The organism is Paenibacillus agri, from assembly GCF_013359945.1.
Lineage (GTDB): Bacteria > Bacillota > Bacilli > Paenibacillales > Paenibacillaceae > Paenibacillus_AQ > Paenibacillus_AQ agri.
Window position 1 is genome coordinate 57,672 of sequence record NZ_JABWCS010000211.1, and the last position, 115,343, is coordinate 173,014.

The window sequence follows — 115,343 nt, forward strand, 5'->3', positions numbered from 1 at the left end:
CCGCTCAATCGGGTCTGTCCAACTGTGCAATGCCAGCGTGAAGCCTCCCCAGTGAATAGGAACCATTACTTTGCTCTGTACATCGAGACTCGCTTGTACGGACTCTTCAGGAACCATATGAATGTTGGCCCATTTCACATCATATTGACCTGTTTCTATGAAGGCAAGATCGAACGGGCCGTATTTATCGCCAATCTCCTTGAAGTGAGGAGCATAACCACTATCCCCGCTAAAATATACATTCGATTGTTTACCTTGAATCACCCAGGAACTCCATAAAGTAGACCCAGAACGGGTGCCGCGGCCAGAGAAATGTCTTGCCGGTGTGCTAACGATGGTTAGCCCTTGGTACGACGCCTCTTCCCACCAATCGAGCTCTTGAATCTTGTCCGGATCTACACCCCATTTCGTCAAATGTCCGGCGACCCCTAATGGAACAATAAACTGTTTGACCTTTCCTTTCAGCTTACGGATAGACGCATAGTCCAGGTGATCATAATGATCATGCGAGATCAAGACCACATCGATGTCAGGCAACTCCTCAATCTGTGCTGGAAGATCATAGCTGTATCGCTTTGGTCCTGCGAAAGAAACCGGGGAGGCATATTTACTGAACACCGGGTCCAGCAGCATCTTCACTCCACTCGTCTTCAGCAACAAGGTCGAATGACCAAACCAGATCACTTGATCCTCGGGACTTTCCGAAAATGCTTTGGCATCAAAGCGCACCGTCGGAAGATTTACCTTTGGCCGACCATCCGGGTTTCCTTTTATTGTATCGTATAGGGCTCCAGCGGTATCTTTTAGACTATAATCCATCGATGTCGGGATTTGATTACGAAACTTCCCATCGACAAAGTTAGCGGATTCATGAATCCGCTGCTGACTGTCCGCTGAACTCTTTCCACCAAGAGGAGGATAATAATTCATGATTAAGAAAATGACTAATGCGAGTGCGAACAAGATTATTACATATTTCATCCAGTCTCTCCTGCTTTCTTATTCCGATGAACGTTATTTTTTTACAGTTCCAGTTTACATCTTAAAGTGCACTCCAAGGCAAGGCCCTTGATGACAACCAAGCCACCCTATCCTTAAGCAGAGTGACTTGTCACAATCCCACCCTTATTGGGGTGAATCCAGCTTATCAATGTACGTGAGAAAGCGTTCCTCCGGATTTCCTTTTTCGATATTGTTATACACTTCAAGCTTCTGACTAACGGCTTCAAAGGCCTCATCCAGCACCCGCTGCTTCCGCTTAATCTCTTCCTGATGGGCTTCCAGAATGGCCCTGCGTTGTCCGATCGTTTCATCCCCCTGCAAGGCGAGGTCAACGATCTGCTTCAAATCCGCTACGCTCATGCCTGTCGCACGGAAACAAGTCATCAAGCGAATCCAGTCCAGATCTCTTTTTTCAAACATGCGGTTGCCATGATCGTCCCTGCGTATGTTGGGCAACAGCCCTTCTTTATCGTAAAATCGGATCGTATGAGCAGCGCAATTTAATTTTTCCGATGCTTCCTTAATTGTAAACAAAGTGCTCTCCTCCCAAGTCCAGTGTTCATCATTTCACTCCCTTATATATAAGCATTAAACTGAACTTTAAGTCAAATTCAGCAGGAGGCTGTCCTTTCAACAGAGTAGCTTCTAATAAAACAAGGCTGCCTCTATCGTGGAAATCCACGTATGAGACAGCCCTGCAAAGTTCTTGCTATAGGATTTCTTTTAGGAGATGTAGGAATATGCTCGTTACTGTATTCGTAGTTCGGAATCTAGGCTGTAGCTGTGTCCTGCTTCAAAATTGAACGGTAGTGTCTGTTCACCATAGCGTAACGTGGTATGTCCCGTGGTCAATGCGCGTACAGACGCTGCTACCAATCGTCCTTCCGACCAGGTGACATCTACCTCCAAGGCACCTCTTGCCCGAAGTCCGCGATATTGCCCTGAAGACCATGATGACGGGAGGGCTGGCAGCAAATGTAGTTCCCCTGCATGACTCTGCAGCAACATGTCAGCGATCGCAGCCGTTCCGCCAAAATTGCCGTCCGCCACATAGATCGGGCTTTCCGCTCCGCCAATACCAGGCTTCGAGAAGGTCAGCAGGTTATCAAAGCACAGGTTTCCTACCAGGTGTGAAATCTGCTCATAGGCATTTTCTCCATCATGCAGACGGGAGTAGCAACCGGCAAAGGCAGCTACCGTAAACTCCACATCCTCATGGTTGTTGGTCGATTTACGGGCTTCCAGGGTAACCCGCGCAGCCTCACTAAGTTCAGGAGTATGCTGCGGGGTGATGCGATAAGCTGGAAAAAGACTGTGTAAATGGGACAGATGACGGTGCTCAGGCTGCGCCTCAACGTAATCCTCTAACCATTCCTGTAGCTGCCCTTTCTGGCCGATCTGAAGCGGCGGCAGCAATGCAATGGCTTTTTTCAAATCCGCTTGCAGCTGCTCATCCACCGCAAGCTTCTCCGCTGACTCCAGGACAAATTCGAACAGATCGCTCACCAATACCTGATCCAGTGTTGTTCCCATGGACAGATAATGATGCACCTGCGTTCCATTGGCATGGAAGGTATTTTCCGGGGAGATCGAAGGTCCCGTTACAAGCCAGCCGTACTGCGGATGCAGGGCCATATAATCCAGGAAGAATAGAGCGGCATCTTTTAAAATAGGGTAGGCAGTTTGACTTAGGAATTGCTCGTTCAACGTATATTCGTAATGATCACGCAGTTGCATGGCAATCCACAGGCCTCCTGTGACATTAAGCCCCCAGGAATTCTGCCAAGCTGGAGCTGTAAAACCCCAAGCATTGGATACAGTATGGGCGACCCAGCCCTCAGAACCATAGAAATCCCGGGCCGCTGCTTTTCCACTCTCCGCCAGCTGTTCAATGTAGCGAATTAACGGCTGGTGGGACTCAGACAAATGAGTTGTTTCCGTTGGATAGTAGTTCATTTGCGTGTTGATATCGATGTGATAATCACAGGTCCAGCCCATCCGGCAAGCCTGATCATCGTTCCAGATCCCCTGTAAATGCAGCGGCAGAGGCGAATCCTCTCTTGCGCCACAGAGGGTCAAATACCGTCCATATTGGAAAAACAACGCGAATAACGCAGGGTCCTCGCCTTTGCCCTGTGATACATTGTGGATTCTTTCGTCCGTAGGTAAAAGCGTTTGTTCAGATGTCCCCAGCTCTAAGCTGGCCCGGTCATACAGACTGCTATAGTCCGCTATATGATCCAACTTAAGAGACTCATAGCCCTTGGCTTTCGCCAGTAGATTCCTTTTATCCCCCACACTCATCCAGTCGTCGCCGGTCACACCATAATCTGTATCTATCGCAAAATAAATAATAGCTTCCTTCGCATTCGAAACCTCAACCCATCCGGCGTCCCCGCTAATGATTCCACCCAGGGTCTCAACGTGTATGCTTCCCTGAGAACGGACTCCACATTCACCATCGCTATGCAGTTTCTCCAGAGCTTGCCCCTTAAAGGAGAGCCTGCCTTCACCCTGTGGCTCGTTCCAACTTTCGAACAGATCGGTCTTGCCTTCCAAATGAATATTAAATGAAACGCCATCCGGCGATTCGCTCCACAACTTGCACACGATAAGTCCATCTGCATGGGAAGCAAACAGTTCGCGGTGTATTTTCGCACCCTCAAATTCATAAGTCGTCTTCGTGATTGCGTTTTCAAGATTAAGCTCTCGAGTGACATTTTGTCCGCCAGCTTTAAACTTCAAAATCACATCACATACAGGCAGATTGGTGCCAAAATTCGCTTTGCTTGGCTCTAGTAGTTGGCTCGCCAACCGCTCGCCGCCTTCGTAATCTCCATCGAAAAAGTGCTGTCTCAGTCGTGCCAGATCATCCTTGCCAGAGGACTGGCTCGTAATGTGTTCTTTTTTTCCAGACCAATAGGTCGACTCCGTAATGTTCCAAACTTCTTGTTCTGCTCCGCCATACACGATTGCAGCTAATCTTCCATTTCCAACCGGAAAACCTTCGGACCATGAAGCCGCTGGTTTGTCATACCACAATTTCTGTGTACTCATCACATATTTCCTCCAGAAGTATCTTCATTATATACATTTGTTATATTAGTGGTTTTCTCCTGGAAAAGCTTTGTACGAAACTATTATTTTTTGTCGAAAACGGAGAAATGGGTGGCGGCTGGTGAGTACGGATGTGTATGGATGGCAGTTGGTGAGTATGTATGGAATGATAGCTGGGAACTGCGTTTGGATGATTGCTGGTGACTATCTTTGGATGGCCACTGGTGAGTACGTATGGATGATCGCCGGTGTTTGCGTTTGGGAACGTAGATATAGCCAGAGCAATAGAAATTTTGCCCTGGCTATGGTATATGATACATGGATTTAATCCAGCGGATAGGGTTAACAGATAAAATGAATTTGAGATTAAAGGCGGAGATGCAGCCGTAGAGCTTGGATCGGCTTCGTTCTGATGGATGTAGAGATAGAGTCGGCTTAGTTCCAGTGAAAATGGGCTTTTGGCCGTAGTTATCCAGATGTCTAAAGAGGCCAAGTAGCTCCTCCCCATCACGTACCCAATTAGAAGCATTTTTGTACCTTAATTTCACCATTTCGAGAAAAAATAAGGAAATAAGAGCATTATTGTATCTTAATTTTGTGAAAATACGCTATTGAGCACGATTTGGAAGAATTAACATACAAAATTGCCCTTAATCGAAGCCAGCCCCTTCGTTCCTTATAATTAAGGTACATAAATGCCTCTATTTACACTTGGGAGGTGGTTGGGAGCTGCTCGGAAGATGCTTGAGTCACTCTTATGTTACCCTTGGCAACCTTAATCCACTTTTGAGCACCTTCGAGTTAGTTTCGAGACACTTTCAGGCACTTTTGAGCCAACCTCGAGTTAGTTTTGAGTCACTCTTGAGGCAACTTGGGACACCTTGAGCCACCCTTGGCAACTTAAGCCACTTTTGAGCACCTTCGAGTTAGTTTCGGGACACTTTCAGGCACTTTTGAGCCAACCTCGAGTTAGTTTTGAGTCACTCTTGAGGCAACTTGGGACACCTTGAGCCACCCTTGGCAACCTTAATCCACTTTTGAGCACCTTCGAGTTAGTTTCGGGACACTTTCAGGCACTTTTGAGCACCCTCGAGTTAGTTTTGAGACACTTTTAGGCACCCTAGAGTAACCTTTGGGACAATTCGTACCCTTGAGTCACCTTGGTCGCCCGTGCGTCACCATAGACTCACATATGAGCCATCTTGAGTTACCCTTAGGTCAACGCGAACCACATTCAAGACATCATCGACATCTCGACCCACTATTCCTCCTCACACCTTCTCACCACTGAGCCTCAATCCGGCTCGCCACTTAGCCTCACACCTTCTCGCAACTTAGACTCAATCCCGCTCGCCTCTCCATCTCTCTCTTTTGTTCATTTTATATAGTAGCTTTTTTCCCCTTCAGCAACGACCGGAAAGCCAGCTTCAACACCGGCGGCACCGCAAAGAAGATAAACAAGGTCCGGAAGAGCTGATAGCACGTCACAATCGACAGGTCGCCGTTCACTTCCTTGGCGATGAGGGCCATTTGGTCCATACCGCCTGGCGACAAGCCGAGAAATGCAGTGACGATTGTGATGTCATGCATTCGTGTTAGCAGCAAGCTAAGTCCCATAGAGACCCCAATCAGTAGCACTCCGCTCAATATTGCGAGCAGAACAATTTTTGCTTTGTTCTTCAGGCTCTCCAGATCCAGCAGCAGTCCAATGTAGCCCCCGATCATCAGCTGTGACAGACTGAGCACGATGGGTGGCAGAGCATGACCCTCATACCCGGTCAAATTAAGCAGGATCGTGCCAATCATTGGTCCAAGCAGAAAAGCCGTTGGCATCTTGATCTTCTTAGCGATGAACGCACTCCCTACGCATACTGCGGCAAAGACCAAAATATGCGGAAATAACGCAGCAGATCCAGCAGATCCGCTCGCAGCAGCAGCTACGGCACTGTGGCTGCCACTGACATGAAACAATGGGCTGAAGATCAGCAGCGGCACACAGAAAATAATCATCATCAGCCGGGACACCTGCAAAAAAGTGACGACAGTGATATCAATGCCCTTCACTTCTTCGGCCAACGTAATCATCTGGCTGAGGCCTCCGGGAATGCTGCCCATGAGCACCGTTGGGAAAGGAATACCGGATAATTTCGAAATTAAATACGCGATGGCCCCGGCACATAACAACAGCAGCGCCGTGAACAGAATCATCGTCGGCAGCTGAAGTCCGATCTGCGTTAAGGTCGACAAGGTGAACGAGAGGCCCAAGGTATAGCCGATGATAATCATTCCGGTATCGCGGACTTGCCCAGGCCAGTAAAAGGAAATCCCTCTAAATAATCTGGAGCCGATAACGAGGAACACCATCGAGCCGAGTAGCCATGGAATTGGCATGTGGATCAGTTGAAAAACAAATCCGCCAAGGACGGCAATGGCACATGTCACCAGAAAACGGACCCACTTGTTTTCCTTCCATAACGCATCCCGGGCTGAATGGCCGGTACCGTCCATTACAGGTTCTCCGTTATTTCATCGATGGCCTGGTGAACATCGCCTTTAAAAATGCCTCCATGGTAGCAGATTACTGTCTCGATTGGATAAGCCTTCAACTTGCGGAGTGATTCCAGTGCCAATGGCATATCTGGCGTAACAGTCGGATTAGGACCGATCAACTTACCATCTTCAACGTTTAATGCATCACCAGCAATAAGTGTTTTGCTTGGCTCATGGTATAAGCTGATATGTCCAGGCGTATGCCCTGGTGTATGGATTACGGTCAGTCCGCCGCCGAAAGATAGTTTCTCTCCGTCTGCCAGTAACGTAGTCACATTCTTTTCTTTTCCAGAAAAAGTAGCTTCAAATGCAGTAGCAAGATCTTGCGGAAGAGAGGCAATTAGCCCTTCTTTACGTTCCCCGCTGAACTTAATCATCGGCTGCAGGCCATCGATATAAGGCTGGTCATCCCCGTGGGCATACACTTCTATGCCTTCACCCTTGAACTGCGGCAAGCTACCTACATGATCGATGTCTTGATGGGTTAAAATAATGGAATGAGGGGCCGCAGGGTCAATTCCCGCTTGGGTCAAAAGCTCCGTGATCTGGCCGTAAGAACCAGGCATACCGGTGTCTACCAATACAAAAGATTGCTCGTCACGGATCGCCACCGGGTTAATGATAAAGTCATGCTCACCCATCTTAAGAGTAAGCACTAGCATTTCAATCTGATCATTAATTTTCATGTTGCGCCAAAGCGAATGCTCTGGCTCACCTCCTTAGGAATAAGTTCATAAAACTGACAAGTTCATTATATGACTTTGGGGTTTTTTCGTCAAATTCCTTTATTGACCACATGGAAGGGACATGTCAGAATATGTAGGGGTGGTTAAGTTGGAACAATTCAAAAGACAACAAATTATTAAAACAGCAATGTGCATTTTTAGAGAAAAAGGATATTTCGCTGCCTCCATGCAGGATATCGCAGAAGCTTGTGGCATGGCCAAGGCCAGCATCTATAAAGTGTTTCCATCTAAAGAAGATTTATTTACTGGCGTATTCGTTGAGGTACACAGAATTCTATTCGAAGAGGCCAGACAGCTTGATCGGAAACTTTCGCTGAAGGGGCTTCCACCAAAGGAAGTACTACGTCTTAAGATCGAGTATCAGATGCAATATATGCTTGAGAATTATTTTTTCACCAGTGAGTTTAAAGAGCTCCCCATCACAAGCAATGACAACTTTCTAGTGGAATGGAGAAAAAAACGTGCCTCACTGGTGACCCTGCACCAGGATTGCTTTTACGAAGCCTATGGTGAGCCCATTGTCCCTTATCTCGGGGATGTTGTCACCATCTTCCGCGGCATGATCAAAGAATATTTGTCGCATGCAGTTCAAGCCGTGATCGCTGTTCCTATGGCTGAATTGGCCGGCTTCTTCGTCGATCGGCTGGATGCAGTCATCGGCGATTTAATCGCTAGCAAGCCTGAACCTGTGCTTAAGACCTCGAGTGCTTTTTTCAATCAAATCAATCCAATGGATAACGACACCCGGCAGGCCAACATGGATGAATTTCTGATGTTTTTTGCTGATAAGATTCGTGAGCTACCACAACCAGAGCATATAGAGAATGAACTGCTGGAGGTCATCGAACTGCTGAAGACCGAGTTAGGACTACCTAAGCCTAATGGTACTCTTCTGCGGGTATACATCACCTTCTTGGATTCAGTCAGTGAGTTAGCACCTTATGTACGCCAGCTCGGTCTCATGCTGAACCGTTAGGCAAGTTAACTAGACAAATCAAAAAGAAAAGCAACCGAAATCAATCAGTTGCTTTTCCTTGTTTAAATATAATTACTTCCTCTTAATTCTTGTCCAGCTTAATTCCCTGTAACATCACTTCAAGCCCCCACTGGAACCGGTCCATGACGACCTCGCCTCCCGAGAATAATTCTTCAGTCAGACTGTGAATGAACGGAAAACGAACAGGGTCTGCTTTTTTAAAGGATTCTTTGATGGCAGGCATCTCCACAGTGCCATGCTTCCTCCAGGAATGCTTCTCGAAGGCTGTAGATGTGACGTATAACAGCAGCAGATCCACTCCCCAGGCTGCTGCCGTCGATTTGGCTCCACCCTCATGCAGCGCGGTAAGGAGGTATTCGATCAACTCAAGGTATTTGTCTCCCCGTGGCATCGTGGACAGTGAAATTTCAGAGAGACCTGGTTGCTCGATTAATAGAAGGAAATACGCAGTGAGGGCTCCGAACAATCTTTCCTTCCATGGACCCTTCCCGGAATCAGGCAACACTAATTCACCAAGTCCGTAATCCAGAACATAAGAGCTTAAATCTTCCAGATTATTGACGTACACATACAACGAAGAAGGGCCTGTATCCAATGCTTTTGCTACTTTACGCATGCTCATCCCTGCCATCCCTTGCTCTTTGAGCAGTTCATAGGCAGTTTTAACAATGAGCTCACGGCTTAACGGCTCTTTGGCCGGACGGTCACGACGACTTACGATAATTCGCTCAGAATTCTTCATAGTCTCTTTATAATATAGCGCAGTGAGAAATTCAACATGTTTATTGATCTTCGAATTGCTCTTGGAAGGACTGCATTAATTCAGCCAGCTTGGCAGCGGCATTATCTGAGAACGTAAGCTGTAAGCTGTAGTCCGATTCCTGAGCCTTGACGGATGAGAATGCATACATCTTCTCTTCGTACTCCAGGATTGCCTTGGCATAATCATCACGATTCCGGGCAATGGCAAGTGCAAGCTCCAAAGCATCGTACATCGCCATATTCACACCTTCACCCGCGAATGGCGACATGACATGGGCAGCATCCCCGATCAAGGTTACTCCAGGATTGTAATTCCACTTGAACCCGATAGGAAGCATGTATATCCGTCTAGTCAAAATAGCATCTTCAGCGTAACGGATATAGTCTTTTAGCTGCTCATCCCAATCACTGAATAGATCCAATAGCCGCTCCTTAGCTTCTTTAGGCTGGTCGAACGGAATCCCACTCGTCTCTAACCAGTTTCTCTCTACCTTAAGACTAGCGTATACCTTAATTCGTCCATCTCCGTTCAGCTGACCAAGAATACCTTTATGATCGTCCAGCGCAAACATTTTACCACGCTTATTAAACGCCGCTAATTCCGGGTGATTCTGGGCTGCATTCAGGATGTTTAGTTCTATCATAGTAAGACCGGAGTAATCAACATCGGCATCTGTGAGCAATGGACGTACACGTGAGAAGGCTCCATCCGCACCAATCAAGAGGTCAATCGTATCCACAGTACCATTTTCAAAATGAAGCTCGGTCATGCCGTTCTCTAACGGAACCGCCTTTACGAGTTTATAACCATATTTGATCGTACCTTGATCAAGATCCCGTAACAGCAAATCGCACAGCACGCCACGGTCAATCTCTGGACGTGTCCCAGCTCCGCCTGATTCTGCTTCTGAATCTTCATCGACATAAATTTTCGCGTTCTTATCAAGTACCCGGAAATCTTCTTCCTCAAAGCGGGCAATACGTTGGAACTCCTCCAACAGCCCAGCTTCTTTAAGTGCTCTTTGACCCGATTCCTCGTGAATATCCAAGGTACCGCCTCTTTCATGACTAGTGTCATGGAGCTCACGCTCATAAACAACGGACTGTATGCCTTGGCGCTGCAAGATTAGGGCAAGTGTTAATCCCCCTGGCCCCGCTCCGATAATCCCGATCCGCTTTTGTTCTTTAGATACTGTTGTCATTGTAATGCAACTCCTTCATGTAAGTTATATAAGACGAACTCCAGATTAAAACTTAAGGCTGTTCTTTTCTTCTATTCGTCTTCTTGTGGAATAAAAAGCTTTAAAGCAGCTAACGAACACCATCCCTAAAGAACACTGTTCGTTAGTAACAAAAAAATAATGTGTTCCTCCTACATTCGCCAGCTTGTTAGCGTGTCTTTTTAGGAGGAGCCGACGATTTTTTAAGAAAGAACGTCAACACTAAAGCAATGAGCGCAAAGGAAAGTGTGATCCAGAATGTGTGACCGAATGCTTGTCCTAATTGCTCCAAAGTGTGCTGTGCCGGTAAGCTCCTAATCTGGTTAGACAGGTACGCGGCAGTGATCGTGATCCCAAAGGAAGACATGATCTGCTGCGCGGAAGTCGTAATAGGTGTCACGCGGTTTACAAGCTCGATTGGAGCTGATTTAAGCACATGCGTATTAAGCTGCATCATGGTTAACCCCTGACCAAGTCCCACGAAAGCAAAACTACTCATAATGTAAAATGCACTGGTACTCGTAGTAATATGCGTTAAGGCGAAAAGTGCACCCGCTAAAGATAAAATACCAACGAAGGCAATCGGGCGAACCCCGTACCGGTCAAATAACTTCCCGCCTACATTGATCCCGATCGTTGACATAATCGCTTGAGGAATCACGTACAATCCGGCCTCTAGTGGAGAGAGCCCCTTAGCCTGTTGCAGATATAGCGTAAACAGCAGGATGCTTCCGAATAATGCCATTTGGTTCATCCAGGCCAGAATGATGCCATGCGTGAATGTCTTCGAACGGAACACTCTTAACTCAAGAAGGGGATGCTTTTGCTTAAGCTCATTCCAAATGAATAGTAACAAGGTAACAACGCCCAGTCCCAGCGAGCCCAAGGTCCATTCGTCAATCCAGCCCTTCTCCCCGGCTTGGTGCACACTGAATACTAAAGAAGCAAAGGCAATAGGGGCTAAAATCGCACCCAGGACGTCCAGCTTCATTTCTTTGCCTGGCTTTGAGGCCGGTAAGTACCGCCATGCCATCCAGAAAGCAATGATTCCGACAGGCAGATTAATAAGGAATATCCAGTGCCAGTTAATAAATTCGATTAACCAGCCGGACAATATCGGTCCGAAAATCGGAGCGAGCAGCATAGGAATACCGAGGATCCCCATCACGGAACCGCGCTTATCTGGAGGTGATACCTTGAACACCATGGCAATACCGATTGGAGCTACCATCCCACCGCCTAGTGCTTGAATGATGCGAAAAATAATCAGCTGCTCTGGCGTCTGAGCCAATGCGCACAGCAAAGATGCCAGAATAAATAATACTATGCTTGAGAGAAACATGACCTTGGGTGTGAACCGATCCGAAAACCACCCTGCGAGTGGAATGACCGCTGAGAGCGCCAAAGTATACGCTGTAATCACCCATTGAATCGTACCGAGATTGGAATGAAAGGTGTCCACTAACTTAGGAACAGCTACATTCATGATTGTACTGTCCAAAATAATTAAAAACATTCCCGTTGCCACTGCAAGCAGAATCGGCAGGATCTTCTTCATTGAAAATTCGGATGGAGCACCTTGAGCTTGTGTGTTCAAAAGAAGAACCACCTCTTTTCTTTATCATAGTCATCATCAACTTGAAATTTCGTATGCTTATCCAGAACCAATTGTAGTAGCGCACCAACCTCCTTTTATTTTCGTTCATCTTGTTTACACATTATTTATACCATAACGAACAGTGTTCGTAAAGTACGTTGTTCGTTAAATTTTAAAATAAAAATAACTTTACACTGAAAACCCGTGACAGCTCCAACATAAGCACTTTTCCTGGGTTTAAATTAAAAAGCACAAGAAGCTAATCCTTCTTGTGCTTTTACTCTTCGTTAGTTGTATATCAACTGATCTACGAAATCACTGCATCGTATCCCAAAATCGACTTAGGCTCCAAGTACTCCTCGATACCGTAGGTGCCGTGATCCCTGCCTATACCGGAGTTTTTAAACCCGCCGAAAGGTGCTTTCGGCTCGTCATGCAAGCCATTAACGGAAACCCGTCCAGCCACAATCTGATCAGCCACGTGATTGCCCCGCTCCTTGCTTCCAGAAAAGACGAATGCTTGCAGGCCATACGCTGTATCGTTTGCGATATCTATCGCGTCCTCTTCTGTCTTATAGGTAATAATGGACAACACCGGACCAAATACTTCTTCCTGGGCGATTGTCATATCATTAGTTACATTAGAGAACACCGTTGGTTTCACATAGTAGCCTGCTTCCAGCCCTTCAGGACTGCCTGCGCCTCCAGCAACCACCTCGGCTCCGTCTTCAATCGCCCGATTAATATAATACTGCACCCGATCATACTGCTTCTGGTTCACCATCGGTCCAATAACCGAAGCATCATTCCAGAGATCTCCGACTTTTAAGCCATCAATGGTGGCAGCCATCAAGGACTTTACCTCCTCCAAACGTGACTCTGGAACAAGCACTCTTGTACCCGCCAGGCATGCCTGGCCGCTATTAATGAATCCGGCGCTTACTGCAAGCGGAACTGCTTTGGTGAAGTCAGCATCCTCTAAAATAACAGTTGGGGATTTGCCGCCAAGCTCAAGTGTAACCCGTTTAAGATTGGCAGCGGCAACTTCCGCAATCCGTTTCCCAATTTGAGTAGAACCTGTAAACGTTATGCCTGTGACATCGGGATTACGGGTTAATTCCTCCCCTACTACTTCTCCCTTGCCATTAACGATGTTGATAACACCCTGTGGGATATTCGCAGCGTGGATGGCTTCAATAAATATTTCTGTTTGTGCCGCACTGAACTCGCTTGGCTTAACAACTATAGTACAGCCTGCTGCCAGTACCGGCGCTATTTTGTTCGCCATATGCGTTGCATTTGCATTCCATGGCGTGATGGCTCCAACGACACCGACAGGTTTCATGTGAACTTTTGCCGAGCCAGCCGTCCGTATAAATGAATACGATTCGAGACTTTCCTTTGTATGCAAAAATGCATTTACAGCGATATGAGTTAACATTCGGGCCACCGAAATCGGAGCACCATATTCCTTAACGGTTGCCTCCGTTAACCGGTCGGACCGTTCCAGAAGGGCTTGGTGCAGCCTTAATAGAAATTCGGCCCGTTCCTCAACACTTGTCTTCGAAAATGTTTTGAATGCAGTTTTGGCTGCCGCAATGGCATTTCGAGTATCCTCAACATCCCCTAATACGACTTTGCCGGTGATTTGCCTATTCGCAGGATTGATAAGCTCCATCACTTCTGTACCCGATGGTGTAACATATTGCCCATTAATATAAATCTTATCGTACAAGTTCATTGTCATGCCTCCCATTTCGCAGTTTGTACAAACTTTAGAAAAGCAACCAGGATAACTTAAAGGCTCTCCTTACATGCTGGTCCCGAGCCACAATTCATATTCTACAAGTTAAAGTTCACTTTAAGTCAAATCGAAGAGAGTATATAAGACAAACTCAATCTCCAAACGTAAGGCTGGGTCGTCACTACGGTGGAATGTTTGGACTTCCGGTCGCTGTTGTGTCCAGATTTCCTCTTTTTAACCGCTTCTAGCGGTTGAAATCTGGCGAGCTTATGCTTTCGATGCGAGCTTTCCTACGGAAAGCTTTTAGGCGAGCGCTGCGCTCCTACAGTTCCAAACTTCCCCCTTCGTTCCTCCTCGCTTTTCGTTATTTTCTTTTGTTTATCTTATATAGCAGTAAAATCAAAGAGCAGGGGAAGCTATCCCCCTGCTCTTCAAGACATATCATATTTAGAACCGATTCCACGAGTTCGAAAGTGATTTTGCAATGTCATTACCGCAATGCCTTTACCCTTTCAACAAACCAATAGCAATCAGCCATTCCTTCGCTACTTCAATCGGAGCCCGTTGTTTATTCTCTACTTCGCCATTAAGGCGTTGCATCTCTTTATCCGTGAGTTTTCCTGCCAGTGAATTCAGAACCTGCTCCAGCTCCGGATGCTTCTTCAGCACTTCATCGCGGACAACCGGGATGGCAAAATACGGCACGTACACATGCTTATCATCCTCAAGCACCGTAATCGGCCGCACCAGAACCTGCGCGGAGGTGGTTTGCACCATCGCTACATCAATTACTCCCTGATCTATGGCCTGATACGCTAAGCCCCCTGCTATTGTTTTGATCTCTTTAAATTGAGGTTTGTAGTTCTCTAACACCGGCGGCCAGAGATCCGGACGGTTCATAAACTCTTCACTTGCTCCAAAGACCAGCTCTGAGGATTTCGCAGCAATATCCGATCCTGTCTTGAGGCCCAGCTTCTCTGCGATTTCCTTACGGACTCCGAATGCATAGGAATTAGTGAAGCCTAATGGATCCAGCACCGTAATCTGATTCTTCTCCTTCAATTCCTTCTTCACCTTGTCATAGACCACTTGCGGATCATATTCAGGCTTGTCCTTCAAAATATTAATGAGTGCCGTTCCTGTATACTCCACATAAGTGTCTACTTCATTCCCCTTTAGGGCTGTCCATAGCAGATTGTTATCGAGCTTCTTGACGATCGCCTTCAGATCAGTCTTATCTTCAATAAGCAGCTTTAAGGCATTTGCCAAAATATCGGACTCCGCAAACCCTTTGGTCGCGATCTGAATCGTGTCCGCACCTGCGCCTCCTGCTTTGGAGCAGCCTGAAATCCCAATCGTCAGCACTATTGCTGCTGTTATGGCTAGGAAGGCTCTCCTGCTCTTCCCCCACTGTTTAAAAAGTTGATTTTTTTTCATACTCCTATCCCCTCTCCATTAGTCTTCCGTTTATTATTAAAAGTCTTTCACTGTTACCAAGCAGTGCTATGAATGAGCCAAATGATCTGCGCGGACAGAAACATAACGGTTATCGGGACGCTTCAGTCCAAGATTGTCACGTAACGTCCCCCCTGTATATTCGGTACGGAACACTCCTCTGCGCTGCAGTTCGGGAACAACCAGATTCACAAAATCATCCAATCCGCCAGGAAGGTGGGAGAACTGAATATTGAAGCCATCCGCTGCTCCCTTCAGGAACCATTCCTCCAGGAAATCAGCGATCTGTACCGGTGTTCCAGCCAGTCCGCGTCTGTTGGTCGACCGCTGGTATAGCTGACGAAGCGTCAGTTGTTCCTTGTCCATCATCTCAAGGATACGCTCCAGCGCACTTTTGCTCTGATTGAACTGACTTAGATCCGGCCGGAATGGCAGCGGCTCATCCAGCGGATAGGACGAAATATCCTGGCCAAGATAATGGGAGAGCAGATCCAGACCAAGCTGCTCTGGCAGCAAACTTTCAATCGCAGCAAGCTTCTCCTTCGCTTCCTCTTCCGTCTGACCGATAATCGGCATGATGCCTGGTATGATTTTTAATTCGTCACGGCTTCTGCCGTACTTGGCCATTCGCCCTTTAATATCTTCATAGAGCTGTTGACCAGCCAGTAATCCCTCAGCATCGAAGGAGTGAATCGGAGCAAAAACGACCTCCGCCTTCTCTGCAGCTACCTCCTTGCCCGACTCCGAAGCACCTGCCTGAGCCAGTACCGGATAACCTTGCGGGGGTCGCGTCACATTAAGCGGACCCTGCACTTGGAAATGGGTCCCCTTGTGCTGGATATTATGCAGCTTATCCTTATCCGCGAAATACCCGCTTTCTTTATCCAGGAGCAGGGCATCATCTTCCCAGCTGTCCCATAGCCCTTGCGTCACATCCACGAATTCTACGGCTCGTTCGTAGCGTTTACTATGCTCCAAATGCTTATCACGGCTGAAATTGCGGGCCTCCTCATCCGCTTGCGAGGTGACAATATTCCAGGCTGCCCGCCCATTGCTGAGGTGATCGAGCGTCGCCAGTTTCCGGGCGATATGATACGGCTCATTGTAAGTGGTGGAGACCGTCGCAGCCAGCCCGATATGCTCCGTAACTACAGCCAGCGCCGAGAGCAAGGTGAACGGTTCTGGACGGATACTGTTGGCATGACTGATACCCGTTTCGAAGCGATCCCACACATACAGCTCATCTGCGTAGAAGAACATGTCGAATTTGCCACGTTCTGCGGTCTGAAGGATTTGTTTATAGTAGTTGAAATCAAGTAGCCCTTTCGCATCCACATCAGGATGCCGCCAGCTGGAAATATGTCCTCCTGACGGAAAAAACATCATTGCCCCAAGTACCATTTGCTTTTGTTTTCTCTGTTCACTCACTCCACTTTCCTCCCTCCAAATTTGCAAAAAAAGGAGGCCTCATGTCCCTCTCGGAACATAAGACCTCCATCTGTACGGTGGGTCCACATTATTAAAATACAATAACCGAAAATTACTAATTAATAATTTTAACTAATAATATTACTGTGAATGAGTGTTTGTCAATCATTTTATATAATTCTCATCGGAATTAAATGTTTTAACTTATTTCAGGTTCTGTTCATACGATTTCCAGACTTTATTGGCATAAATACTGTTGAACAAAAGTGCCGCTTGCAGTGCGACTTGAGATAAACATCCGCCCACTGTACCAACATCCGTATGGCCAGTCGCTACTTGATAGGTTAGAACAGCCCAATAGGCCAGGTTAGCAATGTTGACGATAATCCAGAGTGACCAGTTTTCTTTGTATTTACAGATATATAGTACCTGTGCAATAAACGAAATCACAAGATTAATACTATCGAAATACGGCAATTGACCGCCAGTTCTTGCTAATACAAACCAGCCTACTGCCCAGGCAACAAATGCAGCGAGGAAAATGAGCCGTTTCATTTTTGCGCTAATCGTATTTACGGCTTCATCATTCCCCCATAAAAACCAACCGATCGGCTGGGAGATCACATAGAAAATATTCATGACGAATGCGCCATAAGCGTGGCTCTGCCAAGCAATCATGGTCATGGCTATACATTGGACCAAGCCGAAAGCAAAGGTTAATTTTTTACCCTTCATCCCAAATACAAGACAAATGACACCAGCCACACCACTAACCATACCAATAATGGAATCGGGTGCAATCACATACGCAACCACCTGTAACAGGATTAGAACAATCGCATAGGTCACCTCAAATTTCTTCCATCCGGTAAAGAATTGATTATACAACCATGATTGTTGTTGTGTATTTTCCATGACGCTCAATCCTCCTGCTCTGTTAAAATTGTTAATGCCAATTGAATTGATGCTCGTTCTCCTTGGGTCACTATGTTTTCTCCTGAGACCAAATGATTGACTCCGGTAGACAGATCGGCACGATATAACACAACATTATTTAAAATCGACAAGGCTTTCATTTTACGCAATGTGCCTAATACAAAGATAATACTGGTCTCCATATCACCGCCCAATACACCATACTGAGACCATTCTTGTTCAATCGCCTCATTGCTATCCATATAGAAACCATCATGTGCTCTGGTGATACCGAAATAGCCTTCTGGATAATGCTTTTTGGCTAGCTGCAACAAGTCTGCATCTGGAATAGCTGGATAAATGGGCGGAACATATTTGCTGGATAAACCATCATCTCGAACAGTACCTGTAGCAATAATTAATGCCCCTAGGGGAATGCTTTTCTGCATCGCGCCGCAGCTTCCTACCCTGATGACCGTGGTAATCCCTATATTGTGCAGTTCCTCCATGGCGATAGCTGCAGACGGGGCCCCAATCCCAGTAGAAATAACTAATATCTCTTCGCCTTGATAACTGCCTTTGATCGATTTAAATTCTCTATTGTAAGCCAGGGGTTGTACGTTATCCATCAGCGCACCAACTTTATCTACTCTGGCCGGATCGCCAACCAAGATGGCTTTTTGTACGTTAATCGAGCTGTCTAATTGAATATGTGCTTGTTTCTCTATCATCATTCATCTCTTCCTTTCAGGGTCAATCCATAATTTCTCACGATCTACAATCTCTATCTCATCACCGCTTATGATGATGCTCCCCTCCACTTCAAGTTGGTTTAAGACACGATAGACGCTTCTGTTAGTAGAGGAGACCGAATCTAAAATGGTCTTCTTCTGGATCATCATTGATTTCTGCCCGTTACTTTCCTCTATTAGTGATGAAATAATTTGTGATCGCACGCTGTCTAAGCTGTATTTTATCGTTCGATTGGTAAGCTTATACATTTGTTCGCATAAAGAAGCCATCACGATCTGATTGAAGTTAGCATCTTTTGAGAGCCAATATAAAAATGCCTTATCAGGTATTTTTATTAAAGTTACTTCACTAATACTCACTATTGATGCGCTATATGGTTTATGGATCATCGCTTCTTGCTCACCAATAAAATTACCGCATGAATAGATATCTAACGTCACCTGTTTAGCGCTTTCATTCATGACATAGACTTTGACGTTTCCGCTTACGACAATGTAGACGAAGGCATGCATCTCCCCTTGTGGTAAATAAAACTTGTTCTTCTTGAACGTCTGAATCTCCATTTCACGCAAAACTTCAAAGGGACAATCTTTTAAAATCGTATGCATCCTAGGGATATTGCAAGCGATTGCATCGATGTCTGTAAGCATCTTTTTCTAATCTCCTTGGGTTATATTTTCTCAAACACAAAGCATAAAAGCTACGACAAAGGACTTGATTTGCATTCATTTCTGTCTTATTTTTAATATGAATTGCGACATTTTTCAAACCTGAAAAAATCGGTCCCATTATTCCCCAGCAGCCGGCTTACTAACCAAGCTTGCCCTGAACTTTTTGCTCCCATACAACTACACCACTTGCTGTGAATAAATAAAAAAAGCCGATTGAACAGTGTCCAATCAGCGTTGAAAGCTTTATCTCATCGAAATTAGCCCACCGATGCTATGTCTACTCGTGACTCCTCGGCAGTCGTGTCCGTGAATCGGCTGCGGCCCGTCCACCATGCTGCCACAAGACCGAGCGCAGCTGCGGCTGCCAGAAACCAGAAGCCTGCATGCACGGCTGCGGCCAGTGCTTCCTTCGTAGCGGCGGCACTCTGCCCACTCGCACTTGCACCCTCTAGTAACCGCTGAATCTGCTGCTCGGCACTACCTTCACCCGCTGCTCCTGCGGGAAGCTCGCGGACAAGCCGCATGTTGATGACAGCCGCCATGACGGCCGTACCAAACACACCGCCAACGGAGCGGAAGAAGCCTACAGATGAAGTCGCGACCCCTTTGATCCGCTCGTCAGCACTGAAGGTGACAGCCATCTGCCCGACCGTCATCATGATGCCGACGCCAACACCGATCAGAATCATCAGGAACCGGATATGCCACGCGCCGATGTTCAGGCTGGCCGCAGTCATCCCAAGCAGCCCCCCGGCGCTGATCAACATAGCGACGAAGATGCAGACGCGCCAGCTCCACCGTTTGATGAGCGAACTGCTTACTGCCGCTCCCACCATAACGGAAAACATGAACGGCGTCAGAACGCCTCCTGTGTCCGAGGCGTCACCGCCCAGACTACCTTGGACGAAAAGCGGAATGTATATGAGCGACCCGTACATAATCGCACCCTGCAGGAAGGTCGCTGCCAGCGTCCCGCCAATGGCCCGGTTACGGAACATGACTAGGGGTAAGATCGGCTCTGGCGAGACGACCTCAACCCGCAGGAACGCCACCAGACAGATCAGCCCCAAGCCGAGCAAACCGGCCACCTGCCAGGACATCCAGCCTTCGCCTTCGCCTCCGAGCTTGAGACCCAGCAGGATGGAGAAGGTGGATACGGCGAGCAGTAAGGCTCCGCTCTTATCTACGCTCGGCTTGACATCCGACTTGGGCGTTACCGGCAGGAGCCGGCCCATCGCCACGAAAACCAGTATGCCGAGCGGTATGTTCATATAAAAATTGTAACGCCAGTCCAAGTGCTCCGTGATCCAGGCGCCGAGCGCCGGTCCGCTTACGGAAGACACCGCGAATACGCCCATATATAGCGTCTGATAGATACCTGCACGTTCCTTTGGCATGTTCGTGAACACCAGCGTGTAGGTGACGGGGATGAGGAAGCCTGCACCCAAGCCCTGAACCGCCCGATAAAAGATCAGCTGCGGCATACTCTGAGCAATCCCGCACAGCGCTGATCCGAGTATGAAAACAACAAGGCCTAACATATAAAACCGTTTGCGGCCATACAAATCCGACAGCTTGCCTGCGATCGGCATCATCATCGTAGAGGTTAGCATATAAATCGTAAACACCCAGGACATCAGCGGCAGTCCATGCAGCTCCTTCACGATCGTGGGAAGGGCTGTCGAGACGATCGTCTGATCAAGTTGCGTCAAAAAGATGCTGACGAATAAGCCGGCCATCGTCCAGTTGAGTCTTGATTTGCCGGGCAGGGCAGCCTTCATCTGCATCGTCTGCATCGTCGTTCACTCCGTTTCGCTAATAAGTGGTCTCTACCCCCGCAGGCCAGCCCATTTGAGGCATCGCTTGGCATAATTCAGCGGGCTTATATCCGCTGTACGAGCTACAGCATAGGCGCCAATTCTATTGACGGCATCCTCCAACAGGCGCTGCAGTGCCTCGGATCCTGCACTTCCGCGCTCTACCCAGATACCGACAGTTACCTCTTCCACATTGGGGCTATTCTTCAAATCCTCCAACCACGAGACGATATGCGGCGGCATTTCGCCATATTGAGTGGAAGCGAATACAAACATCAGCTTCTCCTCCCGTACTCCGTTCGTGTTACGCTCCTCCTCCCACGCCAGCAATGGCTGGCGAAGTGAATCCTGTAACCAGAGGCACATATCTGCGCACTCACTGCCCTCCTTAACTGAGGCAGAACCAACACTGTAAATGAAATCACTCTCGCGCCACTTGGGGTCTGTATCCTTATTCCCTCCGCCGTATAGGGCAGGCACGACACCGTGCAGCGTCAGCCGGATCATCTGATCGGCCACCTGATCCTGCAGCGATTCCAGATCACCGTCTCCCCCTACGATTTCACGCAAGTTATCTTCCGAACGGAAGTAAAATTGGTTCATCATGCCCCAAAGCAGGAATAGCAGCGCCTTCCTATTCATTCCCGCGTCTAACGCACCGTCCTGCTGCCAATCGTGAATCATCTCTGTGTGCTTCAAGAAATCCTCATACCAGGTAGAGGAGGCATATTTAGTGAACAAGTCACCCTCTTCCATCGCTTCCCAATGGAATATTCTATACAGATTCGGAATTTGGCACTTGAGACGGAATTGCGCGCGAATGTAAGTTGCCAGAAATTCCGGCGCGTTCATCCCACTCCAGGATAGTTTATTAACGTACTCCTCCCACTGCCGGAACAGACTGACGAGCACTGCCTCATATAGCTTTTCCTTCGATTCGAAGTAATAATGGATGAGCGCCTGATTAACTTCAGCCTTAACGGCGATCTCACTTATACGCGTTCCCGCAAAGCCGCAAGCGGAAAAAACCTCCTCCGCAGCTAATAAAATGCGTTCCTGAACGTTTGTTTTGGTTTCTGCCGGACCTGGTCCAATCATTCCCTTTCCTCCTTTCCAATTTATTAAAGTATATCTTCAAACCCAGTTCAGCAGCCACTTATCGTTCTGTGACACCCATTCTTTCGCGATTGTCCCGAAATCATCCAACTGAGAGTCTATCACGTACACACCCTTTGTTGGGCAGGAAGCCCCCAGTTCAACGAGCAGCGGCCTCAGGTGAAGCTCGACAGCCAGACTGTGATGCGGAGCCGCTCCCACGAGCAGAGGAATAGCTAACTTACCAGCCAACGCATCCGGAGGCAGTTGATCCGCAAACAGCTTCAGCAGCCCTGTATAGGTAGCCTTATACGTAGGACTAGCGAATACAACAGCTTGTGCACGGGCAATACGCTCATTCAGTTCAGCTGCCGCTGGGTCTCCCCATGATAGAAGTGAGCCCGCATGTGGCGCCAAATCGATCACATCATAAGTCACATGAAGTGATGCATCCTCGGCATACTCGGCGATCGCTTCCGCAAGGCGGAGCGAGATTGTATAGGTCTTTGAAAACGGTTTCGGATTACCAACGATGACCGCGATATGCATATATGAACCCTCCTTAGATCTCCAGCGCCTGCAGCGCTCTGTACTTGCCCTGGTAAAATAATAAGGGGCTTGATTGCGTTTCCGGCTCGTATAGGAACTCGCCCTGTCCAACCAGAATCAGATGGTCGCCTCCGTCCAGCGTATCTGCCAGACTGCATTCGACTGAAGCGAGGCAGCTACCAAGTACAGGCAGCCCCAGTTCACCCTCACGATAGTCAACCTCATCGAATTTGTCGGTCTCGCTCTTTCGGGCGAAGCGCCGGGATACCTCCTCCTGCGTATCGGCCAGAAAGTTAACTGCGAATTTCCGCGCTGCAAGCAGGCTAACGAGCGTGCTGCTTCCCTTATCTAAGCAGATAAGGAGCAAAGGCGGCTCCAGCGACAGAGATGTGAATGCATTGGCTGTCATCCCTATCGGTCGTCCCGCTTCATCGAGCGTTGTAATCACCGTAACTCCCGTCGCGAACTTCCCCATGATGCCTCTCCATGCAATACCTTCCATTCCTTATCCCTCCCCATAAATCGAAACAAAATTACAATCATTCACTGATATTGTGGCTATCCTTGGCTGTTGCACACCTGCCAGGCGGTTACAGCATAGACGACGGCTGCATCAACCATATCCTGCAGGCTCGGTTGGAACCGGGTCGGGCCATACGTCGCCGACGGAATGTTGTACATGTTAAACACGTTATGATCCCGCCACATACTAGAATATACCGGGTGCGCGATCGGCGCCGCTCCGCGTCCGCCTGCTTCACCCGCTGCGGCCAACGCGCTGCGCAGAGGGTCGATCCGCGCTGCGTCTGCTTCAAAACCTTGGCGATAGACTATCGGCTGAACAGCGCTGTCATAGCCGCCGCGCTTCAGTAACGCCTCCAGTTCGCGCTGCACATCCGCAATGGTCTGAGCAGGAGTTAGGTTTACTTCAATATAGAGCGAGCAGACTTCACTTCCTCCGCCAAAGATGTGAGGATCACCGCCGCGAATGGCTGAGATCTGCACCTTGGGGACGGCTGTGCCGCCTAGCGAGCGGTACGTATGCCGCGTTTCGTAGTCTGCAGCCCAGAGCTGCAAGTCCCCGATAAGCGGCGCAACACGTACAAGTGCGCTGGGATGATCCTTCAATTCACCCGGATGCTCCAGCAGTGGCGTGAACACATCTTCTCCATAGACATCGATGCGGAAGAGCGCATGGCCGCAGCTTACCCAAGAGATGCCAAAGTCAGTGCCTTCAGCCGCAATCGCGTAGTCCGGTGCAACACCACCATGTGTCATCATATAGTGCGCACCGATCTCCTTGCCGAGATACTGTGTACCCTTGAACTCCTCTACATGCTCAGGGCCGATCTCCGCCGGACAAGCGGTCAGATACAGATGCCCCGCCAGAGGAAGACCTGCTAGCTTCAACGCTTTGGCTGCTATAAGAAAGCATGCCATCGGCCCCCGGTCATTCTCCACCGGATGCCCGGAGAAGCGCCCCTCGACTAGTGAGGCCGTCGTCCAACCCGGATCATCGATTGTACCACCCGGGCGGTATTTCCACTGATCGCGCCAATTATACTGCGGCGCTTCTGTATCCAGATGGCTCGTAAACAGCAAATTCCTGCCTGCCTCCGGTGCTTCTCCACCGAATCTGCCGACGACACTGAACCGATCCTCGACCATACCAACACGACTCGGAGCGAAGCCTTCCCGCTCCATCCAGGCGAATACATAGTCACCCGCTTCTTTCTCATAACCCGCCAAACTACGAATGTTACACAATTCCAGGATAAGTGAGGTTAGCTCTTCAGTGTCGATATGACGCCGGACGAGCGCTTCAATTTCGGCGATTCGCCCTGCATCTGCGCCGGCCTCATCCTCCCTGCTCATGAAATTCCGATGTTCCGACATGCTTATACCTCCCCTCTATCTACCCACTCTGCCAGCAGCGTTTCCGTGTCGATCAACGTAGCGAAGTTCAATGCCATCGCACGCAATGAATAAAGATGAAGTTCTTCCTCGTAAGCCGCACACGCGTCACTGACAACAAAAGCCTCGTAATCTCGCATGAATGCGTCGCGTACGGTCGACTCTACACAACACTCGGTCGTTACACCTGTCGCGTACACAATCCCGATCTCCTTCTCCTGTAGCACCTCATCGAGATTCGTCCCGACAAAGCCGCTATACCGTGTCTTCGAGACAACCGTATCGCCCGGTTCAGGGAAGAGGCGATAATAATCCGCCCCCGGCTCCCCTTTACGGCATACAGCCGCTGCCACCAACGGATCGATGCCCTGTCTCTCGTACCATCTCAGCATTGCGGGCGAGTCCAGCTCCGGCGCTGTTTCAAGCCTGACAAAGATAACGTCGACTCCAGCGCGACGGGCTGCACCGATCAGGAGATCAATCCTGTCCACCGTTCCATCTATTGTGGACAAGTCCGCGCCGAATGCCGTTACCGCACCGTCCGGTGCGCAGAAGTCACGCTGCACATCGATAATCAGCAGAGCCGCCTTCATTGTTCCCCCTTGCGCAACAGCGGCAGTACGTTCTCCCCGAAATAGCGCACATCTTCGGTATAGTCCGAGAACGTCAGCATCATGCCGTCGATACCCGTATGCTCAATGATGTTACGAACTTGCGCAGCGAGTGCCTCCGCATTACCAACGAGCATTTCATTCATGAATACGTTTTTGGCACGCGCTTGCATTACATTCTCGCGGCCATCCGGATCCATTCCGTAGCTGCGCAGCAGCCCTTTTATCGCCTCAATATCAGCACCATCTTGAAAATGCTTCAGCTTGGCCTCTGCTTCCTCTTGCGTATTTGCCGGAAGCACTCCGAACATCGAGTACGTCTTGATTGTCTTCCCCCGCTCTGCGGCCATCTCCTTGGCGCGTCTCGATAAGGCCGCCAACTCGTCAAGATCACGGCCGCCGATGAAGCAGGCATCACCTTCCTCGATGGTAAAGCCGATACCTTTCTCTGATTGGCCTGCACAGATGATCGGCGGACGAGGCGACTGCTGCAACGGCTTAGGGTTAGACTCGCAGTCGATCAGTTCGAAGTATTCCCCCTTATGATTGACGCGCTCCTCCGTCCACAGCTTCTTCACGACCTGCATCCATTCACGGGCCAGGTCATAGCGGGCATCATGATCCAGATGCTCCGGCCATGTCCCCATCTGTCTGAATTCTCCCGCATACGAGCCAGATACAACGTTCATACCGACCCGTCCGCCGCTGATTTGATCCAGTGTCGCGAACATTTTGGCAGCGACGGCCGGATGATAGAGGAGCGTATGCACCGTAGCGAACACCTTAACCCGGGAGGTCGCCTCCGCCAGGCCCGCCATCATCGTCATCGACTCAAGTGAAGTGCCCCAGTGATTTGTCGTACCTCCATAACCTCTCCACTTCGCCATCGACATAATGAAGTCAAAGCCGGTCTCCTCTGCGATCACAGCAGCTGCGCGATTGAGTAAATAACTGCCGTCTGGACGCGGTTCGGATTCCGATATAATCCACCCTCCATTAGTAATAGGTAAGAAAATACCAAAGTCCACACTGTTATAATCAATACCTTTTGTCATATTCGTATCCTCCTGCAGCTGGTGTCTATTATTTGTTTGGCCAGATTAGATTAGTTCCGTCGTAAATGGAATTGAGATACTGGTTGTCCATAACATCTGTAACAGCTAGCGTCTTCGTCAGCACGCCTGCGTTCTTCAGCATGTCGATCTCATTCTGCCACTGTGTGTCCGTTTGCCATCCCACTCCGTGTTTCGGGTCTTGTGCATCCTTAACAATTTTGCTTTCAACTGTCCAGCGATTAGTCTCGGAGGCCAGATCGTACCCTGATTGTGAACGCTTCTTCAACATATCGAGTGCTTGTTCACTATTAGCAAGCGCCCATTCATGGGCTTTAGCAACGGCACGGAGAAAATCCGTAACTGTATCCGGATGCTCCTTGGCGAACTCGTCATTAGCTACGATGACGCCAAATGATGTCTTAGCACCGTAGTCTCCAGGATCAATCAGATTTACCTTGAACCCCTTGCTCTCCATAATATGGGGTTCGTTAGACTTGTAGACAGTGAGCGCGGCGACCTTGCCAGAACTCAGTACGCTCGGATCGTAACCGACAGAGACGCCTTTAACCGAGGCCGGATCAATCCCTTCATTTTTGAACATGGCTACATAGTTTGGCGGCAACGCCCCGTGGTACCCGATCGTTTTACCCACCAGATCCTGTGGTTTCGTGATGCCCGAGTCAGCCATAACCATCAGCGCGTTGTTCCCTTTGGCACCGAAGGTAGCAATCCCTTTAATACCAGCACCACTAGCAACAGACTGGATAACAAGGCTAGGGGCGCCTGCGCTGGCGATCTGTATCTTATCCGCAGCAAGGAACTTCATCCCCTCGGAATCAAGGCCACCTTGAATCTCAACATCGATGCCCAAATCCTTAAAGTATCCGAGTTCATCCGCAACAACGACTTCCAGATCAGGCGGCGAGGCCCCGAAATAAAATCCCGTCATATACCTAACTTTCCCTGCCTTCTCGTTGGACGCCTTACGTGCTGCCCAATCCGATTCTGCTGAAGCAGGTGCCGACGCGATTGCGGTAGGCGATGCTGCTGACGAAGAAGAGGAGCTGCTGGAATTGCCAGAATTGCCTCCGCAGCCCGCGAGTACCATCGCGAACAACGTTAGCAGTGCACCTGCCGAACTTACCTTTGAAAAGACCTTATTCTTTGCCATATTCCAGACCTCCATATCTATTGTTATCGATTACTCGGTGATGCTGTACGTCAGGTTACCCTTTGGACTGTTCAGAGCTATGCCATGAAAGCACCCTGCGTTCGACCAAACGGACGAGATTCGTCAGTATAATCCCCATTAGTGCGAGCAGTAGGATCGAAGCGAACACCTGATTCATCTGCATGTTATTACTCGACAGCATTACCAGATTGCCTAACCCTTCCGTCGATCCGCTCCATTCACCAACGACCGCCCCCATTACACTCAGACTAACGCAGGTGCGGGCAGCGGAGAACAGATAGGGCAGACTGTTCGGCAGCCGTAGCTTCAAGAAAATCTCCATCTTGCTGGCGTGAAGCGACTTCATATATTCATAGTTGTTAGCATCAACGGAGCGGAAGCCTGTGATCGAGTTGACCAGCATCGGGAAAAAGGTGACGATTGCCGCGATTAGCACCTTGGGCAACGCCCCGAAACCAAACCAAATCATGAGTAGTGGCGCGATCGCCGAGATCGGTGTCACATTGGCGAGCACGGCTAGCGGGAGCAACGAGCGCTCAATCAAACGCGAGTGTGCCATAATAATCCCGCCCGTTAGCGCCAGAACAGAGCCGAGGAGGAATCCTCCAATCGCCTCGTACAGCGTTGTCCAAGCGTGAGGCAAGTAGAAGGAAAGGTGTCCAAACAGTTCTGAAAGCACCGAGCTTGGTGCGGGTAGCGTTAGCGCATTAAGACCGATCAGACGGACCAGCGCCTCCCAGACAAGGAAGAAGCCGATGAAGGCAACCGTCGGTGGTGCCGACGACGACAAGGCCCGACGCGTTTTCGCAAACTTTTTGGAAGGTACGGACGACGGATCAAACGTAATTCCAGACTCCCTATTGGCATTCAATTTAATATCCATCATCGTTGCACCTGCTCCTTTTGCGTTTAGTCTCGATGTGTTTTGCTTGCCTGCGACCCCCATAGTCAATCCCACCTTTCCTGTAACAAAGCACGGATTTGATGAACATAGTCATGAAAAATAGGATCATTCTCTTCCATCTTCGTTCGAGGATGCGGCAGATTAATGTCGACAATCTCGGTTATTCGCCCGGGACGGCTCGACATGACAACAACTTTGTCTGATAGAAATACAGCTTCACGGATGTTATGCGTAACAAACACAACGGTTTTCTGATGCTTCTCCCAAATACTCATCAACTGGTGACTGATCTTCTCTCTTGTGATTTCATCAAGTGCGGAGAAGGGCTCATCCATAAGCAGGATCGGCGCACCACTCGCGAACGCCCTCGCAATGCCTACACGTTGCTGCATGCCGCCCGATAGCTCCTTCGGATATGCGTTGGTGAAGTCGCCGAGACCAACTGCCCGCAGCAATTCTGTCTCATCTTCGCGGTTGCTCTCATAAGCTGCGCCGCCTTTGCGGTTCACTTCCTGCGGCAGCTGCATATTCTCAATAATCGTGCGCCAAGGAAACAAAGCGGGCGCCTGAGGGACAAATCCGAACACTTTCGATGCCTGTGCCTCTAGCGGGGTCATTCCACCGATGCTCACCTTTCCAGCATCAGCGGTCTCCAGTCCGCCTATGATACGCAGCAGCGTTGATTTCCCGCATCCGCTCGGCCCAATCAGACTGACAAATGTGCCGCTGTCCAGCTCCAAATTGATGTTACGTAAGGCTTCAGTCCACTGACCTTTGCGCGAAAACCTCTTGGACAAGCTCTCCACCAATATGACCGACATCTTTCTCTCCCCCAACTCTTTTTTTAATTTTTTAATTAAATTATTTGATGAGTTGATTAACTTTGAATACAATTTAGCACGAACATAAAATCACGTCAATATACATGACACATATAATTTAATTTTATCGAGTAATAATACATTAATAATCTTTTTATACATATTTTATATTTAAAACCCCTCTTATGTGTTATTTTATCTAACATATACATAACTTATTGATGAAACAAACTTCATTTGGCCATCTACTTGTACAAAAGAGAAAGAAATAACCCGAGGTAATAATTTTGATTAGAAATCGTGCGCTTGATTTTTTAATTAAATAATAAATGATGAAGACGTTTAGTACGGCTCATACCGGGAGCACAAAAAAAGAGCTGACTGGACAATGTCCAATCAGCTCTTGAATCTCAATACTTGTAGTCAGCCTTTAATTTGAAGCCAGTTTGTACAGCACGGATTGTCTTCCACTCAGCGTGAGCGTAAGCTTACCATTTTCAGATTGAACCGGCTTATTAGTCCACAGATCAAGGATGCTGACATTCGCCGGAACCCCTGCACGACCAAGATCGATGATCTTCTCTGCAGATTCCTTGCTGTAATTGAACACAGCCAAATAGTAAGCACCCTGATCTTCCAAGACAAACGTATCTGAAGCAGTGGTTCCCGTATTGCCCTCCACGTTACGGAAAGCCTTGCCTTTAATCGCCAATTCGTTCACCCGCGGATTGGTCAGCAGTTTCTTCATCAGCTTCTGTGCTTCCGCGCTCTGCACATCATCCGAATTCAGATAGACCGTTCCCGAAATGACCGACGCATTGACCCGGGTTTGTGCCCCCTCGAAGGTCTCACCCTTAGTCAGTGTCATGTAGTCGGGATCGGTATAATGATAGATCGTCCCGTTCTGCCACCAGCCATACGTCTGACTGTTCAGTTGATATTCCGTAGAGGAAATCGAGCCGTCAATATCACAGGAGATTCTACGGCTGTGGGCATATTGGCTCGGGAAGATCGGTGCAATAGAAGCACTGACGAACATCGTGTCCCCAAGCTGATTCAGCAAGTAGGACATTCCCTCGTTGTATGCCTGTATCCCTGTCGTGATATTTTTATCATAGAAATCGCCTTCCATCGAAGCATGGGTGAGAAAGTCGAGCTTAATGAACTGATAACCACGTGCTTTAAAACGGGCAATATCATAATCCATCTTCATCTTCGTACCCGGGTGAGTAGGATCAAGGGCGATTCCATTACCATACGGAACGAGCTTCCCTTCACCATCCTTGAGTATGATATCACCATAAGTGTATTTCCCCTCTGTTCCTTCCACTACAGCAATCATATTCTTACCCCAATATACAAATGGTGTATGGTATGTTCCAGGAATCTGTCCGTTCTTGCGGATTTTCACCACAGCATCATCAAGCTGCTCATCCGACAGGTTATCCCAGAAGGAATCCATATTCATAAATACAGCGCCATTATTATTAAAGGAAGCATTCTGAATATGGTCATGGAAAAAGTTAGAGGCTGCCATCAGATTATCATACGACAGATGTTCAGCATACGCTCCCCAGCTATTCCAGCCAACAGGAACCCCCTGCGGAATATTCGGGCCGAAGGAGAGCGGAGGCGCTACTACTGCATTCGCGCGGCCATAAGCTTCCATACCGTCACGGTAATCGGTGTAGAAACCGACGAAAATTTGCGGCGACTTAAGTGTCTTTCCTTTAATCGCACCATGTGGCAAGCTGTCATAGGTGACTTTTTTGGAAGTAAAACCACCGAATACCTTAAGCTGATCCAGACGATTATCTGCACCGCTCCAGTGAATGCCTGTCTTCCATGTATCATGAGTTATCGATCCGACAATCAGACCATTACGGCTGGCATTATCAAAGATCGCCGTCACTTCAGAGCTAATATTACTATTCGTGTTCAAGTGTGTATTCATCGACTTGGAATCATAACGTGCCCAAGCATCATTATCGAACGGCACGATAAGCACCCGGTTATCACTATACTGTCCAAGATCGACCCCGCCAGCAGTCTCCAGCACCACAGGAGCCATCTCATTCGTACTTAACTCGCTATTGCCAGTCACTTCTTCAGCTTTGATAAAGTAGTTAGTCTTCTCGTACACATAATAGATTTGATCAAGACTCGGTTGCCCTTGCTTCTCATTACGGACAATGAGCTTGATTCCTTTGCCGTGTCCATCCTGAATCTGTTCTACCTGATCAGTTAGCAAAGTGTGCGAATCATACTCATTACTGTAGACCAGATCCTCATTCAGCTTGAAACTGCTGTATACCCCCTTGGCGATCACCTTGCTATCCCAGGCGTATGACGATAATCCGGTTGTCGTATTATAAAGCAATTGGTAAGTACCGCTATCCACTGTAAATCCAGAGCTATGCTGCGATACCGTAATATTTCCAACCTTCAAAGTCGTCGCCAGCTCACCAATATTCGCAGAATCGCCCCACTGGAACGCCGGATTCTGTCCAGCATTAACGCTATCAGGCGCCTTCTTAATCACAATTCGATCCAAATTGGGAGAGTACCAATCACCGTCAGAGAATAGCAGAACATTGCTGCCACCGTTCAGTTCGATCTCAAAATCAAAGCTGCCTACTGAATCCCAGTCGTCTTTCACAACTTCCGGAAAGTCAATCTTCTCCGAATCCTTGTCATTCACCTTAATATAAAAAGAGCGTGGATCACCCGATACATAGTAAGCGGTTACAATGTACTTCCCAGCCTCCGCGACTTCTACATCATTGAACTGAATTGAACTACCTTCGAAAAGACCTCCTACCTGTTTACCATCAGAACACTGTGCGCAATCAGCGATTTGTGTATGCGGTCCTTTCAAAATGTTCCGCGAATCATTAGCTTGGAATTCATATAGAGTGGATGCTGGCGGCTCAGCTGCATTCGCGGCCGGCAATTCTTCAGCTTGCTGCCCCTGTACTACCGTATCTTTCGCTGACGACTCTATAGACTTTTCCTCCCCTCGGAGACTGCTAAGCCATACAAAAACAACAACTCCTCCAATGATAAGAAGCAGAGCGGCAAGTATTAGCTTCCTGTTCTTAATCAGCTTACATCACTCTCCCGCCTATTTTGTATAACATGAACAAGGGCGCAAGAAGCAATCAACCTTCTTGCGCCCTATTCAGATTGAGGCTATATATGACGAACTTAAGATCTTCACGTAAAGCTCGATCGTCACTACGGTGGAATGTTTGGACTTCCGGTCGCTGTTGTCCCCAGATTTATTTTGATTCAAACCACTTCTAGCGGTTGAAATCTGGGGACAGCTTAGGCTTCCGATGCTAGCTTTCCTACGGAAAGCTTTCAGGCGAATGCTTCGCTCCTACAGTTCCAAACTTCCCCCTTCGTTCCTTCTCGCTTTTGTTACTTTCTTCTGTTCATCTTAGCTAGCGATTAACCCACCAGACCACTGCGTTCCATACTTTCTACAAAGTGACGCTGTACGAACAAGTACATAATAATGAGCGGCAGAATCGCCATCAATACCGCAGTATTACGAATCATGGATGCATACAGCGGGTCCATACCAAGAGAAGTTTCCGTATATCTCAGGTAGAACATGATCTGTCCCCACGCGCCAGATACCATGGAAGACATCACACCTGTCTCATTCAGGACCATCCCGGTGAAGAAGGAGTCGTTCCATTGCCATACGAAGGAGAACAGCATGACGGTCACCAGGGCCGGAATGGCATTCGGCAAAATAATCCGCATAAAGGTACCGAAGGTGCCTGATCCATCCACCCAAGCTGCTTCCTCCAAATCCTTAGGAATCCCTCTAAAGAACTGACGGAAAATGTAAACAAATAGTCCTGTCTTCAGGCCCATTCCTAGAATAGAGGAAATAAAGAACGGCCAGTAAGTATCGATGAGATTCAAGGGTTTACCCGTTAAGAAGGTAATGATGCCTAGAATATCAAAGTTTTTATAAGTCAAATAGGTTGGAATCATAATCGTCTGTGGCGGCACTAGAATCGTAAAGATCACGCAGCCGAACAACAAACCGCTACCCCGGAACTTCATTCTTGAGAACCCATAACCGGCAAGCACACATGACAAGGTCTGGCACACCATGACCAGAATAGACAATAGCGATGTGTTGAGCAGAACCTTCGGATAATTCAGCGATTCGCTAACTAACAGAAAGTTTCTTAACGTGAAGTGCTTAGGAATCCAGACTACACTGGCATCATACAGATCAACAGGATCTTTGATCGCAATCATGACCTTAATCAGAATCGGATACAAGATGATAAAGGAAATGCCGGCAAGAAGAACACTTCGCACAAAAACCCAGAGCCAATTTTTCACATGATTAACCCAAAAACTTGAATGAGACATGCGCTCCAAGGAAGAAGGTAGCACATGCGCCGCCTTTTCTCTAATACTTTCAGCTTTCATAGCAGGCTCCCTCCTAACTTAGTCGTGGTAGAATACTTTCCTGGAAATGAGCATTGTAATTAGCCATAAGAAGAGCGAGATTACGACAAAATAGATCCAAGCCATTGCTGCACTAAGTCCAAATTGATAGGACTTGAAGGCCGTATCCCGAATTTGCTGGGTCGTCGGGCTTGTAAGCAAGTTATCAATGATAGAATAAACCACATTCGTCAAAATCAACGGGCTGATCATCGGAAACGTAATTTTCCAGAATGACTCGTACCCGGTTGCACCCTCAATTTTGGAGGCTTCATACAGCGAGCCGGAAATGGATTGCAAGCCTGCTACGAAAATAAGAATCTGCACTCCAGAGGCCGTAATGATCTGATAGATCCGGTTGACCGCCCCGACCAGGTATTGAACGATCTGGTAATTGACACCTGAGTTTAATAGCAGCTTGGCGAGCTCCAGATTACGGAACAGCGCAAACTCACCACTTGACGTCTGACTTGCACTTTTGATGATTCCCTGAGTATAATCGCCGTTTTCAACAGCCGCGATGACGCCAGAGGCCAGAATAACCGGCAAGAAGAATATGGCGCGAACGAGGCCTCTTCCTTTAAACTTCTGATTCAACAGCACCGCTGCAAACAAACTGAAAATAACAATTAGCGGTACATTGATGGCCATGTTCGCCATGGATTCAGTCAACGTTCGTACATAATGCTCATCTTGAAACAAAGCATTCTTAAAATTAGCCCAACCTACAGATTGAATAGAAAATCCATTATCGTTCACCTTCAGTGTACTGAAGCTATAGCGCAGCGAATTAATAAGCGGCACAAGGAACAATAACAGGAATCCGGCAAACCAGGGGAGAATAAACCATACTCCTTTATACTTTTGCCGCTGGTGCAGCGTTAGCCCGACTCTAGGTTGCTTCAATTGCGCTCGCCTCCCATAAGGTATCCCATCGCCTCAACAGCAGCGCCACCTACATTGACCGGATAATCATTATAGTTGACTACTATTGATGTTCCATCCTCATAGGTGGTTTGATAGACACCTTTTTCTAGCATTTGATGATCCTTTATAATCTGAGTCCGTACTTTACTCAGCACATTGTTTATTTCGGCATACGTCGACTTGGCCTCATCCATCCAATTTTGATAGCTCGCAGAATACAGATAGTCGAACCCGGTTTCCTTAACCAGTGATGGTTTCTCATAGAACCAAGTAAAGTACAGCCCAGAGCCCGTCTCCAGTGATTTCAGAACATGATAACGAGTATCCTGCTCATCCGAGAGATTGAGCGCTTCTCCTGCATAATCGATGTACCCATGCAGCGCCATCTCATAGAAAGGCACACTCTGATCAGTAAGGTTATAGCCGCTGTTCGCAAGCGGTGCATTAACGACACTGTCTACATAAGGAAGAGTGTATGCGTTACCACCCGATACCATCATATTTGGATAAGTGTGCAGCTTCGCAAGCTGTTCTTCTACTGCCTTCTTACTCTCTTCCCTGGTAAGGACATTCTTCGTATTAAAGTCGGAATTCAGTTCATCTCCCATATCATGCAGAGACAACCCCTTCTGCCCAAGCTTGTTGTACTGATTCATAAATTTATCCACTACTACAGGCAGCCTTGCAGGAGAGAGCGGATAGGTCGGTTCCAAATACGTAAGTTTGTAGTAACTAGCTAAATCGTAAGGATGGACCGTTGCTACTACGCCATTCATCGTACGTGACGCATCTCTTTTCGGTTTGAAATCCCCTTTATCCTGAAGCACTCTCATGAAGGATACATCGGGATACAGCGTAATTCCGTTGCGATCCGCAAAGTCCTGTAGTTCCGCAAGTCCTTTTTTTCCACCCAGCTTGCTATCCACGGATACTGAGGATGGGATTTTATGATTCAGCCCGCCATTGAACCATCCCGTGTAGCGGACTTTAATATTGTGGATACCATCACCCTGAAGCTGATTAAGAATGTCCTGTGCCTGACTGAACGTGGTAAGCGGCTGATAAGAGCTATACGGAATGCCCAGGAAAAATTTCCTCGTTGGAATTCCACCAATTAATTCTACATTGAACGGAATTTGCTCCTGCTCATGCAGCTTCTCAAGCCCGTGCTTCTTAATTAAGTACGAACGGTAGTAGGAAGCCATCCCACTATAGCTCGCTTCTTTTTCTTGCAAAAATCCGTAACGAACCGTGATATCACCGTTATACGGTCTATCCTGGAATTTAGGAACCGACTGCTGCATCCAGAATCCTGTCAGTGCAAGCGGATCAGAATCAGTGATCTCATAACTGCTGAACACATAATTGTACGAATTCGCCCGTCCGCTTACATCGGCTTCAATGCGTCCGATTCCGTCCCCATTCTCTACGATGGCTACGAAGGCTGCATCATTCTTTTTCATACCGAACACCGGCAAACGAGCTGTTTCTCCGCCCAGCACCTGCTTTTTCGGCAAGCTAACTGAATCCGCTCCATATAGAGGCACATTATAGCCATAGGCAGTTAGCTTATTGTTATTAAGATGAATGAGTGAACCCGAGCCGTCAGGTACGAACATGTAGCCCTGATCCTTGGTACCGGCAGCGCCGAAGTAAGGCAGCACAGAAATGGAGTGCAGGAAGAAACCTTTGTTTTGAATATTCTCAGCCGATACATTCACTACAAGCTGATCATCCTCAAGTCGATAAGTAACCGGAATCACGAATGAAGCCTGGCTGACCACATCACTATTCTTACGGTCTATCTCCATCTCTTCTTCGCCATATCCGATTTCCTCTAGCGTACGCAGTGTCTTGGTCAGCGCCATTCCTTTCAAGGCAGTATCCCGCCGCTCGTAGAGCTTACTATTCTCATCCAAGTTGAATCTGCTGAGGACATCTTTTTTCTTCTTCTCATCCTTGATCTTATCCAGGATCAGTGTTTGGAAGCGTTCTTCACTAATAAACTTTGGAATCTGCTCTACACCGCGCAGCTTTTCGCCAATGGTATACAGAATTTTAAGGCCGTCACCTAGCTTCTCAATTTCAAATTGCTCGTACTCCACACTCTGATTGAAATTGTTATATTGCTGCGGCTTGCCTGTTTTATCCGAGAAATTCAGCAGCAATTGGCTGGATAACATGGATTTATTCATCCCAGACGCTTTACTGTCCGTATCCCGGTCCTGCGGGTTCGAGAACCAGACAGTGCCATCCTTCTTATTGCTGACAGCAATCTCTGTCGTCTTGGGACTATAGTAAAGTGCCAATGCTTCGTTCTCGGCAGCCAGCGTCATTGACGCTACAGCCGATGCCGCCGCACCTGAAGAATGAACCGCCTCTTCTGAGTAATCACTTTGTGTTACCGGCGCATCCAGGGAATTGGGCGCAGCAGCAACATTTCCAGCTTGCCCGATTGGCCCGCTTCCAGCAGTTACTAAGCTGATTACAACTGCCGCAGCGACTGCCGCTCTCCATTTGTTTTTCACGTCTGCCAGCCTCCTTCCTAGATGCGGTATGAAATCTCATTATAGATGGATACCACGAAACCGATCATTTCCTGAAGCAGACTGAAGAATAACAGCCCCAGGAACATGATAATGCCCATAACCACCAAGGTTAGTAGCATTGTGACAATGGTCTTCAGAACTGTATATTGATGTACTGTCATTGTGCCGATAAACAGCAGCCAGACAAACCATAGTACAGATAGTGAATCTATCATGTAGTAGAAGGCCGATTCACGCGTAGTAATGATGTTACTGATTAGCACATTCCCGAATCTCATCAAGATCAGCGGAAGCAGCGCATAGCCAGTGGCCATCACAATGTCCTTGAATTTCCCTTCACCGTCCATGAGTGTCGTCAAAGACCAGTTCGCTACGCACCATAGAAAGAATGGCAGAACAATATATTGCAGTTCATTAATGCTATTTAGATCATAGGGATAATTAAAGTTAACAACAAAACCTGCGTACTGCCGCAGCAATATAGTCGCCACCGTCAGCAATAGCAGCATGGACAGAGCAACGCGCAGTCTGCCCTTATTCTCATACTTCAAATCCCAGAACCCTTGAAAAGGATGAAGCAGTACATAAAACGGGGTTTTGGTCATCTCACGTAACATCCGCATTCACCTTCCCTCTCGCCCTTCTTCTTAAGAAGCTGAAGCCCACCAGGGCTACACCCAGGACGATCACGATGGTCATCCCTGTCCCAAAGTATTCACGTACTATCTCTTTGCGATATTTACCGAATGCCTTAGAGTAGTACTCCCTGTCATAACCAAGTTTCAAATATTCCAGTGCCTGCTTGTTCTCTCCTTGGCGAAGCATCACCTTACCAATACCGACATAAGCGATCTCATTGTTGGAGTCCAGCTTAAGCAGATCCTTCCACTTCTGTTCCGCCTCATCGTACTTGCCGGAGAACAGCAGATGATTCGCTTCATTAATTAATGCACCATAACGGGTCGGCTTGAATACGCTGATTCGATTCATCGCCTTATCCAGCACCAGGAAATCATCCCCTCTACGCTCTAAAGCAACAGGGGTACGGAACGTGCCTTCCTGCTCGCCCATACGACCAAAAATGTACAATAGATTTCCGTCCTGGTCATAGGTAAATACACGCCCCTTTCGGGAATCAAGCGCACTATATACCCCATTCTCACCGACTTTGACATCGATCAAGAGTGAACTTTCACTAGATCCCATGGAATAGATGTCTCCTCTTGGGAACCAATAGCCTTGACGCCGCAAGACATCTTCTCCAACCGGGTTCAGCCGCTTAATCGGATCGCTAGAGGTCAGCTCAGATGTCGTCGTATACAAAAAGCCTTCACTGTCCAGATCCACATTATTGAACTCCAGCGGAACAAATTGTTCCAGCTTGCTGCGTTGCTCTTTGGTCGACATTTTCTTCCAAAAGTAGTCCCATGCATCAAACTTCACTCGGTTCGTCCCCATAAAACCAGTGAAGTTTCCTTCTGCATCAAGCTCGATAATTCCATCGAAGACCCCTCTGCCGACAACATAGATCCGGCCCGCATGATCTACAGAAACCTTGATCGGGTAATATTCGAAGCCAGCGCGGATGACATCAGACTTCGGAGCTCCAATGTCGCGTACAAAGTCTCCTTCTCCTGTCAGCTCCACAACTCTGCGGTTTTCAGTGTCGGCAATATAGATATGATTGTGCTTTGTAACATAGATTCCTTGCGGACTATTGAACTTCTCATTCTTCCCATCCCGCACAAAGCCGCGAATCTCCCGAACAACCCGCCAATCTTGATCAAAGACGACAATTCGTCCGTTCCCTGCATCCAGTACATAAAGCAAGCCGTCCTCAGCAACATACATATCGCTCGGTTCTAAAAGCTTGCCAATGCCTTGCTCGGTGCCATCAATCGTGCCTGCCGGAGTGTAAGCATTAGGGGTACTCACACTATCTCCCCAGTAAGAGTAGCTGTACCCCTCATAGGGAGCAGCTCCCGCTTGAAGCGGTGATGCCAATAAGCTTACTGTTGTTAAGACAAGCACTACTTTGCTAATTGACTTAATAAGCTTCATTTTCGTTCCTCCCGTGCTATTCCTTCATTCCGGAAGATGCCATCGTCTGAATGATCTGGCTCTGAGTGATGACGAACAACGCCATCGGAACGCTCATCAATAGCAGAGCTACCGCTGCTGCTATACCTGCCCGGGCAATACCACCTTGAATAATTTGTCCCATCGCATAGTGCATCGTCTTAAGCTCTTCGCTATAGATAAAGCTGCCGCCGTCGGTGGCCCATAGCATCTGGAACAACAAAATAATGAGCGTGAACCATGCTGGCTTAACCAGCGGCATAACAATCGTCCAGAACACGCGGTACTCACTCGCACCGTCAATTTTGGCGGATTCAATCAAGGCCATCGGAATCTGCTCAATGAACTGCTTCATCAGATAGAGTCCGAGCGGGAAGGCAAATGCCGGCACAATGATCGCCCAGTACGTGTCAATCCATCCCAGCCAGGACATCGTCATATAGTTCGGGATCGCCGTCACCTGCGAGGAGAACATAAGCGATAGAACAACGATAGAGAACAATGTCTTGGAGCCGATAAAATTATACTTTGCCAGCGGATAGGCTGCTGCTGAAGCAAGGATAACGTGCCCCACTGTACCGACCAGGGTGATGAACACCGTATTGAAAATGTAGCGTGAAAAAGGAACCCACGATTTGGCCATCAGATGGAACAAATCAGGAAAGTTATTAAAGGTAGGGTTCCGCACAAAAATCTTAGGCGGAAACAGAAATAGCTCATCGAGCGGCTTGAACGCATTATTGATCGCATAAATCAGTGGAATGGCCATAAAGGCACCGAACAGGCCTAGAAGAAGGAATAAGAAAAGGTCCACCTGCCACGAGCGGTTAATTCTCTTCTCCCCGCTCAATCTGAATTTAAGTGCTAGTCTCACTGACCTATTCACCCACCCTTCTAAGCATCTTCTGAATCACTAGGTTGGAGCACAGCATAATACCAAACAACACTGTGGCAATCGCTGAGGCATAACCCATCTCAAATCGAATCGTACCGTAGTCAATCAAGTGGGTAACAATGGTATGGGCGGAATACTGCACACTTGGGAATCCCGCCAAGTTCATCGCTACGTCTGCCACCGCAAAGGATGCCGTGATTTGAATAACCGCCCCGAACATCAGCTGTGGCCGCATAGAAGGCAGCGTGATATACCATAGCTCCTGCCACCGGTTGCGAATACCGTCCATCGCTCCCGCCTCGAACAAAGTCTTATCAACAGTTTGCAGACCGGCAATGAACGCCAGAAAGCTCGTTCCGAGACTTAGCCATAGCTGAACAATAATAATGATCATCAGCGTATACTTCGGATTCTGGAACCATAGGATCGGTTCATTAATAAAACCGGTTCTCATCAGGAAACCGTTTACAATACCGTACGAATCTCCAGAGAACATAATCTGCCATACGAAATAGATATTCCCGGAAATCGAAGGCGCATAGAAAACAAGGGTCATAAAGGCCCGTACCTTTGGCCTGAGCTCATTGATTAACCAGGCAAATACGAAACAGGCAATATAACTGATCGGACCCGTAATCACTGCGAAGATCAACGTATTTTTTAGAGCGATCAGAAAAATATCATCGTCTAGTAGCAACCTTGTATAATTGCTCCAGCCTGCCCAGCGTGGAAACTCCAGCATATTGAAGTACGTAAGGCTGATCAGCATGGACATGACAACCGGAAGCACAGTGAAAATGAAGAACAGCAGCATATATGGAGCAATCAACACGTATAGATGCTTGTCATTTTTCATTCGCTTCAAATTAAACCGGAGTTTACTATGCTTGGTGCTCACGCCTTTCTGAGGCGAAGGCTCACCCGCGGATGCCGGTAAAGTATTGGTTTGCTGCAACTTAGATCACCTCGGTCTCTACTTCAGATTGATTTCTGTTTGCTTAAACTCGATCTCACGATTGATCTCTTCCACGTAATCATAGAGAGCGTCTCTCGTGTTCGTCTTATTGTTAATGACTTCTCTAAAAGCATTATCAAGGTTACGACCCGTGTAGTATCCGCCAGGCACCTCAGGAACGCCCTTCACCCAATCCCACTGCTCTTTCAGGTTCTGGAGATCCTTACTTGGCCATGGCAATTCTTCCATAGCTTCCACATTCGCGGTTGGATAACGAGCTGCTGCTCCCATGAGCCCCTCCATCTCCCGGCCAAAGCGTACCTGTGTTTCCTTACTGGTCCACCATTTGATGAATTCCCAGGCTGCTTCTTTGTCCTTCGTTTGCTCCATCATAATGACAGCCGAGCCACCGCTTGATACGTCCCGCTTAATGCTGCCGTCTTTCTGTTCAAGTCCAGGAACAACCGTAAAGTCCCACAGTCCTCTAATCTCTGGAGCGGATACCGCCAGCGTGTTGTAGAATGTGTAATCCGAAATCGCAACTGGAATCTCACCTGTCCGGAAACGAGTCGTTAGATCGAACTGAAGCGGGAACTTATAGTTCACGAAAAAGTCAGTCCATTGGCGGAAAGCCTGCATAGACGGTTCAGAATCCAGGGCACTTCTAGTGCCATCGTTGTTATAGAACTCGCCGCCTTGCTGATACAACAGCATCGCAAAGGCTTTGCTCGGTTCAAGTGTGGATACCCCAACAGTCTGAGCAAGCGGCAACGCCAAATCCATATGGTGCTTCTTGAGCACAGGGATGATCTCATACATATCTTCCCACGTCTGTGGAGCTTTCAAGTTAAGCTCACTCAGAATATCCTTGCGATAGAACAGCATCGGGAAAACCTGCTGCTCTGGCAAACCGAATACAGCATCATGGAATTTGTACGGGGTAATCGCACTCTCCCGGAATCGCTTGGCAACCTCTTCGTAATCGTTGAACTGAGTCAGATCCACAATGGCATTCCGCATCCCATAGTTGACTGGGATATCATTAGAAATCTGCATCGCTACATCAGGTCCTTGTCCTGATAGGGTAGCAGGCATAAGGACAGAAGGATTGACTAGTCGCAAATTCACGCTAATTCCTGTTTGCTCTGTAAATGTATCATCAGTCATCGCTTTAATTACCTGCGCCTGGTCACGTCCGGTTCCTACCCAAACCGTTACTGCCCGTTCATTCTCACTCGTATTTCCCATGCTGTTATAGTCCGTAAAGAACGAGCTAAATAAGTTCGTTACCTCATGCTTGGCTTTGCTAGCAAAGGATGCAGCCGCCTTAGGCATCTTCTGCTCAGGGGAAGCGAGAACGATATAGTCAATTTCGAGTGGTTGCTCTCTAACCTGCAGAACCCAGGTTCCCAGACCACCAACATTGATTTTGAAAGATTCCAGACGATTCTGCAGTGTCTCTGGATGCTTAGCCAAGTCCTCAAGCTGATAGGCCATTTTCGTCAAAATTGCCACCTGATCGCTTTTCTCACCCGTGATTTCGTTCAATTGATGAGATACACCTGTTAGAATTTCACTGTGTTTCTCAAAGACAGCAATCATCTCTGGAATTTTCTGCTCCAGATTGTAATCCCGGAACGGATCCGGCACACTACCCGTAATCATCAAGATTTTGCGATAAATGGAATTAAGCTCTAGAATACTACTCTGTACCTGACGGATCAGTGGTGCAACTGAACCAAGGCTGACCGCGAGCTTCAACTCATGACTTCCTTTAGTTAAATAGAACTGATACGGCTCCTGCTCGTTGCCGAGCGTAGTCATCTTCCAGTCACTTGAGTAATTGAAAGGAATCTCCCGCACTTCATCAAAAGGAATTTCACCGTCGATATACAGGGTTCTAGTAGAGTACACCCCGCGCAAAAACTCCTGTCTGCTCTTGATGCCAAGTTTGTAAAGTCCATCCTCCGGCACTTCAATCCGCCAAGTAATGGAATCACCCGGCATACGCCAGTTATTGCCGCCTATTGTATTCATGCGAATCTTTGAAATGGACTTTGGTTCCGTACTTGGACTGGAACGATCTGTGATCGGGTACAATGTTGGTGCAGATTTGAGAATCGCATCCTCACCCTGTACCTTCACTTGTTGGCCCTTCACTTCTTGCAGTCCCAGCTTCTGATAACGCTCCTTCATCTCTTCATAATTAGGCAGCTTATCGAACTGACCGATCTTGATCTCGCCGATCACCATCGGCTCTTTGATAGAGTTAAGCGTAATTGTGTGTTTACCAGCTGACAGATAAAAAGCATACGGCTTCTCATAAAAGCCCTCTGCATCCCGGAAAGGAATTTCCTGCCATCCAGTAGCCTCAATTTGACGAGGGCGGATATCATTTCCTTGGTTATCCTGCTCGATCTGCGGCTTCTCGTTCATCCACAGCCTTGGGAAGATAAAGCTTCTTGCACCAGCGAACGGAAGCTTCCCGTCAATCAGAAGTTCTCTCTCGATAGAGGACGATCTGCCTTCGAGCGTGTAGTAACGAAGAGACATATTATACAGTCCATCTTCAGGAACATTGACCTCCCATGAAATCGAACCCGTATCATAACTCTCTACGAACGACCCTTCCTCATCTCCGGCTGAACTAACCTTCTTCGGTTCTGAGCCATCGAATTTCACGTAATCCCCACCATGAATTACGATATCTTGTACCGGTCTGCTGACATTCTTATGCTCCTGTAAGTAGCTGTCATAGCTATCCATTTGAAACGCTTCCACAACTTCCGATTGTCCTGTCTTGCTATCCCCTGCCGCATGAATCTGTTGTCCGTGATCTGTCCCTCCCTTCATGGGAATGACAGCCGTACACAGGATGGTAAATGCAACAGCGACGCGCAACATCTTAGGCATATTCAACGCAATCCCCTGCCCTGCCTGATAATTTATGGTCCTCATTTGTGCAATTCAGGGAGCAGCCCCCAAAGGCAGAGTTCACCCGGTTGTCTACTCCCCGCTCTCCAATAGACTATTCGCCTTTTAGAACTTTATCTGCAGCTGATTGCAGAGCCGGTAACAATTTTGCTACCCCTGCTGACGGCGTTGTTTTTCCAGCTATGATATCACGATACAACTGGCTCAGGTTATCTTCGACACCAAGGCCTGCATAACGCGCGAATTTCATAATCTTAAATGTATTCATTGCGTTGTTAACAGAAATTTCATCATCAAACCAGGACTCAGCAATGGTTTGGTTATCTTCATCAATGGTATCGAAGCTTTGCAGATCTTCCCAAATTTTGTAGACAACATTCGCATCTTTTACCCCGCGTGGAATGACATTCACGTGCAATTGCGGCATACCCATAATGAACTGGCCGCCAGATTTAGGTCCGCTTGGGAAAGGTACGAAAACATACGGGTCTTCCATCTGATTTTGGAAACGCGGCTCTACTTCGAACAATTGCACTGGATACATTGCAACTTGCCCTTCTCTGAAGTATCTCGCTGGATCTTCCCAATCGTTACCTTCATCTTTTTTAACTACTTTGTATTCGTTGTAGAGTTTATTCGCGAACTCAAGGCCCTCGATCGATTCAGGAGAATCTATTGCGACCTTTTGTGTATCTTCATCAAAAATTACGCCACCGTTAGAATAGATTGAAGCTGTAGAAAGAGAGAACGGGGATCCTGTGAGGCCCCACTGATCGATTTTTCCGCTACCGCCTTTGCTCTTCGTTAATTTCTTCGCAACATCTACAAAGGTATCCCAGGTCCATTCCCCTTTTTCGATGTACTCTTCAGGTGTAGGTACACCCGCTTCTTCGAAGAGGCGCTTGTTGTACAGAACTCCAGTGTTATCGAAGAGTGGTGGACCTGTTACAAAACCATAGGTTTTGCCTGTTCCGTAACTACCCGCTTTGATGATGCTGTCCGAAAGCTTCGTTTCTTCTTTGACATTCATCACGTCATCAAGCGCTGTCAAATATCCACCCTTCACAAAGCTCCGTATATAAGCGGCAGGTGCCAGCATAATGTCAGCGAAAGGATCGCCAGCCATAACGGTGGAAGTGAATTTCTCAGCAAGCTCGAAGTAGTCTACAGCAACATATTTGATCTTGACGTTGTACTTCTTCTCAACCTCTGCTTGCTTCTGAATGGCTTTCTCACCTTCGGGCGTGTCAGCTTTTGGTGTTCCGTCCCACCAGGCGCCAATTTTAATTTCTCTTCCGCCAAGGTCGTAAGTCTCTTCCGGCTTGGCTTCCTCTTGTTGTGTATCTTCTTCTTTTACCGGCTCGTTAGTAGCATCTGCTTTAGCTGTATTGCCTGCATTTTGGGAAGCAGAAGGCGAATTTTGACTACTGCCACTGCAAGCAGTCAACGAGAAAAGCAAAACAAAAACCAAAGAAAGTAATGAAAGCGGTTTCAATTTACGCATTTGTTAAACACCCCTCGTCAATTTTCCATGATCTGACCACACTTGAATAATAATCATTAAATTAAACAATAAGAACATTAACCTCAAGCGCAACTGCTCCGTCTCGTATGCAGGTATCCCATCTCCACCAAGCAGCAGCCTTACATCATACTCACCTCCTTTAATAAGCTTGCGGGCCTAAGACCCGCAGCTGTTACGTACAATTAGTTTGGCAGGCACAACCACCTGTACTGGAGCCTCTCTGCCCTTAATCTGATCGATCAGCAGTTTCACTGCCATTCTTCCCATCAGCTCCGGTTGACTTCGGATTGTTGTAAGAGGAGGACTCGTATACTCTGCCATATCAATATCGTTAAACCCGACAATAGCCACATCTTCAGGTACACGCAGTCCTGCTTCCTTGACCGCATGAATCGCTCCGATTGCCAGTGCATCATTAGCAACAAAAAAAGCTGTCGGCAAATCACCTTTCGAAATGGCTTCTTTCATTAACCGATTACCTTCCGGAATCCACCAGCCACCCATATAAACATGCTCTGGATTAAGCAGTTCCTTCTCTTTCATATAACGCTCAAAGTAGAACTGCCGCTGATCCTTACCGTAAGTACGATTACCTCCGATATAACCGATCTTTGTATGTCCAAGATCAAACAGATGGTCCAGTGCAAGCTTTGCCACTCGCTCAAAATCAATCACCACGGAATCAAAGCTTTCCACATCGGGAGCGGAATCAACAAAGACTACATGCTTTAATGTTCTTACATTCTGAATATTGAAATCGTAGGACCTGTCGATAAAAATCACACCGTCGACATCACCAAAATCCATCTTCGGACTCTCAAACAGCTCCATTCTGAAGATATCAGCCGTTCTAATGCCGGAGGCTACACACTCTTTCTCGACTCCCTGTCGGATCGCATGAAAGTAATGGTCATCTTCCTCCTGGTTTTCGGTCAAAAACATCACCGTGCCAATTTTGATGTTCGAATACTCGGAGGCTTCTGGAGTTTCCTTGCTGCTCGCTGCCCTGCGGCTACGCGGCGTCTGATAGTTCATTTCCTCAGCAATGGCAAGAATACGTTGTCTCGTTTCTTCAGAAACAGATAATGTATTATCTTTGTTAAGTACTCTGGAGACGGTCACACTCGACACACCTGCCAGTTTTGCAATATCACGAATGGTTGCCATGATTTCACCCTGTCCATATGTAGATTAATACTTTATTCTAAATGATTTCATGGAAGTTAACAATTTATTTCCACCATAGTGAAAACAACAACACCATGTTTCATTTAGCTGCGACAGTGAAAAACATTAGGGTGAATAGATTATTTATTTAGTGAATTAAATTAATTATTCAGTGATTAAATAATAGCAGATCATTTTCCTCTTAGCAATAACTATTTACAATTATATACTTAAAAGCGCTTTCTATATAAATATTCATAAGATATATCCAAGATGATAAAAATCATTTTCTTTTTTTAGTTAATTATTATATATTTATTAAGTAAATATTCACTGAAGAGAAGAGGCGATTATATTGGCATTGTTATTTGACAAAGAAACATCACGTTGGCTCCTTCAAGGAACCAACTTATCGTACGGTCTGGGCGTTCATGAGAACGGCACTTTGCAGCATCTTTACTATGGCCCTAAGCTGCCTTACCTTTCCGACCTCCCGGCTTCTGATAAATCAGTCATTCGTCATTCTTCCTTCGAGCCATCCGAAGGGATTCTTCAGCAGGAATTCCCGGCTTGGGGCGGGATGTACTATTATGAGCCTTGTTTGAAAGCAACTTTCCCGGATCAGGTACGGGACACGAAGCTGGTCTACAAAGATCATGAGATTATCCTTGGCGATGAACACGAAGAACTAATCATCGTACTGAAAGATACCGTCTATCCGCTGCTTGTGCATCTTCACTACCGTCTCTATCCGAAGCATGATATTCTCGAGCGTTATGCTGTGATTGAAAATACCGGTGAAGAAGCCATTACACTGGACCAATCTCTCTCCGCTACATGGCATGCGCCAAGAGGCGACCGTTATCGTCTGACCCATCTGGCTGGCAAATGGATCGAAGAGACCCAAATCTATCAGGACGAGATCACTCCTGGCAAGAAAACGCTGGAGAGCAGACGCGGAAATACAAGCTGTCAGGCGAATCCGTGGTTTGCCATTGACCGTGGAACGGCAACAGAAGACCATGGCGAAGTATGGTTCGGCGCGCTCGCATGGAGCGGCAACTGGAAGATTACTGTGGAATACAGCCCGTTCAAGCTGCTGCAAGTGAGCGGCGGCGTTCATGACTTCGATTTCTCCTGGCATCTGGCTGGTGGTACGAAGTTCCAGACCCCTGCTTTTGTCGGCGGTTATACGCGCGAGGGCTTCGGCCAAGCAAGCCGCAACTTCCACCGTTACCAGCGCGAACATGTATTGCCTAAGCCAATTTCTGAAGGATTGCGTCCTGTACTGTACAATTCATGGGAAGCGACTTACTTCGATGTTAACGAAGAAGGACAAACGAAGCTGGCGGAAAAAGCGGCTGCGATGGGCGTGGAGCTGTTCGTTATTGACGATGGCTGGTTCGGCGAGCGCAATCATGACCGTGCCGGACTCGGCGACTGGACAGTCAACCCGGAGAAATTCCCGAACGGCCTGAAGCCGCTTATCGATAAGGTCGAGGCACTGGGGATGAAATTCGGCATCTGGGTTGAGCCAGAGATGGTCAATCCGGACAGCAACCTGTACAGAACTCATCCGGATTGGGTGTATCATTTCCCTAATCGTCCACGTACCGAGAGCAGAAATCAGCTGGTACTCAATGTGGCGAACCCAGAAGTACAATCCTTTATTTTCGAGATGATGGACAATTTGCTGAGCGAGAACAATATTGCTTTTGTAAAATGGGATATGAACCGTTCACTCAGCGAAGTCGGCTGGCTCGACGCGCCGCAAGAGCAGCACAAGGAAGTATGGGTGCGCCACGTACAAGGGCTATATGACATTTTCGCTCGTCTGCGCGCCAAGCATCGGGCTGTTGCCTTCGAAGCTTGCTCCGGCGGTGGTGCACGGATCGATCTCGGCATTATGCAGTTGACCGATGAGGTCTGGACCAGCGACAACACCGATCCTTATGAGCGTCTCTTCATCCAGGAAGGTTACTCCCTTGCTTACAACGCGCAGTCCATGATGTGCTGGGTAGCCGACGCCGGAAAATGGATGAAGAACCGTCCCGCTTCCGTCGCATACCGTTTCCATTCCTCGATGATGGGATCGCTTGGCATTGGCGGCAATCTGCTGAACTGGTCTGAAGAAGAGCTGGAAGAGTCCCGCAAATGGGTTGATGTATATAAAGATATTCGACACATCGTGCAAAAGGGTGACCAATATCGTCTGCTTTCGCCAAGAGAAGGTAGCACGACTGCTGTGCAGTATGTAACAACGGACCAGCGTGAATCTGTGCTCTTCGCACTGATGCATCCGCAAAAATTCCAAAACCACTCTCCTCGCATTTATCTGCGTGGTCTGAAGAGTGAGTCGCTGTATCAAGTTGACGGCTTTGAACAGCCTCTAAGCGGCAGCGCGCTGATGAACCGCGGGCTTGATCTGGACCTGTGGGGCGATATGTCCAGTAAGATGGTCAAGATTACAGAAATCTCCGCCTAAACATAAACCCACAAGAAGATGATTTACTAAGATCATCCTTCTTGTGGGTTATTTTTTATCACCATTGATTTATTCAGAGTCCCACAGGAAACTTAGCCATGAAAAATCCCCTCTGGCGACGGTGGTGAGCACAACTTACCGTGTGCTCGTTCTTCACTGTCACCCTGAGGGGATTTTACTATTTACAACCGTCAACTATATCTTATTCGTTGTTGTCCATCCATTGGAAGTGGAAGCTTCCTTCTTTATCTACACGTTCAAAGGTATGGGCACCGAAGTAATCACGTTGCGCCTGCAGCAGGTTCGCCGGAAGTCTTTCCGTACGGTAGCTATCATAGTATGCCAACGCTGAAGTAAAGGCTGGAACCGGAATTCCGCGGGTAACAGCAACACTGATAACCTCTCTCCAAGCCTGTTGATAGTTTTGCACGATCTCAGCGAAGTATTCGTCGAGCAGCAGGTTTTTGAGTGCAGGATCACGATCATACGCATCCTTGATATTTTGCAGGAATCTTGCGCGGATGATACAGCCCCCGCGGAAGATCATCGCAATGCTGCCATAGTTGAGGTTCCAGTTGTATTCCTCGGAAGCGGCACGCATTTGGGCAAAGCCCTGCGCATACGAGGCGATTTTGCTGGCATACAATGCTTTACGAACAGCTTCAATGAATTGTTCTCTATCTCCAGTGAAGCCTGCTCCCGAAGGGCCGCTTAGCTTCTGGCTTGCTGCGACACGCTCTTCCTTCATGGCAGAGATAAAGCGTGCAAACACGGATTCCGTAATGATGGACAACGGTACGCCAAGATCCAAGGAGCTTTGGCTGGTCCATTTGCCGGTTCCTTTTTGACCTGCGGAGTCCAGAATGACATCCACCATAGGTTTGCCGGTCTCAGGGTCCTTCTTAGCGAAAATATCTGCCGTAATCTCGATGAGATAGCTGTCCAGCTCGCCTTTATTCCATTCTGAGAAAATGGTGTGCAGTTCTTCCGCACTCAAGTTCAGCACATCTTTTAACAAATGATACGCTTCGCCAATAAGCTGCATATCGCCGTATTCGATCCCGTTGTGCACCATCTTCACATAGTGGCCTGCACCATCTTCGCCAATGTAAGTGGAACACGGATCACCGTTTACTTTAGCAGAGATTGCAGTCAGAATCGGTTCCACCAGTTCATACGCACTCTTTTGTCCGCCTGGCATAATCGCAGGACCTTTCAACGCGCCTTCTTCCCCGCCGGATACGCCGGCTCCGATGAAGCGGAAGCCCTTAGCTTGCAGCTCTTTATTTCTTCTCTGAGTGTCAGGGAAATAAGCATTCCCGCCGTCGATCAGAATATCCCCTTGATCCAGGTAAGGGAGCAGTTGATTAATTGTGCTGTCTGTAGCTTCGCCTGCTTTGACCATGATCAGAATTTTGCGAGGCGTCTCCAGAGCCTGTACGAACTCTTCAACACTATAAGTACCGACAAAATCTTTGCCTGGCGCTTCTGCAAGCAGCTCTTTTGTTTTGTCTGCCGAACGGTTGAACAAGGCCACAGAGAATCCTTTGCTTTCAATATTCAGTGCCAAGTTTTTCCCCATTACTGCCAAACCGATTACACCAATCTGTTGTTTTTTCATGTTCACTTCTCCCCTTATGTTACTTCTGCTCTGATGCAGAACCTGCTGATAATCGTTTGTTCAGCGCCTCTTTTTGTTCTTCAAACCCCGGTTTGCCAAGCAGGGCAAACATATTTACTTTGTACGCCTCCACACCCGGCTGATCGAACGGGTTCACGCCAAGCAGCAGACCGCTGATGCCGCAGGCCTTTTCGAAGAAATACACCATTTCTCCGTAAGTGTACTCATTCAATTCATCCAGCTCGACGATAAGATTCGGTACGCCGCCATCGACATGCGCAAGGCGTGTGCCTACTGCTGCTTTTTTGTTCACGTCATCCATGGTCATACCAGACAGGAAATTCAAGCCGTCCAAATTATCGGCATCCTCCGGAATCGCCAGCTCGATCCGTGCCTTGTTCACCGTTACAACAGTCTCAATGAGATCACGGCGTCCTTCTTGCACATATTGACCCATAGAGTGCAGATCCGTCGTAAAATCAACGGAAGCCGGATACAATCCCTTCTGGTCTTTCCCTTCACTCTCACCAAAGAGTTGCTTCCACCATTCAGACACATAATGCAGAGAAGGCTCAAAGTTCACCAGCAGCTCAATGGTTTTTCCTTTGCGATAGAGTGCATTGCGGACAGCCGCATATTGATAGCTCTCATTGGTTGCCAGATCAGGATTGTTATATTTCTGAGCGGCAGCTGCTGCACCCGCCATCATCTGATCAATATCCAGTCCTGCTGCAGCAATTGGCAACAGACCTACAGCCGTAAGCACAGAGTACCGTCCGCCTACGTCATCCGGAATGACAAACGTTTCATAACCCTCTTCATCCGCCAAAGTCTTGAGCGCACCCTTCGCGGCGTCAGTCGTTGCAAAGATACGTTGTCTAGCTTCCTCTTTACCGTATTTCTTCTCCATATAATCCCGCAGCACACGGAATGCGATGGCAGGCTCTGTAGTTGTACCAGATTTCGAAATCACATTCAGAGAGATATCTTTGTCCTTGATCAGCTCAAGCAGATGCGACAGATACGTGGAGCTGATATTTTGTCCGGCAAAATAGACCTGTGTAGTTCCGCTCATCTGATTGTGGAACGTATGCGACAGCGATTCAATCGCGGATCTGGCTCCAAGGTAGGAGCCGCCGATTCCAATTACAATCAGCGCATCAGAATGGCTGCGAATACGCTTAGCTGCTTCTTTGATGCGGGCAAATTCTGCTGTGTCATATTCCAGAGGCAGGTTCACCCAGCCCAAGAAATCTGAACCCGGCCCCTTCTTCTCATGTAACATCCGGTGAGCTGTGCCGACGAACTCACTAAAGTAATCGACTTCATGCTGGTTCATAAAAGATAGTGCGTTAGAATAATCAAATTTAATACTCATTTTGTGACTCACTCCTTCTTATTGAACAGATTTCTGCCAGTCTGCAGCAAACTTCTCCAGCCCTTGATCGGTCAACGGGTGCTTGGAAAGCTGTTCAATAACGGCGAATGGAATCGTCGCAATATGTGCACCGGCCATCGCTACACGTGTAACGTGGTCAGGGTGACGTACAGAAGCAGCAATAATTTGAGCATCCAACTGATGAATCCGGAACAACTCGGCAATCTTCACAATCAATTGCACACCATCTTCAGAGATATCGTCCAAGCGGCCCAGAAACGGCGATACATACGTCGCACCAGCACGAGCAGCGAGCAGCGCTTGGTTCACAGTGAAGATCAGCGTAACGTTAGTTTTTACACCTTTTTTGGTGAGGTAGCGGCAGGCTTCCAGTCCTTCAAGGGTCATTGGCAGCTTAATGGTAATGTTCTTATCATTGTTATTGATCTTGATCAATTCATTCGCTTGGGCGATCATTTCTTCGGCAGTGACCGCATCAGGGGTAACTTCTGCGGATACCGATTCGACCTCAGGCACAGTACGCAGGATCTCTGCGATACGATCTTCGAATTTTACGCCTTCTTTGGCAACCAAAGAGGGGTTAGTCGTTACGCCAGAAAGAACACCGATTTTGTAGGCCTTTTTAATATCTTCCACATTTGCTGTATCGATAAAAAATTTCATTTAAATAACCTCCATTTTTGGGTTGTAGTGTGTTAAATCGAAAGCACCTTTATACCAGTGTCTTCTCTTTCAATGTCGTACTCTCTTGCTTCGCGCTATCATCGAACCACCAATGGAATCCATCCTTGGCCAATAAGGCATCCGATTCAGCCGGACCACAGCTTCCTGCGGCATACAGTTGAAGAGGGACCATGTTCTCTTCGTAGGCATCAAGAATCGGCTGTACCCACTCCCAAGACAATTCAACTTCATCCCAGTGAGCGAAAAATGTAGGATCTCCCTGCAAGGCATCGTGAATCAGATTCTCATAGGCTTCGCGGCCGTCACCGCGGCCTTCCGGCAATTCTACTTGAATTGGGCTAAACTCCCCTGCAGGTTCAAACGTTGGCCCTTTAAATTGCAGAGTAATCCCTTCGCCAGGACTCATCTCAAGCACCAGCAGGTTTGGAGCTTTGCTCTTCTCAGCAGTTGCAGCCAATTGGGCAGCTTCCTCTTTGAACTCGACTACGATTCTCGTAGATTTGTCCATCATTCGTTTACCCGTGCGGATATAGAAAGGTACACCCTCCCAGTCGCTATCATTAATCTGCAATCTCGCAGCGATGAACGTATCATTCATAGACTCCGGCGTAATGCCTGGCTCTGACGTGTAACCGGCAACCGGCTTGCCTTGAACGCTGCCTTCCTTATATTGCCCCCGGATGATACCAGCAGCAGCACTGTGCTTGTGCAGCGGCTCGAGAGATTTCATCACCCGTTTCTTGTGAAGATGTACCTCATTTACCTCATCGGCACTCACCTTATCCGGAAGATGGATGGCAACCATCATGAGCAGCTGGAGCATGTGGTTCTGGAACATATCTCTGACCGCGCCGACATGATCGTAATAACCCGCTCTCTCTTCAACGCCTACCGTCTCGCTTGCCGTAATCTGTACATTGGCCACTTTCCGGTTGCTCCATAGCGCCTTAATCTCCGGATTAGCTTGATGTAGCGCTTCGAGCTTCTGCACGACCGGCTTGCCCAGATAATGATCGATTCTGAAAATTTCAGATTCAGCAAAAGCAACACTTAATTTCTCATTCAATACTCTAGCGGACTTCAAATCGTGACCGAAAGGCTTCTCAATCACGAGACGCTTCCAGCCCTCATCCGAGCCAAGCCCGTTGTCCTGAATTTGAGCAGCAATGGTTTCGAAATATTCAGGTCCGACTGACAGATAGAAGAGACGATTCGGCTCAAGGCCAAGCTCCCCTTCACGATGCTCGATTAACTTCAGCAGCTTCTGATAGTCTTCTTTTTTACCGATATCCAGTGTGCAGTAACGGAAGGCTTCCAGAAAGGCTTGCAAGGCTTCCTCATCTTGAGGGGCTCTTCTAGAGAACTCCCTAAGCGACTGCTCTACATTCTTCTTAAAGGTCTCATCCGACCATTCTCTTCTTCCCAGACCAATCACCGACAATGGCAACGCCAGCTTTCGATCGATAAATAAATTAAAAAGGGCCGGGTATATTTTTCTCTTGGCTAAATCGCCTGTTGCTCCAAATAAAACAAGGGTGTGTGAATCCATGTCATCTCTCCTTCCAATAGCGCCACTGTATATCTGGGATATGTCAGTGGAACCGCAACTGCACTTTGAATCTTTCTGACAACTTTTAAGCAGTGGTTTCTCTTCTATAGTTCCACTATAATACTTTTAGGAGCTATACATGTAATCAATAAATTTCACAGGAGCTATAAATGGCATCTATGACTAATAATTATGAGTTATATAAAGTTTTTTATTGGGCCGCAAAGACGGGAAGTTTGACACAAGCAGCCAAAGCATTATATCTTACCCAACCCAGCGTCAGTCATGCGATTAAGCAGCTGGAGCAGAATTTCGGGATTACCCTTTTTTACCGTAACTCCAAGGGTGTCGCTCTAACTCAGGAAGGCACGATTCTGTATTCCTATATTGAGCAGTCCCAGGTGCTGATCACCATGGCCGAAGAAAAGATGGCTGCGCTGAAAAATCTGGACAATGGCGAGCTGCGGATCGGCGGGAGTGATTCTTTGTTCAAGCATTATTTGCTCCCTTATCTGGAAGACTTCCATAAGAACTACCCGGGGATCAAGCTGCACCTGAACCATGGAACAACGCCGGAGGTTATGACACTTTTAAAAGACGGCACGATCGACCTTGGCGTCGTCCGCCTCCCTATTGTTGATTCCCAGCTTGAAGCCAGGGAGACCATCCAACTGCAAGATTGCTTTGTCGCCGGAGCACAATATGCCATTTTAAAGGATACCGTTCTGTCCGTAGAAGTACTGCTGCAATATCCGGTGGTTCTCTTCTCACGTAATAGCCGGGCACGAATGGCAATTACGGAGTTATTCCAGAGCTACGGCTATACGCTAAAGCCCGAGATTGAGGTCGGAAGTGTGGATCTGCTCATTGAGTTTGCACGCAGGGGACTTGGCATCTCCTATGTGACCAGAGAATTTGTAGCGAAAGAACTGGAGGAAGGCTCACTTTTCGAAATCCAATTAGATATCAAGCTCCCGCCTACTCATGTCGGAATCATGACTATGCGTAACATGCCGCTAACCCAAGCAGCCAGTAAATTCATCAAACAGGTCAAGTAACCCAAATCGGGCAATCATCAATCCGAAGAGTCTAATCTCACTTTTAAATTGACATCCTTTATTATGATAAGTATAATACTTTCAAATTTTAAAGATCGATTGACAACCAAGCTCATGCTGAAAAATTAAATATACTATATGAAATCAGAGAGGGGTTTTAACAAGTGGCCTATTATTATTCAGAACCTTCACGTACATTCAGTGAGTATTTGCTTGTCCCGAACTTGACTACAAAAGACTGTACACCTGACAAAGTGGATCTAACTACGCCAATCGCCAAGTTCAAACGTGGAGAGAAGTCGCCTCTGGAGATTAAGATTCCTTTCTCTTCTGCCGTTATGCAAGCAGTGTCCGATGACCGGCTAGCGGTTGCGCTGGCCCAAAATGGCGGGATCTCCTTCTTGTTCGGTTCCCAGTCCATCAGCAGCCAAGCTGAAATGGTGAAGAAAGTGAAGGCATTCAAAGCAGGCTTCGTCATCAGCCGCTCTAACCTCAAGCCTCAGCACACGCTTAAAGATGTACTCGAGCTTAAGGAGCTGCATGGTCACTCCACCATTGCTGTAACGGAAGATGGATCGGCAACCGGTAAATTACTAGGAATCGTTACAGCAAGAGATTACCGGATTTCGCGTGATCCGCTCGACAAGCCTGTAAGTGAATTCATGACACCATTTGAAGCATTGATCTGCGGCAAAGTCGGTATGTCCTTGAAAGAAGCCAATGACCTGATCTGGGAACACAAGCTCAATTCATTACCGCTCATCGATGACAATCAGAATCTGGTCTACCTGGTCTTCCGCAAGGACTATGACAGAAACAAGGAGTTTCCGAACGAGCTGCTGGACAGCGAAAAAAGCTATATTGTCGGCGCAGGCATTAACTCCCGCGACTATAAAGAACGGGTTCCCGCTTTGGTTGAAGCTGGCGTAGATGCGCTTGTTATAGATTCTTCAGACGGCTATACAGAGTGGCAGGCAGAGACCGTTCAATATGTAAAAGAGCACTTTGATGTCGTCATCGGTGCCGGCAACGTGGTGGATCGCGAAGGATTTCGTTACCTGGTTGGAGCCGGTGCTGATTTCATCAAGGTAGGAATTGGCGGCGGCTCCATCTGCATTACCCGCGAACAGAAGGGCATTGGCCGGGGACAAGCCTCTGCTGTACAGGAAGTTGCCCAAGCCAGAGACGAATATTACGCGGAAACTGGTATTTATGTTCCGATCTGCTCGGATGGCGGTATTGTGCATGATTACCATATTACACTTGCCCTTGCCATGGGTGCAGACTTTGTGATGCTGGGCAGATACTTTGCCCGCTTTGATGAAAGCCCTACAAAGAAAGTGAAGATTGGCGGCAACTTCGTTAAAGAGTACTGGGGAGAAGGGTCGAATCGGGCACGTAACTGGGAAAGATACGATACCGGCGGCAAAACTACACTATTATTCGAAGAAGGTGTAGATTCTTATGTTCCTTATGCAGGCACCCTGCGCGAAAACTTGGACAAATCGCTGGGAATCATCAAATCGACCTTCTGTAATTGCGGGTCTTTATCTATCCACGATCTGCAAGAGAAAGCGCGCATTACTCTCGTATCTGCAACGAGCCTCGTAGAGGGCGGAGCTCATGATGTCATCCTGAAAGAGAACACTTCTACCTTTCATGTGGATTGATTGAGAATTGTAAAAAAGCATAATGCATAATCGTTTGCTAAAAAGAGCAAAGGCTTCTATCGCTTTCACCGATAGGAGCCTCTGCTCTTTTTTTAGTTTATTTGCTTCGCTTATATGTTACTTCGAGTTACCTGACAAGAACGGCAATATCCGGGGTGTCTGTCGGATCAGAACATGACCGTATTCCGGAAGCAGTTGAATGTTAGCATGTGGCAGTAGGCTGGAAAGCCGTTCTGCGGTCTTGCGCGAATGAAGCATAACGTCCCTCTCACCGGCAATTAAAAGAACCGGCATTTTCAAGTGTCCAAGCTCCTGATCTGTAAAAATCGGCACTGTCTCTGAGCGAAAGCGAAAATGGCGGGCGATAATCTTCGTATTTTGCATGGACTGTTCCGGAAGCTCCACAATACCATTTACGAGACGAGAGACTTTGTCCCTCCCCTTCTCACCCATGAGTAAGAATGGCATGGCCTTGAACAGGAACGACGCCCGCTGAGGGCCAATGCCTGAAGGTGACATCAGCACCAGCTTATCCACCTTCTCCGGATGCTTCACGGCATAATTCACTGCCATCCAAGCCCCTAACGAGATTCCGATCAGTGTTGCTTGTTCAAGATGTAATGCGCGAAGCACATCATTCATCCACTCGGCATATGCATCGCTCTTCAGCGGATGACGTATATCCTCGCTCTTCCCGGGATCACCTGGGATGTCTAGAGCGTAGACTCTATAGCTTTTGGAATAGTGTGATATATCCCCCACCCACATGGTGGCATTGGAACCTGACCCATGCAGCAGGATCAGCGGTGGTGATGTTACCGATCCACTTGCGATGACATAAGTTTTTCCATAACGTGTATTCAAAAATAATTCCTCATAAGGAACAGTGATCTTATTCAGCAATTGATGATAGATCTCCAAAACAGCAGCTTTCCCTGCTTCCGTCTTGTATAGAGACTGTTGATCCATGATATTTCCACCTCGATTAGAGTTAGTACAGGTAGAGAACAAGCCGATTGATTTTATAATCCTATGTTGTTATCATTACCCTATGTTCATAGTAACATATGATATTTGTAAAGTAAATGTAGATGCTTAGGATCATCCCACTCCATATTTAAGGGGCAGTCTGAACAATCTGAACAAGGAAAGAATATCCTGGCACAACTGAATACTAGGTCTGAGCAGCAAATTCAGCAGATGATCAGCACACTTCCCGATCAAGAGCAACAAGCGCTAGTATTTCTGGAGACAACGGAAGACCAGAAGACAGCGATTGCTATGTACGTGAAAGTAGGGTTTAGAAAAACTGAAGAACGTGAGAACAAAGCGTGGGGCGTCAAGCATGTGGAGCAAGCCCTTGTGATGAATTTGAACTAAGTAGCTTTAGAGAAGCTTCTGTGTAAGATAAAAGAGAGTACATCAAATTGCAAATCGTCTAACTCAATGCTACCATTTATATTAAAATTTAATTAATATAGGTGGCCTATGCGAAAAAAATTGCAAGTCTTCATATCATCTACTTTTAACGACTTGATTGAGGAACGCCAGGCTGCTGTGCAGGCTATACTCAGAGCCGGTCACATCCCTGCGGGTATGGAACTGATTTATAAGTACAATAAAACGGAATTGATTAAGAAATGGATTCAGGAATCGGATATCTTTATCCTGATTCTCGGAGGGTTCTATGGTCCATTGCTTCCAGATAAATCCCTGAGTTATACGCACTCGGAATATGATTATGCCGGAGAACTGGGAAAACCTAGGTTTGCTTTTGTCCTCACAGATGAAGCCTTAAGACAAAAACCGTACGACTTTGTAGTTATGGAAAATTATCCAGAGTTCCAAGCGTTCAAACAATCCGTAATGGAACAAGTTCCTATATTTCATGTTGAAAGTGAACCGCACATTCACATGGTGATTCGTGACCTGCTCCCAGAGTATGCAAGAAGAGACGATTTGTCTGGCTGGGTATCGGGCAAAGAGATCCCGGATGTACAGAGACTATCAGAAGAGAACGCAGAGTTACTGAAAGAGAATGCCAGATTACAAGCTGAGTTAGAGAAGCACAAAAGGGAAGATCAATGAGCAGAAATGTGCGATAATATAGCAAACGAAGAAAACTTAAAATTTTAAATACAAAGCTTACAGTAGGTGATTATTATGTCATTAGGACTTGTTGTTGTTGAAGTATGTACCCGAAATTCCATTGCTACGCTTCCCCTGGAAGATTTGGAGGACGAATTTCCCGAAGTTGCCGTTATGAGAACGGATTGTTTGACGATGTGCAATATGTGCAGGGCTGTCCCTTATGTGATGGTTGGCAATAAGAGAGTTTACGCAAAAACAATGGATCAATGCCTTGAGCTTGCTAAAGAAGCAATCGCCGAAGAGATAAAGGCTTTCTGGGAAGCATAAGCAGCTACTTCTACCACCGGCTTGAAACAAAGAGATAGAAATAGATAAGTCCCCTTTGCAGCCTTCGTGCCTTAAGGGGACTTATTATTGTATAGCTAATTGGTGTTTCTCCTATAGGATTCTCCTGTTAATCATACAGAATGGCATAAAATTGCTAATTAACAGCATTTTTGTACCTTATTTTCTCTTTTTGAGGAAAATTAGCTAAATAAGAGCATTTTTGTATCCTATTTTAATGAAAAAGGCGCTATGAGGGGCAAACCGAAGAATTAAGGTACAAAATTGATCTTAATCTACGCCAATCTTCAGTTGCATCCCAATTAGGGTACAAAAATGCCTTTAATTACACCATTCTAATCAAGCAGGAGGGAGCAGCAAGCTCCCGTCCCCTCTCACACTACCGTCCATACGGGTCACCATGCGGCGGCTCGAAAAAATATAGCCAGCTTTATTGATCAGTCTTTTTCTTGAAAAATGATGCTGTAGAAAGACTAATAAACGCTGGTAAGAATAGGGGCAATAGCAACAGAGCCAGTAAAGCCAAAGCAATAATGACTGCCGTCGCCAACTGCACCAAGGTTAATACACCTGATGGAATCATAGCGGCAAACGTACCTGAAAGAATAAGCACCGCCGAGAGGATTACCCCACCTGTATGCTTCATGGCTTCATAGATCGCTTGACGCGGATTTCGATCCTTGTACTCCAGATATCGCATGATCAGGAAGATACTATAATCTACTCCCAAAGCGATGATCATAATAAACGAGAAGAACGGAATCGTCCATGTCAGATCCTTATGACTTGTGAAAGCACCGAAGATCCATTCTGTTGCTGCCAATGCCGTAAGATACGCCAGTACCAACGAAATGATCGCCCCGAGGGGAATCCACAAGGACCGGGTGATAATCACCAGGAAGATGAATATCCCAATGAGCATAATCACTGCTGTCTTTGTAAAATCTCCCGTGGACATCATATTGAGATCCTGGTTCTGCGAGGATATTCCCCCAATCCCGTATTCAGCCTTGGCAAATTTGGACTGCTGAAGCAATTGGTCAAATCTGTCCTGAATTTGCTTTACAGTCTCCATCGCATGCGAGGAATAAGGATCTTCCTTCAGAAGTATGGTCCATTGGGCTTCATGTCTGTCTGAAGACATATACGTATCCAACGACTTGGTGAACGCTGCTCCCGTACGTACCTCTTCTGGAATAAAGAAGGTTTCGGAGGCGCCTGTTCGTACAACTTCGTTCAAGTAATTGGTTGTGCTCGTCAATCCATCAGAGATCTTCTGCAATCCGTTTACACTATCCCCTAGCCCATTTTTCAGCTGCGGAAGGTTGCTTGCTAAATTGCTCAGTCCTTTATTTAACTCCACTTGTCCCTGTACGATGCTGCTCATTCCTTCTGCTAGTGCAGGCATCTTCGTTGTAACCTGTTTCTGACCCGCACTGCCTTGAGCAAGTCCATCCTGCAGTTCGGCAGCACCAGCCTCCAACTGTGTAGAGCCTTGTCTGATCTTATCCTGACCAAGCTGAATTTGCTGGATGCCCTGCTGAACAGTAGCCAATTGACCGTTCACGGCATTGAACTGTTGGTTTAACTGGTTCATCCCTTGGCTTAGCTTAGCCAATTGTTCAATAAGCGCTGCCGACGTACTTTTCAATACTACAAAGTCAGAGCTGTTCTTTAATTCACTATTGGACGCTTCCAAGCGTCCTATCGTATCGTTCATACTTTTGGAGGCTGCTATGATGCTATCCAGTGACTTCTTGATATTGTCATACTGTGTGTAGAGCGTATTATATCCCTCTGTAATTTTGGGGAGAGCTGAGCTAATCTTGGTTGTCGACTCATTCAGTTTCGCCAAATTTCCATTTAGACTGTGTAAGCCCTGTTTCAATTCCCCTGCGCCAACCGTCCCTTTGTCCAGCCCGGCAGAAATCTTGTTCAGTGCTGTAATAGATTGATTAATTCCCGCTTGTACCTTCTTGGTCCCAGTAACCAAATCATTTACTTTACTGAATTGATCCAGCGGAACAGTTGCCAGCTTATCCACTGCTCCTGATAATCCATCCTTAATCGTGCCAATTCCGTCATTCGCTTTTCCAATACCTTCACTTAGCGAGGCGGATTGGTCAGTGGTGTATAGTTCTTTGATTTTCTCGCCATGAGGCCGGGTCGCGCTAAATACCTTATCTACACCATCAATAGAAGTTAATTGCCCGGTGACCCTGTCGATAAAGACCAAATTGTCTGAAGAATCGAGGTTCTCTCCTGCCTTCATGACCACCGTTGTAGGGGATGCTTGTCCCGCCGGAAAATGATCATAAACTATATTAATTCCTTTGACGGACGGGTATGAATCCTGGATCTCGTCCAGCGAGTTGTAGCTCAAATGCCCAGAGTAGAAAAGAGAGATGGGCACCGCAATCACGATCGTAATGAGAATCCCCCAAATGGGGCGTTTTACAGCAAAGCCTGTGATCCCAGAGATCAGCTTGTTTCCGTTATGTTCACCGGCCGCTTTGGAAGGCCAGAAGCTTAGACGACCGAGAAGTCCCATAAGGATCGGTACAATCGTGAACAAGGCTAAGAGCAAGATCCCCACACCAATGCCGACTGCTGACGCTGATTTGAATAATTGGAATTCAGCCAGTCCCAAGCTGCTAAATCCGATCAGTACCGCTACACCGCTATACAATACGGTCCGCCCAGCGGTTTTGTAGGTATGAATAATCGCTTCCAATGTGGATTCCTGCCGGGACAACTCCTCTTTGAATCGCATGAATAACAAAATGATATAATCTGTCCCAATCCCGAAAAGGACCAGGATCAAGAAAATTTGCGTAAAACCGGAGAATGGAAAATTTAACTTATCAACCAACTGGGTAACGGTTCCTAACGAGATTAGAAATGTTATTCCCACGGTAACAAGCGAAATAAGCGGAGTCACCGGTGAGCGGAAGATTAAGATCAGAACGACGATAATGAAAACGACCGCAACACCTTCTGTTTTCTTAACACCGGCTTGGGTGGTCTTGACGAAATCCTCCATAATTAGATCAGATCCGGTTAGATAATGTTCCACCCTTACTGGTTCCAATTTGTCCATCAGAAGATTTCTGATCTCTTCTTTCGAGCGGTTGCCTATATCTACTGTAACCACAGCAAGAGCCGTAGTTCCGTCTTTAGAGCGAAGCTGCTCTTTCATATCCTCATTGTCTGGGGACAAAATGGAACGAATGCCTAAGTCCGCTTTCTGCTGCTCCAGCTTTTGAATTCCTGACCCAATCTGATTCATCTGCTTTGTATTCAGCTTATCCTTACTATGAAAAACTGCGACGACCGACATTTCATTCGCATTCTCTGCTTTTCCACTCAACTCGTGAATCAACCGTTCCGCTTGCCTCGAAGAGTATCTCTCTGGAACACCGGCCTGACCTTTTTCACGAACAAGCTGCTCCATATCCGGCATAAAATGAATCAACAAGGCTGCAGCGACAATCCAAATCGCCACAATGGGCCATTTCCATTTCAATATCAGTTTCATTTAAAGTCTCCCTTTGTGATCACTTTATTTTGACGACAACTTTTCCTTTGGCACTTCCACCCTCCAGATATTTCAAGGCTTGCGCGGCATTTTTAAAATCAAACACCTTATCAATCACCGGCTTAATGTGGCCTTCTTCAATGAATTCCTTAATGATCTTTAATTGCGCACCGCTTGGTTTCATAAAAAGAAAATGATAACTACTCTGCGTTTTCTTCTCGAGCGCGGTAAGCTTATGACTGGCGATGGATAAAAGGGTCGTCTTCATCCAGCCTAGCTGCGCTTCTTTTCCAAATCTTGCGTTAGGCAGACCGGAGACGGAAACTATTTTCCCATGTGGCTTCAGAATCTGGAATGATTTCTCCAAGGCTTCGCCGCCCAAGGTGTCATACACAGCATCGTATCCTGTGAGCAGTTCTTCAAAATTCTCTTTCTTATAATTGATAATCTGATCGGCACCCATTAATTTAACCAATTCATATCCCTTATCACTGGCTGTGGTAGCGACAAAAGCACCCATTAATTTAGCTAGTTGGATGGCAAAGGTACCTACACCGCCAGCTCCAGCGTGGATCAAGATTTTCTGCCCTTTTTGCAGCTTCAAAACATCATGAAAAGCTTGATACGTCGTAAGTCCGACCAGTGGTATAGAGGCTGCTTCTACAAAATTCAGGTTCCGTGGCTTTAATGAGATATCATCCTGATGAACCGCAATATATTCAGCTAATGTCCCAACTCTGCCTTTGCGCGGTCTCCCGTACACCTCATCACCGGATTTGTAGTCTTTCACCCGGCTGCCAACTTTAGTGATCACACCCGCAAAATCATTGCCCAAAATTAAAGGCATATCATACTTGAGCAGGAATTTTGCCTTTCCCTCTTTTACTTTAAAGTCGATAGGATTCAGGCTGGCTGCGTGAATTTCAACCAGTACATCATCTTCTCCAATTTCAGGCACGGGTCTGTCTTTCATCAATAAGGGTGCATCTTTACCGTATTTCTCAATCAACATAGCTTTCATTTCAATCACTCCCATTAAGATCATTAGTTTAAACAAACGAACGGATAGTGCATCAGATATAGTTTTGGCAACGGAGTTTTGCTGTATGCTATATACGCTCCCCCTAACTAACGGTCTACTGCTTTTTATATAAAAATGATCATGACTTTCCGTTATGTCATCAGTTAATGATCATTAGTTTAAACATATGGACCTATTATGCAAGAAAAACACACTTAAATCAATAACTAATTATTAAGGTGTGCGCACTGGGTTTCAATGGCCTCAATTAATGATTTGAGTTGCTCTAATGGTTTGCGAACAGTCAGGATATAATGATTTTCCACACTCTTTTTCTCAAAGCTAACATAGCCAGACTGCTTCAACACCTTCAAATGATGGGAAACGGCAGGTCTGGACAAATTGATATGCTCCGCTATAGTGTTAACATTAAGCCCCATTTTATGCTGTGCAAGCAGTAAAATGATTGCCTGACGCTTCTCATCTGTCAGCACATCCAGCAAAGGAATACATTCTTTAAACTGTTCCACAATATGCTCAGTCTCCTGGCACATACCACTCCCTCCCTTTCGTTTATCCGTTTAATTACATAAACATATTATAAACATCTTCTTGATAAAATCAAGCGCAATCTTGAGGCGGAAAGACGCTTACTATTTTCTTAGGAGTCTATAAAATAAAAAGATATATAAAATTTTTCATTTTAAAAAAGTCTTTACAATAGAAAAACCAAATAAAAATGGAATGAGAGAATAACCATTGTAATTAAATAACACATTATAGAATGGCACCACTGGTACTCCGAAATAAAAGATAAGGAACGGATAGATTGTTGCTAAGAAACTTATTAGAAGTACAACTAATTGAGATGAATTCACTGTAACCGATTTAGGGAAACCCTTATACAAAGCAAAATAAATACCAATTAGAATCGGAATTGTTCCCCAAGGCCACAAATTGTAGGAAAGATTAAATGTGTGTTTATATTTAGTATCAAAGTAAAGGAAAGATCTATTCGCTAAATAGAGCAGAAGAAGAAACCCTACAGTCCAGAAAAAAGAATATGAATAGCGTTTTAGCATCAGAGCACCTCCGCATTCAAGATATACGATCCCCATAAAATATATGCGAAAACCATATCTATAATTTACCATAAGTTTCACTTTCCGTGAAATCAACCTTGGCGACCACGGTTTTAGTATCCACTGAGAGAAACAAACGCCCGTTTCCTAGGAAAACAGGCGTAACGACTCAATATTTCCATTGCTCAAGCAAGTCTTTATTTCCATGGATATGTTCTAAATGATTCTCACCCCACAAACAGAAGTGATCCAAGATCGTCTTCAAACTCAAGCCATATTCAGTAAGCTCGTATTCTACCCGAAGCGGAATTTCGTTGTACATATGACGATTAATCACTTTGTCCCGTTCCAATTCCCGCAGCTGTTTGGTTAGCATTCTTTGCGTGATTTCAGGCATTAAACTCCGTAATTCATTCGTCCGTTTCTTCCCATTGGTTAAATGATACAGGATAACCCCCTTCCACTTTCCCCCAATTACTTCCAGAGTAACCTCCACGCCAATCATATATTTCTTTTGCTTATTCATATCTAAATCCTCCTAATTTGCATCAAAATTAAATAATAATTAAAGGTTCAAAAAAGACTATAGATACCTTTTATGTTCCTATAGAACAATATAGTGCCTACTTCCTATTTCGACATCCATACTACATAATAGCATTCAGACAAGGATTAACAAATAGAGAGGAGGGCACAACTTGATTCAATTAAGTATTCTTGATCAATCGCCCGTTGCTGAACAACCAACACAAGCAGAGGCCTTTCAAAATACAATCAAGCTTGCCCAAGAAGCTGACAAACTTGGCTATACCCGATTCTGGGTATCTGAGCACCATAATACACCCAGCCTGACCGGTTTTTCTCCTGAAGTTCTCGTTTCCCACCTGGCGGCCAAGACAGAGCGGATTAGAATCGGCTCCGGCGGAATTATGCTGCCTCACTATAGCGCTTATAAAGCGGCAGAAAATTCCAATTTACTGGAAGCACTTGCTCCAGGAAGAATTGATATGGGTATCGGCAGAGCACCTGGAGGGGCACCACTATCTACGCTCGCATTGCAAGACGGCCAAGCTCGAAAATAACAGCCGATTCCCCGTGCAAGTGGACGAATTACTGGCTTATACGCATGGAGAGCTGCCGGAAGGGCATCGATTTCAGGGATTGCATGCCACGCCGAGATTAACAATTTCGTAGACGAATTTATGCTTGTATCTTTGACGCCTGATTAAGAACAAAAAATCGAAGGTTACCGGTTACTAGCCGAAGTCTTTAATCTCAACTAACTTACAAAATGGAGGAATTATATAATGAAAGTACTAGTGGTAGTAACTCACCCCAGACAAGATTCATTAACGGGAAGTGTCACGAAAGAATTGGTAAAAGGATTAACGGAAGCTGGGCATGAATACGAGATTGCGGATTTGTATGCAGAAGGCTTTGACCCTCTCCTTCATCCAGCTGATGAGCCGGACTGGGACAATCCGAATAAAATATATACGGAAGAAGTACTGCGGGAAATGAAGCGCATCCGAAACAATGATGCCATTCTATTCGTCTTCCCATTGTGGTGGTTTGGCGTACCTGCCATGCTGAAGGGCTATATCGACCGGGTATGGAATAATGGATTTGCCTACGGACAAGATAGTGTTACAGGCGAAAGGTACCGTTTACCGGTAGAAAAAATAGGTTGGGTGTCGTTAGTTGGAGGAACACAGCCGCATTTCGAGAAACACGGTCATGATGTTGCAATAAATAGAGAATTGACCTACTTGGTGGATTACGTTGGAGTTAAAGAAGCAGCTGTTGACTACTTGTATGAGACCATTGAGAAATTCCCTGACGATCCCGAAAAAGAGAATAGACATTACGACGCTATCTTAAATGAAGCTTATCGTATTGGCCAACAATTTTAATTTACTAAGCCCGTTAGAGAACTTCCTCTAACGGGCTGTTTGTTCATCATTATGACATCGACATTAGCGACTTAAAATAGATTGCGCAGCAATTTTAGAATCTAATATCTGACCATATTGGTTCAAAGCAGGTTATCGTTATATACTACAGATTAGGATGCGAACACCTATTATTTTTGGAGGAATGGATGATGACAACGATACTGTTCCAAGGCGATTCCATTACAGATGGATCAAGAGGCCGCAGTGATGATCCCAATCATATTTTGGGACACAGCTATGTGTATCTGATTGGTTCTAAGCTTGGTCACGATCTGGCTGAGAAACAGCCTTTAATTATCAATCGTGGAATCAGCGGCAACCGTGTTTCGGATTTATATGCTCGCTGGAATGAGGATGCCATCGCACTGAAGCCTGCTGTGATTAGCATTTTAATTGGGGCCAATGACGCTTGGAGATCGATGGATGGTGAACCTAGTGGAGTCACGGACCGTTTTGGTCGCGCTTACAAGATCCTTCTTGAAGAAACCAGAGAAGTGCTCCCGGACACCAAATTAATTTTGCTAGAACCATTTATATTAAAAACAGGTGCAACAGAAGATCGTTGGGATCAATGGCAAGAACGAATCCAGCTGTATCAAAAAATAACAAAGGAATTAGCATCAGAGTTCGGTGCAATATTTGTGCCTCTGCAAGCTGCATTTAATGAAGCATGCCGGCGTGCTGAAGCTGCTTATTGGATTTGGGATGGCGTCCATCCAACCAGTGCCGGTCAGCAGATCATTGCCGAGCAATGGTTATCTACCGTTCAGAACAGCAAACTAGCTCTCCTCTAATCGATAAAAATGATGAAGACCCGAAGATTACTCTTCGGGTCTTCTCTACCTCATGGAGTCAGGACTCCATGATTTCCGATGTATAGTGGGGAAAATTTTAATATCCCATATCCTTTAATATTTTAGATAACGTACGCAGACGCTCACCGATCATCTCATCGTCATCACTTAACGCTTGGCTGAACAGCTTAATATCTTCATTAATTCGCTCATTGTCCGTACATACCGACACCGTCATGGCATCCCCTTGCAGGCCAACCCGGTCGATCACGGGCTGCTCGGGATCATACAAATTCTCATATCGATAGGCTTCGCGGAAATGCTCCAACGACCGGCAGATCAGAATGGATAAGTCAAGAACGCGGTGAAGCGGTAGTTCTTCTGATTGCCTGGACCATTTTTCGCCCGTATATCTCCATACTTTAGCCGAAATATCGACCTTTCCTCGATCGTTCCACTGGGCTAGTCCCAGGGAAAGACCTTTCGCGTCAGTGTTACCCGCCATCCGGCCGTCAACCTTCTCATAATTCTCCGATACGACAACAGGTTTATGTTTTAACGTTGTAGGTATTTTCATTATAATTCCCTCATTCCATTTACCTATTTACTAATTTAGTAAACGACGGTTTCATCTTATCTTTAATTTCACCGTTAGTCAAATCGGTCTTTAGACAGGTTTCAATGGAATTACAAAACCCGCCAATTGTTCCATTGACGGGCTTCTAACCTCATTTAATCTATGAAATCATTTATTCTTTTGGAGGCTTATTGTACCCTTTGTCTCCATAGGGCTGTAGCTTCTCTAGCCACGGCTTCAAGATTTGTTTCTGTTCCCAGCGTATATCCGTGATCTTATCGGTTTCCTTCTGCTGCAGCACCTCATATGTGAACGCATCCGCTCCGAATTCCTTCCAGTCCTTTTGCAACTGGGCATTCGCGAATCGCCCTTGATCCAGCTGCATCTGCAGGGTGAACCATTTGTTTTTCAAGTTGGGATAGCTGTCGATGAAGATTTTGCCGTTGACGTTGTTTTTGATTTGCGCGACACCCATATAAATCTTAATTTGCTTGTACTCCTCAAGCAGCTCCTTGCGCTTTTTCATATCCATATCTTTCTCTCCTTATCGTAATTATATAAAACGAACTTACAAATACCGGGCGATAATCCGCACCAGCTTCGCAGGGAACTCGCGCAAATTGGTTATATCCAAAAATCTTTCATTGCCATAAATCTCACTAATGACATCCTTGTCTTGACCAATAGCGGCTGCAAGAAAGGTAATGCCTTTCCGTTCATATTCCTCTATCGTTTGCTGCATGTCTGTAATCGCATATCTTCCGGTATAATTGTCCATTGCTTTGGGCTGCCCATCACTGATACTAATTAACAGCTTGGTCTGCTCTGGCGAAACGGCTAACCGTTCCCCCATAACTCGCAGGGCCATTCCATCACGATTGTTGCTTCGAGCCTGAATACGCATCAGCCTGTACCGGTCATTGTCATCTCGTTTATCAAAGTCCGCATAAGCAAAGATCGACATTTGTTCTAACCTGGAAACATCGGCAGTATCGCCATAGATTAATACGGGTATATTGCACAGTTGGCAAAATTCATAGACTGCGATGACGGCTCGTTTGGCCGCTTCTAGTCTCCCGAACGCCGCCATCGAGGCAGATTCGTCCACTCTTAGACCAACTACAAGGGAAGGGGATTCCGTTGGAGGTCTTTTTTTGGCAAAATACCTGTAATCCTTATACGCCACGCTATCTGCTTGAAACTTGCTGCCATAGTAACGATTACGCTCGAATTCGGAAGATGTCTCATGTTCCAGGAGCAGAAGTGTCTTTCTGGCAATTTCCTGGACGATTGGCATCAGTTCCTTACTTAGAGTGACATATTCCGCTTGGAGTTCCTGATCGTAATCTGGACGGTGAACAATGAGCTTTACCCGCTCATGAATGGAATCTGACACCATCGCTCTTGCGGTCTGATTGAGTTTTTTGCGAAAATCGCACTCTTGTTGTTGTGCTACTTCAGACATCGGTTCAGGGTTGGCCTGATGGTATTGCGGAGAGCCATCTTCTCCGGTATCCGTACTTCTCATGTCAGTTGAATCATCGGAAACACGGGAAGAGTTCTCTTCACTATCCGCGGATTTTTTTAGAGCGATTCCCTCTTCATCTGCCCCGTTGTCATTGTTAACCTCAGTGGCCCCTATATCTCCCCATAACTTAATCTCTATTGCTGCGTCATCGCTAGATTTTCTTTTTTTTTTACCTCACCCGTCGTAACGGTGTCTAAGCTTGTGAGTAGACCATGTTTTTCGAGCGCTTCTTCCAAAATCTTTATTTCTTCTGCATCGGTAGTTATTTTGTAGATAACCTTATGATATAGCGATTCTTTGGCCGAGGCGCCTTCTGCAACCGCATCTGCCCAGTAAAAGAAGGAACGCATTCCAGCTACACCTTTGATGGCATTGGTCCGGGCTGTAGTATCCAAAATGATAATCGTATCTGCTAATACGCTGAGTACCCGGTCATCTTGATAACCAGTTTTGACTTTTGCCCGTTCCACCATGACTTCTTTCGTTGGCAGATTCATTTTCTCCGAGTGCTGTACTCTGTCCCGCAGCGCTTCATTGAGCGGTCTCGCCCCAGCATAACTACGATTGGTGGTAATGACCGCGATAAAGTCTGGATGTCTGTGAATGATTTCAGTTGGAAGATTAATACTTCCGTCCAGTTCCAAAGCAGAGTTGAGCGCCATGAGTACCGCTGCATCACGAATGACGTTTGGTTCCTGTATTTCTAGAAGATAGCCTTGCTGATAAGCCCTAACGATCTCTGAAGGGTAAAAACGGTACTCAACAGTTTCCCCTTCACTGTGTTCCGCAGCTAGCTTCAGCAATTGCTTCATCTTTAAGCCTGCTTGTTCTTCGGTAATCTCCAATGCATTCATCAAAATTTCAGTGGCGCTTTGAAACCCGTCGCTTTCATACAGAGCTTTCAGGACAGTTTGCTCTACAGGCTCCAGTTTCTCTAATTGTTCAGAAGAAATCACCGGTAATATCGCGCCAATGATATCCGATTTATCCATGTCCGCAAAACAGGTCACCTTTGTATAGGGTAGCCCAAAATTAGCGGATAACGCTTTGGCTAATTGGGTTTTGCCAGAGCCGGCATCACCTTCTAACAGAATATTGGCGATTTTCATTTCACCGCGATTCCAGTTCCGTTTCACTTCGTTACTGATACGCTGTTCCTCTTCGCCGGGCTTATGAGACATGGGCTTTTGCCACACCAGCTTTTTTTCTGCATCCGTCAATGATCTCTCAGGTGACAAATAATATTCCTCATGTTCTTGCATTATTTATCTCTCCTTCTTGCCCGTCATGCTGTCGGGCCTGCCTCAGCTTTACTACTCTTCTTAACAACAATAGGGAGCAGCAACAGCGCACCGAGCATCGCAAACGTACCACTCACCGCAAATACTCCTATTAAGGAAACCGCATCCTTGAGATAACCGGAGATGAACATTCCAACAACCATCATCCCCATAAAAATCGGCATAATCGTTCCGGATACCCGGCCAATGAATGCTCCCTCTGTGTTCCGCACAAGAAGCGTCTGAATTCCGCCTTGGATACAAGGGTAGAACAGACCGCTAATTACGAGCAGAACAATGGTCAGCCAAATTTGCTTGGACGCGCCCATTCCCACCGTACAGACGGCATTGACAAGCAAGCCGACTAAAAGCAATGTCTGTGGCTTAAACTTCTTGGCTATCGCAATAATAGCGGCTCCGCCTACCAGCATCGCTGCCCCATTGGCCATCACGAGCCATTGCAGAAATTGTCTATCCCGTCCCAAATTCTCGATGACCAGGAAGATTTGCAGGGGCTGAGTCAATCCGGAAGCCAAACCAACTGCCGAGAACGTCATACTCAGTGTTCTTAAAGATTTATTGTCCCTGATATAGCGCAGTCCAGCCGTCAGCTCCTTGATGAAGCCACCGTTATTCTCTGACTTCGGTTCCGCCTCATCACGCGGAAGGGTCGATAATATGAAGGAAGAGCCCAGGAACATCACTGCCGTCAAAATCAGAGACACGTTAATTCCAAATTTAATAAAAATAAATGTACCGATGACTGGTCCAAGCACCGTAAAGACAGCAACCAACGTTTGAGACATTGCCATCACGCCCTGCAGTTGTTCAGCAGGCACATGTCGCTTGTACAGTTTCATCGCCGAAGGCTGAGAAAATTGCGACAAGCTGGCAGAAACAAAAGACCCGATCAGAAGGGCAACCCATCCACCGTTTATGACCGCAAGCAGCACAGCCCCAACGGACAAACCAGACAACAAGTCACTCCAGACCATCGTTCTCTTCGGCCGCCACCTGTCGGCAAAGGTTCCGCCAATCAGGCCAAATATAAAGATCGGTGCAAATTCTGCAACCGAAATCAATGATATATCCACCGGATTATTATGCGTCAGTTCGGAAACATACAGCAGGACGGCATAATTACGGATCCATATCCCCAGTTGCAGCAGCACCCGGGAGAGGATAATTGTTCGAACATAGCGATTCGCAAACATTTTTAATACCCCATATCTTCTAAAATTTTCGATAGCGCACTCAGACGCTCGCTGATCATTTCATCATCATCACTAAGTGCCTGACTGAACAGCTGAATATCTTTATTAATCTTTTCATTGGCCACATCGACCGCCACGGTCATAGCATCACCTTGCAGGGCAATACGATCGAGAACCGGCTGCTTCGGATCATATAAATGCTCATAGCGATAAGCTTCTTGAAAATGGGCCAAGGTCCGGCAGATCAAAATGGACAAATCCAGAACACGATGGAGAGGCAGTTCTTCCGATTGTCTTGACCACTTTTCTCCCGTGTATCTCCATACTTTAGCCGAAATATCGACCTTTCCCCGATCGTTCCACTGCGCCAATCCCAGGGAAAGGCCCTGCGCGTCTGTGTTTCTAGCCAATCGGCCGTCAACCTTCTCATAATTCTCCACTACAACTACAGGTTTATGCTTTAACGTTGTAGGAATTTTCATCTTGCTACCTCTTCTCATTTACTAATTTACTAAATTACTAATTTACTGCTCAATAATATCTTGAACTTTTTTGTTCGTCAAGCCGCTTTTAAAAATTTGGAAATCACTCCTTAGCGGAATTTGTAGCACAAGAACAAAAAAAGGTGACCTCTGATTCATTCAGAAGTCACCTTTTTTAACCACTTGCTAAAATATATTCAACGTTATATTGCAGGGAATTAACGAGGCTTTGGAGCTTCATATAACGTGCCATTAACAGTCATCTGTTTGCGATATTCTCGAGGTGAAATTCCCTCCATTCGCTTAAATGTTTTGTTAAAGTTACTGACATCTTCAAAACCAACCTCATTGGCGATTGCAATAATTTTAAGATTGCTTGATGTTAATAAGGATTTTGCGGCATCACAACGCACCCGATTCCTAAATTGAAGAAAAGACATCCCTGTTACCTCTTTAAAATGATAAGTAAACGTAGATTGGCTCATGCCGCAAAGCCGGCTTATTTGTTGAAGAGTCATTGCTTGGGCATAATACTTCTGAATAAACTCACATACTCGCTCGATAATTGTACAATCGTCTAATCCTGACAGCAAAGTTGCATTATCAAGTTTGTCATAGCACCTGCTTAAATACACAAACAACCCTAACAATTTCGTTTGAATCATAAGCCTATAACCTAGACGCTTTTGATTAAATTCATCTCCGAGAAGGTCAAGTAATAGTCGAAATTCAATCTGCTCAGCGGGATTTAACGTTAACTTCAGACTGAAATCAACGGTTTCTCGAAAAAAAGGCTCCACATAAAAGAAATCAAAAAAAGGGTTAACTTTTATTAGAACTTCCAGTTCATTGCGTAATAGTTCAGGCTGAAATTGAACCCCGTATACTTCTAAAGTATGGCCTGCGTTCGCTGTGTAATAATGATCTTTATTCGGTTCAATAATAAAGACGTCTCCCTTAGAGACTTGAAAATGTGAACCATTGTATACATGTTCGCCCGCACCGTTAACGATATAAATAAGATTAATGTAATCATGGGAGTGTGAGACCCGATGATCGGTTTCAACAATCGTTTCTAGATATATTCCGAAGGGAAATGTATCGCTTTCTAAAACAGGACATGCACCGATTTTTGGTATGTTTTTATTGCCTGTAATCATTCGGTTCAACTTCCTTTTGTAGGATGGTCAGCAGATTTGCCTACTCTTTCGGCAAATTCGCCAAGTTTAAAACACTCGTATTAAGTAGTATATGTATATCAAATCATTACATCAAGCAAAGGGGACTTGGAACATGAAATTCAAAAATTTAGGGAAAACAGAACTAAAAGTATCCCGTATAGGTCTTGGAACAAATGCAGTTGGTGGTCATAACCTGTTTCATAATCTTGATGAGTCGAAAGGTTTTCATTTGGTAGAAAAAGCAATATCTTCGGGCATAACTTTTATAGATACCGCAGACGTTTATGGTTTTGGTCGTTCTGAGGAAATGATTGGTGAAGTGCTTCGCCGAAATGAAATCAGCCGTAACGAAATTGTTCTTGCAACTAAAGGTTCTCAGCAGCGGCAAAATGACGGGAACGTGATAGCCAATAACAGTCCAAAGTATCTTCGCACAGCACTCGAAGCAAGTATGAAACGACTAGGAACTGACTACATCGATCTATATTATATCCACTACCCAGATAATAAAACGTCATTTGCTGAATCTATCGGGGAACTAGTTCGTCTAAAAAATGAAGGGAAAATTAGAGAAATTGGTATTTCTAATGTCACTTTAGAACAACTTAAAGAAGCAAATGCCGACGATCAAATCGCTGTTTTGCAGTCTCCTTATAATCTGTTAGACCGCTCTGCCGAGAATGACTTATTACCTTATTGCAGAGAGCACCAGATTTCATTTATTCCTTACGGACCTTTGGGATTTGGTATTTTAGGTGGGAAATATAATGCTGATTTTAAACTGCACAGTGGGGATTGGCGTCAAAGTCTTCCGTTATTCCAATCGGATGTATTTCCACTCATTTTGAGCAAGGTTGAGAAGCTTAAAGCATTCGCACATGAGAAACAGACTACGGTCGCTAATCTCGCTATAGCTTGGTTATTAGCTCAACCTGGAATTGACGTGGTAATACCTGGCGGTAAAGAACCGGAACAAGTAGCAGAAAACTTGAAAGCAAGTGATATCACACTTATAGAAGAGGAAATTAACTTTATAAAAAATATTTTCAATTGATATTTTGTATGGTTATAAAAACAGCGACAGCTTGAAGAAATATCTTAGACTGTCGCTGTTACTTAACTAAAATCGCTTGAGTGAAAAATGAGAGAGATCTATGTCATTCTTCCCTGAAATAATCAGGTTGCTCAAGGCTTGTCCAACTGCACTGCTAAATTTGAATCCATGTCCTGAGAACCCTGCTGCAATCGCAATGTTAGGATACTTTGGATGTAAATCGATAATGAATTTTTCATCAGGAATCATCGGATACATGCAAATCTTTCCATACTTCAGTTGCTGAATTTCAGGAAGATATCCATTCAAAAATTGCCGCAAATCTTCCTTATCGCCTGCTACTTCACCAAACTCTTGCATCGATTCATCCGGATTTATTTCATCTCCGCCATCATGTCGGCCTACCTTTAAGCCGCAGCCATCCGTACTTGGAAAACCGTAATAGATACCTTCTGGAGTCTCAAAGTTAAAGGCTGGAAACTGCTCATGATTATAACTATTTTCATCAGCATCAAACCAAGCAAAGGTCTTTCTTACAGCTGTAAGAGGAAGATCCAAATCGAGCATCGTCGAGAGTAGCTCACCTGACCAGGACCCTGCGGATACAACCAACGCATCGGAGTAAAAGGTCTCTTCGTCCGTTTTAATGATTACTCTGTCAGCTAGAACGGAAATATCTTGTACTCTACTATTAGTGAGGATTGTAGCACCGTGGGATTCGGCAAGCTCTTTATAAGCTTGGATACATTCCTCACTTTTCAGTATTCCTGACGCTGGTTCAAAACACCCAACATAGTCGCCGGGTAAAGTGATGCCAGGCCAGCGCTGATAAACTTCCTCAGCATTCATAATATCGAGTGGCAACGAATATTTTTCAGAACTAGAAATAATATTTCTGATAAATTCGGATCCTTCCTCACCTACATTGAGAACCCCTGTTTGAAGGAACAATTGCTTACCCGTAGCCTGTTCTAGATCAGTCCACAATTCTTGCGCTCTAAGAACAAATGGAACATACTCCTCACCCTCGGCATAAGCATGCCTGATAATTCTAGTTTCCCCGTGATGGCTACCTTTGTTATGTGGTGGGTTAAAGGAGTCTAACAATAAGGTTTTCTTGCCACTCTTGGCTAAAAAATAACCTGCAGCCATTCCCATTGAACCTGCACCAATGATGATTACATCAAAGTTCATACCCTTTAACCTCCATGCCAAAACTAAAATATTTGAATATCAATCTTCTGTCAAATTGGTTTTGGTGTCAAGGAATGCCCGAGGGACGCTGAAATTGCAGCAGCTGCTTTTCTAACGGCTGATCCATATTGTATGCAAAAATCAGGTGTGAAATCTTGCGTAAAACCTAGAACGGTAAGGCTCCCTATCACCCTTCCAAAACGGTCGAATATGGGAGCTGCTACCGCACTGACACCTTTGTCCAGCTCTTGGTGTGATTCCGAATATCCCATGCGACGGGTGATCACAAGGTCATTTAATAATTTCTGGCGATCTGCAGCTTCATGTTCAGAAGATGGCTTCGACGCAGAAGAATCCATATATCTTTCCAGCTCTTCTTGCTCAAGAAAAGCAAGGATCGCCTTTCCCGATGATCCCTTATTAATCGGACTCAAACGTCCGATCAAATGTGTGACATGGACGACTGCCGGACTATCCACTTTGTCCAGACACTTCACCTGACGATTAGAAATAATGGATAAGGTAACCGTTTCTCTCACTTCATGAGCCAGACGTTCTAATTCGCCACGTGCCATCCGCTGGAAGTTCAATCTCCCGGACAGACGGTCCATGATGAATTGAAATATTTCCACACATACTTCATACTTACCATCCGGCAGCTGGGAAACAAATCCGCGTCGTTGAAGCGTACGAAGAATACGGAAGGTGGTTGATTTATTGAAGCCGGAAGCAGCTGCGAGTTCAGCAACTCCCCATCCTCCATCCCGTTCAACCAGTCTCATAAGAACTTCTAATCCCTTATCCAGTGTTTGCAGTTGGTCTGTATCATTCCCTGACATAAAATTCTCCTTATCATTACAAAACTTTCGATAGGAATTCTATTGTTCTTTGATGTTTAGGATTAGAAAATACTTCCTCTGGTGTGCCTTCTTCTAGAATGGTCCCTCTATCCATAAATAGAATCCTGTCGCCAACTTCTCGGGCAAACCCCATCTCATGGGTGACAATCACCATTGTCATTCCTTCTTTAATCAAATTTTTAATGACATCCAGTACTTCTCCCACCATTTCAGGGTCGAGCGCAGAAGTAGGCTCATCAAATAGCATGACTTCCGGATCCATGGCTAAGGCTCTGGCTATTGCGATTCGCTGCTTTTGTCCCCCTGAGAGAGAAGCCGGATAATCCTTTTCCTTACTGGACAAGCCTACCCGGCTTAACAGCTCTAACCCGCGTTTATAAATATCCTGTTGAGGCATCCTCTTAACATGAACAGGAGCGAGCATAATATTATTGATCACATTATTGTGGGGAAACAGGTTAAATTGCTGGAATACCATGCCCATTCGCTGCCTAATCTTATTGATATCCGCTTTTTTATCCGTGATATTCTGACCATCGAAAATTATCGATCCAGAGGTGGGAGCTTCCAGCAGATTCAAACATCTCAGCAAGGTTGATTTGCCCGAACCGGAGGGACCAATAATAACCGTTACTTCCCCTTTTTTAAAATGCTGGTTGATGCCCGATAATACAGGGGTCTTCCCAAAGTTTTTATACAGGTCTTTAACGTATATCACTGCTCTTAAATCTCCTTTCGATCCAGCTCATCAACCTACCCAATGAGAACGTTAGGATAAGATAAAACACGGCCGAAATTATTAATGGTTCAAGAGCAAGATAAGTGGCTCCTTGCACAATCTTGGCTGCTAGTGTCAATTCTCCAACGCCAATAACGGAGGCCATTGAAGAAGCCTTTATGATATTCACAAACTCATTTCCGATAGCCGGTAAAATATTTTTGATTGCCTGTGGCATAATGACAAGCCTCATAGCCAAGCTACGAGACATGCCCAAGCTTCTTGCCGCTTCCATTTGCCCTTTATCAACAGCCTCGATACCTGCTCTTACAATCTCAGCTATAAATGCGCTGGCATTTAAGGTAATCGCAATAACAGCCGACTGAAATGCTGAGATATCGATACCCAGCAGCATTTTACCACCCGAAAAAACAAGCAGTATCTGTAATAGCAGTGGAGTTCCTCTCATCAGCTCAATAAAAACCACAGCAAACGCGCTTATAGGTCTAAATTTCCCGATGCCGGATTTGGAAGCTTTCATAAAATAGATGATAAAGCCTAAAACCGTGGCTAAAATAACGGTTGCTATTGATAAGCCTATGGTGACTTTCAAACCTTCAAGAAATTTAGGAATATAGCGGTCTAGAGAACTAAAATCAAGCAATGATATGCCTCCTCTTTATGCACGTAAACCTTATCCAGGCATATTTAATTCGGACTCTCTATTCATTTTTCTGATTTTTTGCGGCCAATTCGGAAGCGGCTTGAATATATTTATCAAGATCTCCAGAATCCTGAAGTCGTTTAATGGTTTTGTTGATAGATTCACGCAAAGCATCTTCATTCTTTTTGACGACAACTCCAACTCCAGCGCTGTTTAAAGCAGAATCATCGATAACGATGCCATCAGCAATCGCAAGCTCGGGATTTGCAGCTACAGCAACTTTTGCAACAAGACCTTCACTAATAACAACATCAACCTGCTTAGCTTTTAGAGCAAGGTTTAGCGTATTCATGTTGTCCATCAGCACAAGATTCTCATTCGGGAATTGAGCTTGCATTAGCGTTTGCTCCGTAGAATTCAGCTGCACGCCGATTCTCTTTCCTTTTAGATCGTCCAGGCTTTTATATTTGTCCTTGTCCGAAGCTTGAATCAACGCAATATCTTGGGACAGATAATAAATATCCGAGAAATCAACCTGCTGCTTTCTTTCTTCTGTTGCCGATAAAGCTGAAATCAAGATGTCAGTCTGGCCAGCTTTGAGGGCTGGAATTAATGCATCAAGGTCCAGTTGTTTAAACTCCACTTCTACTCCGATATCCTTGGCAATTTCTTTAGCTAAGTCAATATCAAAGCCAACTCTCTGATCTGCACCGTCAACGATGGCATGGAATCCAAATGGAGCGAATACAGCATTATTGCCAACCACGATCTTACCTTTTGCCTTTATAGCCGCCAGCGCATCCTGAGTGTCGTCATTTTTATCTCCGCAAGCCGATAATACCAACACTAACGCCCCTACTAAGCTAATAAGCATCCATTGTTTGAAAACTTTCTTTTTCATAAAAATCCACTCCCTTATTAATTGTATGTTTTTAAAACATGAATCTACTAAATTAAATCTCCAATTGCGGCTTCGATTTTTTTCACAACCTCACCAGATTCAGCTAGTTTTATGGCTCCCTTAGAAAGCGAAGGCATGTATGTATCATTATCTGTGAACGGAATGGCATCTAGTAACACGTCATAAGCGATTTGCGTGCCTGCCCCTAATTTAAAATCACCCAATACATCTCTCGTGATATAGATGGCTCTTGAGGCAAGCAAATATTCGATCCCAATAATCTTGGGAAGATTATCGATGATTTGCTTTGTCTTCCTGCATGCCCAAGGGGCCATACTTACATGATCCTCTTGATTACTTTTAGTAGACAGGGTATCTACACTGGCAGGAAAACATAATGTTTTATTCTCGGAGGCGATCGCTGCAGCTGCACATGAGATAACAGGATACCCACAATTCAGACCTGCAGGTTCTCCAGCAAGCATTGGTGGCAAGCCATAGTTAAGCGTTGAATCACATAGTGCGAAAATTCGTCGTTCCGAAATATTCCCGATTTCCGCTAGACTCATAGCTAGAATATCCATGGCAAAGGCAATCGGTTCACCATGAAAATTCCCTCCGCTTAAGAAATCAAGATCCCCTTGTTCATTCCAAAACACAAGTGGATTGTCTGTAGCTGCGTTGATTTCCCGCTCCAGAATTTCTCGGACATAGTTTAGGTTATCCCTACATGAGCCATGGACTTGCGGCAGACAGCGAATGGAATATAAATCTTGCACGCGCGGCTGGTACTCTGGATGCAGGACATCATGCTTCAGGTGAACCTTTCTGGCATCTTCAGTCGTGCGCTCACTATCTCTGACAAGTCTTCTAATATTGCTGGCACTCTCTATTTGCCCTTTTTGCCGTCTGACAAGATGGATTCGCTCATCAAACGCCGCCAGTTCTCCCCGCATAGCTTCAATACTTAACGAGGCAGAAGCTTCTGCTTCTTTCACTAGCTTTGCAGCATCGAAATAATTAAGCACAGCCATCCCTGCAAACATCGTCGTTCCATTAATGAGCGCGAGTGCATCCTTTGCTTTCAGCTCGAATTTGATCGGATAAATTCCAGCTCTTTTTAAAGCTTCCGGAGCAGGTAAAATCTCACCTTCATAGTAGGCTTCAGCAGCATCATACCCGATGAGAACAGAGGCCATATGTGCCAAAGGCGCAAGATCGCCGCATGCTCCAACTGAGCCTTGCACGGGAATTACAGGATGGACGCCTTTATTCAGCATTTCGACCAGCCTGTCCACCACTTCAATTCTGAGCCCGGACACGCCTTGACAAAAAGCATTTAATCTTACCGCCATGGTCGCCCTAACGACTTCTTCTGATGCAGGGTCGCCAACGCCCCCACAATGTGACAAAATAATATTTCTTTGAAACAAATCATTATCTTCAACCGAAATATTGAAATCTTTCAATTTACCTACACCAGTATTAAAACCATAGATTGGGGGGGCGTCACTTCTGATCCAATTCTTCTCTATGTATTCTCTGACTTTAATAATTTCTCTTCTACTAGATTCAGCAATTCGAACCTGAACATGATGTCTGGAGATATTAACAATATCTTCAATTTTTATGTTCTCTCCATCTAGTATTACTTCGCTCATAAACATTCCCCCGCATCCTGCATCTGTTTCTATAATAGAAACAGATGTTTCTTTATTTGGTTAATTTTAGTTAAGTGTAAGAGATAGACGTTTCCGTGTCAATACTTAACTTATAAGTTTAGTCGGAATTTGGCTTGCAGGTCGGAATCATAAGATCATTCATAACATGACATACTGTAGTCTAGTTATGAATGATACAGTTGAATTACAAAGGAGGAGTAATCATGTCTTTTCAACTACCCACACCAATTGCAATCTACATGGATTCCCTAAATACCAATGACAATACTGTCATTGACGGTTGCATGGCAAACGACGCTCATGTTCACGATATCGGTGAAGACAAACATTTTAATGGACTTGAGGCCATCAAGAAGTGGCGCGGAGACTCCAATGACGAATTTAAGCTGAGATCCGAGGTTATAAACGTGGAAGACAAACACGGAATAGTCATTGTAACTTCCCTAACCAGCGGCAATTTCCCGGGAAGTCCCCAACTATTTTATTATTTCTTTACTGTCGCATATAACCTGATTTCCAATATAGAAATTGTTCCAGGTAAGGAAAACGTAAAACTCGATAATTAAGCGGCATACAGAAACAAGCAGGTCTGGCGGCTTCTGAAATACCTGTCCAGACCGAAATGATGCGCAGCTCGCACTGGATACGGTCAAGCAGTGGGAAAGCAAAATAGACGTACCTCGGATGCCGTGCTCCATTCGGATCAAGGCTTCCAATATACGTCTCAAGCGTACAACACGCGATTAGAAGGATTCGGCATCGGCGTTATGGGCAGCCACTCTCGCAAAGCGACCTGCCTGGATCACCCATGCATCGAATCTTTTTTTTCGTATTGTGTATTTACTTTTATAATTAACAGCAGAGTCGCCCGATCTAATTTACCGCAGTCTTATTCACCGTTGTTTGGTTTACTCCGATCCCTCCACGTACGGCCCTGCTCCACAAAAGCTGCAAATAGCTTCGTCATTTGACGCTCGTTAGCAGCTGCCATATTTTCAGGATGCCACTGTACCCCGATTGTAAAACTTCTCCCCGTATGCTCAACCCCTTCAATTACACCATCAGGTGACGTTGCCGTCACTTGCAATCCTACTCCGAGCTCCCGAAGTGCCTGATGATGAAGACTGTTGACCCTTACTCCGGTGCTCCCAAAAATGCTAGCCAATCGGCTATCAGGTGCAAGCAAAATATCATGGGTATCTCTGCTTCGAGGAACGTCGCGCTGCACATGTTCCAGAGCTCCCTCATACTGGCTCGGCAAATCCTGATAGAGCGTACCGCCGAGGGCAACATTTAGAACCTGCACTCCTCGGCAGATGGCCAGTAGTGGTTTATCAGTATCTAGAACATAGCGAATCGCTTCCAGCTCAATCACGTCACGAATTGCCAGTGTCTGTCCAAGCTCAGGTATGGCCTCTTCGCCGTATCTGGAAGGATCGATATCCTCACCTCCCGTAAAAATCAGACCGTCACAAAGGTCGATCAATTGTTTAACTGTTTCTATTGAAACAAGCGGCAGAACGATGGGGAGACCACCCGCTGCTTCTACCGCAATGTGATAATCCTGATGAACGTATACTCCTTCACTATAAGCGTTCAATCTGGCTAATGTGCTTGTAATGCCGATAACAGGTTTCATGATAAACTCCTTTTACGCTCATGGTATGGGCCTTGTGTGCAAGGAACGCCAGACTACTGGCGGGTATCTAGCGCATCGCGCAGACCATCACCTACGAAATTTATAGCAAGCACAGTGAGCAGGATCATTGCCCCCGGAGGTACCCACAGCCATGGCTGATCAGTTAATACCGTCAATGATTGTGCGTCCGTAAGCATATTACCCCAGCTAGCTGTCGGGGGCTGCACCCCCATACCGAGAAAGCTAAGGCCCGCTTCACTCATAATGGCAGAAGCAATGCCAAAGGTTGCGTTCACAATGATAGGTCCAACAGCATTGGGGAAAATATGCCGGAACAATATCCTCGGAGTGCTTAGCCCAAGAGCGACGCCTGCATTTATGTAGTCAAGCTGCTTGATAGACAGTACGCTACCTCTAACAAGCCGTGCGACGCTCGGCCAGGAGAACAAAGCCAGGACGAGAATAATCGTCGTCATGTTCGAGCCTAGAATGCTAATGACTACAAGAATAACCATCAGAAAAGGGAACGCCATAAACATATCTGTTATCCGCATGATCAACATGTCCAGCCAGCCGCCAAAATAAGCGGACACGATCCCGATTAGTGTTCCAACGGTCACATATAGCGCTACTGTCACGAACCCGACGATAAGTGAAATTTGCGTCGCATAGATGAGACGACTCAGAACGTCGCGTCCAACCTGATCCGTCCCAAGCCAATGCTCTGCCGAAGGGGGAGCTGAGAAAACTCCCGTTACTTCTTTAGGGTCGTTGGGAGCAATCCACGGTGCCAGCAATGCCACAAGGATAAGCAACACAGTTATTACGAGCCCGGCAACGGCCAGCTTGTGCCGAATAAAGCGAGTGAATAACTGCTTTAAAAAAGCATCCTCCGTCTCCGGTTTAACGCTCTCAGCAGGGATCACTGCAGACATGGAGCCCTCATCAAGCTCATACGGAGATAATGCCAAGTCGATCACCCTCTCTAAGTGTATTTAATACGCGGATCAGCTGCTGCATACAGTAGATCCGTAAGCAAGTTGGTCGTAAGTACAATCAGTGCCGCTACCAGATTCAGCCCCATCAGTATTGGATAATCGCGGGACAATATAGATTGAATCGTTAGCTGACCGATACCTGGCCATTGGAAGATCTGCTCAATAAGAATACTGCCGCCTAACAACAGGGGGATTTCCATGCCAACCACTGTAATGATGGGGAGTAGTGCATTACGCAGGGCATGCTTATTGGTAACAATAAACGGATGCAGGCCTTTGGAATTTGCTGTACGCAGGTAGTCCATATTCATTACATCCAGCATACTCGCCCGCACATATCGCACTTTTTTCCCTGCAATAACAATACCTAGTACAAACACAGGCAGAATCATATGGGTAAGACGATCCCAGAAGCCCCCTGCGCCGCCGAGCGTAATCATCCCGCCCGTGGGGAACCATTTCAATTGAACAGCAAATACATAAATCAGACCCAAACCGAGGAAAAACTGCGGAATAGAGGTACCGATAAAAGATAGGCCTGTCATAATATAATCGAACTTCGTATTTTGCTTAACAGCGCTAAGAATACCAACAGGAATGGCAATAAGCATACCGAAAATAAGCGCAGCAGAGGCCAGCAGTAAAGTTGGACCGATTCTTTCGCCGATAATCTTGGTAACGGGTGCATACGAGCTGAAAGAGTAACCCAGCTGACCCTGCAGCAGATTCAGCAGCCACTTAAAATATTGCAGAATCACAGGATCATTCAGACCCAGAATCTCTTTCCTGAGCTCAAGTACTTCCTTAGGGGTATTCGGATCGATAAACATATCAACTGGATTGCCAGGCGCAAGCTTAATAATGAAATAATTAAGCACTGTAATCCCCAATAGGACGGGGATCGCAATCAGGATTCGGCGTATAATATATTGAAAAATGGCCGACTCCTCCCTTCTCTTTCATAACTCTATTGGGCAAGAGGAAAATGACAAGCAACCGCATGCGGCTGCTCGTCTAATACCGGTTCTTCCACGCGGCATAGCTCCTGTGCATACGGACAGCGTGTATGGAATCGGCAGCCACTGGGAGGATTGGCCGGAGACGGCACATCGCCCTGGATGACGATACGTTTGTCTGCACGCAGGGTCGGATCTGGCTTCGGATAGGCTTGAAGTAAGATTTGCGTGTAAGGATGCCTCGGACTGCGGAATAGTTCATCCTTATCACCAATCTCGACGATTTTCCCCAAATACATCACAGCCACTCGAGTGCTAATATATTTCACCGCACCGATTCCGTGAGCAATAAATAGATAGGTCAGATTCAATTCTTGTTGCAGATCGGACAAAAGATTCAGTATTTGTGCTTGAATGGATACATCCAGCGCAGATACCGGCTCGTCGCAGACGATCAGCTTAGGTTCAAATGAAATTGCCCGAGCGATCCCGATCCGCTGACGCTGACCACCGGAGAACTCGTGCGGATACCTATTTTTATAAGCTTGTGGCAGTCCGACCATATCAAGCAGTCGGTTCACACGCGCCTGTACCTGACTACCGGTTGCTAAATTATGCGCAATATACGGCTCTGCCAAAATGTCAGCCACTCGTTGGCGCGGATTAAGCGATGCATATGGATCTTGGAAAATGATTTGAAGCCGCGTACGAACCTCCCTGAGTTCCTTTTGCTTTCGGTAAGTAATATCCTCATTTTCAAACAATATCCGCCCTTCAAAAGGATTCTCAAGTCGTACAATCGAACGACCGAAGGACGATTTGCCGCAGCCGGATTCACCAACAAGTCCGAGTGTTTCGCCTTTATGGATGCTCAGGGTAATATCGTCTACCGCCTTTACATGACCGACAGTACGTGAGAATACACCTTTTTTAATCGGATAATACGTCTTCAGCTGTTCTACTTGAAGCAGCGGAGAATCTGCGATCATAATACGCTAGCCTCCTGTTGCCGGGAATTTACAATGTTTGATAAAGGTATCGTCTGCTCCTCGACGACCCAGCATCGTACTTGATGCTCACCCGCCACACTTTTAAGCTCCGGCTGTTCCTGCCGGCAACGGTTGGTCGCTAAGGCACAACGGGTATGGAAACGGCAGCCCTCAGGCATTTTTGTGATCGAGGGCACCGTGCCGGGAATAGCCTGTAGCCGTTCATTCGCTCCATGAATACTCGGGATGGATGCCATCAATCCTTGCGTGTAGGGATGCTTCGGTTCACGGAAGAGCGTGAATACATCAGCCGATTCTACAATTTGGCCCGCATACATAACGACTACACGATCCGCCATCTCCGCTACGACACCCAGATCATGAGTGATCAGCATAATCGCTGCTTTGCTCTCTTGCTGAAGCACTTTCATCAGCTCCAAAATTTGCGCTTGGATCGTGACATCAAGTGCTGTCGTCGGTTCATCGGCAATCAGTAGCTTAGGCTTACAGGACAACGCCATAGCAATCATAATTCGCTGGCGCATCCCGCCAGAAAGCGTATGCGGATAGGTGTTCATTAGATTCTTACCATGAGGTAATCCGACTTTATGCAGCATTTCAATGGCATAAGCTTTGGCTTCCCTGCGGGTAAGGCTTGTATGACATTGAATCATCTCCACAAGCTGATGTCCGATCGTCAGAACCGGATTCAGCGAGCTCATTGGCTCTTGGAAGATCATAGATATCTCCTTACCCCTTAGCGTTCGGAGCTCCTTCTCGGAATTGTCAGCTATATTCTGGCCGTTAAAGCGAATTTCCCCTTGCTTAATCCGGCCATTATTACCGAGCAGTCTCATAATTGAAAGTGAGGTCACACTCTTTCCGCAACCAGATTCACCAACAATGCCTATCGTCTCCCCTGCTTTCAGATTGAAGCTAATATCCTGAACAGCAACTACGTCTTCTTTCCCATTCCAAAATACAGTTTGCAGCCGATCGATTTCCAATAGATTAGTGATATGATTCACCGCCCTTCTGAAAAATGACGCCGTCCGCGTTCAACTTCTCAAATAAGAACGGGTGCGTGCACATCTTGCGGGATAGCCGGAATATAGGGCTTGCCCTGTGTCGAGTTTAAAAATTCTGTTCGGGCCTTATTCAATGCCTCTCCGCCGTCTGTTAGCAGCTCGTAAGCTGCAAGGGCCAGCAGCTTAGCGGCGTGGTGCATACCTTTAAGACCAATTGGCGAACCAAAAGCAGCCGTCGCTTGCCAGGTATGTACCTGTACACCAAGCGGTGCACAGGTTGTAGTAATCTGGCCCACGGGCGTAATCCAAGACACATCACCAACATCGCTGGAACCGCCACCCGTTATCTGTGAAGTAGATCGGTTTTCGTAAAAAACCGTTGGCAGAAGCTCGTCTGTCTTCCCCCACTCCTGATGACGTTTCTTAGCCGCTTGCAACAAATCCGGATCGAGGGTGGTTGCAAGAGCCGTCGCCAGCTCTTGATCCTCAGCTGAGAAGCTCAGCTCACCCGCATCTTCCTGTTGTTTCACAAGCAATTGATTTAGCGTCTCGTTTATATTCAAATCATAAGCACCCGCTTTAATCTCCCAAGTGACCGAGGTCTCTGTCATCAGCGCACCTCCCTGGGCGATCTTGATTAAGCGCTCCAGCAGTTCGTCCACATGCTTGCGGTTGACGCCGCGGAGGTAGTACCAGACGCTTGCCTCATCGGGTACAATATTCGGTGCTTCTCCCCCATTTGTAATCGTATAATGAATACGCGATCCGTCTGGCACATGCTCACGCAAGTAATTAGCCCCGACATTGGTCAACTCGACTGCATCCAGAGCGCTGCGCCCCAAGTGCGGAACTACGCCTGCATGTGCAGCACGGCCTTTGAAGAAAAATTCAACGGAAGTAAGTGCCGATGTTCGAATGCTCCAAGCTGCATTCGAGTTCCCCGGATGCCATGTGAGCGCAGCATCCAGATCATCAAAAGCACCGGCTCTCGCCATAAATGTTTTGCCGGACAAAACCTCTTCCGCTGGGCAACCATAATAACGAATCGTACCTGACAATCCTGCCTCATCCAGACTTTGCTTTAATGCGATCACAGCTTCTACGCCTGCCGTCCCCAGCAGGTTATGGCCACATCCGTGGCCAGGTCCGCCAGGAGTGATGGGCTCACGAACCGCACTCACCTTCTGCGAAAGCCCCGGAAGCGCATCATATTCCCCAAGGATACCGAGTACTGGTCCACCCGAGCCATACTCAGCCACAAAAGCTGTTGGCACACCACCGATGCCAGAAGTAATTCGGAAACCGGCTGCCTCCAGCGTTTCTGACTGCAGCTTTGAGGCGAAGGCTTCCGTATAAGCTACCTCAGGGTGATTCCAGATGCGCAGCGCAAGCTCCTCATAAGTAGTTCTATTGATTTCAAGCCAGTTAACCAGTTGTTGTTTACCCATGCTCTCCTCCTGCTATTTTAGATCCCATTCATTAATGTTGTTGAACATCCCAATATCGAGCGGCTTGCCGACAAGTACGTCCTTAGACACTGCTAGTAATCTTTTTTCCGAATAAACAGCCAGGGATGGTACATCTTCATGAAGGGTCTCCTGGAGCTTGTTATAAATTTCTTTGCGTTTAGCCGGGTCGGCTTCCGTTTCGCCCTTAGTGATCAGCTCATCCACCAGCGGGTTTTTATAATTCAAGAAGTTGCCCGGATTGGTACTCTTGAACAGAGTGAAGTAGGAGCTCGGCTCAATATAAAAGTCACGGGTGAAGATGGTGATGTCGTAATCGCCCTTTTGTACCTTTTGGATTAGTGTAGGGAAATCAAACTTTTGCACTTGAATGTTGAGGCCAATAGCCGTCAGGTTTTGCACAAGAATATCAGCAGCCTGCTCGCGGATTTTGTTGCCTACCGGAACGAGGAATTCAATCGGCTGTTTCTTATCCCAATTAGCCTCTTCTAACAGCTGCTTTGCTTTCTCCGGGTCATAGCTATAGTTCTCAATATCCTTATTAAAGTAAGGGTGGTAGCTCGGAATTCCCCCGTCAATGACCTCTCCTTGACCTTTAAGCAGCTGGTCCACAATCAAGGTGCGGTTCAATGCATAAGCAATGGCTTGGCGTACCTTTGGATCTGCTATTTTGTTACTGTTAAAAAAAATTTCAGGGGGTACGGAAGGATTTCCTGAAGCCAGGTCGACATTCTCGAATCCTTTGACCTTCTCATAATCTGTAATAGGGATGAGACCTACAGGTACAGAGTTCATCTGAATTTCCCCGGTTTGCAGCTGTGCGACAAGGTTGGTGGCTGGCAGCACTTTGATAAAAATTTTATCCAGCTTGGCCACATCGCGGTAATAGTCGGTATTTTTGACCACCTCAACATACTGTCCTTGGGCAAAGTTAGCGATCTTGAAAGCACCTATCGTAACTTCCGGCTTCTGGAAGTATGGGTTCGTTGAGAGCTGCTCAGGTGCTACGTCCTTCAGAATATGCTCGGGTAGGAAGAACACCTTGGTACCGAAACGTTCCTTGAAAATAAGTGGATCGATTGGCGTCTTAGTTCTGACCTCGAATGTCTTATCATCTACAATTTTCAGGCCACTGATCTCAGTCGTTCCTTCTTCCAGCTTACCGGCATCGTTCAAGCCTTCGATGAAGTTCAGCTTAAAGTTGGTTTCTACCTTCGGGTTAAGGGCTGTTTTTAATGTAAAGGCAACATCAGCTGTGGTGAACGGCTGCCCGTCATTCCATTTAGCCGCAGGATTCAGCTTGACGACAAAGGTTTGATTATCCGTGGTCTCCACGGAATCAGCGATCTTTGGCAGAAATTCGAATTTCTCATTAAGATCAAGAAGAGAGTCATTAATTAGTGCAATAGCATTGTCAGCAGCAGAATCGCCCTGATCATTAATTTGATTCAGCGTGACGGGTACGTTCACAATACCTATATATACAACTTTCTCTTTCTCTTCCTTATTTGGAGAAGGTTCAGCTTCTTTAGGCTTGTCAGTAGCTGGCGCCTGCGTTGCTGAAGAAGATGTTGTATTCGTTGAGGAACCACACGCAGATAACACGAGCACAAGTGCAAGAACGATAAAGAGCATGGTTCGACGATAATGACGATTCATAATTTTTAACCCCCCAATTTTGATTATTCCAATTTGTTTAATATGAATTGTAGCTAAATTTACCATTGATGAATCTCTACTGTCCAATAGATTTGTTCAATTAGATTATCCAAAATATTGAATCTCACTAGCAAATCTGGGGCCTCGGTCATACTAAGAGGAGTTGTAGAAGTAGCCTATCGTGGAATAAGAGGGTTCGAAAATAGAAAATCGCTGCCGGTTCAATGAATGAACCAAGCAGCGATTTTTTAACATCTATGTTGTTTTCAGCTCCTTAGTAAATGTGAAAGCTTATTTTCTATAAGACCAGTTGTCCGGAATCGTAGTGAGATTAGCCGGGTGATGATATCGTTCGCCGATTTCTTTAAAGCGCTGCAGAATGTTATCGTCCAGCACACCTTGCTGGTTCGGCGCACCATTAAGTAAGAATGATACATTATGTTTGTTACATTCAATAATTTTGTCCAGTGCCCAGTCAGCGGTTCTAAGCTCCATAGTGGTATCTGATGTTCTCCAGAACCAAGTCTTCGTTAATATGTTGCAGCTCGCTCCGGGACCGTTAAAAGAGTTATCCACCTCTTGCCCTGCAGCATTCTCAAAAAAGGCAATGTCCGTTTGCTCTACGCCAGACTCACAGCCAATATTCATCAACAAGCACTGTGGTTGCAGGCCTTTGACTAATGCATCGATTTCCTCGAAAGGAAGATCTTCGTAGCTAGGGCCACCCCAAGGCGCATTCCAGCCATCAATAATTAGGAATGGAATTTCCCCGTAACCTGTCAACAGCTCCTCAATCTGATTTTTAATAAACTGCTTGTCTTCAGGCGTGCATTTCTTCCGGCCGATTTGGTGATGCAGATCGAGTGCGGAGAAATAAAGACCTGCTTCAATCCCTTCTTGCCTGAATGCATCTAGATATTCCTTAACTACGTCGGATTTTAGCGTCGCGTTATTTACAGAATGTCCGGTATATTTTGTCGGCCACAGGCTGAACCCTTCATGATGCTTCGCTGTCATCGCAGCAAATTTCATCCCTGCAGATTTGGCAGCTTTGGCCCATTGGGCACAGTTCAGCTGAGTTGGATTCCAGTCCTTGGGATCGAAAATAAACCTGCGGGGCTCATCGTTATTTTCGTGGCCATATTCCCAATCTTCCACTTCTGTATCTGCAAACTGAAATGTAGCACTATTAAAATGAATGAACATACCAAATCTTTGATTAACGAACCATTGTTGTTGATGAACCAATTCTTGATTACTCATGAAGATTACCTCCCAATTATGATTTGTAGCAGAATCGTATAATATCTACCACTCTATAGAATTCCATCCTCTGTTACAGCTAACAAAATCGACATTCTATAGTACAATTCCTACATAATTATTTGGAAGGCCTTCATGTTTCTTGATGTCTCTACTCTGTACGTTTGCAGATTTGAAATGTACAATCGTTACTATAGAAGCTAATGAGCTTGGATGAGCATAGGTAAAAGAAAGGTGTTAAATATGACTCTAAACACTCGAGAACTAATGATTGAAGGTGCCATACAGCTCCTGGGACAACGAGGCGTGCATGCCACCTCCTTTTCTGAAATTATGAAAGCCACCGGAGCGCCAAGAGGCTCGATTTATCATCATTTTCCTGAAGGTAAAGATCAACTGGTCAAGGAAGCTATAGATCTGGCTGGAAAACGCGCTATAAGCTATCTAAGTACCTTTGAAGGACAACCCGCTGAAATCGTAGCCGAGAAGTTCATTTCACTGTGGAGAATGTTGTTAAGCCACTCTAACTTTGAAATGGGTTGTTCTGTGCTCGCGGTCACTGTAGGATCGGACTCATCAGACTTGTTGGATGAAGCCGCAACGGTGTTCCATCAATGGGGAGACCGCTTAACAGCCATGCTATCTGCCGGTGGGCTGGACCTAGGCAAAGCAAAGGGACTGGCAAGTGTCCTCATTGCTTCCTGCGAAGGGGCTGTAGCCATTAGTAAAGCGCAAAAGTCATTCGATACCTTCGATACAGTAGCAGAGCAGCTACTGATTATGGTTAAGAGTGCATCCAGCTCACAACGGGAAACGGAATAATATCCGCTTGAAAGCAAGGTTCTTCTACCTAAAAAACTTGGCCTGTAATCTGCCATTCCGAATTGGAACATGCAGTTTTACAGGCCAAAAATCTTTTTATGAATTTTTAATCCTCCTTGGCTTCCTGAGCCGCTTTAGCAGCAGCTGCGCGAGTTGCCAATGCACTAAATTCTTCAACACCAAAAGCAGTTCCCTGCATCCCCCAACCACCTTCGGAAGCTTCTGTAAGTATCACCCAGGTACGCTTGAGCAGCGTATCATCACCAGCAATCTGTGCTACAATTTCTGTCGCTTCCTTCGTAATCTGCTTTTGTCCCTCACGATTAAGTACACCTGGTGGTGTAATGATTTGGACTCGCACATTATTCGCTGAGTTTGTATTTCCGGTATGAATATCTGTGGCTTTAAGGCGATGTATAAAAACCGCTGTATTGTCCAAATGAAATAGGCTAGGTGAAGCAACACCTTCGGCTCTAAGAATTGCATGGGCTAATGCTGTTCCTAATTCATTTTCTGCTCCTGCTGGGAAAAGATTCTCTGGTGTGTACACATCGATCATTGGCATAGTGTAACTCTCCTTTTTTCAGTACAATTATGACGACCATCATAATCATATATTATGACGATCGTCATAGTCAACAGTTCCTTACCTTTGAACCTGCTTATATGATTGATTCCTCTTATTTAGACGGTTTATAATCATAATGAGTATTCCAGTAATAGCATGAGTTTCTCCTGAAAAGGGACTATCTCTCAAATGAAAATCAATTCATTTACCAATAACACCTTAATTTTAAAAGGAGGGTCTAACCATGGATCAGATTGACTTGAGTATCCTGTACCACCTTCAACATCAAGCGCGAATTCCTATGACAGAGCTCGGCAAATCCGTCGGCCTGTCACAACCGGCTGTAACGGAAAGAGTGAAGCGTTTGGAGGAAAAGGGCGTCATCGAACAGTATCGTACGATTGTTTCACCCGCAAAGGTCGGGCGACAGGCCGCAGCTTACATGCTGCTTCATACAAGAGACTGTGACGGCTTTATTGAATTTTGCCGCTCCGCTCCTGAAGTCATTGAATGTCATCGGATAAGCGGAGAATACAATTACATGTTGAAAGTCGTTACTGATTCCATACAGTCACTGGAGAAATTCGGAGATAAGTGCGATAAATACGGAACTTATACCATTCTAATTGTCATGTCATCACCTATTGACCATAAATTCTTCATCTCTGAAGATACAAACATTCTTGTCGATAAGAATTAGAAATTATAAAAAAAAAAAGAAATCCGGCATTCAAACCGGATTTCTTTTTTTGCGATTCATTACAATAACACTACAACTACTTATTCTCATAGAATTCGGCCTTCAATGTTTCATACTTCGAAATCCATGCTCTCTGGCACGCACTGTTACAATTAGAGCTAGCAAGAGCAGGATGAGCACTACCCAAGGGAAGTTATGAATCCCAAGGGTTCCAAGCAGGATACCGCCAATCATACCGCCACCACCGATGGCTATGTTCCAACTTGTTACCAGCATGGACTGTGCTACATCGGCATTTTCGCCAGCCGTTTCTGCGACCGCTGTTTGCAGTAATGTCGCTGCTCCCCCAAATGTCAGCCCCCACAAGGCAATACTGAAATAAATGATCACAGGTTGACCACTGCCGATTCCCAGCAAAACAGATGCTACGGCGAAACCAGCCAGGCTGAATAAGGTAAGCATGCGCAGCCAACGGTCGATCAGCATGCCTGTTATCCAAATGCCAACAACAGAAGCAATACCGAATAAAAGAAGAATCAGGTCTACTCGCCCAGAGAGTCCTGCCAGTGCAAGAAACGGTGCAATATAGGTGTAGAGGACATTATGTGCAAGTACCCAGAACAACACAACAAAGAGAATGGATCGCACCCCGGGTATGAAGAACACTTTACGAAGGGGAAGCCGCTGCTGACCCACTTGCCCTGGAAAATCCGGTACCGCCTTGATTACCCAAACAATAAGCAGCAGCGATAGCAAAGAAGTGATCCCAAAGACAAGTCTCCACCCTATAAAGCCCCCGGCAAATGTTCCAATGGGAACACCAAGCAGAAGCCCAAGTGGAGAACCGATCATCGCCACTGCGAGCGCCCGCCCCCTCAGAGATTCGTGAACCATACGGCGTGCATAGCCTGCTGTTATTCCCCATACAACACCTCCGGACACCCCCGCGAAGAAACGGGCAGTGAGTGTCAATATATAGTTGGAGGATAAACTTGTAATCGTGTTGAACACAAGAAAAACAACGATACACACCAGCAGCAACGACCGTCTTCGCCACCCGCGCGTAGCGGTAATTAGCGGTATTGCCGCCAAGGTAGAACCTAGGGCATATAAGGTGATGAGCTGGCCGGCGAGTGCTTCTGAAATTCCCAGTCCATCGCTGATCTGGGGCAATAAACCTGCTGGAAGCGTTTCGGTTAAGATACAGATAAAACCCGTCATCGCCAAAGCCAGTAATCCCCCCAATGGAAACCGGTCAGACGAACTATTACCCGTGCCAGGCTGTGAGGCCGAGGCCGTATTTCGGTTCATATGAATAACACCTCTAATCTATAAATTCTAACAATTTATAGTTTATAGGATTAATTCCTTGTTTTACATGTATAAGTAACTGAATATCTGTCGTTTTTATTTTAAAATCATTTATTTTTCTTGTTTATTCCTATAATTTAAAATCAACAGTACCAATAGTAACATTTGCCCCACATCTACTGTAACACCATAAAAGAAAGAGCCAACTTAACGGCTAGCCTGTCGTGTCATGAAACGATTCGCTTTTTTTGCCAATCTCAAATCCCCCTTCACCAGTCGTCTTAATAGTGACAAAGAGGACCACCTCCTTAACTAACCGTTTGAACAATGAAAAGGAGGCTACATCCTCAACTAACGGCATTTTTGTATCTTATTTCCTTTCAGAATAGACAAATGAGGCAAATAAGGGCATTATTGTATCTTATTTTCCGAAAAAGTACGCTGGACAGGGTATTCTGGAAGATTTAAGGTACAATATTGCACTTAATCTCCGCTAACCCTCAGCTGTAGAGGATTTAAGGTACGAAAATGCCGTTAATTGCACTTTGATCATCCTTGCCGTTCCTGCCCCAGATACTTGCGCAAGCATTCTTTGCTTCAACAAAAGAGGGACATCAGCGATAACGTCATTAGACCAGCGACAATAAAAACGTCTTAGGCGCAAAAAAGCTGCGAGGTTAATACCCCCGCAGCTTTCATTTTTAAGCATATCCTATTTTACCAAGAGTAATTCTGTCCTGTGGGGCAATGTACATTTTATTGCCTTCTTGGACGGATGAATCAGCCGGCTGGTCGTGACACGCTTTGAGCGCTATCACGCCCTCTTTCACGGCGGAGGATGATCGGAACCGTGATTGCTGCAGCGATCGCCAACAAAGGAGCTAGTGCACCAGCGATGGGAAACGACGACGAGCCATTCGTAGAGAAGATGCTCAAGTCCCAGAGTCCGTGCAGGAGCATGGCCGACACGAGCGATCCAGTAGACCGCCGGGCAAGGTAGAAGATCGAACCGAGGCCGAAAGCGATCAGTACCTGGAACAGGGCACCCGCCCCGATACCCAGGAACATGTTCGGCAGGTGGAACACTGCGAACATCGCTGTTGAGAGCAGCCAGACCCCGGTTTCACCGAATCGGCTGCGCAAAGCGACTATCAACTGACCTCGGTTGATCATCTCTTCATTGAAGCCGACCAGAATGCTGCCGATGAAGAGATACAGCAACATGAGGGGCGTGACACGGGTGAAGTCGCCGATCAGCATGTTCACGATCGCGATGACCGTCATAATGATCGGGAGAGTCATCGTCCACCCTGAAAGACGCCGCCTCTCAACCAGGCTGGGACGCCACCACCCGTAGAGCGCGACCATTGTGATGGTCAGCACGGCACCACCGGACAGTGGTATTACGTACCAGAGAAGAAGGGTCTGCGCACTCTCGCCCACTCGCGTATAGTCGACACCATTGAGCACAAAGATCGCGTAGAAGACTGCGCTGTAGAGGAAATAGGTGAGAACACCCCATCGTACACGGGGACGAACTCGAAGGGCGGGATCCGAAGATTTTTGCAGCATATCCCTATTAATTGACATCATAAACACTCCCACTATACATTAGTATTTTCTTTCATTTGCTCTTGTTTTTTAGATTTCAACATCGAATACTTCAAGAACTAGGGATATCATGACTGAGCAGATGAAGTAACGCTTCAATCAGATAGTTCATAAGCTCCGGCTCGATGTTTGGGAAGAGCTGCGGATCCCACTCCCCTAGCGATCTTAGCGTTTCGTTTGTACCCAGTTCCTGCAGCGATTGGCCCATCATCTGCTCCATTATCAGCTTTAGAGTAACCGCACGCTCCTGCACAAGGTGATGCTCCGGCGGCAGCCCTTGCTTGGACATGAGGAGCAGATCATTAAACGCTATCATGATCTTACGTTCTACCTGAATCCGTTCATCCAAGCTTAATCCACTCAATGACATCGATTGTACGAGTGCATCCGGCAGACGTTCGGAGAGCCACTGCTTCTGCTCCTCCTCATGCTGAATGGAACGAACCATCATCATCATAATTCTTGGATCAATCGTGTCGTTATCATCAACGATCGCTATTGCCCGTTCAACCGTATCCACAATGCGCTGGATATGCTGCTGCTTCTTCAGCAGCAGCCCATATTGCAGCTTCAGAGAAGCATTGAAATCTTTACCATCCTGTTCCAGATACTCGCTGATATCATCCAAGGAGTAGTCTAAATATTTCAAGGTCAATATTTGATGGAGTCGGAACAAATCCTCATCAGAATAAGTACGGTATCCACCCTCAGTGTATCCGCTTGGCTTAAGCAGCCCCTTACGATCATAATAGCGCAGCGTAGGTGTCGACGTTGAGGTCAATTTTGAGAATGAACCAACGGTATAATACTTCTTACTCATCTTATTCAGCCCCTTTCTAGCACCAGTATAAACGTTAAAGCTGCTTTAACCTCAAGGCCTTTTTTTGGACTCTAATTAAAAAAAAGCTCGATATTAGTCAAACTCCCCATAACGAATGGAATTTTCCAGGTAAACTAAATAGCCAGCCACCGTTGGATTTCCGGCGACTGACTGATTAAACTTGTAAAGTGACTGTGAAGCCTGTCTTACTAATGGAGAACAGTTCCACTTTCAGGTTGATTTAATCCTGCCTCTTGTTCACTTGGTTTGACACGCTTCATAAATAACGAGATGAACAGGGCGATGATCGACATGACACCAGCGAAAATAAAGGCGCCTTTGATACCAAAAACAAAGGAAGAGGGCAAATGTGCTAACATCGCGGGATCTAATTAAGCAAGATTAAGCCCATTGCTCATAACAAATCCTTGATCACGCAAATAGTTTACTTGACCTGTCGCTAGCATCGTCATCGCCAGCGCACTGCCTATCGCTCCAGCCACTTGCTGCAATGTACTCATTATAGCTGTACCGTGTGGATATAACTCAGCCGCTAATGTTTTTTTCACCTTAAAGCCTGTCTGCTCCAGCAATGGAACAATCCCCTTGTCGCCCAGCATATGCCCAGACCCCACTGCAACCAAATGAGTTTGTTTTTTATCACTGTTCAGATAGTCTTTAATTCTCTCGAACATTGCTACATTGCGATCGGACATTATGCTTTTGTAATATTCAGGATCCCAGCCAGTTGATTTGCTTGCTTCAGATTTACGAATCCCGTCGACTGCACGGACGAATCAGCCGGCTGGTTGTGACACGCTTTGGGCGCGATCGCGCCCTCTTTCACGGCGGAGGATGATCGGAACCGTGATCACTGCAACGATCGCCAACAACGGAGCTAGTGCACCAGCGATGGGATACGACGACGAGCCATTCGTAGCGAAGTTGCTGAAGTCCCAGAGTCCGTGCAGGAGCATGGCGAACACGAGCGAGCCGGTAGACCGCCGGACAAGGTAGAAGACCGAACCGAGGCCGAAAGCGATCATTACCTGGTACAGGGCAACCACCCCGATGCCCAGAAAGATGTTCGGCAAGTGGAAGACTGCGAACATCGCTGTTGCGAGCAGCCAAACCCCGGTTTCGCCGAATCGGCTACGCAGAGCGACTATCAACTGACCTCGGTTGATCATGTCCTCATTGAAGCCGACCAGAATGCTACCTACGATGAGATACAGCCACATGAGAGGCGTGATACGGGTGAAATCGCCGATCAGCATGTTCACGATCGCGATGACCGTCATAATGATCGGGAGAGTCATCGTCCACCCGGAAAGACGCCGCTTTTCCACCAGACTGGGGCGCCACCATCCGTAGAGCGTGACCATTGTGATGGTCAGCACGGCACCTCCGGACAACGGTAATACGTACCAGAGAAGAAGGGTCTGCTCACTCTCGCCCACTCGCGGGTAGTCGACGCCGTTGAGCACGAAGATTGCGTAGAAGACTGCGCTATAGAGGAAATATGCAAGAACACCCCACCTTACGCGGGGACGAACTCGAAGGCCGGAATCCAAAGATTCCTGTAGCCTGTCCCTATTAATTGACATCATAAATACTCCCACTATAAATTAATATTTTCTTATAATTCCTCCGTTGTTATAGGTATTATTACTACATGCTAATGCAGAAATTATAGCAGCCCAATGCTACTTAAATACTACTGTTTTACCACCTTGTATCCCGCCTTCTCCAACATAGTAACCAGACCAGAGTCGCCCGCAAAATGTGAAGCGCCAAGGGCAATCATATACGTTTCTTTTTTATCACTGTTCAGATAGCCTTTAATCTTCTCAGCCATTGCTAAATTGCGGTCCGTCTGCATACCTTTGAAATAGTCATCATCCCAGCGAAGCGCATCGACAAATTTAACCAAGTTTTTTTCATCGCCAGTTTTCCATACTTTCAGAATATCATCCATCGACATTTCCGTAGCAGAAGAAGGCAAAGAATTTGGATCCAAAAATTGAAGGAGCAGCTTTTCCTGTAGAGAGTCGGAGAAGTTGTTGAAGACCTGGTACTGGGACTCAAAAGTCTCTAGCCCAATAATTGGCTTTTTCGTATTGATGGCTTTTCCCATGAAATACATGTCAATACCCATACCTTCGTCTAAATCTTGTTTTGCCCCCAGAATGGTCCCCATCTGTTGCTGAGCGTACCACGCCTTGATGTTATCGAAGCTATTTTCCGGTAGTCCATTTTCCTTCAGGAATGCGGTAACTTTGTTATAGGTTGCTGCAGAGATATGATCCTTCAGTGTGGTTCCGTCTTTAAATTCACTCACATCCGTTATCAATTTAGTTAATTCGTCGGGAACGATCTTTGTAAAGTCGATCTCTACGCCCAAGTAGTCAGCAGCATTGAACGCATTCTCAATCTCCGGACGCAACGGGTATATAGTCTTGTCGACGGTGTGGATTGTACCAAGCATATACACGGTGTTGCCTTTATTCTCTACCTTCCACAAAAAGCCTTTGCTGCTTTCGGATTGTTTTCCAGAGGTAAGGCTAACCTGGCGCAGCGATTGATTCCAAGCCACTTGATAGCCTGTAGTTTCAGCAGCAAAGCGGAGCGGTACATACGTTACATTCTTGATTTGCTTTGGTGCTGCGTCCAGCTTAACCGTTTTCCCGTTTGCCGTGGCATTCGTGCTGCCAATCTTCAGGGAGAAGGAGAGACCTTCTTTCGAACCGCTGACGGTACGAGTCGCTTGATCCCATTGCACTTGGACGCCCAGCTTTTCCAGGAGCGGACGCAATGGGACGAGTGTCACTCCTTTTTCAATGATCGGTGCGGAGTTGCTGAACTGGATTTGCTCGCCGTTTAACTTTACGGATAAGGATTTTTCCGCTGCTTGAACGGAAGAATATGCAGAAGTAAGCAAGATCAGGGAGAGTAATACAGCGCTAATTTTTTTCATTGGTATATAACTCCTTCTAGTTGGAATAATAAAACGCAGTTTTAATCGTTAGATTCTTAAGCAACCTTTTTATATCCGATTTCTATATCTGTCTTTATCTCTATCTCTATCTCTATCTCTATCTCTATCTCTATAAGCAACCTTCAATATGCGTCGACGGACAACTTCGTTTGGGGATGTAACCTAGTGCTCTTCCTTCATCTTTTCCTCCCACATGCGACGGAACAGATGACCTAACGCTTCAGACAAGTAGTTTGCAAAGCTAGGCTCAAAGTTCGGGAAGAGCTGCGGATCCATCTCCTTCAGTACTTTTCCCGTCTCGTTCGTTCCTAGTTCCTGTAGCGGGTGTCCAAGTATCTGCTCGAAAAATAGCTTTAGAGCTTGTGCACGCTCCTGTACAAGTGGATCATCCGGCGGCAGCCCTTGTTTGGACATAACAAGTAAATCATTAAACACTCCCATCAGCTCAGTTTCCAGGCTTGTTTCAACACTAAATATAGATTGTACGAGTGAATCCGGCAGATGATCGGAGAGCCACTGCTTCTGCTCCTCCTCATGCTGAATGGAACGAATCATCTGCATAATGAGATCTGAATCAATCGTATGGTTGCCCTTAACAATCGCTCTTGCCCGTTCAACCGTATCGACAACGCGCTGGATATGCTGCTGCTTCTTCAGTAACAGCTCATATTGCAGCTCCAGAGAAGCATTAAAATCATTGCCATCCTGCTCCAAAAATTCGTGGATTTCATCCAAGGAGTAGTCTAAATATTTTAAGGTTAATATTTGATGGAGCCGGAACAAGTCCTCGTCGGAGTAAGCACGGTATCCCTTTTCACTGTAGCTGCTTGGCTTAAGCAATCCCTTGCTATCATAAAAGTGCAGCATCCGTTTCGTCGTTGAGGTCAGTTTAGCGAATGCACCAGCGGTATAATGTTTCTTATTTATCTTTCTCAGCCCCTTTCTAGCATCAGTATAAGGTGTAACGTTACGTTATACTCAAGCATTTTTTTATTCTATTTAAGATGAACTTAAAATCCTAACATAGGGCTCGGTCGTCACTACGGTGGAATGTTTGGACTTCCGGTCGTTATTGTCTCCAGATTTTTGGATTATACCGCTATTAGCGGATAAAATCCGGAGACTGCCTGTGCTTCCGATGCGAGCTTTCCTGCGGAAAGCTTTCAGACGAGCGCTTCGCTCCTACAGTTCCAAACTTCCCCCTTCACTCCTTCTCGCTTTTTGTTACTTTCTTTTGTTTATCTTATATAGTCAAAAAAAGAGCTCCCTAGTCAAACTCCCCATATCAAATGGAGCTGCATGAATACTAAAAAACTAAATTAAAAATAGGGCTAACCTAATGGTTAGCCCTGCAATATTATGAACGACTACTTAGATAACAACTGCTGTTCCACTAACAGCTACCATCATCATGTCCTGGCGGACAACTGCGTAATTGATCCCCACGCCGATTACAGCGTTGGCCCCCATCGTCGAAGCGTGCTGGGTCATTTCTTTGAAGGCCGCGTCTCTTGCTTCCCTTAGCTTCGTTTCATAGGCTTTCGAACGCCCGCCTACCAAATCTCTAAATGAGGCAAGAATATCCCTCCCGACATTAGCTCCCATGATGACCTCACCGGTTGCCACGCCGACATATTCTCTGACTGGGGAACCTTCAACGATTGCGGTTGTTGTAATAATCAAGCATTTCCCTCCTAACAAACAATTGGATTGGAGCTGACCTCCTGGAGAAAATAACAGAGCCAACCTAATGGCTAGCTCTACTGTGTAATAAACAAGAATAAGTGCTACTGTTTTGTTACTTTGAAGCCTTCCTTTTCCAGCGATGGAACGATTCCTTCGTTACCCAGCAAATGCAGCATTCCAACGACAACCAAGTAAGTCTCTTTTTTATCACCATTCAGAAAGCCTTTAATCTTCTTGGTCATTTCTTCGTTGCGGTCATTGATTAGGCCTTGGAAGTATTCAGCATCCCAGCCAGTAGTGGTGAACTCATTCAAAGCTTTTTCATCGCCCTGAATCCACATTTTGTTCAGATCATCTATCGATACATCCGGAGAAGGAGGCGTCACAGATTTAGGATCGAGATTCTGGAGCAGCAGCCTTTCCTGCAAGGCATCTGAGAAGTTGTTGTTCATCTTCATCTGGGATTCCATAGTTTCTAGTGAGACTATCGGTTTTTTCGCTTCATTAGCCTTTTCAATCAGATAATTATCAATCCCTTTTTCTGGTGTAAAGCCCTCTTTTGCAACTTGAATGTTCATGATCTGTTGTGTAACGAACCATGACTTGAAAATATCGAAGCTATTCTCAGGCATACCATTTGCTTTCAGAAATGCTGTAACTTTGTTATACGTGTCTGCGGAGATATGATCCTTCAGTGTCGTTCCGTCTTTATAAACACCCAGTTCCAATACCTGTTTTTGTAAATCTTCGGAAGTGACTGCCGACATATCGACCTCTACCCCCAAGTAGTTGGCAGCTTTTAACGCATCCTCAATCTCCGGACGCAGCGGATACATCCCTTCGGGTACATGATGGATTGAACCCAGCACATACACCGTGTTACCTGTATTCTCCACCTTCCACAGAAAGCCGCGGCCTTCGGAATGCTGCTTCGAAGTAAGAGTAACCTGGCGCAGTGATTGATTCCAGGCCACTTGATAACCTGTAGTTTCAGCGACAAAGCGTACCGGCACATAGGTTACATTCCGGATTTGCTTTGGCGCTGCATCCAGCTTGACGGCTTTGCCGTTTGCAGTGGCGTTTGTGCTGCCAATCTTCAGGGATAAGGACAGGCTTCCTTTGGAACCGCTGACGGTATGTGTCGCTTGATCCCATTTCACATTGACGCCCAGCTGCTCCAGAAGGGGACGCAACGGAACAAGGGTCACCCCTTTTTCTACAATCGGTGCGGAATTGCTGAACTGGATCTGCTTACCGTTTAGCCATACGGACGAGGCCTTCTCAGCTGCATGAGCGGAAGAAAGTCCAGAGGTAAGCAGGCCTAGGGTGAGTATTGTAGCGCTAAGTTTTTTCATTGATATACTGCTCCTTCTGTCGAAGCGACCTACTCTTTTTCTTTTTCTTTTTCTCCCCATTGCCGAATCAACATATGACCAAACGCTTCAATCAAGTAATTTTTAAAGTCTTGTTCCAGGTTCGGGAAGAGCTGCGGATCCATCTCCTCCAGCACTTTTCCGGTCTCGCTATTCCACAGTTCCTGTCCGAGCATCCGCTCGATCATCATAAACAGCGTAAACGCATGCTCCTGAACAAGGGGATGCTCCGGCGGCAGTCCTTGCTTGGACATTACCATCAGATCGTTAAGCTCTAACGTAAACTCACGTTCTACCCGGATCCGTTCTTCCACACTGGATTCACTCATAAACACCGATTCAACGACTGCACCCGGCACACGAGCGGAGAACCACTGCTTCTGTGCCTCCTCATGCTGAATGGAATGAATCAGCAGCATAATGAGCGCGGGATCCATCGTGTCGTTATCCTTAACAATCGCTTTTACCCGTTCAACAGAAGCCACAACACGCTGGATATGCTCTTGCTTCTCCATTAACAGCTCGTATTGCCTCTCCAGAGAAGTCTTAAAATCCTTGCTGTCCTGCTCCAAATACTTTCCAATTTGGTCCAAGGAATAATCTAAATATTTTAAGGTCAATATTTGATGGAGTCGGAACAAATCGTCATCCGTATAGGTTCGGTGTCCCTGCTCATTATAGCCGCTTGGCTTAAGCAGCCCCTTTTGATCATAAAAGTGCAGCGTACGTACCGTTGTCGAGGTCAGTTTGGCGAATGTGCCAATCGTATAATACATCTTACTTATCTTTCTCAGCTCCTTTCTGATAAAAGTGTAGCACCTGACGTAACGTCAGGCGCAAGCATTCTTTTATATGTTATCCAGAGAACAAACAATAAACTAAAAAGACCCGCGTGAGTCGCGGATCTTTTTAGTATTTATTGGACAAAACTATTATCTTATCGCTAATGACTTATTTATTTAAAATTGGTATTTCGCTAAGCAGTTCCTTCAAGTTCATAGCATCCCACGGCATATGCTCTGTTATACCTAATCCAACCACATCTGTTTCCTCAGATAACTCTTTAAGCAGTGCTTTGGAAGGGTTATGTGAGTGGGGAGTACAGCATCAGGAGCATTAAATTTACTACCGCTAAGAAAGCTGCAAGGTTAATAAACCTGCAGCTTTTTTTTGTTAATCCGTAAGTGTCAAACCCTGCATAGGAACACGAATTGTTGTTACATTGCCATGAACTGCATCCGTACATATTCCGTATATTGTGTTTGAATCGCATTCCCCGACCGCAAGATCGAATTACAAAATTGTAAGTTAACTTTAAGGTAGCTGTAAGGTAGATGTAAGGCAAATCGATAGTTCAGGCCAGTCTGGCAGGATAAGATTGGAACAAATAAAAATAGAAATTTTTTAAAAGGAGAATCGAAATGAGGCTGTTTGAACTGTTGCTTTTTGTGTCAAACATCGGCTTGTTTGCATTAACAGTCCTATTAAAAAAAGGACAGCGTAGAATTTCAGTATTCGTTGCAAGCGGGATCGCCACACTTTTAATGGTCATTCATTTGACGGTAGAAGGATACAGAGTTCAGCTATTTTTCCCATATTGCATAACGATCATTTTCTTAGCCATTTCAGGTTATAGCTATTTTAAAAAAACCGGACCCAAAAAGATCCCTCGAGTCTTGCTAGGTTTAGCTTATACCGCTATAGCGACAATGCTGGTCGTAACAGCGGGTCTCACGTATGCTTTTCCTGTATTTAAACTGCCTGAACCGACAGGCGAATTTAAGGTGGGAACACAAGCTTTTCATTTCGTGGATCCCAATAGGGAAGAGATTTTCGGAGACGCCAGAGGTAGTAAGAGAGAATTGATGGTTCAGGTATGGTATCCGGCTCAAGCTGGCACCGGCAAGTACGCTCCCTTGATTCCCGATACCCAGATTTTAAGTTATATGGCTGCGAACTATGGCCTTCCCGGGTTTACTCTGCAACACCTGAAGTACGTATCCAGTCATGCTTATTCGAGGGCCGAAGTCTCTTCGGCACAGACTTCATACCCGCTGATCCTTGCGAATCCCGGCTTTGGCTCTTCCAGGTTCCTCCACACGTCGCAAGCCGAAAATCTCGCGAGTCACGGATATATCGTGGCCGTGATCGACCACACCTACAATACATTTGCAACCGAGTTTCCGGACGGCCGAATCACGACTAGCTCAACCAACGGCTTATTCTCGCCCGACCATGATTACCGGACGGAAAGCGGAAACCGCGACAAGCTCGGAAAGGTGTTAACCGACGATGTGACGTTTACATTGGACCAATTCGAGCTCATCCAATCAGGGCAGATTCCTAGTCATTTAAAAGGGAAGATTGATCTCGGTCATGTCGGGGTGTTCGGTCATTCCATCGGCGGAGCGACGGCCTATGACGCTGCTTACGATCCGCGAATCGCGGTTGGAATAGACTTGGATGGCGCGCTTTATCGGCTGCGTGACAGAGAGGGTCTAAGAAAGCCGTTCTTGTTCATGAACTCGCAAAGCGAATTCGAAAGATTAAAGAAGGTACTGGATAACCATGCCTACACGGAGGCAGAGCTTAAAAGGATGGGCAACACAAAAGAGTGGAATGATCAAGTAACGGAAGACAAAAAGCTAGAGCTTGAACGGATGCGCGAATCGGCCGACTCAGGGGGACAATTCCTCTATATCGAAAATTCGGAGCATTTGAACTTTACCGACGTACAATACATTTCTCCGATATTCAAAATACTGGGCATTACAGGAAAGATTGCACCCGAAAGAGCGAACTCCATTATCAATGCCTATATGCTGGATTTCTTCGATATGTACCTGAAAAATCAAGGCGGAACCTTAATGAAAGGACCGGATAGCCGCTTTCCGGAGATGAAGTTCGGAACCTCGCTATTGTAATTAAGGAACAGGCTACCGATTTTGATATGCCCCCCGTCAAGCAGACAGGTTTAACAAATAAACCGCTACTTGATGGGGAGTTTTCCTTTGTCTAAGAAGAACGAATAGATCAGTTGTAGAGGCACTAGTCGTCTTAACAGTGAAAAAGAGGAGTGATTTCTTCAACTAACGGCATTTTTGTACCTTATTTTCCTCAAATATAGACATATGAGTAAAATAAGGGCATTTTTGTATCTTATTTTTCGAAAAATTACACTGATTGGGCTATTCTGGAAGATTTAAGGTACAATATTGCACTTAATCTCCACTAACCCCTCGCTACAGAGAATTTAAGGTACAAAAATGCCGTTAATTATCCTTTTTATATAAGCTCTTATTTTCTTAGCTATGTTTGTTTTTTAATGCGTTCTATATAGGCTGTTTATCGATTTAATTTTTGCAATATCACCCTTAATGGCTTCATCCCCCTGTTTGCTCACCTTCTTCAACTCCCCTTTGTGCCATATCCTTCGACAACAGAGTGGATATATCCATAAATACCCATAATTATTCATAAATTCACCAATAAATGCTTATCTGCCGCCAATTGTGTGGACTCCGCCATTTTGCATCTACAGCTTCATAGAAGTCGTCTTGCATTCTGATTGTTGTAAACATGATTGTCAAATCTTCAGCACGCGATAGCAACTTCAATCTCTTGTACCCAGTTGACAGAATGAGATGATGCCTCTATATTGTAACTACCGACTATATAGTCGGTATAATAACAAGAAACGGGTGCATGTTATGGAAAAAAATTATGGTCTTCAGCCGAAGATCCCTTTCGGCCTCAAATCCTTAGCGGGATTCATCCTCATTTTTGTCATTTGGCAAGGAGGTTCATTTTTATGGTTAAATCTAGTGAACTCCTTGATTCCCGCCACTCGCTCAGGATTACCTAGCTTTATCGCGCTTTTTTTAACCTTTTGGTTCCTGATTCTCGGGGTCTTTCTTATTACCAGGTATTTCTTCAAGATTCCTTTTCGAACATTTTTGTTCGAAAATAAACGGCCCGATTTCCGAAAATTCGCGACTTATTTTTCATGGTATTTCGCAGCACTGATCCTGTATTTACTTGTCGATATCGGCGTACATCCGCAAGCTTTTACGCTTCATTTTGATCCGCTTCGCTGGTTAGGCGTATTCATTGTTGTCATCCCTTTGATTTTTGTTCAGAGTGCTTCTGAGGAAATTTTGTTCAGAGGCTACATGTACCGGATGTTCAGATCATTAAAAGGCGGTGCATTCTGGTCAGTCCTTATCTCCTCCCTCACCTTCGCCCTGGTCCATGGTTTGAATCCTGAGATGCTCAGCAACGGCATTTGGGGACCGTTATATTACTTGATGGGGGCATTCTTTCTCGGAATCGTTGCTTATCGCACCAATGGTCTGGCTGCTACGACAGGCATCCATTTTGCCACGAACATTTTTAATTTCACGATTTGGGGATATGGTACATCGACGGCGGATCATATGGGGCTGCAAAGTATCGTTTACCGCCACACGCTGGATATGCCGTTTGCATTCTGCGGAATTTTTGCTATCGTTATCTCATATGGCGTTTTTCAATTTTTCAAGCATAAAAGGAGCCGTTCGTAAGGTTCCAGGAGGGACTTATGACCAGAAGACGATTGCCGGCAGAAGAAGCAAAAGCAATTATTTTAAACCATGCCAAGCTGTTATTTATTGAAAAAGGTTATGATCGGGCTACAATGGACGACTTATGTACACTAACACAGATGAGTAAAGGCAATTTATATCATCATTTTAAAAATAAAGAGGTCCTCTTTCTCCAGTTGCTGTCCCAGTATTCCGAAGAATCCTCACAAAAGTGGCTTCGTCTGGCCGAAAGATCCACACCCCCTAGCGAACAGTTGCTTGAAATGGCGGATTCATTCGGAAGAGAATGTGAAAACCCCTTAATCCAAGCTCTTGAAGAGTACGGAAGAACACTTTCCAGCGATTCCGAAGCATTGGTGACATTGAGAGAGATTGTAGAAGTAGTCTATCGTGCTATTAGAGAAGTGCTGCAACAAGGGGTACAGCAGGGTGTTTTCATTAATGAGGATTTCGAAACGTTGAGTTTTAGTGTGATTTCCACCTTGACTGGGGCAACACAGCTCTGCCTGGCGAAGCCGGAAAAATTAAGCGGGGACGAATACGCCGCCCTGCATGTCAATGCGATCAAGCTGCTGTTAAAGGGGATTTTGCTAAAAGAGGCTTATTAGATATTGAAAAGGTTCCTGCTCCGCTTGAAGTTTTTTTCTAAAGAGGCAATTATACTTTTTATTTCGCTTGCATTGTGTAAAGGATGATTATTGTAGTATATTTCCACAATCTAGTTTCAAACGTATGACTGTAGTAAAATTTAGCTCGAAAACTGAATGTTAAGAAATTTTTTTCTTAATTTAAATCCCTCTTACCAATTTACGATTGAGTTTCCGGTAATAGTATCATATTTACTAGATGACTAAATGTAATACTGCCTCATGGAAACGAGACAGAGGGGTAACCATCAATACGAATCGTTATAACACTTTTCGTAGTGTTATGTATAGAGAAGGCGACAAATAATAGACCTACTTTGTGGGAGGAGATATGTTATGAGTGAAAAGGATATTGTTCAATATCTCAATGGAATTTCTAGCAATATAGGTCGTGTCGCGGATAGTATTGGCCAATTAACTGTTAGGTCTACTACTAGCATAAATAACTTAAATGAGACTTTATCTGTGACTAATATTCTGTTAGCAATTTTAGTTCTTTTATCGATTGCAAATTTTATTTTAAAGCTAAAAAAACGTTGAGGTCACAGAAGTCTTGTATGACTAGACACGATATTCTAGGGAGTAAGGTAATTAACCTTTATCGAAACTCTAGCAATTTGGATGCAATTTTCTCAGTTGATTGTCATGCCCGTTAAAAAACCAACGTCTGTAATTTAAAAGTACGTATTGTTACAGCTTCGCCTGATATAGAAGCTACTGAATTTGTAGTATCCAATAGCCATTTAAGTCGCACTTATAAAATTAAAGCTCTGAAAAGTTGTCCAAACACCGTATTTTCTGTATTGTGAAGGTGACGAGAATAAAAGCATGATTTCTTTCGATATATATTACTCGCACAAAGGAAAGCCGCCTACTTTATTTATTAGGCGGTCTTCCTTTACGTTCTTTCAATTTTTGAATATATTGGTTGTGGTATTTTATTCAGCTTCTTTTCTAGCTTGAACCGCGCTCTCAAGATTACTAAAACGCCCAAGATAGTACTTTCACCTTTTTAATCCAATAATAGTTTTGTAAGAATGCGTACCTATTATTCCATATTCTATAAATAGACCTAATAGTCTAGCAGCTCGCAGGTCATAGTTCTCTTTCATACAAAAGCATTACCTCACCGATATACATATCCATTCCGACACCATCTCATCCACGTCTTCAGCCGTGTCTTATTCCGTATCTCAATTTGATCCATGACCTCTCGTTAATCTAATCTCAATGGCCTTCACTTTAATTTCTACTGAAAAATCCACTCTGCTTTCCAACGCAAAACACCTCCAAGATTATCTCCCTATCTTACGACAAGGTTCCGTTCTCTTAAAGGTATTTTGATTTGTCTCATATTATGGAGTCAGTCACTTTAATTGCGAGATGTGAGTGCCTTTTGTTTCATTTTTGCATTCAAGAAGAACGAGGCCAGAATGGCAATGAATACACTGAATGCACCGACCCATGTGATATGCGATAAGGAACTTTGATTGACAACGATCCCGCCAATCCCAGCCCCTGCAGCCATTGATAATTGCATCGTGGATTGATTGAGGCTCAGCATCACGCCTGAATAATTCGGTTCAATTCGCACCATGTTATACTGCTGAGTAGGACCTGTAGACCAAGCCGCGAACGACCACAGCATCAGGATAACAACAATCGGTATCCACGAATTTGTAAACATAACACTAACCGTTAGTAAAATTAAGGCCAATACATGCAGTGTCATTCCCCCACCCAAGGTACGGGCAACGCCCCATTTATCGGCGCTATAACCACCGAATTTGGAACCGACCAAGCTGGCGATACCAAAAGCCAATAAAACGCTGCTCAGTATATTTTCATTTAAACCAACAACCGTAAGAAGGTAAGGTGAAATGTACGTATAAGCGATCGAATAACCCCCCAGCCAAAAGAAGGTGATCGCAAGTCCGAGCGCAACCCTGCTATTTTTAAGGAAGCCCAGCTGCTTGGAAAGGGGTACAGGATCATCACCTTTTATACGGGGAATGGTGAAATATATAACGATCATGACCAACAGCCCCGCCAAAGATAGAAGACCAAATACTGATCTCCATCCAAATTCAGCAGCAATCATTCGCCCGAGCGGGACACCAATAATTAATGACAGGGTGAACCCCATGGTGACATTGGCAATCGAACTGGCCTGTTTACCTTCAGGTGCAATTTTGGCGGCGATAGCCAGTGCTGATACAACGACGGTCCCCGCACCTAAAGCCATCAATGCCCTTGCGACAATAAAAAGTTCAAATCCCGGCAGCACAAACGCCAGCACATTAGCTATCACAAAAACGCCCAGTGCGGCAACCAGTAACTTCTGTCGTTCAATCTTCGCGGTCAAAGCCATAACCACTGGCGTACAAATAGCATAAATGAATGAGAAAATCGTTACCAATTGCCCCGCCGAAGTAATCGATATATCTAAAGATAACGAAATCTTATCTAAAATACCCGAAATCACATATTCGGATGTCCCCACCAAAAAACTGACAAGCGCCAATAAGTATACTTTCCATGTGCCTTTCATTAGATGTTTTCCCCTTTAACAAATTGATATATTTAAAATTGTCGATGCGTTTTGGCAGGCTTTAAGCGGAAAAGCGGTGAAGATCACTTCACCAAACTCCGCCGTTTGTGCTTTATTCAAGCTCGCCTTTCAACAAAGCCAATGCTTCTCTAATTTTCCCCTCATCCCTTTTGTAGTACGTATACTTGCCTATGCGCTCACTGGTGATGAGCCCTGCTCGTTGCAGGGTAGTTAAGTACTGGGAAGTGGTGGACTGTGTCATGTTCAATTTATCAGTCACCTGACCGACGCATACCCCGATTGTTCTCATATCAATCCCTTCATGGGGGTTAAAATGCTTTTCAGGTTCCTTCAACCATTGCAAAATTTGGAGACGGGACTCGTTAGACAATGCTTTTAAAATCTCGATAGTATCCATATCAGCTATTATATCGATAATTACCGATATGTCAATGTGACATCTTGTTAAGATTATTAGTTATTGATCCAATAAAGTTCAAGCACATGTAAAAATATGTTATTCTAGAACCGGATGAGGTAACAAATGAAATCCTACATCTTAAGGAGCTGTAAACTATGAATCCAAATATTCACAACCAAATAGTTCAGATTTATTTACCTGTTACTGATATTCGAAGGTCTGTTGATTGGTACGTAAATACATTAGGTTACCAGGTCATTTGGGAGGAGCCGGAGGCAGCCAATCTAAGACTATTTGCAGGTCCGTTATTATTCTTAAAGAAAACTTCTGCGAACCAACCCATAAGGTTCTCAATCAATAACGAAAATTGCGCTGTGCTAAGCTTTAAAACATCCAATTTGGAAGCTTTACATGAAGATTTAAAAAATAAAAATATTGCTGTAGGCGAAATAACTAAATACGGTGACGGAAAAAATGGGCCATACCAAGATTTTATTATGTATGACCCTGATGGCCACCAATTAGAAATTAACAGTTACCCTGACTTAGCTGTGCTTAAATTCAGCGAATCTCCCTGTAAGGAATCTTAAGGGCTCGAATCAGCTTTATAGCTCAACACTTGTACAAATCCCGTTCTCCAAGTCGGATATTTCGGCTCCCAGCCATACTCATTCCGTGCTTTGACATTCGAAGCCCCGCGTTCCCAGCCGGCACCGCCCGCTTGAACTTCAGGTGCAGGCGCATGTAAAGCTTTAGCATAGACTGGTACCCATTCTGTACCTGGGGCAGGCTCATCATCTACAATATTCAAAGTTCCTGCCTGCCAATTCAAGGCCAGGAAGGCCGCTTCCGCCGCATCTTCGACATGTACGAAAGAGGACTCTCCGTCTGTTGCGGGCAGCTCGCTGTTCCGCGCTTTTTCTGCCATCACACCCCTAATGTCATACCAGGTATCTGGTCCATAAAGTGTACCGTAACGGAGAATCACGTGATCTGGAATCTCTGCAACCGCCCCTTCCAGCGCGATAATGCCATCAATTGTTGTTTTCCGTGGCGAAGGTGCTTGGATATCCAAGGAGACTTCTTCCGTAGCAGGGGAATCGCCCGGTTCGTAAGCCCAAGAGATGCTCTGAGCGATGATTTTTTTAACGCCCGCCTGCTTAGCAGCATCCACTAGATTCCGGGTCCCTTCGATTCTAATCCGCGCATTATCCGCAGAGCTCCAATTACTGAGTGAGGTAAGCTGATGAATGACCACTTCCGGCTGGATCTCTCCAAGAGCTTTAATCATTCCCTCCCGGTCAAAGGCATCTGCTATGATAGACTTTGCGCCCAATGCTTCAATCTTCTTCTGTTGCTCCGGGTTATGCGTCATTCCAATCACTTCGTGACCAGCCTTCACTAACTTTGGAAGCAGAATACGTCCAATAACTCCGGTAGAACCAGCTACAAAAATTTTCATAATCGAAAAACCTCCAAATTTATATATGATTAAGTGCGATGTTCACCCATTACGGAGAAGCTTAGAACCTCGCTTTCTCTGTTTCTTTTCGCGAAACTATGAATAATTGAAGTATTAGCATAAGGAGTGAAACCAAGATCATGCCTAGTATCCCCAGACTGAACTCCCCCATACTGTCAAAAGCAAAGCCAATCAGGATCGGGCCTACCGCTCCTATTAAATACCCCACCGATTGAGTCATCGCTGCCCAAGAGGCCGCTTCTTCAGGACTTGACGCTGCTTCAATTGGAAGCAAATTACCTAGAGCAAATAACATCCCCGAGCCAAATCCGCAGAGGAGAACCGCTGGCCAATACAGCATGGAACTGAAAAGAAAGGCAAGACCGATCGCCTGCATGGAAGTCGAGACCAACAGCCATGTCCGCCGGGACGGGAAGCGGCGTAGCAGCATCTGTAGCATAAGCCCGCTCGGAATTTGAACGACAGCAAACACCGTCAGCATCATCCCTGCATGCAAATGTGAATCCCCTGCGTTAATCAGGATCAGCGGCAACCAACCCATGATGGAGTAAAAAACCATAGCCAAGAGTCCAAAATGGATGGAGAGCAGCCACGCCTTCTTATTTTTCCACGGTAATTTCGATGTCCCAGGTACAACCGTCACCTCAGTACGAACATTGCTACGCCGCAGAATCCCCAACCAAAATGGTACAGCCGCAATGGCGAGGATGGCCCAGAACGAAAGTGCCGTTTGCCACGAATGAAATTTGATTTGAAAAGGGGCAGAGAAACTGGAGCCCAGCGCCGCACCAAGCGATAAGGCCATGGAATAGAGTGCAATCATAAGCGGCATCCTACCTGCCAAATGCTTTTTAATAAAACCCGACAATAAAGGTCCCATCGTTGCGATTCCGACACCAGCTAATACAGTGGTTAAAAATAACAAGGCTTCGGTATGAACGACGATACGTAGCAAAGTACTTCCGCCAATCAGAACTAGCGACCAGGCAATCACCCGTTCATTTCCCAGCCGCTGGCCGAAACGAACAGACAATGGCGAGAGAAGCCCCATACAGAGAACAGGGATCGAGACAAGCAAGCTGGCAGCTACACCGCTTATGCCGAGATCGTTTCGAATACTTTCCAGCACTGGGGCGATGGAAGTAACCGCCGGACGTAAATTAAGTGATGCCATAAAAAGGGCTGCGACCGCCAACCAAGTAGCTACCTTACTATCCTTACTATCCTTGCTATCCTTGCTATCCTTGCTATCCTTGCTATCCTTGCTATCCTTGCTATCCTTGCTATCCTTGCTCACCATCCGTTCGTTTACTGCATCGACATGATCTTGCCTCGAAGGTGCCCGGGGATTATCATTTCGTTCAACCATCGGCTAATCTCTTCCTTCTGCAATGATTTCGTGCTGACAAGATTCATGTTAGCATGTTAAATTGGTATGAATAAGTACCACTTTCACACCAATATTGGTATACCAATTTCAAAATAAGAAGGAGTGCTATGTATGACCGATTCCTTGGGGACTTTTACAGCCGATACAAAAACAAAACAAATCTATACGCTGCTCCGGGAACGTATTTTTTCAGGCAGATATGCAGCGGGAAGTAGCCTCCCGTCAACGCGGGATCTGGCAAGTGAATTAGGGGTGTCGCGGGCTCTTATCGTCGAAGTGTATGAACAGCTCATCGCCGAAGGTTATTTGGAAGGTCGCCAAGGATCCGGTACCTATGTCTTGGATTTAGGAGCAAGCAGGCCGGTTCAGGCGCAGTCCATAGATCCAGAGTCTTCAAATGAAATGACTTCTCCAGAACTTGCACCTTCTTTCAACGGCATTGATTTTCGTCCGAGCTTTCCTTCACTTGAACATATCCCGCATAAAAAGTGGAAAGAAGTTACGCTGAGCGTCTATGATCAGGCCTACGCTTCTAATTTTGGTTATGATGAAGATCCGGCAGGTAATAGGCTGCTTCGGGCAAATATTTGCCGGTATCTACTGAATGCCAAAGGAATACAATGTTCACCTTCGCAGGTGATCGTGACAGCCGGAGCTACCCAGGCCATCTCCTTACTATGCAAACTTTTATTAAATCCGGAAGACGCAGTAGCAATAGAAGATCCTACCGCCAGCTTCATCCATAGTATTTTTGCAGCAACTGGTGCCGATATTATCCCCGTTCCCGTCGATGATCACGGCTTGTGTGTTGACGACTTGCCAACTCATGTACAACCTAAGTGCATCTTCGTCACACCTTCACACCAATTCCCATTCGGCAGCATCTTGTCCATCAGCAGACGTATTCAACTACTCGACTACGCCCGGCAAACCGGAAGCTATATTATCGAAGACGATTACGACAGTGAATTCCGTTATGCCGGAATGCCGGTTCATGCTCTCAGAGAGCTCGACTCACAGCGAGTAGTCTATGTCGGGACTTTCAGCAAAAATTTATATCCATCACTACGCTTAGGTTATATGGTGGTTCCCCAGGAATTACTTGACCCTCTGCTTCGGTTAAAACGAATGACGGATATGCAATGCCCGACCTTGTCCCAAATCACACTAGCGCGGTTTATTGCCGACCGCCATCTGGAACGCCACATCACCCGTATGAAGCGTATTTACGGCAAAAGACGGAAGCGGCTCATCTCCGCTTTGACGGAAGCATTCGGTAACGGAGTGAACATTTCAGGGGATGCCGCAGGCTTGCATCTAGTTGCCAAATTGTCTGGACGCCAGTTTGACTCTATAACAGCCGCGCAGCTTGAAGAACGGAATATTAAA

At 46.0% G+C, this 115,343-nt stretch carries 100 protein-coding genes and 2 pseudogenes (2 of these 102 cut by a window edge); 20 read left to right on the forward strand and 82 right to left on the reverse strand.

Annotated features, from left to right (window positions below; translation table 11 throughout):
- The 5 genes from HPT30_RS15835 to HPT30_RS15855 all read right to left on the reverse strand — a co-directional run.
- Positions 1–981, reverse strand: partial view of an MBL fold metallo-hydrolase gene (locus HPT30_RS15835; protein WP_175372320.1) — the 5' portion only. Its footprint begins 120 nt before the window's first position; 981 of the gene's 1,101 nt are visible here — the first part of the coding sequence; its start codon is at positions 979–981; its stop codon lies off the left edge, out of view.
- 144 nt (positions 982–1,125) lie between these two features.
- Positions 1,126–1,536 carry a MerR family transcriptional regulator gene (locus HPT30_RS15840; RefSeq protein ID WP_066364721.1) on the reverse strand — a complete coding sequence of 137 codons (411 nt, stop codon included), beginning with the start codon at positions 1,534–1,536 and terminating at the stop codon, positions 1,126–1,128.
- Positions 1,537–1,749: 213 nt separating this feature from the next.
- Positions 1,750–4,059 (reverse strand): glycoside hydrolase family 95 protein, encoded by a 2,310-nt coding sequence (locus HPT30_RS15845; RefSeq protein WP_175372321.1) that lies wholly within the window; start codon positions 4,057–4,059, stop codon positions 1,750–1,752.
- 1,380 nt (positions 4,060–5,439) lie between these two features.
- Positions 5,440–6,567, reverse strand: a complete 1,128-nt coding sequence (locus HPT30_RS15850) for an AbrB family protein (protein WP_175372322.1) — start codon at positions 6,565–6,567, stop codon at positions 5,440–5,442.
- The gene (locus HPT30_RS15855; protein WP_175372323.1) at positions 6,567–7,295 is read right to left on the reverse strand and encodes an MBL fold metallo-hydrolase; all 729 of its coding nucleotides are present in this window, start codon (positions 7,293–7,295) and stop codon (positions 6,567–6,569) included. The genes HPT30_RS15850 and HPT30_RS15855 overlap by 1 nt, the downstream gene beginning before the upstream one ends.
- A 148-nt stretch (positions 7,296–7,443) precedes the next feature.
- Here HPT30_RS15855 and HPT30_RS15860 point away from each other — a divergent pair, with 148 nt between their 5' ends.
- Positions 7,444–8,331 (forward strand): TetR/AcrR family transcriptional regulator, encoded by an 888-nt coding sequence (locus tag HPT30_RS15860; protein WP_175372324.1) that lies wholly within the window; start codon positions 7,444–7,446, stop codon positions 8,329–8,331.
- 82 nt (positions 8,332–8,413) lie between these two features.
- On the opposite strand, the gene HPT30_RS15865 is transcribed toward HPT30_RS15860, so the two are convergent.
- From HPT30_RS15865 to HPT30_RS16010, 30 genes are all read right to left on the reverse strand, one after another.
- Complete coding sequence (locus tag HPT30_RS15865) at positions 8,414–9,094, reverse strand: TetR/AcrR family transcriptional regulator (RefSeq protein ID WP_175372325.1); 681 nt, start codon at positions 9,092–9,094, stop codon at positions 8,414–8,416.
- Between the two features lie 40 nt (positions 9,095–9,134).
- A complete protein-coding gene (locus tag HPT30_RS15870; RefSeq protein ID WP_175372326.1) occupies positions 9,135–10,316 on the reverse strand; it encodes an FAD-dependent oxidoreductase in 1,182 nt (393 codons plus the stop codon).
- A 187-nt stretch (positions 10,317–10,503) separates the two neighbouring features.
- Positions 10,504–11,931 carry an MDR family MFS transporter gene (locus HPT30_RS15875; RefSeq protein WP_246317151.1) on the reverse strand — a complete coding sequence of 476 codons (1,428 nt, stop codon included), beginning with the start codon at positions 11,929–11,931 and terminating at the stop codon, positions 10,504–10,506.
- A 307-nt stretch (positions 11,932–12,238) separates the two neighbouring features.
- Positions 12,239–13,672: an aldehyde dehydrogenase family protein gene (locus tag HPT30_RS15880; RefSeq protein ID WP_175372327.1), complete on the reverse strand. Its 1,434-nt coding sequence runs from the start codon at positions 13,670–13,672 to the stop codon at positions 12,239–12,241.
- A 507-nt stretch (positions 13,673–14,179) separates the two neighbouring features.
- Complete coding sequence (locus HPT30_RS15885; RefSeq protein ID WP_175372328.1) at positions 14,180–15,112, reverse strand: ABC transporter substrate-binding protein; 933 nt, start codon at positions 15,110–15,112, stop codon at positions 14,180–14,182.
- Positions 15,113–15,178: 66 nt separating this feature from the next.
- Entirely contained in the window at positions 15,179–16,531 is a 1,353-nt protein-coding gene (locus tag HPT30_RS15890) for an LLM class flavin-dependent oxidoreductase (protein ID WP_175372415.1), read from the reverse strand.
- Between the two features lie 231 nt (positions 16,532–16,762).
- Positions 16,763–17,473: a nicotinamide riboside transporter PnuC gene (pnuC, locus tag HPT30_RS15895; RefSeq protein ID WP_175372329.1), complete on the reverse strand. Its 711-nt coding sequence runs from the start codon at positions 17,471–17,473 to the stop codon at positions 16,763–16,765.
- Positions 17,474–17,478: 5 nt separating this feature from the next.
- A complete protein-coding gene (locus HPT30_RS15900; protein ID WP_246317153.1) occupies positions 17,479–18,207 on the reverse strand; it encodes a nucleoside phosphorylase in 729 nt (242 codons plus the stop codon).
- Positions 18,208–18,876, reverse strand: a complete 669-nt coding sequence (locus HPT30_RS15905; RefSeq protein WP_175372330.1) for a Crp/Fnr family transcriptional regulator — start codon at positions 18,874–18,876, stop codon at positions 18,208–18,210.
- 278 nt (positions 18,877–19,154) lie between these two features.
- Positions 19,155–20,693, reverse strand: coding sequence for an MDR family MFS transporter (locus HPT30_RS15910; protein WP_175372331.1), 1,539 nt, complete (start codon positions 20,691–20,693; stop codon positions 19,155–19,157).
- A 33-nt stretch (positions 20,694–20,726) separates the two neighbouring features.
- The gene (locus tag HPT30_RS15915) at positions 20,727–21,812 is read right to left on the reverse strand and encodes a TetR/AcrR family transcriptional regulator (protein ID WP_175372332.1); all 1,086 of its coding nucleotides are present in this window, start codon (positions 21,810–21,812) and stop codon (positions 20,727–20,729) included.
- A 36-nt stretch (positions 21,813–21,848) separates the two neighbouring features.
- The gene (locus HPT30_RS15920; RefSeq protein ID WP_175372333.1) at positions 21,849–22,358 is read right to left on the reverse strand and encodes an NADPH-dependent FMN reductase; all 510 of its coding nucleotides are present in this window, start codon (positions 22,356–22,358) and stop codon (positions 21,849–21,851) included.
- Between the two features lie 13 nt (positions 22,359–22,371).
- Positions 22,372–22,860, reverse strand: coding sequence for a flavin reductase family protein (locus tag HPT30_RS15925; RefSeq protein WP_175372334.1), 489 nt, complete (start codon positions 22,858–22,860; stop codon positions 22,372–22,374).
- Positions 22,861–22,916: 56 nt separating this feature from the next.
- Complete coding sequence (locus tag HPT30_RS15930; protein ID WP_217622404.1) at positions 22,917–24,254, reverse strand: zinc-binding metallopeptidase family protein; 1,338 nt, start codon at positions 24,252–24,254, stop codon at positions 22,917–22,919.
- 2 nt (positions 24,255–24,256) lie between these two features.
- Positions 24,257–24,865, reverse strand: coding sequence for a cysteine hydrolase family protein (locus HPT30_RS15935; RefSeq protein ID WP_175372335.1), 609 nt, complete (start codon positions 24,863–24,865; stop codon positions 24,257–24,259).
- A complete protein-coding gene (locus HPT30_RS15940) occupies positions 24,862–25,938 on the reverse strand; it encodes an LLM class flavin-dependent oxidoreductase (RefSeq protein WP_175372336.1) in 1,077 nt (358 codons plus the stop codon). The genes HPT30_RS15935 and HPT30_RS15940 overlap by 4 nt, the downstream gene beginning before the upstream one ends.
- A gap of 28 nt (positions 25,939–25,966) precedes the next feature.
- Positions 25,967–27,109 (reverse strand): ABC transporter substrate-binding protein, encoded by a 1,143-nt coding sequence (locus tag HPT30_RS15945; protein WP_175372337.1) that lies wholly within the window; start codon positions 27,107–27,109, stop codon positions 25,967–25,969.
- Between the two features lie 55 nt (positions 27,110–27,164).
- Complete coding sequence (locus tag HPT30_RS15950) at positions 27,165–28,016, reverse strand: ABC transporter permease (protein ID WP_175372338.1); 852 nt, start codon at positions 28,014–28,016, stop codon at positions 27,165–27,167.
- Between the two features lie 62 nt (positions 28,017–28,078).
- Positions 28,079–28,855: an ABC transporter ATP-binding protein gene (locus HPT30_RS15955; protein ID WP_175372339.1), complete on the reverse strand. Its 777-nt coding sequence runs from the start codon at positions 28,853–28,855 to the stop codon at positions 28,079–28,081.
- Between the two features lie 430 nt (positions 28,856–29,285).
- Positions 29,286–31,808 (reverse strand): carbohydrate-binding protein, encoded by a 2,523-nt coding sequence (locus tag HPT30_RS15960; RefSeq protein ID WP_246317155.1) that lies wholly within the window; start codon positions 31,806–31,808, stop codon positions 29,286–29,288.
- A 500-nt stretch (positions 31,809–32,308) separates the two neighbouring features.
- Positions 32,309–33,316: a carbohydrate ABC transporter permease gene (locus tag HPT30_RS15965; protein WP_246317157.1), complete on the reverse strand. Its 1,008-nt coding sequence runs from the start codon at positions 33,314–33,316 to the stop codon at positions 32,309–32,311.
- Positions 33,317–33,334: 18 nt separating this feature from the next.
- Positions 33,335–34,240: a carbohydrate ABC transporter permease gene (locus HPT30_RS15970; RefSeq protein WP_175372340.1), complete on the reverse strand. Its 906-nt coding sequence runs from the start codon at positions 34,238–34,240 to the stop codon at positions 33,335–33,337.
- Positions 34,237–36,789 carry a DUF5696 domain-containing protein gene (locus tag HPT30_RS15975; RefSeq protein ID WP_175372341.1) on the reverse strand — a complete coding sequence of 851 codons (2,553 nt, stop codon included), beginning with the start codon at positions 36,787–36,789 and terminating at the stop codon, positions 34,237–34,239. Before HPT30_RS15975 ends, HPT30_RS15970 begins: the two co-directional genes overlap by 4 nt.
- A gap of 17 nt (positions 36,790–36,806) precedes the next feature.
- Entirely contained in the window at positions 36,807–37,433 is a 627-nt protein-coding gene (locus HPT30_RS15980) for a Yip1 family protein (RefSeq protein WP_312876342.1), read from the reverse strand.
- Entirely contained in the window at positions 37,417–38,871 is a 1,455-nt protein-coding gene (locus HPT30_RS15985; protein WP_175372342.1) for an NHL repeat-containing protein, read from the reverse strand. The genes HPT30_RS15980 and HPT30_RS15985 overlap by 17 nt, the downstream gene beginning before the upstream one ends.
- 16 nt (positions 38,872–38,887) lie before the next feature.
- Positions 38,888–39,763, reverse strand: coding sequence for a carbohydrate ABC transporter permease (locus HPT30_RS15990; RefSeq protein ID WP_312876343.1), 876 nt, complete (start codon positions 39,761–39,763; stop codon positions 38,888–38,890).
- 4 nt (positions 39,764–39,767) lie between these two features.
- Positions 39,768–40,640: a carbohydrate ABC transporter permease gene (locus HPT30_RS15995; protein WP_175372422.1), complete on the reverse strand. Its 873-nt coding sequence runs from the start codon at positions 40,638–40,640 to the stop codon at positions 39,768–39,770.
- Between the two features lie 117 nt (positions 40,641–40,757).
- Positions 40,758–43,652 carry an extracellular solute-binding protein gene (locus HPT30_RS16000; RefSeq protein WP_175372343.1) on the reverse strand — a complete coding sequence of 965 codons (2,895 nt, stop codon included), beginning with the start codon at positions 43,650–43,652 and terminating at the stop codon, positions 40,758–40,760.
- A gap of 115 nt (positions 43,653–43,767) precedes the next feature.
- A complete protein-coding gene (locus HPT30_RS16005) occupies positions 43,768–45,177 on the reverse strand; it encodes an extracellular solute-binding protein (RefSeq protein WP_175372344.1) in 1,410 nt (469 codons plus the stop codon).
- 177 nt (positions 45,178–45,354) lie between these two features.
- The gene (locus HPT30_RS16010; RefSeq protein ID WP_175372345.1) at positions 45,355–46,365 is read right to left on the reverse strand and encodes a LacI family DNA-binding transcriptional regulator; all 1,011 of its coding nucleotides are present in this window, start codon (positions 46,363–46,365) and stop codon (positions 45,355–45,357) included.
- Between the two features lie 355 nt (positions 46,366–46,720).
- Between HPT30_RS16010 and HPT30_RS16015 the strand changes: the two genes are divergently transcribed.
- Positions 46,721–48,850 carry an alpha-galactosidase gene (locus HPT30_RS16015; RefSeq protein ID WP_246317162.1) on the forward strand — a complete coding sequence of 710 codons (2,130 nt, stop codon included), beginning with the start codon at positions 46,721–46,723 and terminating at the stop codon, positions 48,848–48,850.
- A 202-nt stretch (positions 48,851–49,052) separates the two neighbouring features.
- Here HPT30_RS16015 and gnd read toward each other — a convergent pair whose 3' ends face one another.
- From gnd to zwf, 4 genes are read right to left on the reverse strand one after another with little or no spacing between them, the layout of a single operon-like run.
- Positions 49,053–50,471, reverse strand: coding sequence for an NADP-dependent phosphogluconate dehydrogenase (gene gnd, locus HPT30_RS16020; RefSeq protein WP_175372346.1), 1,419 nt, complete (start codon positions 50,469–50,471; stop codon positions 49,053–49,055).
- Positions 50,472–50,490: 19 nt separating this feature from the next.
- Positions 50,491–51,849: a glucose-6-phosphate isomerase gene (locus HPT30_RS16025; RefSeq protein WP_175372347.1), complete on the reverse strand. Its 1,359-nt coding sequence runs from the start codon at positions 51,847–51,849 to the stop codon at positions 50,491–50,493.
- 18 nt (positions 51,850–51,867) lie between these two features.
- Positions 51,868–52,533 (reverse strand): fructose-6-phosphate aldolase, encoded by a 666-nt coding sequence (fsa, locus tag HPT30_RS16030; protein WP_175372348.1) that lies wholly within the window; start codon positions 52,531–52,533, stop codon positions 51,868–51,870.
- 49 nt (positions 52,534–52,582) lie between these two features.
- Complete coding sequence (zwf, locus tag HPT30_RS16035) at positions 52,583–54,103, reverse strand: glucose-6-phosphate dehydrogenase (protein ID WP_175372349.1); 1,521 nt, start codon at positions 54,101–54,103, stop codon at positions 52,583–52,585.
- Between the two features lie 179 nt (positions 54,104–54,282).
- Between zwf and HPT30_RS16040 the strand changes: the two genes are divergently transcribed.
- Both HPT30_RS16040 and HPT30_RS16045 read left to right on the forward strand, forming a co-directional pair.
- Complete coding sequence (locus HPT30_RS16040) at positions 54,283–55,161, forward strand: LysR family transcriptional regulator (RefSeq protein WP_175372350.1); 879 nt, start codon at positions 54,283–54,285, stop codon at positions 55,159–55,161.
- 164 nt (positions 55,162–55,325) lie between these two features.
- Complete coding sequence (locus tag HPT30_RS16045; protein WP_175372351.1) at positions 55,326–56,831, forward strand: IMP dehydrogenase; 1,506 nt, start codon at positions 55,326–55,328, stop codon at positions 56,829–56,831.
- A 117-nt stretch (positions 56,832–56,948) separates the two neighbouring features.
- Here HPT30_RS16045 and HPT30_RS16050 read toward each other — a convergent pair whose 3' ends face one another.
- Positions 56,949–57,800, reverse strand: a complete 852-nt coding sequence (locus HPT30_RS16050; protein ID WP_175372352.1) for an alpha/beta fold hydrolase — start codon at positions 57,798–57,800, stop codon at positions 56,949–56,951.
- Positions 57,801–58,031: 231 nt separating this feature from the next.
- Between HPT30_RS16050 and HPT30_RS16055 the strand changes: the two genes are divergently transcribed.
- The 3 genes from HPT30_RS16055 to HPT30_RS16065 all read left to right on the forward strand — a co-directional run bounded on the left by HPT30_RS16055 (position 58,032) and on the right by HPT30_RS16065 (position 59,249).
- Complete coding sequence (locus HPT30_RS16055) at positions 58,032–58,211, forward strand: N-acetyltransferase (protein WP_217622405.1); 180 nt, start codon at positions 58,032–58,034, stop codon at positions 58,209–58,211.
- Between the two features lie 108 nt (positions 58,212–58,319).
- Positions 58,320–58,919 (forward strand): DUF4062 domain-containing protein, encoded by a 600-nt coding sequence (locus HPT30_RS16060; RefSeq protein ID WP_175372353.1) that lies wholly within the window; start codon positions 58,320–58,322, stop codon positions 58,917–58,919.
- Positions 58,920–58,994: 75 nt separating this feature from the next.
- The gene (locus tag HPT30_RS16065) at positions 58,995–59,249 is read left to right on the forward strand and encodes a DUF1450 domain-containing protein (protein ID WP_175372354.1); all 255 of its coding nucleotides are present in this window, start codon (positions 58,995–58,997) and stop codon (positions 59,247–59,249) included.
- Between the two features lie 448 nt (positions 59,250–59,697).
- Here the strand turns inward: HPT30_RS16065 and HPT30_RS16070 are convergent, their stop codons facing one another.
- The 4 genes from HPT30_RS16070 to HPT30_RS16085 all read right to left on the reverse strand — a co-directional run bounded on the left by HPT30_RS16070 (position 59,698) and on the right by HPT30_RS16085 (position 65,434).
- The gene (locus tag HPT30_RS16070) at positions 59,698–62,805 is read right to left on the reverse strand and encodes an MMPL family transporter (protein ID WP_175372355.1); all 3,108 of its coding nucleotides are present in this window, start codon (positions 62,803–62,805) and stop codon (positions 59,698–59,700) included.
- Between the two features lie 19 nt (positions 62,806–62,824).
- Positions 62,825–63,826 carry an NADP-dependent oxidoreductase gene (locus HPT30_RS16075; protein WP_175372356.1) on the reverse strand — a complete coding sequence of 334 codons (1,002 nt, stop codon included), beginning with the start codon at positions 63,824–63,826 and terminating at the stop codon, positions 62,825–62,827.
- A 227-nt stretch (positions 63,827–64,053) separates the two neighbouring features.
- On the reverse strand, positions 64,054–64,380 hold the full coding sequence (locus HPT30_RS16080) for an ArsR/SmtB family transcription factor (RefSeq protein ID WP_175372357.1): 327 nt from the start codon (positions 64,378–64,380) through the stop codon (positions 64,054–64,056).
- Between the two features lie 697 nt (positions 64,381–65,077).
- The gene (locus HPT30_RS16085) at positions 65,078–65,434 is read right to left on the reverse strand and encodes a winged helix-turn-helix transcriptional regulator (protein WP_175372358.1); all 357 of its coding nucleotides are present in this window, start codon (positions 65,432–65,434) and stop codon (positions 65,078–65,080) included.
- Positions 65,435–65,606: 172 nt separating this feature from the next.
- Between HPT30_RS16085 and HPT30_RS16090 the strand changes: the two are divergent.
- The 3 genes and pseudogenes from HPT30_RS16090 to HPT30_RS16100 form a co-directional block, all read left to right on the forward strand.
- Positions 65,607–66,090 (forward strand): annotated as a pseudogene (locus HPT30_RS16090) (MsnO8 family LLM class oxidoreductase); the annotation flags it as partial.
- 125 nt (positions 66,091–66,215) lie between these two features.
- A complete protein-coding gene (locus tag HPT30_RS16095) occupies positions 66,216–66,821 on the forward strand; it encodes an NAD(P)H oxidoreductase (RefSeq protein WP_175372359.1) in 606 nt (201 codons plus the stop codon).
- A 188-nt stretch (positions 66,822–67,009) separates the two neighbouring features.
- Complete coding sequence (locus tag HPT30_RS16100; protein WP_175372360.1) at positions 67,010–67,657, forward strand: SGNH/GDSL hydrolase family protein; 648 nt, start codon at positions 67,010–67,012, stop codon at positions 67,655–67,657.
- Positions 67,658–67,754: 97 nt separating this feature from the next.
- On the opposite strand, the gene HPT30_RS16105 is transcribed toward HPT30_RS16100, so the two are convergent.
- From HPT30_RS16105 to HPT30_RS16135, 7 genes are all read right to left on the reverse strand, one after another.
- Positions 67,755–68,234: a DUF6530 family protein gene (locus HPT30_RS16105; protein WP_175372361.1), complete on the reverse strand. Its 480-nt coding sequence runs from the start codon at positions 68,232–68,234 to the stop codon at positions 67,755–67,757.
- 172 nt (positions 68,235–68,406) lie between these two features.
- Positions 68,407–68,766, reverse strand: coding sequence for a GIY-YIG nuclease family protein (locus HPT30_RS16110; protein ID WP_175372362.1), 360 nt, complete (start codon positions 68,764–68,766; stop codon positions 68,407–68,409).
- Between the two features lie 36 nt (positions 68,767–68,802).
- Complete coding sequence (locus HPT30_RS16115; protein ID WP_175372363.1) at positions 68,803–69,762, reverse strand: vWA domain-containing protein; 960 nt, start codon at positions 69,760–69,762, stop codon at positions 68,803–68,805.
- 134 nt (positions 69,763–69,896) lie between these two features.
- Complete coding sequence (locus HPT30_RS16120; RefSeq protein ID WP_175372364.1) at positions 69,897–71,024, reverse strand: AAA family ATPase; 1,128 nt, start codon at positions 71,022–71,024, stop codon at positions 69,897–69,899.
- A gap of 23 nt (positions 71,025–71,047) precedes the next feature.
- Positions 71,048–72,256 (reverse strand): MFS transporter, encoded by a 1,209-nt coding sequence (locus HPT30_RS16125; RefSeq protein WP_175372365.1) that lies wholly within the window; start codon positions 72,254–72,256, stop codon positions 71,048–71,050.
- A 2-nt stretch (positions 72,257–72,258) separates the two neighbouring features.
- Positions 72,259–72,738 (reverse strand): DUF6530 family protein, encoded by a 480-nt coding sequence (locus tag HPT30_RS16130; RefSeq protein ID WP_175372366.1) that lies wholly within the window; start codon positions 72,736–72,738, stop codon positions 72,259–72,261.
- Between the two features lie 218 nt (positions 72,739–72,956).
- A complete protein-coding gene (locus HPT30_RS16135) occupies positions 72,957–73,898 on the reverse strand; it encodes a helix-turn-helix domain-containing protein (RefSeq protein ID WP_175372367.1) in 942 nt (313 codons plus the stop codon).
- 133 nt (positions 73,899–74,031) lie between these two features.
- Between HPT30_RS16135 and HPT30_RS16140 the strand changes: the two genes are divergently transcribed.
- The gene (locus HPT30_RS16140; RefSeq protein ID WP_175372368.1) at positions 74,032–74,973 is read left to right on the forward strand and encodes an aldo/keto reductase; all 942 of its coding nucleotides are present in this window, start codon (positions 74,032–74,034) and stop codon (positions 74,971–74,973) included.
- A 66-nt stretch (positions 74,974–75,039) separates the two neighbouring features.
- On the opposite strand, the gene solA is transcribed toward HPT30_RS16140, so the two are convergent.
- Genes solA through hutH form a run of 6 tightly spaced genes read right to left on the reverse strand, consistent with a single transcriptional unit; the run spans position 75,040 to position 80,971 of the window.
- Positions 75,040–76,167, reverse strand: coding sequence for an N-methyl-L-tryptophan oxidase (gene solA, locus HPT30_RS16145; protein ID WP_175372369.1), 1,128 nt, complete (start codon positions 76,165–76,167; stop codon positions 75,040–75,042).
- A gap of 50 nt (positions 76,168–76,217) precedes the next feature.
- Positions 76,218–77,006 (reverse strand): IclR family transcriptional regulator, encoded by a 789-nt coding sequence (locus HPT30_RS16150; RefSeq protein WP_175372370.1) that lies wholly within the window; start codon positions 77,004–77,006, stop codon positions 76,218–76,220.
- 16 nt (positions 77,007–77,022) lie between these two features.
- A complete protein-coding gene (locus HPT30_RS16155) occupies positions 77,023–77,745 on the reverse strand; it encodes an amino acid ABC transporter ATP-binding protein (RefSeq protein ID WP_175372371.1) in 723 nt (240 codons plus the stop codon).
- Positions 77,732–78,409, reverse strand: a complete 678-nt coding sequence (locus tag HPT30_RS16160; RefSeq protein WP_217622406.1) for an amino acid ABC transporter permease — start codon at positions 78,407–78,409, stop codon at positions 77,732–77,734. The genes HPT30_RS16155 and HPT30_RS16160 overlap by 14 nt, the downstream gene beginning before the upstream one ends.
- 58 nt (positions 78,410–78,467) lie before the next feature.
- Entirely contained in the window at positions 78,468–79,310 is an 843-nt protein-coding gene (locus HPT30_RS16165; RefSeq protein ID WP_175372372.1) for a transporter substrate-binding domain-containing protein, read from the reverse strand.
- 47 nt (positions 79,311–79,357) lie between these two features.
- Entirely contained in the window at positions 79,358–80,971 is a 1,614-nt protein-coding gene (gene hutH / locus HPT30_RS16170) for a histidine ammonia-lyase (protein WP_175372373.1), read from the reverse strand.
- Positions 80,972–81,195: 224 nt separating this feature from the next.
- Between hutH and HPT30_RS16175 the strand changes: the two genes are divergently transcribed.
- Positions 81,196–81,558 carry a hypothetical protein gene (locus HPT30_RS16175; RefSeq protein WP_175372374.1) on the forward strand — a complete coding sequence of 121 codons (363 nt, stop codon included), beginning with the start codon at positions 81,196–81,198 and terminating at the stop codon, positions 81,556–81,558.
- Between the two features lie 323 nt (positions 81,559–81,881).
- On the opposite strand, the gene HPT30_RS16180 is transcribed toward HPT30_RS16175, so the two are convergent.
- The 8 genes from HPT30_RS16180 to HPT30_RS16215 all read right to left on the reverse strand — a co-directional run bounded on the left by HPT30_RS16180 (position 81,882) and on the right by HPT30_RS16215 (position 90,990).
- Positions 81,882–82,631 (reverse strand): gamma-glutamyl-gamma-aminobutyrate hydrolase family protein, encoded by a 750-nt coding sequence (locus HPT30_RS16180; protein WP_217622407.1) that lies wholly within the window; start codon positions 82,629–82,631, stop codon positions 81,882–81,884.
- Positions 82,632–82,684: 53 nt separating this feature from the next.
- The gene (gene opp4C, locus HPT30_RS16185) at positions 82,685–83,566 is read right to left on the reverse strand and encodes an oligopeptide ABC transporter permease (RefSeq protein WP_175372426.1); all 882 of its coding nucleotides are present in this window, start codon (positions 83,564–83,566) and stop codon (positions 82,685–82,687) included.
- A gap of 50 nt (positions 83,567–83,616) precedes the next feature.
- Positions 83,617–84,567: an ABC transporter permease gene (locus tag HPT30_RS16190; protein WP_312876344.1), complete on the reverse strand. Its 951-nt coding sequence runs from the start codon at positions 84,565–84,567 to the stop codon at positions 83,617–83,619.
- Between the two features lie 29 nt (positions 84,568–84,596).
- The gene (locus HPT30_RS16195) at positions 84,597–85,574 is read right to left on the reverse strand and encodes an ABC transporter ATP-binding protein (RefSeq protein WP_175372376.1); all 978 of its coding nucleotides are present in this window, start codon (positions 85,572–85,574) and stop codon (positions 84,597–84,599) included.
- Entirely contained in the window at positions 85,571–86,593 is a 1,023-nt protein-coding gene (locus HPT30_RS16200; protein ID WP_175372427.1) for an ABC transporter ATP-binding protein, read from the reverse strand. The genes HPT30_RS16195 and HPT30_RS16200 overlap by 4 nt, the downstream gene beginning before the upstream one ends.
- 47 nt (positions 86,594–86,640) lie before the next feature.
- The gene (locus HPT30_RS16205) at positions 86,641–88,050 is read right to left on the reverse strand and encodes an amidohydrolase (protein WP_175372377.1); all 1,410 of its coding nucleotides are present in this window, start codon (positions 88,048–88,050) and stop codon (positions 86,641–86,643) included.
- A gap of 12 nt (positions 88,051–88,062) precedes the next feature.
- Positions 88,063–89,727, reverse strand: coding sequence for an ABC transporter substrate-binding protein (locus tag HPT30_RS16210; RefSeq protein WP_175372378.1), 1,665 nt, complete (start codon positions 89,725–89,727; stop codon positions 88,063–88,065).
- A gap of 291 nt (positions 89,728–90,018) precedes the next feature.
- The gene (locus HPT30_RS16215) at positions 90,019–90,990 is read right to left on the reverse strand and encodes an alpha-L-fucosidase (RefSeq protein WP_175372379.1); all 972 of its coding nucleotides are present in this window, start codon (positions 90,988–90,990) and stop codon (positions 90,019–90,021) included.
- A gap of 243 nt (positions 90,991–91,233) precedes the next feature.
- Between HPT30_RS16215 and HPT30_RS16220 the strand changes: the two genes are divergently transcribed.
- Positions 91,234–91,812, forward strand: a complete 579-nt coding sequence (locus HPT30_RS16220) for a TetR/AcrR family transcriptional regulator (RefSeq protein WP_175372380.1) — start codon at positions 91,234–91,236, stop codon at positions 91,810–91,812.
- A 106-nt stretch (positions 91,813–91,918) separates the two neighbouring features.
- On the opposite strand, the gene HPT30_RS16225 is transcribed toward HPT30_RS16220, so the two are convergent.
- On the reverse strand, positions 91,919–92,377 hold the full coding sequence (locus HPT30_RS16225) for a tautomerase family protein (protein WP_175372381.1): 459 nt from the start codon (positions 92,375–92,377) through the stop codon (positions 91,919–91,921).
- Positions 92,378–92,624: 247 nt separating this feature from the next.
- Here HPT30_RS16225 and HPT30_RS16230 point away from each other — a divergent pair, with 247 nt between their 5' ends.
- On the forward strand, positions 92,625–93,080 hold the full coding sequence (locus HPT30_RS16230) for an Lrp/AsnC family transcriptional regulator (protein ID WP_175372382.1): 456 nt from the start codon (positions 92,625–92,627) through the stop codon (positions 93,078–93,080).
- A 102-nt stretch (positions 93,081–93,182) separates the two neighbouring features.
- Here HPT30_RS16230 and HPT30_RS16235 read toward each other — a convergent pair whose 3' ends face one another.
- From HPT30_RS16235 to HPT30_RS30015, 12 genes and pseudogenes are all read right to left on the reverse strand, one after another.
- Positions 93,183–94,391 (reverse strand): MFS transporter, encoded by a 1,209-nt coding sequence (locus HPT30_RS16235; protein ID WP_175372383.1) that lies wholly within the window; start codon positions 94,389–94,391, stop codon positions 93,183–93,185.
- A gap of 214 nt (positions 94,392–94,605) precedes the next feature.
- Positions 94,606–94,752, reverse strand: a complete 147-nt coding sequence (locus HPT30_RS16240; protein ID WP_175372384.1) for a hypothetical protein — start codon at positions 94,750–94,752, stop codon at positions 94,606–94,608.
- A gap of 419 nt (positions 94,753–95,171) precedes the next feature.
- Positions 95,172–95,984, reverse strand: coding sequence for a CPBP family intramembrane glutamic endopeptidase (locus HPT30_RS16245; RefSeq protein WP_175372385.1), 813 nt, complete (start codon positions 95,982–95,984; stop codon positions 95,172–95,174).
- Positions 95,985–96,054: 70 nt separating this feature from the next.
- A complete protein-coding gene (locus tag HPT30_RS16250; RefSeq protein WP_175372386.1) occupies positions 96,055–96,822 on the reverse strand; it encodes a MerR family transcriptional regulator in 768 nt (255 codons plus the stop codon).
- A gap of 392 nt (positions 96,823–97,214) precedes the next feature.
- Positions 97,215–97,598, reverse strand: a complete 384-nt coding sequence (locus HPT30_RS16255; protein ID WP_312876345.1) for a TraB/GumN family protein — start codon at positions 97,596–97,598, stop codon at positions 97,215–97,217.
- 21 nt (positions 97,599–97,619) lie between these two features.
- Positions 97,620–98,432, reverse strand: coding sequence for a CPBP family intramembrane glutamic endopeptidase (locus tag HPT30_RS16260; protein WP_175372387.1), 813 nt, complete (start codon positions 98,430–98,432; stop codon positions 97,620–97,622).
- Between the two features lie 107 nt (positions 98,433–98,539).
- Entirely contained in the window at positions 98,540–99,799 is a 1,260-nt protein-coding gene (locus HPT30_RS16265) for a TraB/GumN family protein (protein ID WP_175372388.1), read from the reverse strand.
- 183 nt (positions 99,800–99,982) lie between these two features.
- Positions 99,983–100,756, reverse strand: coding sequence for a MerR family transcriptional regulator (locus HPT30_RS16270; protein ID WP_281364504.1), 774 nt, complete (start codon positions 100,754–100,756; stop codon positions 99,983–99,985).
- A 435-nt stretch (positions 100,757–101,191) separates the two neighbouring features.
- Positions 101,192–101,503 carry a YbjQ family protein gene (locus HPT30_RS16275; RefSeq protein WP_175372389.1) on the reverse strand — a complete coding sequence of 104 codons (312 nt, stop codon included), beginning with the start codon at positions 101,501–101,503 and terminating at the stop codon, positions 101,192–101,194.
- A gap of 104 nt (positions 101,504–101,607) precedes the next feature.
- Positions 101,608–102,861 (reverse strand): TraB/GumN family protein, encoded by a 1,254-nt coding sequence (locus HPT30_RS16280; RefSeq protein ID WP_175372390.1) that lies wholly within the window; start codon positions 102,859–102,861, stop codon positions 101,608–101,610.
- A gap of 29 nt (positions 102,862–102,890) precedes the next feature.
- Positions 102,891–103,655: a MerR family transcriptional regulator gene (locus HPT30_RS16285; RefSeq protein ID WP_175372391.1), complete on the reverse strand. Its 765-nt coding sequence runs from the start codon at positions 103,653–103,655 to the stop codon at positions 102,891–102,893.
- A 175-nt stretch (positions 103,656–103,830) separates the two neighbouring features.
- Positions 103,831–103,950: pseudogene (locus HPT30_RS30015) on the reverse strand (arginase family protein); the annotation flags it as partial.
- Between the two features lie 350 nt (positions 103,951–104,300).
- Here HPT30_RS30015 and HPT30_RS16290 point away from each other — a divergent pair.
- From HPT30_RS16290 to HPT30_RS16305, 4 genes are all read left to right on the forward strand, one after another.
- Positions 104,301–105,803, forward strand: coding sequence for an alpha/beta hydrolase family protein (locus tag HPT30_RS16290; protein ID WP_175372392.1), 1,503 nt, complete (start codon positions 104,301–104,303; stop codon positions 105,801–105,803).
- Between the two features lie 786 nt (positions 105,804–106,589).
- Positions 106,590–107,441 carry a CPBP family intramembrane glutamic endopeptidase gene (locus HPT30_RS16295; RefSeq protein ID WP_175372393.1) on the forward strand — a complete coding sequence of 284 codons (852 nt, stop codon included), beginning with the start codon at positions 106,590–106,592 and terminating at the stop codon, positions 107,439–107,441.
- 17 nt (positions 107,442–107,458) lie between these two features.
- Positions 107,459–108,070: a TetR/AcrR family transcriptional regulator gene (locus HPT30_RS16300; protein ID WP_175372394.1), complete on the forward strand. Its 612-nt coding sequence runs from the start codon at positions 107,459–107,461 to the stop codon at positions 108,068–108,070.
- Positions 108,071–108,445: 375 nt separating this feature from the next.
- The gene (locus HPT30_RS16305) at positions 108,446–108,649 is read left to right on the forward strand and encodes a hypothetical protein (RefSeq protein WP_175372395.1); all 204 of its coding nucleotides are present in this window, start codon (positions 108,446–108,448) and stop codon (positions 108,647–108,649) included.
- An 832-nt stretch (positions 108,650–109,481) separates the two neighbouring features.
- On the opposite strand, the gene HPT30_RS16310 is transcribed toward HPT30_RS16305, so the two are convergent.
- Together HPT30_RS16310 and HPT30_RS16315 are read right to left on the reverse strand one after the other, a co-directional pair.
- A complete protein-coding gene (locus HPT30_RS16310) occupies positions 109,482–110,660 on the reverse strand; it encodes an MFS transporter (RefSeq protein WP_175372396.1) in 1,179 nt (392 codons plus the stop codon).
- A gap of 112 nt (positions 110,661–110,772) precedes the next feature.
- Positions 110,773–111,078 (reverse strand): ArsR/SmtB family transcription factor, encoded by a 306-nt coding sequence (locus HPT30_RS16315; RefSeq protein WP_175372397.1) that lies wholly within the window; start codon positions 111,076–111,078, stop codon positions 110,773–110,775.
- A 158-nt stretch (positions 111,079–111,236) separates the two neighbouring features.
- On the opposite strand from HPT30_RS16315, the gene HPT30_RS16320 reads away from it, so the two are divergent.
- Positions 111,237–111,671, forward strand: coding sequence for a VOC family protein (locus HPT30_RS16320; RefSeq protein ID WP_175372398.1), 435 nt, complete (start codon positions 111,237–111,239; stop codon positions 111,669–111,671).
- Here the strand turns inward: HPT30_RS16320 and HPT30_RS16325 are convergent.
- Both HPT30_RS16325 and HPT30_RS16330 read right to left on the reverse strand, forming a co-directional pair.
- Complete coding sequence (locus HPT30_RS16325; RefSeq protein WP_175372399.1) at positions 111,668–112,543, reverse strand: NAD-dependent epimerase/dehydratase family protein; 876 nt, start codon at positions 112,541–112,543, stop codon at positions 111,668–111,670. The genes HPT30_RS16320 and HPT30_RS16325 overlap by 4 nt on opposite strands.
- 61 nt (positions 112,544–112,604) lie before the next feature.
- A complete protein-coding gene (locus HPT30_RS16330) occupies positions 112,605–113,933 on the reverse strand; it encodes an MFS transporter (RefSeq protein ID WP_175372400.1) in 1,329 nt (442 codons plus the stop codon).
- 132 nt (positions 113,934–114,065) lie between these two features.
- Between HPT30_RS16330 and pdxR the strand changes: the two genes are divergently transcribed.
- Positions 114,066–115,343, forward strand: the 5' portion of a protein-coding gene (gene pdxR, locus HPT30_RS16335; protein WP_175372401.1) for a MocR-like pyridoxine biosynthesis transcription factor PdxR. The gene runs 126 nt beyond the window's last position; the window shows 1,278 of its 1,404 coding nt (coding positions 1–1,278); the start codon lies at positions 114,066–114,068; the stop codon falls past the right edge of the window.

Bases quoted from the DNA above. Each gene is read 5' to 3' on its own strand.
- HPT30_RS15845 (WP_175372321.1), bottom strand. From the start codon at position 4,059: ATGAGTACACAGAAATTGTGGTATGACAAACCAGCGGCTTCATGGTCC.
- HPT30_RS15850 (WP_175372322.1), bottom strand. From the start codon at position 6,567: ATGGACGGTACCGGCCATTCAGCCCGGGATGCGTTATGGAAGGAAAAC.
- HPT30_RS15855 (WP_175372323.1), bottom strand. From the start codon at position 7,295: ATGAAAATTAATGATCAGATTGAAATGCTAGTGCTTACTCTTAAGATG.
- HPT30_RS15865 (WP_175372325.1), bottom strand. From the start codon at position 9,094: ATGAAGAATTCTGAGCGAATTATCGTAAGTCGTCGTGACCGTCCGGCC.
- HPT30_RS15870 (WP_175372326.1), bottom strand. From the start codon at position 10,316: ATGACAACAGTATCTAAAGAACAAAAGCGGATCGGGATTATCGGAGCG.
- HPT30_RS15880 (WP_175372327.1), bottom strand. From the start codon at position 13,672: ATGAACTTGTACGATAAGATTTATATTAATGGGCAATATGTTACACCA.
- HPT30_RS15885 (WP_175372328.1), bottom strand. From the start codon at position 15,112: ATGAAAAAAAATCAACTTTTTAAACAGTGGGGGAAGAGCAGGAGAGCC.
- HPT30_RS15890 (WP_175372415.1), bottom strand. From the start codon at position 16,531: ATGGTACTTGGGGCAATGATGTTTTTTCCGTCAGGAGGACATATTTCC.
- pnuC (WP_175372329.1), bottom strand. From the start codon at position 17,473: ATGGAAAATACACAACAACAATCATGGTTGTATAATCAATTCTTTACC.
- HPT30_RS15900 (WP_246317153.1), bottom strand. From the start codon at position 18,207: ATGATGATAGAGAAACAAGCACATATTCAATTAGACAGCTCGATTAAC.
- HPT30_RS15905 (WP_175372330.1), bottom strand. From the start codon at position 18,876: ATGCTTACAGACATCGATGCAATCGCTTGCAATATCCCTAGGATGCAT.
- HPT30_RS15910 (WP_175372331.1), bottom strand. From the start codon at position 20,693: ATGCAGACGATGCAGATGAAGGCTGCCCTGCCCGGCAAATCAAGACTC.
- HPT30_RS15915 (WP_175372332.1), bottom strand. From the start codon at position 21,812: ATGATTGGACCAGGTCCGGCAGAAACCAAAACAAACGTTCAGGAACGC.
- HPT30_RS15920 (WP_175372333.1), bottom strand. From the start codon at position 22,358: ATGCATATCGCGGTCATCGTTGGTAATCCGAAACCGTTTTCAAAGACC.
- HPT30_RS15925 (WP_175372334.1), bottom strand. From the start codon at position 22,860: ATGGAAGGTATTGCATGGAGAGGCATCATGGGGAAGTTCGCGACGGGA.
- HPT30_RS15930 (WP_217622404.1), bottom strand. From the start codon at position 24,254: ATGTCGGAACATCGGAATTTCATGAGCAGGGAGGATGAGGCCGGCGCA.
- HPT30_RS15935 (WP_175372335.1), bottom strand. From the start codon at position 24,865: ATGAAGGCGGCTCTGCTGATTATCGATGTGCAGCGTGACTTCTGCGCA.
- HPT30_RS15940 (WP_175372336.1), bottom strand. From the start codon at position 25,938: ATGACAAAAGGTATTGATTATAACAGTGTGGACTTTGGTATTTTCTTA.
- HPT30_RS15945 (WP_175372337.1), bottom strand. From the start codon at position 27,109: ATGGCAAAGAATAAGGTCTTTTCAAAGGTAAGTTCGGCAGGTGCACTG.
- HPT30_RS15950 (WP_175372338.1), bottom strand. From the start codon at position 28,016: ATGATGGATATTAAATTGAATGCCAATAGGGAGTCTGGAATTACGTTT.
- HPT30_RS15955 (WP_175372339.1), bottom strand. From the start codon at position 28,855: ATGTCGGTCATATTGGTGGAGAGCTTGTCCAAGAGGTTTTCGCGCAAA.
- HPT30_RS15965 (WP_246317157.1), bottom strand. From the start codon at position 33,316: ATGAAAGCTGAAAGTATTAGAGAAAAGGCGGCGCATGTGCTACCTTCT.
- HPT30_RS15980 (WP_312876342.1), bottom strand. From the start codon at position 37,433: ATGCGGATGTTACGTGAGATGACCAAAACCCCGTTTTATGTACTGCTT.
- HPT30_RS15985 (WP_175372342.1), bottom strand. From the start codon at position 38,871: ATGAAGCTTATTAAGTCAATTAGCAAAGTAGTGCTTGTCTTAACAACA.
- HPT30_RS15995 (WP_175372422.1), bottom strand. From the start codon at position 40,640: ATGAAAAATGACAAGCATCTATACGTGTTGATTGCTCCATATATGCTG.
- HPT30_RS16000 (WP_175372343.1), bottom strand. From the start codon at position 43,652: ATGCCTAAGATGTTGCGCGTCGCTGTTGCATTTACCATCCTGTGTACG.
- HPT30_RS16005 (WP_175372344.1), bottom strand. From the start codon at position 45,177: ATGCGTAAATTGAAACCGCTTTCATTACTTTCTTTGGTTTTTGTTTTG.
- HPT30_RS16010 (WP_175372345.1), bottom strand. From the start codon at position 46,365: ATGGCAACCATTCGTGATATTGCAAAACTGGCAGGTGTGTCGAGTGTG.
- gnd (WP_175372346.1), bottom strand. From the start codon at position 50,471: ATGAAAAAACAACAGATTGGTGTAATCGGTTTGGCAGTAATGGGGAAA.
- HPT30_RS16025 (WP_175372347.1), bottom strand. From the start codon at position 51,849: ATGAGTATTAAATTTGATTATTCTAACGCACTATCTTTTATGAACCAG.
- fsa (WP_175372348.1), bottom strand. From the start codon at position 52,533: ATGAAATTTTTTATCGATACAGCAAATGTGGAAGATATTAAAAAGGCC.
- zwf (WP_175372349.1), bottom strand. From the start codon at position 54,103: ATGGATTCACACACCCTTGTTTTATTTGGAGCAACAGGCGATTTAGCC.
- HPT30_RS16040 (WP_175372350.1), top strand. From the start codon at position 54,283: ATGACTAATAATTATGAGTTATATAAAGTTTTTTATTGGGCCGCAAAG.
- HPT30_RS16050 (WP_175372352.1), bottom strand. From the start codon at position 57,800: ATGGATCAACAGTCTCTATACAAGACGGAAGCAGGGAAAGCTGCTGTT.
- HPT30_RS16055 (WP_217622405.1), top strand. From the start codon at position 58,032: ATGATCAGCACACTTCCCGATCAAGAGCAACAAGCGCTAGTATTTCTG.
- HPT30_RS16060 (WP_175372353.1), top strand. From the start codon at position 58,320: ATGCGAAAAAAATTGCAAGTCTTCATATCATCTACTTTTAACGACTTG.
- HPT30_RS16065 (WP_175372354.1), top strand. From the start codon at position 58,995: ATGTCATTAGGACTTGTTGTTGTTGAAGTATGTACCCGAAATTCCATT.
- HPT30_RS16070 (WP_175372355.1), bottom strand. From the start codon at position 62,805: ATGAAACTGATATTGAAATGGAAATGGCCCATTGTGGCGATTTGGATT.
- HPT30_RS16075 (WP_175372356.1), bottom strand. From the start codon at position 63,826: ATGAAAGCTATGTTGATTGAGAAATACGGTAAAGATGCACCCTTATTG.
- HPT30_RS16080 (WP_175372357.1), bottom strand. From the start codon at position 64,380: ATGTGCCAGGAGACTGAGCATATTGTGGAACAGTTTAAAGAATGTATT.
- HPT30_RS16085 (WP_175372358.1), bottom strand. From the start codon at position 65,434: ATGAATAAGCAAAAGAAATATATGATTGGCGTGGAGGTTACTCTGGAA.
- HPT30_RS16095 (WP_175372359.1), top strand. From the start codon at position 66,216: ATGAAAGTACTAGTGGTAGTAACTCACCCCAGACAAGATTCATTAACG.
- HPT30_RS16100 (WP_175372360.1), top strand. From the start codon at position 67,010: ATGATGACAACGATACTGTTCCAAGGCGATTCCATTACAGATGGATCA.
- HPT30_RS16105 (WP_175372361.1), bottom strand. From the start codon at position 68,234: ATGAAAATACCTACAACGTTAAAACATAAACCTGTTGTCGTATCGGAG.
- HPT30_RS16110 (WP_175372362.1), bottom strand. From the start codon at position 68,766: ATGGATATGAAAAAGCGCAAGGAGCTGCTTGAGGAGTACAAGCAAATT.
- HPT30_RS16115 (WP_175372363.1), bottom strand. From the start codon at position 69,762: ATGAGAAGTACGGATACCGGAGAAGATGGCTCTCCGCAATACCATCAG.
- HPT30_RS16120 (WP_175372364.1), bottom strand. From the start codon at position 71,024: ATGCAAGAACATGAGGAATATTATTTGTCACCTGAGAGATCATTGACG.
- HPT30_RS16125 (WP_175372365.1), bottom strand. From the start codon at position 72,256: ATGTTTGCGAATCGCTATGTTCGAACAATTATCCTCTCCCGGGTGCTG.
- HPT30_RS16130 (WP_175372366.1), bottom strand. From the start codon at position 72,738: ATGAAAATTCCTACAACGTTAAAGCATAAACCTGTAGTTGTAGTGGAG.
- HPT30_RS16135 (WP_175372367.1), bottom strand. From the start codon at position 73,898: ATGATTACAGGCAATAAAAACATACCAAAAATCGGTGCATGTCCTGTT.
- HPT30_RS16140 (WP_175372368.1), top strand. From the start codon at position 74,032: ATGAAATTCAAAAATTTAGGGAAAACAGAACTAAAAGTATCCCGTATA.
- solA (WP_175372369.1), bottom strand. From the start codon at position 76,167: ATGAACTTTGATGTAATCATCATTGGTGCAGGTTCAATGGGAATGGCT.
- HPT30_RS16150 (WP_175372370.1), bottom strand. From the start codon at position 77,006: ATGTCAGGGAATGATACAGACCAACTGCAAACACTGGATAAGGGATTA.
- HPT30_RS16165 (WP_175372372.1), bottom strand. From the start codon at position 79,310: ATGAAAAAGAAAGTTTTCAAACAATGGATGCTTATTAGCTTAGTAGGG.
- hutH (WP_175372373.1), bottom strand. From the start codon at position 80,971: ATGAGCGAAGTAATACTAGATGGAGAGAACATAAAAATTGAAGATATT.
- HPT30_RS16175 (WP_175372374.1), top strand. From the start codon at position 81,196: ATGTCTTTTCAACTACCCACACCAATTGCAATCTACATGGATTCCCTA.
- HPT30_RS16180 (WP_217622407.1), bottom strand. From the start codon at position 82,631: ATGAAACCTGTTATCGGCATTACAAGCACATTAGCCAGATTGAACGCT.
- opp4C (WP_175372426.1), bottom strand. From the start codon at position 83,566: ATGTCTGCAGTGATCCCTGCTGAGAGCGTTAAACCGGAGACGGAGGAT.
- HPT30_RS16195 (WP_175372376.1), bottom strand. From the start codon at position 85,574: ATGATCGCAGATTCTCCGCTGCTTCAAGTAGAACAGCTGAAGACGTAT.
- HPT30_RS16205 (WP_175372377.1), bottom strand. From the start codon at position 88,050: ATGGGTAAACAACAACTGGTTAACTGGCTTGAAATCAATAGAACTACT.
- HPT30_RS16210 (WP_175372378.1), bottom strand. From the start codon at position 89,727: ATGAATCGTCATTATCGTCGAACCATGCTCTTTATCGTTCTTGCACTT.
- HPT30_RS16215 (WP_175372379.1), bottom strand. From the start codon at position 90,990: ATGAGTAATCAAGAATTGGTTCATCAACAACAATGGTTCGTTAATCAA.
- HPT30_RS16220 (WP_175372380.1), top strand. From the start codon at position 91,234: ATGACTCTAAACACTCGAGAACTAATGATTGAAGGTGCCATACAGCTC.
- HPT30_RS16225 (WP_175372381.1), bottom strand. From the start codon at position 92,377: ATGCCAATGATCGATGTGTACACACCAGAGAATCTTTTCCCAGCAGGA.
- HPT30_RS16230 (WP_175372382.1), top strand. From the start codon at position 92,625: ATGGATCAGATTGACTTGAGTATCCTGTACCACCTTCAACATCAAGCG.
- HPT30_RS16235 (WP_175372383.1), bottom strand. From the start codon at position 94,391: ATGAACCGAAATACGGCCTCGGCCTCACAGCCTGGCACGGGTAATAGT.
- HPT30_RS16240 (WP_175372384.1), bottom strand. From the start codon at position 94,752: ATGCCGTTAGTTGAGGATGTAGCCTCCTTTTCATTGTTCAAACGGTTA.
- HPT30_RS16245 (WP_175372385.1), bottom strand. From the start codon at position 95,984: ATGATGTCAATTAATAGGGATATGCTGCAAAAATCTTCGGATCCCGCC.
- HPT30_RS16250 (WP_175372386.1), bottom strand. From the start codon at position 96,822: ATGAGTAAGAAGTATTATACCGTTGGTTCATTCTCAAAATTGACCTCA.
- HPT30_RS16260 (WP_175372387.1), bottom strand. From the start codon at position 98,432: ATGATGTCAATTAATAGGGACAGGCTACAGGAATCTTTGGATTCCGGC.
- HPT30_RS16265 (WP_175372388.1), bottom strand. From the start codon at position 99,799: ATGAAAAAAATTAGCGCTGTATTACTCTCCCTGATCTTGCTTACTTCT.
- HPT30_RS16280 (WP_175372390.1), bottom strand. From the start codon at position 102,861: ATGAAAAAACTTAGCGCTACAATACTCACCCTAGGCCTGCTTACCTCT.
- HPT30_RS16285 (WP_175372391.1), bottom strand. From the start codon at position 103,655: ATGTATTATACGATTGGCACATTCGCCAAACTGACCTCGACAACGGTA.
- HPT30_RS16290 (WP_175372392.1), top strand. From the start codon at position 104,301: ATGAGGCTGTTTGAACTGTTGCTTTTTGTGTCAAACATCGGCTTGTTT.
- HPT30_RS16295 (WP_175372393.1), top strand. From the start codon at position 106,590: ATGGAAAAAAATTATGGTCTTCAGCCGAAGATCCCTTTCGGCCTCAAA.
- HPT30_RS16300 (WP_175372394.1), top strand. From the start codon at position 107,459: ATGACCAGAAGACGATTGCCGGCAGAAGAAGCAAAAGCAATTATTTTA.
- HPT30_RS16305 (WP_175372395.1), top strand. From the start codon at position 108,446: ATGAGTGAAAAGGATATTGTTCAATATCTCAATGGAATTTCTAGCAAT.
- HPT30_RS16310 (WP_175372396.1), bottom strand. From the start codon at position 110,660: ATGAAAGGCACATGGAAAGTATACTTATTGGCGCTTGTCAGTTTTTTG.
- HPT30_RS16315 (WP_175372397.1), bottom strand. From the start codon at position 111,078: ATGGATACTATCGAGATTTTAAAAGCATTGTCTAACGAGTCCCGTCTC.
- HPT30_RS16320 (WP_175372398.1), top strand. From the start codon at position 111,237: ATGAATCCAAATATTCACAACCAAATAGTTCAGATTTATTTACCTGTT.
- HPT30_RS16325 (WP_175372399.1), bottom strand. From the start codon at position 112,543: ATGAAAATTTTTGTAGCTGGTTCTACCGGAGTTATTGGACGTATTCTG.
- HPT30_RS16330 (WP_175372400.1), bottom strand. From the start codon at position 113,933: ATGGTTGAACGAAATGATAATCCCCGGGCACCTTCGAGGCAAGATCAT.